This is a genomic window from Pseudomonas sp. Leaf127 (assembly GCF_001423155.1).
GTDB lineage: Bacteria > Pseudomonadota > Gammaproteobacteria > Pseudomonadales > Pseudomonadaceae > Aquipseudomonas > Aquipseudomonas ovata.
Map to the genome: position 1 here is coordinate 112,804 of NZ_LMOA01000022.1, position 114,296 is coordinate 227,099.

General features: G+C 62.4%; 101 protein-coding genes, 1 other RNA gene and 2 pseudogenes (2 of these 104 only partly in view). 56 read left to right on the plus strand and 48 right to left on the minus strand.

Translation table 11 applies throughout. The annotated features are described in order from the left end of the window. Positions 1-62, plus strand: partial view of an N-acetylmuramoyl-L-alanine amidase gene (locus ASF84_RS18390; RefSeq protein ID WP_082481699.1) — the 3' portion only. The gene continues 451 nt to the left of window position 1, outside the view; 62 of the gene's 513 nt are visible here — the last part of the coding sequence; the start codon falls outside the window, past its left edge; its stop codon occupies positions 60-62. Here ASF84_RS18390 and ASF84_RS18395 read toward each other — a convergent pair. Together ASF84_RS18395 and aceE are read right to left on the minus strand one after the other, a co-directional pair. After that, positions 48-770 (minus strand): GNAT family N-acetyltransferase, encoded by a 723-nt coding sequence (locus tag ASF84_RS18395; RefSeq protein WP_056840288.1) that lies wholly within the window; start codon positions 768-770, stop codon positions 48-50. The two genes, ASF84_RS18390 and ASF84_RS18395, sit on opposite strands and share 15 nt — an antisense overlap. 123 nt (positions 771-893) lie before the next feature. Further along, entirely contained in the window at positions 894-3,563 is a 2,670-nt protein-coding gene (aceE, locus tag ASF84_RS18400) for a pyruvate dehydrogenase (acetyl-transferring), homodimeric type (RefSeq protein WP_056840289.1), read from the minus strand. 132 nt (positions 3,564-3,695) lie between these two features. Here aceE and ASF84_RS18405 point away from each other — a divergent pair, with 132 nt between their 5' ends. Then, complete coding sequence (locus ASF84_RS18405) at positions 3,696-4,154, plus strand: MarR family winged helix-turn-helix transcriptional regulator (protein WP_056840290.1); 459 nt, start codon at positions 3,696-3,698, stop codon at positions 4,152-4,154. Here ASF84_RS18405 and ASF84_RS18410 read toward each other — a convergent pair. After that, the gene (locus ASF84_RS18410) at positions 4,139-5,209 is read right to left on the minus strand and encodes a transketolase-like TK C-terminal-containing protein (RefSeq protein ID WP_056840291.1); all 1,071 of its coding nucleotides are present in this window, start codon (positions 5,207-5,209) and stop codon (positions 4,139-4,141) included. The genes ASF84_RS18405 and ASF84_RS18410 overlap by 16 nt on opposite strands. A 96-nt stretch (positions 5,210-5,305) precedes the next feature. Here ASF84_RS18410 and ASF84_RS18415 point away from each other — a divergent pair, with 96 nt between their 5' ends. Continuing rightward, entirely contained in the window at positions 5,306-5,947 is a 642-nt protein-coding gene (locus ASF84_RS18415) for a hypothetical protein (RefSeq protein ID WP_236709453.1), read from the plus strand. A gap of 270 nt (positions 5,948-6,217) precedes the next feature. On the opposite strand, the gene ffs is transcribed toward ASF84_RS18415, so the two are convergent. From ffs to ASF84_RS18455, 9 genes are all read right to left on the minus strand, one after another. After that, an RNA gene (ffs, locus tag ASF84_RS28620) (signal recognition particle sRNA small type) lies at positions 6,218-6,314 on the minus strand. A gap of 387 nt (positions 6,315-6,701) precedes the next feature. Continuing rightward, positions 6,702-7,868 carry a zinc-binding metallopeptidase family protein gene (locus ASF84_RS18420; RefSeq protein ID WP_056840292.1) on the minus strand — a complete coding sequence of 389 codons (1,167 nt, stop codon included), beginning with the start codon at positions 7,866-7,868 and terminating at the stop codon, positions 6,702-6,704. 85 nt (positions 7,869-7,953) lie between these two features. Continuing rightward, complete coding sequence (gene ligA / locus ASF84_RS18425; protein WP_056840293.1) at positions 7,954-10,314, minus strand: NAD-dependent DNA ligase LigA; 2,361 nt, start codon at positions 10,312-10,314, stop codon at positions 7,954-7,956. 106 nt (positions 10,315-10,420) lie between these two features. Then, positions 10,421-11,281: a cell division protein ZipA gene (gene zipA, locus ASF84_RS18430; RefSeq protein ID WP_056840294.1), complete on the minus strand. Its 861-nt coding sequence runs from the start codon at positions 11,279-11,281 to the stop codon at positions 10,421-10,423. A 240-nt stretch (positions 11,282-11,521) separates the two neighbouring features. After that, positions 11,522-15,019, minus strand: a complete 3,498-nt coding sequence (gene smc / locus ASF84_RS18435; protein WP_056840295.1) for a chromosome segregation protein SMC — start codon at positions 15,017-15,019, stop codon at positions 11,522-11,524. Positions 15,020-15,023: 4 nt separating this feature from the next. Beyond that, the gene (locus ASF84_RS18440; RefSeq protein WP_056840296.1) at positions 15,024-15,680 is read right to left on the minus strand and encodes a GntR family transcriptional regulator; all 657 of its coding nucleotides are present in this window, start codon (positions 15,678-15,680) and stop codon (positions 15,024-15,026) included. Between the two features lie 185 nt (positions 15,681-15,865). Further along, complete coding sequence (locus ASF84_RS18445; RefSeq protein ID WP_056840798.1) at positions 15,866-16,783, minus strand: DMT family transporter; 918 nt, start codon at positions 16,781-16,783, stop codon at positions 15,866-15,868. Positions 16,784-16,951: 168 nt separating this feature from the next. After that, positions 16,952-18,295 carry a SidA/IucD/PvdA family monooxygenase gene (locus ASF84_RS18450; protein ID WP_056840297.1) on the minus strand — a complete coding sequence of 448 codons (1,344 nt, stop codon included), beginning with the start codon at positions 18,293-18,295 and terminating at the stop codon, positions 16,952-16,954. 93 nt (positions 18,296-18,388) lie between these two features. Beyond that, positions 18,389-19,012 (minus strand): glutathione S-transferase family protein, encoded by a 624-nt coding sequence (locus ASF84_RS18455; RefSeq protein WP_056840298.1) that lies wholly within the window; start codon positions 19,010-19,012, stop codon positions 18,389-18,391. Between the two features lie 87 nt (positions 19,013-19,099). On the opposite strand from ASF84_RS18455, the gene ASF84_RS18460 reads away from it, so the two are divergent. From ASF84_RS18460 to ASF84_RS18510, 11 genes are all read left to right on the plus strand, one after another. After that, positions 19,100-19,945, plus strand: coding sequence for an AraC family transcriptional regulator (locus ASF84_RS18460; protein ID WP_056840299.1), 846 nt, complete (start codon positions 19,100-19,102; stop codon positions 19,943-19,945). A gap of 81 nt (positions 19,946-20,026) precedes the next feature. Continuing rightward, positions 20,027-21,343: a guanine deaminase gene (guaD, locus tag ASF84_RS18465; RefSeq protein WP_056840300.1), complete on the plus strand. Its 1,317-nt coding sequence runs from the start codon at positions 20,027-20,029 to the stop codon at positions 21,341-21,343. 294 nt (positions 21,344-21,637) lie between these two features. Then, a complete protein-coding gene (locus ASF84_RS18470) occupies positions 21,638-22,702 on the plus strand; it encodes an LLM class flavin-dependent oxidoreductase (protein ID WP_122701617.1) in 1,065 nt (354 codons plus the stop codon). 14 nt (positions 22,703-22,716) lie between these two features. Next, positions 22,717-23,670, plus strand: a complete 954-nt coding sequence (locus tag ASF84_RS18475) for an ABC transporter substrate-binding protein (protein WP_056840302.1) — start codon at positions 22,717-22,719, stop codon at positions 23,668-23,670. Between the two features lie 262 nt (positions 23,671-23,932). Next, positions 23,933-24,934, plus strand: a complete 1,002-nt coding sequence (gene alc, locus ASF84_RS18480) for an allantoicase (protein WP_056840303.1) — start codon at positions 23,933-23,935, stop codon at positions 24,932-24,934. Between the two features lie 60 nt (positions 24,935-24,994). After that, a complete protein-coding gene (locus ASF84_RS18485; RefSeq protein WP_056840304.1) occupies positions 24,995-25,501 on the plus strand; it encodes an ureidoglycolate lyase in 507 nt (168 codons plus the stop codon). Positions 25,502-25,666: 165 nt separating this feature from the next. Continuing rightward, on the plus strand, positions 25,667-26,662 hold the full coding sequence (locus ASF84_RS18490) for a LacI family DNA-binding transcriptional regulator (protein ID WP_056840799.1): 996 nt from the start codon (positions 25,667-25,669) through the stop codon (positions 26,660-26,662). A 91-nt stretch (positions 26,663-26,753) separates the two neighbouring features. After that, a complete protein-coding gene (locus tag ASF84_RS18495; protein ID WP_056840305.1) occupies positions 26,754-27,551 on the plus strand; it encodes a sugar phosphate isomerase/epimerase family protein in 798 nt (265 codons plus the stop codon). Then, the gene (locus tag ASF84_RS18500; RefSeq protein ID WP_056840306.1) at positions 27,544-28,512 is read left to right on the plus strand and encodes a sugar kinase; all 969 of its coding nucleotides are present in this window, start codon (positions 27,544-27,546) and stop codon (positions 28,510-28,512) included. Before ASF84_RS18495 ends, ASF84_RS18500 begins: the two co-directional genes overlap by 8 nt. Before the next feature lie 73 nt (positions 28,513-28,585). Continuing rightward, complete coding sequence (locus ASF84_RS18505) at positions 28,586-29,902, plus strand: MFS transporter (RefSeq protein ID WP_056840307.1); 1,317 nt, start codon at positions 28,586-28,588, stop codon at positions 29,900-29,902. 16 nt (positions 29,903-29,918) lie between these two features. After that, complete coding sequence (locus ASF84_RS18510; protein ID WP_056840308.1) at positions 29,919-30,899, plus strand: NAD(P)-dependent oxidoreductase; 981 nt, start codon at positions 29,919-29,921, stop codon at positions 30,897-30,899. A 66-nt stretch (positions 30,900-30,965) separates the two neighbouring features. On the opposite strand, the gene excA is transcribed toward ASF84_RS18510, so the two are convergent. Beyond that, positions 30,966-31,478, minus strand: coding sequence for a plasmid IncI1-type surface exclusion protein ExcA (gene excA / locus ASF84_RS18515; RefSeq protein WP_056840309.1), 513 nt, complete (start codon positions 31,476-31,478; stop codon positions 30,966-30,968). A 424-nt stretch (positions 31,479-31,902) separates the two neighbouring features. Here excA and ASF84_RS18520 point away from each other — a divergent pair, with 424 nt between their 5' ends. The 6 genes from ASF84_RS18520 (at position 31,903) to ASF84_RS18545 (ending at position 39,392) form a co-directional block, all read left to right on the plus strand. Beyond that, complete coding sequence (locus tag ASF84_RS18520) at positions 31,903-33,534, plus strand: methyl-accepting chemotaxis protein (RefSeq protein WP_056840310.1); 1,632 nt, start codon at positions 31,903-31,905, stop codon at positions 33,532-33,534. 81 nt (positions 33,535-33,615) lie between these two features. Continuing rightward, positions 33,616-34,437, plus strand: a complete 822-nt coding sequence (locus ASF84_RS18525) for an aldo/keto reductase (RefSeq protein ID WP_056840311.1) — start codon at positions 33,616-33,618, stop codon at positions 34,435-34,437. 146 nt (positions 34,438-34,583) lie between these two features. Further along, a complete protein-coding gene (locus tag ASF84_RS18530) occupies positions 34,584-35,084 on the plus strand; it encodes a sigma-70 family RNA polymerase sigma factor (RefSeq protein ID WP_056840312.1) in 501 nt (166 codons plus the stop codon). Positions 35,085-35,087: 3 nt separating this feature from the next. After that, positions 35,088-36,026: a FecR domain-containing protein gene (locus tag ASF84_RS18535; protein ID WP_056840313.1), complete on the plus strand. Its 939-nt coding sequence runs from the start codon at positions 35,088-35,090 to the stop codon at positions 36,024-36,026. A 356-nt stretch (positions 36,027-36,382) separates the two neighbouring features. Further along, positions 36,383-38,797: a TonB-dependent siderophore receptor gene (locus ASF84_RS18540; protein WP_056840314.1), complete on the plus strand. Its 2,415-nt coding sequence runs from the start codon at positions 36,383-36,385 to the stop codon at positions 38,795-38,797. A gap of 64 nt (positions 38,798-38,861) precedes the next feature. Further along, the gene (locus ASF84_RS18545) at positions 38,862-39,392 is read left to right on the plus strand and encodes a toxin (protein ID WP_056840315.1); all 531 of its coding nucleotides are present in this window, start codon (positions 38,862-38,864) and stop codon (positions 39,390-39,392) included. 40 nt (positions 39,393-39,432) lie between these two features. Here ASF84_RS18545 and ASF84_RS18550 read toward each other — a convergent pair whose 3' ends face one another. The 3 genes from ASF84_RS18550 to ASF84_RS18560 form a co-directional block, all read right to left on the minus strand. Continuing rightward, positions 39,433-40,002, minus strand: a complete 570-nt coding sequence (locus tag ASF84_RS18550) for a hypothetical protein (protein WP_056840316.1) — start codon at positions 40,000-40,002, stop codon at positions 39,433-39,435. 29 nt (positions 40,003-40,031) lie between these two features. Next, positions 40,032-40,502, minus strand: coding sequence for a hypothetical protein (locus ASF84_RS18555; RefSeq protein ID WP_056840317.1), 471 nt, complete (start codon positions 40,500-40,502; stop codon positions 40,032-40,034). Positions 40,503-40,633: 131 nt separating this feature from the next. Beyond that, positions 40,634-41,056, minus strand: coding sequence for a hypothetical protein (locus ASF84_RS18560; RefSeq protein ID WP_056840318.1), 423 nt, complete (start codon positions 41,054-41,056; stop codon positions 40,634-40,636). 100 nt (positions 41,057-41,156) lie between these two features. On the opposite strand from ASF84_RS18560, the gene ASF84_RS18565 reads away from it, so the two are divergent. Beyond that, the gene (locus ASF84_RS18565; protein WP_056840319.1) at positions 41,157-42,509 is read left to right on the plus strand and encodes a HEAT repeat domain-containing protein; all 1,353 of its coding nucleotides are present in this window, start codon (positions 41,157-41,159) and stop codon (positions 42,507-42,509) included. Between the two features lie 7 nt (positions 42,510-42,516). Beyond that, the gene (locus ASF84_RS18570; RefSeq protein ID WP_056840320.1) at positions 42,517-43,143 is read left to right on the plus strand and encodes a hypothetical protein; all 627 of its coding nucleotides are present in this window, start codon (positions 42,517-42,519) and stop codon (positions 43,141-43,143) included. A 518-nt stretch (positions 43,144-43,661) separates the two neighbouring features. Here ASF84_RS18570 and ASF84_RS18575 read toward each other — a convergent pair. Next, a complete protein-coding gene (locus ASF84_RS18575; protein WP_056840321.1) occupies positions 43,662-44,723 on the minus strand; it encodes an SDR family oxidoreductase in 1,062 nt (353 codons plus the stop codon). 138 nt (positions 44,724-44,861) lie between these two features. Then, positions 44,862-45,287 (minus strand): hypothetical protein, encoded by a 426-nt coding sequence (locus ASF84_RS18580; RefSeq protein ID WP_056840322.1) that lies wholly within the window; start codon positions 45,285-45,287, stop codon positions 44,862-44,864. A gap of 890 nt (positions 45,288-46,177) precedes the next feature. Here ASF84_RS18580 and ASF84_RS30275 point away from each other — a divergent pair. Further along, positions 46,178-46,327, plus strand: a pseudogene (locus tag ASF84_RS30275) (HAMP domain-containing protein); the annotation flags it as partial. A gap of 315 nt (positions 46,328-46,642) precedes the next feature. Beyond that, positions 46,643-47,182 (plus strand): annotated as a pseudogene (locus ASF84_RS30280) (methyl-accepting chemotaxis protein); the annotation flags it as partial. A 19-nt stretch (positions 47,183-47,201) separates the two neighbouring features. On the opposite strand, the gene ASF84_RS18590 reads toward ASF84_RS30280, so the two are convergent. Then, positions 47,202-47,660, minus strand: a complete 459-nt coding sequence (locus tag ASF84_RS18590; RefSeq protein WP_056840324.1) for an NUDIX hydrolase — start codon at positions 47,658-47,660, stop codon at positions 47,202-47,204. Between the two features lie 181 nt (positions 47,661-47,841). Between ASF84_RS18590 and ASF84_RS18595 the strand changes: the two genes are divergently transcribed. The 6 genes from ASF84_RS18595 to ASF84_RS18620 all read left to right on the plus strand — a co-directional run bounded on the left by ASF84_RS18595 (position 47,842) and on the right by ASF84_RS18620 (position 53,250). Then, positions 47,842-48,036 (plus strand): hypothetical protein, encoded by a 195-nt coding sequence (locus ASF84_RS18595; protein ID WP_056840800.1) that lies wholly within the window; start codon positions 47,842-47,844, stop codon positions 48,034-48,036. Further along, positions 48,033-48,359, plus strand: a complete 327-nt coding sequence (locus ASF84_RS18600) for a low molecular weight protein tyrosine phosphatase family protein (protein WP_056840325.1) — start codon at positions 48,033-48,035, stop codon at positions 48,357-48,359. The genes ASF84_RS18595 and ASF84_RS18600 overlap by 4 nt, the downstream gene beginning before the upstream one ends. Before the next feature lie 147 nt (positions 48,360-48,506). Beyond that, positions 48,507-49,043, plus strand: a complete 537-nt coding sequence (locus ASF84_RS18605; protein WP_056840326.1) for a sigma-70 family RNA polymerase sigma factor — start codon at positions 48,507-48,509, stop codon at positions 49,041-49,043. Continuing rightward, on the plus strand, positions 49,040-49,999 hold the full coding sequence (locus ASF84_RS18610) for a FecR domain-containing protein (protein ID WP_056840327.1): 960 nt from the start codon (positions 49,040-49,042) through the stop codon (positions 49,997-49,999). The genes ASF84_RS18605 and ASF84_RS18610 overlap by 4 nt, the downstream gene beginning before the upstream one ends. Positions 50,000-50,106: 107 nt before the next feature. Next, on the plus strand, positions 50,107-52,536 hold the full coding sequence (locus ASF84_RS18615) for a TonB-dependent siderophore receptor (protein ID WP_056840328.1): 2,430 nt from the start codon (positions 50,107-50,109) through the stop codon (positions 52,534-52,536). Between the two features lie 207 nt (positions 52,537-52,743). Next, on the plus strand, positions 52,744-53,250 hold the full coding sequence (locus ASF84_RS18620; protein WP_056840329.1) for a DMT family transporter: 507 nt from the start codon (positions 52,744-52,746) through the stop codon (positions 53,248-53,250). On the opposite strand, the gene ASF84_RS18625 is transcribed toward ASF84_RS18620, so the two are convergent. Further along, positions 53,243-54,169 (minus strand): LysR family transcriptional regulator, encoded by a 927-nt coding sequence (locus tag ASF84_RS18625; RefSeq protein ID WP_056840330.1) that lies wholly within the window; start codon positions 54,167-54,169, stop codon positions 53,243-53,245. The two genes, ASF84_RS18620 and ASF84_RS18625, sit on opposite strands and share 8 nt — an antisense overlap. Before the next feature lie 73 nt (positions 54,170-54,242). Further along, the gene (locus tag ASF84_RS18630; protein ID WP_056840331.1) at positions 54,243-55,292 is read right to left on the minus strand and encodes a hypothetical protein; all 1,050 of its coding nucleotides are present in this window, start codon (positions 55,290-55,292) and stop codon (positions 54,243-54,245) included. Positions 55,293-55,470: 178 nt separating this feature from the next. Between ASF84_RS18630 and ASF84_RS18635 the strand changes: the two genes are divergently transcribed. Then, positions 55,471-55,974, plus strand: coding sequence for a hypothetical protein (locus ASF84_RS18635; protein ID WP_236709454.1), 504 nt, complete (start codon positions 55,471-55,473; stop codon positions 55,972-55,974). Between the two features lie 174 nt (positions 55,975-56,148). On the opposite strand, the gene ASF84_RS18640 is transcribed toward ASF84_RS18635, so the two are convergent. Continuing rightward, positions 56,149-57,075 (minus strand): LysR family transcriptional regulator, encoded by a 927-nt coding sequence (locus ASF84_RS18640; RefSeq protein ID WP_056840333.1) that lies wholly within the window; start codon positions 57,073-57,075, stop codon positions 56,149-56,151. Between the two features lie 229 nt (positions 57,076-57,304). Between ASF84_RS18640 and ASF84_RS18645 the strand changes: the two genes are divergently transcribed. Further along, entirely contained in the window at positions 57,305-58,741 is a 1,437-nt protein-coding gene (locus tag ASF84_RS18645) for an NAD-dependent succinate-semialdehyde dehydrogenase (protein ID WP_056840334.1), read from the plus strand. A gap of 32 nt (positions 58,742-58,773) precedes the next feature. Then, complete coding sequence (locus ASF84_RS18650; RefSeq protein WP_056840335.1) at positions 58,774-59,775, plus strand: NAD(P)H-quinone oxidoreductase; 1,002 nt, start codon at positions 58,774-58,776, stop codon at positions 59,773-59,775. 131 nt (positions 59,776-59,906) lie between these two features. Here ASF84_RS18650 and ASF84_RS18655 read toward each other — a convergent pair whose 3' ends face one another. Then, a complete protein-coding gene (locus ASF84_RS18655; protein ID WP_056840336.1) occupies positions 59,907-60,671 on the minus strand; it encodes a hypothetical protein in 765 nt (254 codons plus the stop codon). A 239-nt stretch (positions 60,672-60,910) separates the two neighbouring features. Here ASF84_RS18655 and ASF84_RS18660 point away from each other — a divergent pair, with 239 nt between their 5' ends. The 3 genes from ASF84_RS18660 (at position 60,911) to ASF84_RS18670 (ending at position 62,317) form a co-directional block, all read left to right on the plus strand. Further along, the gene (locus tag ASF84_RS18660; protein WP_056840337.1) at positions 60,911-61,516 is read left to right on the plus strand and encodes a hypothetical protein; all 606 of its coding nucleotides are present in this window, start codon (positions 60,911-60,913) and stop codon (positions 61,514-61,516) included. 41 nt (positions 61,517-61,557) lie between these two features. Continuing rightward, positions 61,558-61,863 carry a hypothetical protein gene (locus ASF84_RS18665; RefSeq protein ID WP_056840338.1) on the plus strand — a complete coding sequence of 102 codons (306 nt, stop codon included), beginning with the start codon at positions 61,558-61,560 and terminating at the stop codon, positions 61,861-61,863. Between the two features lie 76 nt (positions 61,864-61,939). After that, a complete protein-coding gene (locus ASF84_RS18670) occupies positions 61,940-62,317 on the plus strand; it encodes a hypothetical protein (RefSeq protein ID WP_082481702.1) in 378 nt (125 codons plus the stop codon). 24 nt (positions 62,318-62,341) lie between these two features. Here ASF84_RS18670 and ASF84_RS18675 read toward each other — a convergent pair whose 3' ends face one another. Beyond that, positions 62,342-63,148 carry a DUF6630 family protein gene (locus tag ASF84_RS18675; RefSeq protein ID WP_056840339.1) on the minus strand — a complete coding sequence of 269 codons (807 nt, stop codon included), beginning with the start codon at positions 63,146-63,148 and terminating at the stop codon, positions 62,342-62,344. 108 nt (positions 63,149-63,256) lie between these two features. After that, a complete protein-coding gene (locus ASF84_RS29195) occupies positions 63,257-63,538 on the minus strand; it encodes a hypothetical protein (RefSeq protein ID WP_156684296.1) in 282 nt (93 codons plus the stop codon). Between the two features lie 1,003 nt (positions 63,539-64,541). Between ASF84_RS29195 and ASF84_RS18685 the strand changes: the two genes are divergently transcribed. Further along, positions 64,542-66,197 (plus strand): methyl-accepting chemotaxis protein, encoded by a 1,656-nt coding sequence (locus ASF84_RS18685; RefSeq protein ID WP_056840341.1) that lies wholly within the window; start codon positions 64,542-64,544, stop codon positions 66,195-66,197. A 397-nt stretch (positions 66,198-66,594) separates the two neighbouring features. After that, on the plus strand, positions 66,595-67,041 hold the full coding sequence (locus tag ASF84_RS18690) for a hypothetical protein (protein ID WP_056840342.1): 447 nt from the start codon (positions 66,595-66,597) through the stop codon (positions 67,039-67,041). 359 nt (positions 67,042-67,400) lie between these two features. On the opposite strand, the gene ASF84_RS18695 is transcribed toward ASF84_RS18690, so the two are convergent. From ASF84_RS18695 to soxR, 4 genes are all read right to left on the minus strand, one after another. Then, complete coding sequence (locus tag ASF84_RS18695; RefSeq protein ID WP_056840343.1) at positions 67,401-67,862, minus strand: GNAT family N-acetyltransferase; 462 nt, start codon at positions 67,860-67,862, stop codon at positions 67,401-67,403. Between the two features lie 111 nt (positions 67,863-67,973). After that, positions 67,974-68,393, minus strand: a complete 420-nt coding sequence (locus ASF84_RS18700; RefSeq protein ID WP_056840344.1) for a DUF6691 family protein — start codon at positions 68,391-68,393, stop codon at positions 67,974-67,976. 2 nt (positions 68,394-68,395) lie between these two features. After that, entirely contained in the window at positions 68,396-68,830 is a 435-nt protein-coding gene (locus ASF84_RS18705; protein WP_056840345.1) for a YeeE/YedE family protein, read from the minus strand. 67 nt (positions 68,831-68,897) lie between these two features. Then, positions 68,898-69,362 carry a redox-sensitive transcriptional activator SoxR gene (gene soxR / locus ASF84_RS18710; protein ID WP_056840802.1) on the minus strand — a complete coding sequence of 155 codons (465 nt, stop codon included), beginning with the start codon at positions 69,360-69,362 and terminating at the stop codon, positions 68,898-68,900. A 110-nt stretch (positions 69,363-69,472) separates the two neighbouring features. Between soxR and ASF84_RS18715 the strand changes: the two genes are divergently transcribed. Further along, positions 69,473-70,897 carry an MFS transporter gene (locus ASF84_RS18715; RefSeq protein WP_056840346.1) on the plus strand — a complete coding sequence of 475 codons (1,425 nt, stop codon included), beginning with the start codon at positions 69,473-69,475 and terminating at the stop codon, positions 70,895-70,897. On the opposite strand, the gene ASF84_RS18720 is transcribed toward ASF84_RS18715, so the two are convergent. Next, the gene (locus ASF84_RS18720) at positions 70,889-71,863 is read right to left on the minus strand and encodes an aromatic alcohol reductase (RefSeq protein ID WP_056840347.1); all 975 of its coding nucleotides are present in this window, start codon (positions 71,861-71,863) and stop codon (positions 70,889-70,891) included. The two genes, ASF84_RS18715 and ASF84_RS18720, sit on opposite strands and share 9 nt — an antisense overlap. 96 nt (positions 71,864-71,959) lie before the next feature. Here ASF84_RS18720 and ASF84_RS18725 point away from each other — a divergent pair, with 96 nt between their 5' ends. Together ASF84_RS18725 and ASF84_RS18730 are read left to right on the plus strand one after the other, a co-directional pair. Beyond that, complete coding sequence (locus tag ASF84_RS18725; protein ID WP_056840348.1) at positions 71,960-72,391, plus strand: winged helix-turn-helix transcriptional regulator; 432 nt, start codon at positions 71,960-71,962, stop codon at positions 72,389-72,391. Between the two features lie 40 nt (positions 72,392-72,431). Beyond that, complete coding sequence (locus ASF84_RS18730; protein WP_056840349.1) at positions 72,432-73,169, plus strand: ribosomal protein L7/L12; 738 nt, start codon at positions 72,432-72,434, stop codon at positions 73,167-73,169. Positions 73,170-73,191: 22 nt separating this feature from the next. Here the strand turns inward: ASF84_RS18730 and ASF84_RS18735 are convergent, their stop codons facing one another. After that, on the minus strand, positions 73,192-74,115 hold the full coding sequence (locus ASF84_RS18735; protein ID WP_056840350.1) for a LysR family transcriptional regulator: 924 nt from the start codon (positions 74,113-74,115) through the stop codon (positions 73,192-73,194). Positions 74,116-74,226: 111 nt separating this feature from the next. Between ASF84_RS18735 and ASF84_RS18740 the strand changes: the two genes are divergently transcribed. Further along, entirely contained in the window at positions 74,227-74,979 is a 753-nt protein-coding gene (locus ASF84_RS18740) for a 3-oxoacyl-ACP reductase family protein (protein ID WP_056840351.1), read from the plus strand. 437 nt (positions 74,980-75,416) lie between these two features. Here ASF84_RS18740 and ASF84_RS18745 read toward each other — a convergent pair whose 3' ends face one another. The 4 genes from ASF84_RS18745 to ASF84_RS18760 all read right to left on the minus strand — a co-directional run bounded on the left by ASF84_RS18745 (position 75,417) and on the right by ASF84_RS18760 (position 77,513). Beyond that, positions 75,417-75,935, minus strand: coding sequence for a thioredoxin family protein (locus tag ASF84_RS18745; RefSeq protein ID WP_056840352.1), 519 nt, complete (start codon positions 75,933-75,935; stop codon positions 75,417-75,419). 71 nt (positions 75,936-76,006) lie between these two features. After that, complete coding sequence (locus ASF84_RS18750; RefSeq protein WP_056840353.1) at positions 76,007-76,375, minus strand: hypothetical protein; 369 nt, start codon at positions 76,373-76,375, stop codon at positions 76,007-76,009. Between the two features lie 203 nt (positions 76,376-76,578). After that, positions 76,579-77,097, minus strand: coding sequence for a hypothetical protein (locus ASF84_RS18755; RefSeq protein ID WP_056840354.1), 519 nt, complete (start codon positions 77,095-77,097; stop codon positions 76,579-76,581). A gap of 32 nt (positions 77,098-77,129) precedes the next feature. After that, the gene (locus ASF84_RS18760) at positions 77,130-77,513 is read right to left on the minus strand and encodes a hypothetical protein (protein ID WP_056840355.1); all 384 of its coding nucleotides are present in this window, start codon (positions 77,511-77,513) and stop codon (positions 77,130-77,132) included. A 121-nt stretch (positions 77,514-77,634) separates the two neighbouring features. On the opposite strand from ASF84_RS18760, the gene ASF84_RS18765 reads away from it, so the two are divergent. Both ASF84_RS18765 and ASF84_RS18770 read left to right on the plus strand, forming a co-directional pair. Then, positions 77,635-77,937, plus strand: coding sequence for a hypothetical protein (locus ASF84_RS18765; RefSeq protein ID WP_056840356.1), 303 nt, complete (start codon positions 77,635-77,637; stop codon positions 77,935-77,937). A gap of 55 nt (positions 77,938-77,992) precedes the next feature. Continuing rightward, positions 77,993-79,942, plus strand: a complete 1,950-nt coding sequence (locus ASF84_RS18770; protein ID WP_056840357.1) for a WD40 repeat domain-containing protein — start codon at positions 77,993-77,995, stop codon at positions 79,940-79,942. A 35-nt stretch (positions 79,943-79,977) separates the two neighbouring features. Here the strand turns inward: ASF84_RS18770 and ASF84_RS18775 are convergent, their stop codons facing one another. After that, positions 79,978-80,928 (minus strand): alpha/beta hydrolase, encoded by a 951-nt coding sequence (locus tag ASF84_RS18775; protein WP_056840358.1) that lies wholly within the window; start codon positions 80,926-80,928, stop codon positions 79,978-79,980. A gap of 487 nt (positions 80,929-81,415) precedes the next feature. Between ASF84_RS18775 and ASF84_RS18780 the strand changes: the two genes are divergently transcribed. Then, complete coding sequence (locus tag ASF84_RS18780; protein WP_056840359.1) at positions 81,416-82,198, plus strand: hypothetical protein; 783 nt, start codon at positions 81,416-81,418, stop codon at positions 82,196-82,198. A gap of 20 nt (positions 82,199-82,218) precedes the next feature. Here the strand turns inward: ASF84_RS18780 and ASF84_RS18785 are convergent, their stop codons facing one another. Beyond that, complete coding sequence (locus ASF84_RS18785; RefSeq protein ID WP_056840360.1) at positions 82,219-83,280, minus strand: asparaginase; 1,062 nt, start codon at positions 83,278-83,280, stop codon at positions 82,219-82,221. A 415-nt stretch (positions 83,281-83,695) separates the two neighbouring features. Between ASF84_RS18785 and ASF84_RS18790 the strand changes: the two genes are divergently transcribed. Both ASF84_RS18790 and ASF84_RS18795 read left to right on the plus strand, forming a co-directional pair. Further along, positions 83,696-84,496: a GNAT family N-acetyltransferase gene (locus ASF84_RS18790; RefSeq protein ID WP_056840361.1), complete on the plus strand. Its 801-nt coding sequence runs from the start codon at positions 83,696-83,698 to the stop codon at positions 84,494-84,496. A gap of 82 nt (positions 84,497-84,578) precedes the next feature. Next, a complete protein-coding gene (locus ASF84_RS18795; RefSeq protein ID WP_082481749.1) occupies positions 84,579-84,896 on the plus strand; it encodes a DUF7677 family protein in 318 nt (105 codons plus the stop codon). A gap of 71 nt (positions 84,897-84,967) precedes the next feature. Here the strand turns inward: ASF84_RS18795 and ASF84_RS18800 are convergent, their stop codons facing one another. Together ASF84_RS18800 and ASF84_RS18805 are read right to left on the minus strand one after the other, a co-directional pair. After that, a complete protein-coding gene (locus tag ASF84_RS18800; RefSeq protein WP_056840362.1) occupies positions 84,968-85,591 on the minus strand; it encodes an SMI1/KNR4 family protein in 624 nt (207 codons plus the stop codon). Positions 85,592-85,859: 268 nt separating this feature from the next. Next, entirely contained in the window at positions 85,860-86,669 is an 810-nt protein-coding gene (locus ASF84_RS18805; RefSeq protein WP_056840363.1) for an alpha/beta fold hydrolase, read from the minus strand. A 50-nt stretch (positions 86,670-86,719) separates the two neighbouring features. On the opposite strand from ASF84_RS18805, the gene ASF84_RS18810 reads away from it, so the two are divergent. Both ASF84_RS18810 and ASF84_RS18815 read left to right on the plus strand, forming a co-directional pair. Next, the gene (locus ASF84_RS18810) at positions 86,720-87,043 is read left to right on the plus strand and encodes an ArsR/SmtB family transcription factor (protein WP_082481751.1); all 324 of its coding nucleotides are present in this window, start codon (positions 86,720-86,722) and stop codon (positions 87,041-87,043) included. Between the two features lie 551 nt (positions 87,044-87,594). Next, positions 87,595-88,611 (plus strand): alpha/beta hydrolase, encoded by a 1,017-nt coding sequence (locus ASF84_RS18815; RefSeq protein WP_056840365.1) that lies wholly within the window; start codon positions 87,595-87,597, stop codon positions 88,609-88,611. Between the two features lie 233 nt (positions 88,612-88,844). Here ASF84_RS18815 and ASF84_RS18820 read toward each other — a convergent pair whose 3' ends face one another. Further along, on the minus strand, positions 88,845-90,014 hold the full coding sequence (locus ASF84_RS18820; RefSeq protein ID WP_082481712.1) for an HlyD family secretion protein: 1,170 nt from the start codon (positions 90,012-90,014) through the stop codon (positions 88,845-88,847). Next, positions 90,011-91,675, minus strand: a complete 1,665-nt coding sequence (locus ASF84_RS18825; RefSeq protein ID WP_056840805.1) for an MFS transporter — start codon at positions 91,673-91,675, stop codon at positions 90,011-90,013. The genes ASF84_RS18820 and ASF84_RS18825 overlap by 4 nt, the downstream gene beginning before the upstream one ends. 263 nt (positions 91,676-91,938) lie before the next feature. Between ASF84_RS18825 and ASF84_RS18830 the strand changes: the two genes are divergently transcribed. Beyond that, a complete protein-coding gene (locus tag ASF84_RS18830; RefSeq protein WP_056840366.1) occupies positions 91,939-93,033 on the plus strand; it encodes an enoyl-CoA hydratase/isomerase family protein in 1,095 nt (364 codons plus the stop codon). 2 nt (positions 93,034-93,035) lie between these two features. Next, positions 93,036-94,187 carry an acyl-CoA dehydrogenase family protein gene (locus ASF84_RS18835; protein WP_056840367.1) on the plus strand — a complete coding sequence of 384 codons (1,152 nt, stop codon included), beginning with the start codon at positions 93,036-93,038 and terminating at the stop codon, positions 94,185-94,187. Between the two features lie 60 nt (positions 94,188-94,247). On the opposite strand, the gene ASF84_RS18840 is transcribed toward ASF84_RS18835, so the two are convergent. The 3 genes from ASF84_RS18840 to ASF84_RS18850 all read right to left on the minus strand — a co-directional run bounded on the left by ASF84_RS18840 (position 94,248) and on the right by ASF84_RS18850 (position 105,169). Next, a complete protein-coding gene (locus ASF84_RS18840; protein ID WP_056840368.1) occupies positions 94,248-99,428 on the minus strand; it encodes a dermonecrotic toxin domain-containing protein in 5,181 nt (1,726 codons plus the stop codon). 127 nt (positions 99,429-99,555) lie between these two features. Next, entirely contained in the window at positions 99,556-104,490 is a 4,935-nt protein-coding gene (locus ASF84_RS18845; RefSeq protein WP_056840369.1) for a dermonecrotic toxin domain-containing protein, read from the minus strand. A 118-nt stretch (positions 104,491-104,608) separates the two neighbouring features. Beyond that, entirely contained in the window at positions 104,609-105,169 is a 561-nt protein-coding gene (locus tag ASF84_RS18850) for an NADPH-dependent FMN reductase (protein ID WP_056840370.1), read from the minus strand. 191 nt (positions 105,170-105,360) lie between these two features. Here ASF84_RS18850 and ASF84_RS18855 point away from each other — a divergent pair, with 191 nt between their 5' ends. Next, positions 105,361-105,573: a hypothetical protein gene (locus tag ASF84_RS18855; protein WP_056840371.1), complete on the plus strand. Its 213-nt coding sequence runs from the start codon at positions 105,361-105,363 to the stop codon at positions 105,571-105,573. 32 nt (positions 105,574-105,605) lie between these two features. Here the strand turns inward: ASF84_RS18855 and ASF84_RS18860 are convergent, their stop codons facing one another. From ASF84_RS18860 to ASF84_RS18875, 4 genes are all read right to left on the minus strand, one after another. Further along, positions 105,606-106,151, minus strand: a complete 546-nt coding sequence (locus ASF84_RS18860; protein WP_236709455.1) for a GNAT family N-acetyltransferase — start codon at positions 106,149-106,151, stop codon at positions 105,606-105,608. A gap of 14 nt (positions 106,152-106,165) precedes the next feature. Beyond that, on the minus strand, positions 106,166-106,936 hold the full coding sequence (gene dnaQ / locus ASF84_RS18865; RefSeq protein ID WP_056840373.1) for a DNA polymerase III subunit epsilon: 771 nt from the start codon (positions 106,934-106,936) through the stop codon (positions 106,166-106,168). A 501-nt stretch (positions 106,937-107,437) separates the two neighbouring features. Then, on the minus strand, positions 107,438-107,884 hold the full coding sequence (gene rnhA / locus ASF84_RS18870; protein ID WP_056840374.1) for a ribonuclease HI: 447 nt from the start codon (positions 107,882-107,884) through the stop codon (positions 107,438-107,440). A gap of 50 nt (positions 107,885-107,934) precedes the next feature. Then, positions 107,935-108,693, minus strand: a complete 759-nt coding sequence (locus ASF84_RS18875) for a class I SAM-dependent methyltransferase (RefSeq protein WP_056840375.1) — start codon at positions 108,691-108,693, stop codon at positions 107,935-107,937. Positions 108,694-108,782: 89 nt separating this feature from the next. On the opposite strand from ASF84_RS18875, the gene gloB reads away from it, so the two are divergent. The 4 genes from gloB to ASF84_RS18895 form a co-directional block, all read left to right on the plus strand. Continuing rightward, positions 108,783-109,562: a hydroxyacylglutathione hydrolase gene (gene gloB, locus ASF84_RS18880; protein WP_056840376.1), complete on the plus strand. Its 780-nt coding sequence runs from the start codon at positions 108,783-108,785 to the stop codon at positions 109,560-109,562. Between the two features lie 97 nt (positions 109,563-109,659). Beyond that, a complete protein-coding gene (locus ASF84_RS18885) occupies positions 109,660-111,276 on the plus strand; it encodes a lytic transglycosylase domain-containing protein (RefSeq protein ID WP_056840377.1) in 1,617 nt (538 codons plus the stop codon). A 107-nt stretch (positions 111,277-111,383) separates the two neighbouring features. Continuing rightward, positions 111,384-113,213: an extracellular solute-binding protein gene (locus ASF84_RS18890; RefSeq protein WP_056840378.1), complete on the plus strand. Its 1,830-nt coding sequence runs from the start codon at positions 111,384-111,386 to the stop codon at positions 113,211-113,213. Beyond that, positions 113,210-114,296: the 5' portion of an extracellular solute-binding protein gene (locus ASF84_RS18895; protein ID WP_056840379.1), read on the plus strand. Its footprint extends 773 nt past the window's final position; the window shows 1,087 of its 1,860 coding nt (coding positions 1-1,087); its start codon is at positions 113,210-113,212; its stop codon lies beyond the right edge, outside the window. The genes ASF84_RS18890 and ASF84_RS18895 overlap by 4 nt, the downstream gene beginning before the upstream one ends.

A 114,296-nucleotide genomic window follows, 5' to 3' on the forward strand; every position in this document is an offset into this window, starting at 1 on the left:
TCAAGGCCTGCCCGTGCTTCGATGTGAATGCGTGGTGGGCCGAGCGTCTACACCAGGCGTAACGGGCGCTGGGCGGGGGCCAGCGCGCCCTCGCCCAAGCGCTCGACCACCAGCGCATCGGCCTGGCGCGCCAGGCGGTCCAGGTGCCGGTCGCGATTTTTCTCGGCGTCGCTCATCGCCCGCCGGCCCTGCTGGTTGAGCAGGTAGGTGTGGATCTGCATGACTTCCTCGCTGCGGTAGATCGGCTCGACATCCAGCACTGCCAGGCGCCCGTTCGAGGCGTGGTCGCGCGTGTTCATCAGCACTTGCGGGCCGCGTGCGCCCAATACCTGGAAGCCCAAGGTCTCGAAGCACGGCACCTTGCTGGCAAAGCAGGCCAGTTCTGCATGCGGATAGCGCGCCAGCATGGCCGTCAACATGCCCCGCGCCACACCCTGGCGCCGCCGGTTGGCCAGCACGGCCATGTAGGCCACCGCGCAGGCTTCGGGATCGTCTTCATAGGGCAGGTACAACAGAAAGCCGATCACCGTGGCCGGGTCTTCGGCGTCCAGCGCCAGGATCAACTCCACCGATAACCCCAGCGAGCCGTCCATGGCTTCCTGGTAGCGATTGACCTCGAAGCCGACGCCGTACTGGTAAAGCGGGTACAGGGGGTTGCTCGGCACAATGCCGACCATGCCAATGTCGGTCACATAATCGATGACCATCTGCATGATCTGGCTCTTGATCGACTCGGGCGGGGGATTTTCCAGGCGGGTGATGGTGAACATGGATAAAGGCAGGCTCGCGGTGGACAGGCCTGCATGATACCCGCTGAGGCGCGGTTGCGCGCGGCGCCGCCGTGAAGGCGGCTTGCCCGCCTCCACGCCTGCCTGCTGATCTGGCGGGCCGGATCAGACGCTGACCGGGTCGATCTTTTCAGCATTGATGCCCAGGTCGACCAAGGCCTGGGCCACCACCTGGCGTTCGATCACGCCGTCATCGGCCAAGGCCTTGAGCGCTGCCAGCACGATGAACTGCCGGTCGACCTCGAAGTGCCGGCGCAGGGCTTCGCGGGTGTCGGACTGGCCGAAGCCGTCGGTGCCCAGCCCGACAAAACGTCGATCACCCAGCCAGGGCCGGATCTGGTCGGCATGAATCTTCATGTAGTCGGTGGCCACCACCACCGGCCCCGGATGACCCTCAAGCACCTGGCGCACATACGGCACCTGCGGCGCCTCCAGCGGGTGCAGCAGGCTCCAGCGCTCTGCCGCCTGCGCCTCGCGGCGGACCTCGGTCAGGCTGGTGGCGCTCCACAGTTCGCTGCTGACGCCGTAGTCCTGCGCCAGGATTTCGCCGGCAGCAATCACCTCGGGCAGAATCGCCCCGCTGCCCATCAGTTGTACATGCCGCGCGCCATTGACCGCACGCTCGACCGGCAGGCGATACAGCCCCTTGATGATGCCCGCCTCTACGCCCTCGGGCATGTCGGGGTGGGCGTAGTTTTCGTTGAGCACCGTGATGTAGTAATAGACGTCCTGTTGCTCGACAAACATGCGCCGCATGCCGTCGTGCACGATCACCGCCAGCTCGTAGCTGTAGGTCGGGTCGTAAGAGAGGCAGCACGGCACGGTGGCCGACATCACGTGGCTGTGGCCGTCATCATGCTGCAGGCCTTCGCCCATCAATGTGGTGCGCCCCGACGTGGCGCCCAGCAGGAAGCCCCGCACACGGGCATCGCCGGCCGCCCAGAGCAGGTCGCCCACGCGCTGGAAGCCGAACATCGAATAGAAGATATAGAACGGCAGGGTCATGACGCCGTGGTTGGCGTATGAAGTGCCAGCCGCGATCCACGAGGAGGTGGCGCCTGACTCGTTCAGGCCCTCCTGCAGGATCTGGCCGTCGGTGCTCTCCTTGTAGTACGACAGCGTACCGGCGTCTTGCGGGGTGTAGAGCTGGCCGACATGGGAATGAATGCCGATCTGGCGGAACAGGCTTTCCATGCCGAAGGTACGCGACTCATCAGGCACGATAGGCACCACCAGGCGACCGATATTCGGGTCCTTGAGCAAGGTGCCGAGGATGCGCACGAAGGCCATGGTGGTGGAAATAGCCCGCTCACCAGTGCCCTTGAGCTGGCCGGCCAGGGCCGACAATGGCGGGATCCGCAACGGCTCGACCTGTGCCTGGCGCGCCGGCACATGCCCGCCCAGGCTGTCGCGCCGCGCTTGCAGGTAACGCGCCTCGGGGCTGTCGGGCGCCGGGCGCAGGTACGGCATTTCACCCAACTGCGCTTCAGACAGCTCCAGGCCGAAACGGTCGCTGAACGCCTTGACCGCCTCAGCGCCCATTTTCTTGAGCTGATGGTTGATATTCTGCCCTTCGCCGGCCTCGCCCATGCCGAAGCCCTTGACCGTCTTGGCCAGGATCACCGTAGGCCGGCCTTTCTGGCGCATGGCGGCGCTGTAGGCGTTATAGACCTTGAGCGGGTCGTGGCCGCCACGCGACAGCTTCCAGATCTGTTCGTCGCTCAGGTCGCTGACCAGTTCCAGCAACTCGGGGTATTTGCCGAAGAAGTGCTCGCGCACATAGGCGCCGTTCTGCGACTTGTAGGTCTGGTAGTCGCCGTCCACGCATTCCATCATGCGCTGGCGCAGCAGGCCGCTCTTGTCCTTTTCAAGCAAGGCATCCCAGCCGCCGCCCCAGATGACCTTGATCACATTCCAGCCGGCGGCGCGGTACAGGCTTTCGAACTCCTGGATCACCTTGGCATTGCCGCGCACCGGGCCGTCCAGGCGCTGCAGGTTGCAGTTGACCACGAAGATCAGGTTGTCGAGTTTCTCGCGCCCGGCCAAAGAGATGGCCGCCAGCGATTCGGGCTGGTCCATCTCGCCATCGCCCAGAAAGGCCCAGACCTTACGGCCCTGATGCGCCTTGAGCTCGCGGTTTTCGAGGTAGCGCATGAAGCGTGCCTGATACGCCGCCGTGATCGGGCCCAACCCCATGGACACAGTGGGGAATTGCCAGAAATCGGGCATCAACCGTGGATGCGGATAGGACGAAATGCCCGCGCCGTCGGTCTCGCGGCGAAAGTTGTCGAGCTGCGTTTCGTCCAGCCGCCCTTCAAGGTAGGCCCGCCCATAGATGCCCGGTGACGAATGGCCCTGGATATAAACCATGTCGCCGCCGAAGGCCTCGGTGCGGCCACGGAAAAAATGCTCGAAGCCGACGTCGTACAGCACCGCCGCCGAGGCATAGGTCGCAATGTGCCCGCCCACGCCGGAGTGCTTGCCGGCGCGCAGCACCATGGCCAGCGCGTTCCAGCGAATGTAGGCATTCAGGCGCTTTTCCATTGCCAGGTCGCCCGGATAAGGCTGCTCACGCTCAGGGCTGATGCTGTTGACGTAGGGCGTGGTGACCCGACCATGAAAGTCACCATGCAACGACACATCGAAGTCCAGCAACTGGTCGATGAGAAAATGCGCACGCGGACGGCCTTCGGCCTCGACCACCGAGGCGATCGAGTCGAGCCACTCGCGGGTTTCCTGGGGGTCGGCATCACGGGGTGGGTAGCTTTGCGCCATCGGACATCCTCCTGGACAGGCAGCGGCCAGCGTCGAAGCGCCCGGCCATTTGATTGCAGTTGCAATTGAATCTATCGCTAACGCCGGTATGATTGCAACTGCAATTACTGACCCACCCTTTCTGGAGCCTGCATGGCCGTCCTCCCCACTGCCGACCTTTGGTTCAATTTCGTGCGTGCCCACCGCAGTCTGATCCGTGAAATCGAGCGGCGCCTGGCCGATGAAAAACTCCCGCCATACGCCTGGTACGACGCCTTGTGGGGTATAGAGAGCGGCCCGGACGGCTGCCGACGCATGCACGAGCTGGCCGACGTCATGGCCATCGAGCGCTACAACCTGACCCGCTTGGTCGACCGGCTCGAAAAGGACGGGCTGGTGCAGCGCATCAAGGCAGTCGAAGACGGCCGTGGCGCCACGGCCTGCATCACCGACCGCGGGCGCAGCCTGCGCAAACGTATGTGGGCGGTGTACGAACAGGCAGTCAACGAGCTGTTTCTGTCGGCTTTCGATGACGAGCAGCAACAAACTTTTGCCGCCGCCCTGGAAACGACCATCGGCAAGGCCCGCCAGCACCTTCAGAACAAACGGTAGCGTTGCCGGGCCTGCTCCGGCCTTTCCGCGTCTGACGGCCCTTCACGCCCCAGCAGTTGCAGGGCACTGAACACCAGCCAGTGCCGATCAAGGCGCTGGCCGGGCGCCAGGCTATCAGCGCCCAGCGCGCTGAACGGTGCTTGCAGGTGGGCACCGATCTGCGCGGCCACAAACCCGGCATAACCGGTCACCGCCAGCACCGGCGCATGGCTGGCCGCCAGGCAATCGTGCAAATGGCTGCGACGTGGCGTCTGGTCGCGATGACGACGGTTCCAGTGCTGCGCCGCCTCGGCCTCGCGCGCCAACCGGGTGTAGCTGGGCGCACTCCAGACCTCGCAGGCCACGCCCCAGTCTTGTTCAAGCAAACGTGCGGCAGCCCGCACTTCACGCAGCATTCGTCCGGCACCCAGCAGGCGGATCCGCGTGCCGCTCGTTGCTGCGGTCGACGACAAGCGATACAGACCCGGCCAGGCCTGACGACGGTCACATGCCCCGCTCTCGCCCGGCTCATCGTGCAGGGTCATGTAGCACACGACCGGCTGCGCCTCGATATACAGGGCCTGCACGGCACCGCCCAGGATGGCCAGCGCTTCGGCGCCACAGGCCGGGTCGTAGGGCAGGCAATCGCGATTGCCTGCCAGCCACAGCGGCAGCCAGGGATGCGCGCCCTTGGCCCAGCGCGAAGGCGAAGACTCGATGTCGTTGAGCAGGATGCCGCGCTCACCCAACTGGCTGGCCAGCATCGATACCTGCGCCGAGGTGGCCGAGCGGGTCTGGTAGAACACCGGCTGCTGTTGGCTGGCCTGATCGCTGAACCAGCGCGGCCAGAGGCTGACGGGCGTATCGATGCCGGGGTTTTCGCTTCGGTCGTCGACTACGTGCAAGCGACCACGGGTGGGCGGCTCGTGCCTGAGGCGGTGCAGGGCGCTGGCAATGCTCGACAAAGGCGAGTGGGTGCTGCCGACACTGTCCAGATGCCATTGATCGATTCGCTGAATGCACACTTGGGTAGCCAGGGCCGGTGGTGCCGTGGTTTGTGAAGACGGGATATCCATTGCGGCAGATTCCTTGCGCACGGGTCAGAGGCGTACAGGAATAAGCCAGTATAATTGCAAATGCAACCATAAGCTTTCCAGCATGACAGGGCCGTCATGCACAGAATCCAGGTTGAAAAACAGCCCGGTGCTACTATTGCGCAGCCGCAGAACCTCACATTCAAAAGGACTTCTTTGATGCTTTATCTTCGCCTGCTTCTGGTTTCAGCCTTTATCGCTCTTTGTACGGGATGCGCCTCGCCAGCCCAGATTTCGGGCATGTCAGTACCGGCCGATCAGGCCAGGACAAATGCCTACGACCCGACATTGCAAAACAATGTCAACCTGACCGAGGTCAATGGTGGGGATAAGACCAACCCGATGTGGACTTCGGAGATCGACGCACCGGATTTTGGCGCGGCATTGAAGCAATCGCTCGCCAATGCCAATTTGCTTGGTACAAGCTCAGCCCCTTACGCCCTGCGTGCCAACCTGTTGCGCGTCGAGCAGCCTATATTCGGACTGGATTTTCAAGTGACCAGCGAAGTTGAATACACCTTGATAGAGTCGAGCACCGACAAAGTGATCATGCGCGAAATCATTCGCACCCCTTTCACGGCCGGCGTGGGTGACTCGTTCATAGGCGTCAAGCGTCTGCGCCTGGCTAACGAAGGATCCGCGCGTGCGAACATCATGGACTTGCTCAAGCGCCTTAGCCTTCTGAAAATCGACGCAAGGCAGGTTTCATTGAAGAACTGAGCCTTGATACAACCAGATCCTTGCTGCTCGCTCCCTTGGGCTTCACCCTGATGTGAACATCCAGGGGACGAGCCATGCACTGAATAGCTCCGCTTCTTGAACGCGTGATCGACGGCGATAGCCAAGGGGTCATAGCGTGAGGTATTGGATACGCAATAAACGAGATGGCACGGCGCTTGCGCTGCACGGCCTGGCGTCTCTGGACGCTGTCACACTTATGGGTATTTGACGCGAGTCCTGGCAGAACCAAGACTTAGAGAAAGGTGGCAACCCCACCAGCCACACCCCGGCACACAATGTTCCCGCTATGGCTGCTTCCTTCCGGATCTGACCAGGTTCACGGGTAATCGTTGCGAGGGGACCGATGGGGCCACCATAACGACACTTGCCAGTGGCAAGCCGCGCCATTGTACCGGTCTGGCGCGAAGTTACAACCTCTGGCGTGATTAAAATTTCGAAGAGGGTCAAGTACTTGTGTAGCGCACCGGCGGCGGACGCTCTGATCGAAGCTCATCCGCTTTTTACGACCTGCCAGGACACCACAGCCCTATGGGAGGTTCTACTGGCGACTACCGGCTTGCAGAATAACCGGCGATGGTACCGGCCTCATCGCCTGCAGAGCAGCCTCCCACAAGTCTGATGACACCTCGAATCTCGTGCCTGGCATCAGATTATGGGAGGCCGCAACTGCTGCGATCCGACGATGACGCCCTGATTAATCCTGCAGATGCATCGGTCGTGCGACGGTGCAGCGTCAGGCCGCTTGCAGTACCTCATCGGCCTTGCCGCCGGCTTCCTGGATCACCAAGTGGATAAAATGCAGCTTGGCGATGACGGCCGGTGGCAAGACAAACGGGTAGAAGTCCGGCTGGCCCATGCTGCGTGACAGTTCGTTGAGCATGCCGGCCAGTTCGATCCAGGCGTTGACGAACGACAGGAATGCAGGACCGCTGGGGTGCTGCGGGTCGTACAGGGTGTCGAGCGGGAACGGCTGGTAATCGAGTTCCATTTCCCGGGCGCTCATGCCAAAGCCCAGGGCGGTGTCGACGGCGTCCATCATGTGCAGGTAGTGCGCCCAGGTTTCGGCCCAGTCTTCCCACGGGTGCATGGTGGCGTAGGCACTGACCGAGTGTGTCTGCCAGTCGGCCGGCGCACCTTGCTCGTAATGGCGATCCAGCGCTTCGGCGTAGCTGGCGCGCTCGTCGCCGAACAGGCCGCGAAAGCCCTCTTCCCAATGCGTATTGGCGATCAATTGATCCCAGTAGTAGTGACCTACCTCATGACGGAAGTGGCCCAGCAAGGTGCGATAGGGCTCGCGCATCTGCACGCGCACCGCTTCGCGGTGGGCGTCGTCGGCTTCCTTGATGTCCAGGGTAATCAGGCCGTTGGCGTGGCCGGTGGTGGGCTTGCGGCCCTCGATGTCGACGCCAATGAAGTCGAACGCCAGACCGCGCTCTTCGTCCACCGACTTGGGGATAACCTTCAGGCCCAGCGAGATCAGTTGCGCCACCATACGTCGCTTGGCGGTCTCGACCTTGCGCCAGCGCTCGTGGTTTTCAACGTCCGCAAGGTCGGGAATGGTACGGTTGAGGCTGCACGCCACACAGAACTCGCCCAGATCATGCGCCGGGAACAACCAGTTGCATGCTGCGGGTGTCTGCAGGTTGGCACAGCGCCGGTACAGGCCGATGCCTGGCTCGTCACTCAACCGCCAGGTGCCCGGCTCGCCGGCCGGCTCCAGCGCCACCACCCGGCTCTGCTGGGGCAGATACCCCAGTGCGGCCTCGCAGGCCAGGCACCGGGTATTGGGAAAAAACACCGACTGGCCGCAACGGCATGACCAGACCTTGCTGTTGCGCCGTGTTTCACCGATGAATGGCGCAGCGATACGCGAACTCAATTGCTCGAAAAATTGAAACATGGCGGATTTCCCCTAGTGGCCTGCATGACTAGATCATGGCCACTTACAGGGGTTCCGTCGATACGAGACTGGCAAGCCAGGCGGTTTATAAATCGATGCCCTGCCCGGCCAGGAACTCGATGAACGCGTCCTCGTCGAGCACCTTGACCCCCAATTCATTGGCTTTGGTCAGCTTAGAGCCGGCACCGGGGCCGGCCACCACGGTGTGGGTCTTGCCGGACACCGAGCCGGACACCTTGGCGCCCAGGCTTTCGAGCTTGTCCTTGGCTATGTCACGGCTCATGCGCTCCAGGCTGCCGGTCAACACCCAGCTCTGACCGGCCAGCGGCAGGCCTTCGACGGTCTTCTTTTCGCTCTGCCAGTGCATGCCAAAGGCCTTGAGCTGGGCTTCAAGCGTCCTGGCCAGCTCGGCATTGGCCGGCACATCGAAGAACTCGCGCACCGACTTTGCCTGCTTTTCTGCCAGGGTCTGGCGCATGTCCAGCCAGTCGGCCTCGATCACGCTGTCCAGTGTGCCGAAGCGCTCGGCCAGTTTCAGTGCCCCGCCCGGCCCGACCGAAGGGATGTGCAGTTTGTCGAGCAGGCTGTCGAGGGTCGCGCTGGCGGCAAACTCGGCGCCCAGCTCACCCTCTTCCTGCAATTGCAGGCCACGCTCACCCAGCAACGCATCGATCACGTTGCGGTTGTGCTCGTCCTCAAAGAAGTTATGGATTTCATGCGCCACTTCCAGGCCGACATCCGGCAGGTAGGTGAGCACCTGCGGCAAGGCCTGCTTGACCCTTTCGAGCGAACCCAGCGCACGGGCCAGGCCCTTGGCGGTGCCCTCGCCCACATCGGGAATGCCCAGCGCATAGATAAAGCGCTCCAGCGAAGGTTGCCGGCTGTCGTCGATGGCCTTGAGCAGCTTTTTGCTGGACACCTCGGCAAACCCTTCCAGGTCGATGATCTGCTCGTACTGAAGGGCATACAGGTCGGCAGGCGAGCCGATGAGCTTTTCATCGACCAGTTGTTCGATGGTCTTGTCGCCCAGGCCTTCGATGTCCATGGCCCGGCGCGACACGTAGTGGATGATTGCCTGCTTGAGCTGCGCGCCGCAGGCCAGCCGGCCGATGCAACGATACACCGCGCCCTCGCTGAGGGTCTGCTTGCCCTTGCTGCGCTTGATCAACTGCGTACGCTCGACATGCGAGCCGCACACCGGGCAGGTTTGCGGCACCTGCACCGGGCGGGCATCGGCCGGACGGCGCTCGGTCACCACCTGCACGACCTGCGGAATCACATCACCGGCCCGGCGAATGATCACCGTGTCGCCGATCATGACATCCAGGCGCGCCACTTCATCCATGTTGTGCAAGGTTGCGTTGGAGACGATCACGCCGGCCACCTTGACCGGCTTGAGCCGCGCCACCGGCGTCACCGCGCCGGTGCGGCCTACCTGAAACTCAACGTCCAGCAGTTCGGTGAGTTCTTCGAGTGCCGGAAACTTGTGGGCAATCGCCCAGCGTGGCTCGCGCGACCGGAAGCCCAGTTCGCGCTGGGAGGCCAGGGTATTGACCTTGAACACCACGCCATCGATCTCGTAGGCCAGGCTCAGGCGCCGCTCGCCGATGTCGCGGTAATAGGCCAGGCACTCTTCGACGCCGTTGGCCAGGCGCAATTCGCGACTGATCGGCAGGCCCCACTCCTTGAGCTGGTTGAGCAGGCCGACGTGGGTGTCGGCAATGTCCGCCGACACCTGGCCCAGGCCGTAGCAGCAGAACTCCAGGGGGCGGCTGGCGGTGATTTTCGAGTCCAGCTGGCGCAGGCTGCCGGCCGCCGCATTGCGCGGGTTGGCAAAGACCTTGCCACCCGCTTCAAGCTGGCTGGCATTGAGTTTTTCAAAGCCGGCCTTGGACATGAACACTTCGCCGCGCACTTCCAGCAGCGGCGGCCAGCCGCTGCCATGCAGCTTGAGCGGCACATTGCGGATGGTGCGCACATTGACGCTGATGTCTTCACCGGTGGTGCCGTCGCCACGGGTCGCGCCCCGTACCAGCGCACCGTCACGGTACAGCAGGCTCACGGCCAGGCCGTCGAGCTTGGGCTCGCAGCTGTACTGCACCCTGGCACCGGCGCCGAACAGGTCACCCGCCGGCAGGTCCAGCCCCTCGCCCACGCGGCGATCGAAGTCGCGCAAGTCATCGTCCTCGAAGGCGTTGCCCAGGCTGAGCATCGGCACTTCGTGGCGCACCTGGGTAAACGCTGTCAGGGCCGCGCTGCCGACCCGCTGGGTCGGCGAGTCAGGGGTTACCAGGTGCGGGTTCTCGGCTTCCAGCGCCTTGAGCTCATGAAACAGGCGGTCGTACTCGACATCCGGAATGCTGGGCTCGTCGAGCACGTGATAACGGTAATTGTGCTGATCCAGTTCCGTGCGCAGTTCCAGGATTCGGGTTTCGGCGGCCTTCATGGTCGGGGTCTCTCAAAAAGCAAAAGAGCAGCCGGGGCTGCTCGATCAGTAGAAGAAGATGAGTGGACGCGGGCGCAGTTCATCCTGTCGCGCCCGGCCCAGGCACTCAGCGACGCTGAGTCAGTGCGCGACGCTCGAATTCGACAATACGCTGGCGGTAGTGTTCGATGGTCTGCGCCGTCAATACACTGCGCTGGTCATCCTTGAGCTCGCCATCGAGTTCATGCGCCAGCTTGCGCGCGGCCGCGACCATGACATCGAATGCCTGCTTGGGATGGCGCGGACCTGGCAAGCCAAGGAAAAAGCTCACCGCACGGGTGCTGAAATGGTCGATATCGTCCAGATCGAACACACCGGGCTTGACCGCATTGGCCATCGAAAACCAGATCTCGCCGTTGCCGGCCATGCTTTCGTGACGGTGGAAGATGTCCATTTCACCGAAACGCAGGCCGCTTTCAAGGATGTTCTGCAGCAATGCCGGCCCCCTGAAGCCGCCTTCGTCACGGGAGATGACACTGATGACCAGGACTTCTTCCAGAGGCACCTGGTCCTTGTCTTCAGTGGCTGCGGCACGCACCGCAGGCTTGTCCTCGACAACCTCGTCGTCACGGGCCGAGAACAGGCTCGGGCCGTCATCCGCCAGGTCAAGATTGCCCGACGCCGGTTCGTCCTTGCGCTTTCGGGTGTCGTTGTAGCGACGTCGCGGCTCACGCGCCTCGCCACTGACCGAAGGCAGGTCGTGTTCGTCAAGCTGCGGCTCTTTATGGGTGTCCAGCACGCGGGGAGGCCCCAGCAGATCGGCGGACGATGGCGTATCGTCCTCATCCGCGGTATTGGAGACGCTGCGGTCGAGCCTGAATTTCAATTTTCCCTTGCCGCCGCGCATGCGGCGCCAGCCGTCAAAGAGAATACCGGCGATGACAATGATGCCGATGACGATCAGCCACTCGCGCAGACCGATTTCCATGTAATCCCGTGCCTCTAATGAGAGATTCTGTAAACAAGGGCCTAAACCCCTTTAATACGCGGAGCCAAGTCTATGTTCTAACTGGCGTTTTGCCCACGATGACGATAAAAAAAGTGGTGATTAAACTAGCACGACCTCAAGCAACTTAACACCGTCTATTCCACCTGTGAGTCAAGAATCGGTAAGTAACGCACACCTGACGTCAAAAAACCCTCGGCGTTCCTGCATTGCAAACCCCCGTCAGGCCTCGACCATTGCCAGGGCTTCTTCCACATCGACCGCCACCAGCCGCGAACACCCCGGTTCGTGCATGGTCACACCCATCAGTTGATCGGCCATTTCCATGGCGATCTTGTTGTGCGTGATATAGATGAACTGCACCGTGGCAGACATCTCCTTTACCAGACGCGCATAGCGCCCCACGTTGGCGTCATCCAGCGGTGCATCGACTTCATCGAGCATGCAGAACGGCGCCGGGTTGAGCTTGAAGATCGCAAAGACCAGGGCCAATGCCGTCAGGGCTTTCTCGCCGCCGGACAACAAATGGATGGTGCTGTTCTTCTTGCCCGGGGGACGCGCCATGATTGTCACCCCTGTATCGAGTAAATCTTCGCCCGTCAGTTCCAAATAAGCAGAGCCACCCCCGAAAACTTTTGGAAAAAGGGCCTGGATTCCACTGTTTATCTGATCGAAGGTGTCCTTGAAGCGGTTGCGGGTTTCCTTGTCGATCTTGCGGATGACGTTTTCCAGCGTGTCCAGGGCTTCGACCAGATCGGCATCCTGGGCATCCAGATAACGCTTGCGCTCCGATTGCTGCTGGTACTCGTCGATGGCCGCCAGGTTGATCGCGCCGAGGCGCTGGATACGCGCGCCGATATTTTCCAGTTCCTGCTCGGCCTCGCGTTCGCTGGCCTCGGGCGCCAGGGTGGCAATGACCCCGCCCAGGTCATAGCCGTCCTCGTGCAACTGCTCTTCAAGGGCCTTGCGTCGTACGCTCAGCGTTTGCCAGTCCAGGCGTTGCTGCTCCAGTTGCCCGCGCAGCATCTGTGACTGCTGCTCGGCCTGGGTGCGGCGCTTTTCGACCTCGCGCAATTCACGGTCGGCGTCTTCGAGCGCATTCTTGGCCACGCGCATTTCTTCATCGACTGCCATGCGCCGTTCCAGCAATTCTTCAAGCTTCAGGCGCAGCTCTTCAAGCGGCGCGGCGCCCTCCTCCAGGTTCAGGCTCAGTTGCTCGCGGCGCTCATCGAGGCGTTCGGACTGCATGCGCAAGCGCGCAAGCGCCTGATGTGTCGAGTCGTACTGGGCCTTGAGCGAGCCCAGGCGCACGGCCAACTGATGGCTGCGATCCTTGTGCTGGCGTGCTTCCTGACGTACCCGATCAAGCCGCTCGCGCAGGCTGTCGCGCAGGCCTTGCAGCACCTCGCGCTGTTCGGTGTCCAGGGCCATGGCGTCCAGCGCTTCCTGCAACTGCAAGCGCGACTCGCCCAGGTTTTCATGCTCCAGCGTGCGCTGCCCGGCCAGTTCGGCCAGCTCCTGCTCCAGCCGTACACGGCGCAGGGTCAACTGCTCGGCACGGGCCTTGGCCGCCGACAGGCGCGCCTTGAGCTCACCTTGCTGACGGTGTTCATCCTGCAACTGCCGACGCAGTGTTTCGCGGTGTTCTTCCTGCTGCGCCTGCTGTTCACGCAGGGTCTGCAAACGCTCTTGCAGATCAGCCAGGGTCGCTTCACGGGCGTCACGCTCCACCACCAGCCGCTGGATTTCCTGGCCACGTGCCAACACGCCGCTCTGGGTCTCGTCGGCACGGCGCACCCGCAGGAAATCACGCCCCACCCAATAACCGTCACGGCTGATCAGGCTTTGCCCGGCCTGCAATGTACGGCGCAGGCGCAGGGCCTCATCGAGGTCGGGCACGACCAGTATCGGCCCCAGCCAGCCTGACAGGTCCAGCGCGCTGTCGACCTTGTCCAGCAGGCTGCCGGCCGGGTGCGAACCCTTCGCCGCAGCGCGTGCCGGGCTTACCAGGCGCAGATCGCCCTGACTGAAGCCGGCCAGGTCCAGCCCGGCCAGGTCATCGACCAGCACCGCCTGCAGATCGGCCCCCAGCACGGTCTCGACCGCCAGCTCCCAGCCGGCCTCGACGCTCAGGCCCTCGGCCAGCCGCGGGCACTCGCTCAACTGCTGCTCACGCAGCCATTCGGCGGTGCCGGTGCCCGGGTCCAGCGCCGCCTGCTGCAAGGCTTCCAGCGAGGCCAGACGTCCTTGCAAGCGTTGCAGTTCACCCTGGGCCTGCTGTTGATCCTCGGTGGCGTGCTGCAAGGTGGCGCGCAATTGCTCAAGCCGCTCGACAGCCTGCTCTTCGCCCAGTTGCAGGTCTTCGAGGGTCAACTCGCGGATCGCCAGTTCTTCTTCCTGCCCCTGGATCGCGGCATCTTCGGGGTCTGCGGCCAACACCTGCAACTCTTCACCGAGCCTTCGCTGACGCTCGGCCAACCGTTCCAAAGTCTGCTCAAGCTGCTGGATGCGCGACTGCTGCACCTGGGCCTGGCGCTGTGGTTCGGCCGATTGCTGATTGAAACGGTCCCACTGCTCCTGCCAGCCGTGCATGGCGCTCTCGGCGTCTTCCAGGGCGATGGCCGACTCTTCGGCGGCAGCGGCGGTCATTTCCTGCTCGGGCTCGAGCATTTCCAGCTCTTCGTTCAGGGTCGCCAGCAAGGTGCTGTCATGGCCCAGGTGCGACTCGGTCTCCTGGCGTGCCTGTTCGGCTTCGCGCAGGTCGTCCTGCAACTGGCGCAGGCGTTGCTGGCCATGCTGGATGCTCTGCTCGATGCGGGCAATGTCGCCGCCCACCGAGTAGAACCGTGCCTGAACCAGGTTGAAGCGTTCCGACAGGTCGTGATGACCATCGCGCAGGCGCTCGATGCCGGCATCGGCATTGCGCTGCTCGGCCACAAGGGCCTCGAAGCCAACTTCCTGATCGCCGATCACCGCCTCGCGCTGGCGCACCTGCTCGTTCAGGGCCTGCCATCGCAGAGCCGACAGCTGCGCCTTGAGCTGACGCTCTTCGGTCTTGTACTGCTGGTATTTCTCGGCGGCCTGGGCCTGGCGATGCAGGCGCTCAAGCTGGCGTTCGAGTTCTTCGCGCAGGTCGCTCAGACGCGCCAGGTTGTCCTGGGTGCGGCGAATGCGGTTCTCGGTTTCGCGGCGGCGCTCCTTGTATTTGGAGATGCCGGCGGCTTCCTCGATAAAATTGCGCAGCTCTTCGGGCTTGGCCTCGATCAGCTTGGAGATCATGCCCTGCTCGATGATCGAGTAGCTGCGCGGGCCAAGGCCGGTGCCGAGGAAAATATCGGTAATGTCCTTGCGCCGGCACTTGGTGCCGTTGAGGAAATAGGTGTTCTGGCTGTCGCGCGTCACCTTGCGGCGAATGGAGATTTCGGCGTAGGCAGCATACTCGCCCACCAGCGTGCCATCGCTGTTGTCGAACACCAGCTCGATGCTCGCCTGGCTGACCGGCTTGCGACTGGTGGAGCCGTTGAAGATGACGTCGGTCATCGACTCGCCGCGCAGGTTCTTGGCCGAGCTTTCGCCCATGACCCAGCGCACCGCATCGATGATGTTGGATTTGCCGCAACCATTGGGACCGACCACGGCCGCCATGTTGCTGGGAAAATTCACCGTGGTCGGGTCGACGAAGGACTTGAACCCGGCGAGCTTGATGCATTTGAGGCGCATGCCGTCAGTCCGCCGCCAGGGCGGCCAGCACCAGTTGGCAGTTGCGCTGGCCATAAGCCTTGAGCACGCTGCGGATGCGCACCTGGTCGCGGTCGATCACGGCATGCAGCAGTTGCGCGAACAGCTCGAGAAAGTCGCCCATCTCGGCCTTGCGCTGCTCCAGCGCCAGGTAATAGTTGCGGCTCATGGACGGTTGCAGGTTCTCGATGGTTTCTTGCAGGTACGGGTTATCGGCGAACGGAAACGCCGCACGCATCACGCTGAAGCTGTCTTCGACGAAGGCCTGCACGTCCTGGCGGTCATGGCTGGCCTGCAGGCGCTGCTGGATGCTCACGAAGGCTTGCAGGTCGCTCTGCTGCTGCCAGCGCTCGGCCACCTCCAGCGCCAGCAGGATGTAAAGCTCGCTCATCAGCGTGCACAGGCTGGTGACGTGATGGGCATTGAGCGCGGTCACCTGGGCTCCGCGACGCGGCAGGATCACCACCAGGTGGCGGCGCTGCAGGATCAGCAGGGCTTCGCGCACCGAGCCGCGGCTGACGTTCAATGACTGCGTGACCTTCTGCTCCTGGATGCGCTCACCAGGCTTGAGTTCGCCACGGATGATCCGTTCGGCCAAATGTTGGGCGATTTGCTCGGCCAGGCTGTCGGGAGCCTTGAACATCGTTTGATTCCTTCGCAACTACAGACTCGATACAAGCGGCGCAGTGTATCTCAAGCGTAGAAGCATTGGCGCAAACTCTTGCGAGGTTAGTGACCAACTGTTGCAGCGCCGCAAACGCCTGTGCGCAGGCCTTCGGGGGCCTGCGCACAGCGTCCGTCGGTACAGGGTTGCAAGGTGTTGCCGGTCTAGACGGTCTCGGGGGTGGCGGCATCAGGGGCCGGGGCCTTTTCCGGCGGCTTGATCGAGCCTATGTACACCGCCACGATGGTCAACAGCGCCCCACCGATCTGCACGGCCGAACTGGCCTTGCCCAACAACGTGATATCAATGAAATAGGTGATCACCGGCTCCAGCAGCAGGATCAGGCCGGCCAGACCCAGGCTCAGTGCGCCGATCGAGCGGTTGACCAGCAACCAGCCGACAAACTGCACCAGGACCCCGTAGATGATCAGCATCCACAAGGTCTGTGTGTCGACGATTGCCAGGCTTTCGTTATTCAGCAACGCATACACCAGCAACACCAGGGCTGCCCACAGGCTCAGGTTGAGCATCTGCGCAATCTTGTCGCCGCCACCGTCCGGCAACTGGGTGTTGACCTTGAGGAAGTACACACAGATCGCGTAGGCCAGCCCCGACAACACGCCATACACCACGCCCTTGATGCCCAGCGCACTGCGCATTTCCGGCATCAGCAGCAGATACAGCCCCACGAACGCCAGGCAGATGGAAATCACAAAGTAGATCGACGGCTTTTCCTTCAACAGGAAAAGCCCCAGCAAGGTCATGAAAAACACCTGGCAGTTGGTCAGGATCGAACCGATGCCGGGCCCCACGATATAGATGCTCTGGTGCCAGAGCACCAGGTCGACGGCCAGGAATACACCGGCCAGCGCCGTGTACATCTGGGCCCGCAGGCTGCTGAGCAGCACCGGAGTCTTGCGCACCTTGAGCAACAGGTAGAACAGGATCGATGCAAACAGCATGCGATAGAACCCTGCCCCGCCGGCGCCGATATTGGCAAAGGCCACGGCCAGCGCCGACAGGCTGAGCATCAGCCCGCCAAGGGTCAGTTCGATGATTGCCCGATTGTTGTTAGTTGACATCAGCGACCTCCCGGGTCGTACGCAGCGTGTCGAGATCATTGCCTGGCGCCTGCCGTTGTCTTGCAGGTAATCGATAAGCGCCGCCTTCACCGGTTCCGGGTCATGGCCGTCGTTCACCGAACCTGAGCAACTTAAAAAGTCGATGTACGCTTGGCCTTGCATGTCATATCAGGCGCTTTTCTGCGCCGCCGGCTCAAGCCCAAGGCGAGCATTGAGCGAGGTGAAAATATCCCGGGCGCGCAACGACAGCAGGCTGAAAGAGCCGGCATCGCCATAACCGTGGGAGGATTCGCACAAGCCGTTGAGGTAAAGCGCCGGCAGGCTGCAGCCTTCGCGGGCCGACAGGCTGTAGTCGCGCCCGATACGGATGACCCCATCCGCATCGCAAGCCAGGCACTCGGCCAGGTCCTTGAGCACGGCCGGAAAACGCTCGTCCTGCTCGCCGGTGCCCAGGTTGCGAAAGCCGGTGGCCAGGACAATCGCGTCCAGATTGTCGAGCGCTTCGCAGGTCTGGTCGCGTGTGTCGAGCACATTCAGCGTGTAGCCGTGTGTGTCGGGCGTGCAGCTCTGGATTTCATGCAGGCCCTTGATGGTGACCCGCTCCTTGCCCTTGAGACGGTCTTCGTACATGCCCACGTACAACTCGCCGATCACATCGGCATCGGCGGCCGAATAGTTGGTGTAGTGCAAGTGCCGATTGATGTGACGCTTGGCCTCGGCCGAGCTGTAGTAGTACTGGTCGACAAAGGCCGGGAAATACACATGCTCGCTGAACGGGCTGGTGTCCTTGAGACGAAAGCCATAGCCGCGCTGCACGTTGATGATCTCCAGCTGCGGCCAGGTATGACGCAGGTGCAGGATGATCTCGATGGCGCTCTGGCTGCCGCCCACCACCGCCACGCGCTTGAGCTCGCCCTGCCGGGACAGTTGCTCCAGGCGCCCCAGATACTGGGTCAGGTGAAACACCCGATCCTCGGCACAGCCGGCAAAGGCCTTGGGGATCACCGGGGTACGGCCGGGCGCCAGCACCAGCGAACGGGCATAGAATCGGTCGCCGGCCTGGGTGGTCACGCAATACAACTGGCTGGCGGAATCGGTCTGGATCGAGGTCACCGCCTGGTTGTAGGCCACCTCGTGGGCAAAGAACCCGGCCACCCAGCGCACGTACTCGGCAAATTCGCTGCGCAGCGGAAACTCCAGGCCAAGGTTCAGGTGTTCGAACAACCGATCGTTTTCGAACAGGAAATTGGTGAAGGTGTAGCGGCTGCGCGGGTTGCGTGGCGTGACCAGGTCGCGGCTGGGATGGTTCTGGATATCGCTGCCCGCCAGCAACATTTCCGGTTGCCAGCGGGGGCCGGCATGGCGCTCGAGAAACAGCCGGGTGCCGCTGAATTGCAGCTCTTGCAATGCAATGGCCAGGGCAATGTTGGCCGGGCCGAAACCGATGCCGATCACATCGAACACCTGACCATGACGCCCGGCATCCCTGGCATTGACGGTATGAACACTCATCCTTGCTTTCCTTTATTACAGTCAGTCTGCTGGCTCGACACAGCGGAGCACCGCGCAGGGTGTCCGCCATCGAGCCCATCGGGGGGAGACGCTTCAGCCTTCCTGCGCGGCCAGCTTTAACCACTGCTGCACCGGTGCACAGGCCAGCACCTGATCGACGTACCCTTGCAGCGATGCCGGCACCTCGATGCCGTAGCGACGAAAACGGAACACCACCGGCGCAAACATCGCATCGACAATGCCGAAGGCGCCGCACAGGAACGCGTGCGAACCGCTGCGCTCACGCAGTTGGGTCCAGATCGCGAAGATCCGCCGGATGTCTTCTTGCGTGTCCGGCGTCAAGGGTTCCGGGGTCTCGCCGGTTTGCAGGCCAAACGACAGTTGCGTGCGCAGGTGGGTGAAACCCGAATGCATTTCCGCTGCCGCGGCACGCGCCAGTGCCTTGAGCTGCGCGTCTTCGGGCCACAGGTTGGCGTCCGGGTAGGCGCTGGCGATGTATTCGCAGATCGCCAGGCTGTCATTGATGACGATGCCATCAAGCACCAGGGCCGGCACTTTGCCGGAGGGTGAATAGGCCAGGATGTTCTGGCGGGTGTCGCGCTGTTCCAGCCGGACCTGAACGGTATCGAAGGCCACATCGGCGGTCACCAGCGCCAGCCAGGCGCGAAACGACCATGAAGACTTGTTGAAATCCCCGATAACCAGTTTTGTAGACATTGAACGCTCCGCACCGCGTGTGATATGAAATGGCCAGTCACTCTATAAGCCTTGCGCACCTCGGTATTGCACAAAACTGGACATTTCATGGAAGAGCCGCCACACATCGAACCCCCTGGAAAGGGCAAGGACTTCGTCAATTTCTGGCGCATTCCGGAGGGCGACTGCGAGCTGTTATCGGCGCATTACAGCACCCAGTCCTTCGGGCGGCACTCGCATGATCGCTATGCCGTCGGGGTGATCAGCGGCGGGGCCGAAAAGCTGTTCTATCGTGGTCGCTACGCACTCGGCGGGGCCGGCAGCGTGGTCACCATCAGCCCTGGCGAAATTCATGACGGCCTGCCGGGCAGCGAAGAAGGCTGGGCCTATCGCATGCTCTATCTCGACCCGCAATGGGTCAGCCGTACGGTGTTTCAAGGACGTTTGGGCGAAGATCACATTCATCTGTTCCAGACCGCGATCAACCAGACGCCTGACGTTTCCAGGCTGTTTCTGCATCGGCACCGGCTCATCGAACGCAGCCCCTCCGGCCTGGAGCGGGAAACCCTGCTGCTGGACCTGATTGCCCAACTGTTCGAACGCAGCGGCGCGCCGGTCGTGACCCTCGATACCCGCGAGCCGCATGCGGTCAGACAGATCAGGCAGAAGCTGGAAGATGACTTTGACAAAGCGGTGTCGCTGGAAGAACTGGCGCAGATGGTCAACCTCGATGCCTTGTACCTGATCCGCGTGTTCAAGAAATGCGTGGGGGTGACGCCGCACAGCTACCAGATCCAGAAACGCATTGCGCATACCCAGAAGCTGCTGCGCCGCGGTGCCGGCCTGGCCGAAGCGTCATTCGCCTGCGGTTTCTTCGACCAGAGCCACATGAGCCGGGCATTCAAGAAAGTGGTCGGCATGACCCCCGGCAGCTTTCGCAGGCTCTGCAACTGACCCTGCTGCACAGCGGAACTTCATCCGCCGGCCCGCATCACAGCTGCGACCCTTGCCTTGAGCCTGCTCACCGAGACCGATATGACCTGCGCTTCGCCCCGCCGCACCGCCCACCGCGCCGCCCTGCTCTACAGCGTTGCCGACCCTGCCGAGTGCGGCGTGCAGGCCAGCCACGTCTATATCGAAGACGGCCTGCTGCTGGTTGAAGAGGGTCATATCACCGCCGTGGGTCAGGCTGTCGAGCTGTTGCCGGGCCTTGATCCGCAGGTGCCCGTGATCGAGCACGCCAATGCGCTGATCACCCCAGGCTTCATCGACACCCATATCCATCTGCCCCAGGCCGGGATGATCGGCGCCTGGGGCGAGCAACTGCTCGACTGGCTCAACACCTACACCTTTCCGTGCGAGCGGCAGTTTGCCGACCCGGCGCATGCCGCTGACGCGGCCGAGCGGTTCATCCAGGAACTGCTGCGCAACGGCACCACCACCGCCATGGTCTTTGGCAGCGTGCACAAGGCGTCGGTAGATGCTTTTTTCGAGGCCGCCGAACGGCGTAACCTGCGCATGATCGCCGGCAAGGTGATGATGGACCGCAATGCCCCGGACGACCTGACCGACACGCCTGAATCGGGCTATGCCGACAGCAAGGCGTTGATCGAACGCTGGCATGGCAAGGGCCGCCTGAACTATGCCGTCACCCCGCGCTTTGCGCCCACCAGCACGCCTGAGCAACTGGCCATGGCCGGCCGCTTGCTGGGCGAATACCCGGGCCTGTACTTGCAGACGCACATCAGTGAAAGCCCGCAGGAAGTGGCCTGGGTCAAGGCGCTGTTTCCCGAGCGCAGCGGTTACCTGGACGTCTACGACCATTACCGTCTGCTGGGCGAGCGCTCGCTGCTGGCTCATGGCGTACACCTGTGCGAGGCCGAATGCGCACGCCTGGCCCAGACCGGCTCGGCGATTGCCTTTTGCCCCACCTCCAACCTGTTTCTGGGCAGCGGGCTGTTCAACCTGCCGATGGCCGAACGGCACAAGGTCAATGTGGGTCTTGGCACCGATGTCGGCGCCGGCACCAGCTTTTCGATCCTGCAGACACTCAATGAAGCCTACAAGGTGATGCAGTTGCAGGGCGCACAACTGCACCCGTTCAAGGCACTGTACCTGGCGACCCTGGGCGGCGCCCGCGCCCTGCGCCTGGACGACCGGATCGGCAGCCTGCGCGTGGGGCTTGAGGCCGACTTTGTAGTACTCGATTACCACGCCACGCCGTTGCTCAAATACCGGCTGGCGCAGGCCCGTTCGATCGAAGAAACGCTGTTCGTGCTCATGACCCTGGGCGACGACCGCGTGGTGCGCCAGACCTGGTCGGCCGGCCAGTGCGTGCACGCACGTACCTGATGTGCCTTGCGACAGCTGCCTTTAGCACCGTTTTTGTGGGCGGCGGCTTGCCGGCGATGAAGTTTCGACACTGCATCGCCCACCACAAAATGCATTTAAGACAAAAAAACATAACCACTTAATGCATTTTTAAAATATTAGCTTATACCCAAAACGAATTTCCCTTCGCCTCGTATTGCCAATAATCTTATAAGCATTGGTGAGGCCACTGCGCCTTGCTTATAAGCAAAACCCTACCGTACACACGACTGGCCGCGATCGAAGGAGCGTCACATGAGCGTCGAAATCATCGGCATGATCACCGCCACCCCCAGTGCCGAGGTGGACCAGCCACTGGGCGACGCCGTGGATGCCGACTTTGTCCGGCGCTTTGCCCAGGCCCACGAGCAGGCCGGCTTCGACAAGGCGCTGGTGGGTTATTTTTCCAATGGTGCCGAAGGCGCCGTGGTCAGTTCATTCATCGCCGCTGCCACCGAGCGCTTGGGTATTCTGCTGGCCTACCGGCCCGGCGTGATCGCCCCGCCGCTGGCCGCCCGGCAACTGGCCACACTGGACCAGTTCAGCAACGGCCGCCTGTCGCTCAATGTCATCAGCGGCGGCAGCGACACCGACCAGCAGCGCGACGGCGACTGGCTGGATCATGACCAGCGCTATGCGCGCACCGAGGAATACTTGCAGGCCCTCAAGGCGATCTGGACCGCTGCCGGGCCGGTCGACCATGAAGGTCGCTTTTACCGTTTCAAGGGCGCGCTGCCTAATGTACGTCCCCGGCAGAAACCGCACATCCCTATCTATTTCAGCGGCTCGTCGCCAGCGGCGCTGGAGGTTGCAGCGCGCCATGCCGACACCTACATGCTCTGGGGCGAGCCACTGGCCGACTTTGCCGAACATGTGCAGCACCTGCGGCGCATCGCCCAGCCGCAAGGCCGCAGCCCACGGATCTCGGTGTCGTTCCGGCCCATCGTGGCCGATACCGAGGAAGCGGCCTGGAAGCGCGCCGCCGAAATCCTCGAACGCATCCGCGACAACCGCGAGCGCTTAGGCCTGCCACTGCATGGCCATGCGCCAGGCAATGCCGGCTCACAACGGCTACTGGCCGCCGCCCAGCGCGGCGAGGTGCTGGACGAACGGCTATGGACCGGCGTGGCACGGCTGACCGGCGCGCAATGGAATTCCACGGCCCTGGTCGGCACGCCCGAACAGGTCGCCGCTGCCTTGGGACGCTATTGGGCGCATGGCGCCAGCACCTTTCTGATTCGCGGCTTCGACCCGCTGGCCGACGCCGAACTCTATGGCCGGGGCCTGATCCCGGCGATCCGTGAACACATCGCCCACCTGCAACCGCGCAAGGCCGGCTGACCTGGAGAAGTCCCATGAACCTGATTCAACTGTTGCGCCGCAGCCTGGTGGCGCTGGCCATCGCCGCGCCGGTGCTCAGCGCACAGGCCGCAGAGCCGACCGTACTGCGCGTCGGCGACCAGAACTACTACAACGTGCGCGCCTCGATGGAAGCCTCCGGCGTGCTCAAGGATGCACCTTATACCGTGGACTGGAAGCACTTCCAGTCGGCCGCGCCGGTGGCCGAAGGGCTGGAAGTCGGCGCGCTGGACCTGGGCTTTCTCGGCGACTCGGGCTTTATCTTCCTGGCCGCCAAGGGCGCGCAGGTCAAATTGATCGGTGTCTCGCGGCAAAACCCGGACACCATCGCCCTGCTGGTGCCCAAGGATTCGCCGGTCAAGACCATTCAGGACCTCAAGGGCAAGAAGGTCGCGTACTGGCCCGGCGCCTGGAGCCAGCAACTGACCCTGCGCGCCCTGGACAAGGCCGGCCTGCCGCATGACTACGTCGAGTTCGTCAAACTGATGCCGATCGACGCCGCCGCCGCCTTCCCGCGTGGCAGCATCGACGCCTTCCCGGTGTGGGAACCCTATATCTCCCAACAGGTGGTGTTCTCCGGCGCCAAGCCGATCATCACCGCCCGCGACCTGATGCCAGGACTGTCGAGCATCGCCGCCAACGCCAATGCCATCGACCCCAAGCGTGAAGCCATTGCCGACTTTCTGGGCCGCCTGCAAAAGGCCCGCGCCTGGGTGGAGGCCAACAAGGACACCTACGCCGACCAGTGGGCGAAAAAAGCCAACCTTGATCCGGCCGTTTCACGCCACTGGATCGGTCAGGCCAACATGACCGTAGGCCCGGTGGACGAACAGGCAGCCAAGGACTACCAGGGCACCGCAGATTTTCTGCAACAGACCGGCGCATTGCCCAAGCCGTTTGACACCCGCACCATCATCGACACCTCGTTCAGCCAGGCATTTACCCGGTAGGACCGGCTTCAGCCGGGAACCTCGCACCGCCATTCGCTGCTAAAGCAGCGCCTACCAAACAGCATGCACCGTGCTGGTGCCTGCTTTTCAGGACAGACCTGCTACAGCGCACCAAGGTATGACTGGTCAGACCACACAAACAAACCAAGCATCCCTTCAAGCCCCGTAAACCGGGGCTTTCTTATTGAAACCTCAAGGCAGGCAAACAAATTGCATAAGGTATTGCGTTCCGTCCACGCCCCTTTGCACAAGGTCCTGCCGAATGAAAGTCCACGCTGCCCCGTTCGAGAAATACGTCAACCTGGCCGATGCCCGTCTGGGCACGCGTATCCTGTCGGTGACCGATGACTGGTTTGCCGACGCCAACCGCCTGTTCCAGCCCCACGCAGCCGTGTGGAAAGAAGGCGTGTTCGACGACAACGGCAAGTGGATGGACGGCTGGGAATCGCGGCGCAAACGCTTCGAGGGCTACGACAGTGCAGTCATCCGCCTGGGCGTGGCGGGGGTGATCAAAGGCGTCGACATCGACACCTCCTGGTTCACCGGCAACTACCCGCCCTCGGCCTCGCTGCAAGCCTGCTTTCTGGCCGACGGTGATCCGGACGACAGTACCGACTGGCTCGAAGTGCTGCCCTCGGTCGACCTGCAGGGCAACAGTCACCATTACCACGCCATAGACGCCAGCCAGCCGTTCAGCCACCTGCGCCTGAACATCTACCCCGATGGCGGTGTTGCCCGCCTGCGGGTGCACGGCATTCCCTACCGTGACTGGTCGGCCGTCGACGTCGAACAGACCCTGGACCTGGCCTCGGCCCTCAACGGCGCGCGGGCAATTGCCTGTTCCGACGAGCACTACGGCAGCATGGGTAACCTGCTCAACCCCGGCCGCGGCGTGAACATGGGCGACGGCTGGGAAACCGCCCGCCGCCGCACCCCCGGCAACGACTGGGTGATCGTCGCGCTGGCCCATCCGGGCGTCATCGAGCAAGTGATCGTCGACACCCTGCACTTCAAGGGCAACTACCCCGACAGCTGCTCGATCCAGGGCGCATTCGTCAAGGGCGGTACCGACAGCCAGATCGAAACCCAGAGCCTGTTCTGGCGCGAACTGCTGCCCAGCCAGAAGCTGAGCATGCACGCCGAGCATGTGTTCAACGAACAGATCAAGGACCTGGGTCCGATCACCCATGTACGCCTGAACATTTTTCCCGATGGCGGCGTGAGCCGGTTGCGGCTGCTGGGCGTCGCGAAAAGCCTCGGATGATTCAAGGCTTTTCGCGACCGCTGGTCGCTCCTACCTATCTCTATCCACAGAAGAATCCCCATGCGCCGCCTGATCATCGAACCCTTGACCAAACACGCCTTCGCCCCTTTCGGCGAGGTGATCGAAACCGAAGGCAGCGCGCACTTTGCAATCAACAACGGTTCAACCCAGCGCTATCACCGCCTGGCCGAGGTGCAGACCGCCGCCCCTGACGACAAGGCGATCATCAGCATCTTCCGTGCCCAGGCGCTGCCGTGGCCGCTGACCATTACCATGCTCGAACGCCACCCACTGGGCAGCCAGGCCTTCATCCCGTTGCTGGGCAACCGCTTTGTCATCGTGGTGGCGCCGGCAGGTGACGAGCCGGATCCTGCGTTGATGCGCGCCTTTATCACCGATGGCAGACAAGGCATCAACTACGGTCGTGGCGTGTGGCATCACCCGGTGCTGAGCCTGCAGGCGCAGGATGATTTTCTGGTGGTGGACCGCAGCGGCGAGGGCAATAACTGCGATGAGTATTTCTTTGCCCAGGCGCAGCAAGCCCTGCTGGACCCACACTCGCACTGATCACCTACGCTGCGATACCACCTTGCGTTGGCACGCCACGGCACACCGTTCATCTGACATTGTGTTGACGTAAGCGCCGCATTGGTGTCTTCTGAAACCGTTTTCAGAACCCGCCAATAAAGACAAAAGGTGTTCACTGTGGGCAGTTTTCCGGCGTCGCCGCGCATGCGCGTGACCATGAACGATGTGGCCGAACTGGCCGGTGTGTCCAAGGCCAGCGTCTCGCGTTTCATTGGCGAGGACCGCCAGTTGCTGTCCGATGCCATCGCCTTGCGCATCGAACAGGCCATCGACACCCTCGGCTACCGCCCCAACCAGATGGCGCGTGGCCTCAAGCGCGGCCGCACCCGCCTGATCGGCATGCTGGTCGCCGACATCCGCAACCCCTATTCCATTGCTGTCATGCACGGCGTCGAGACCGCCTGCCGCCGCCACGGCTACAGCCTGGTGGTGTGCAACACCGACCGCGACGACGAGCAGGAGCGCCTGCACCTGGCGGCGCTGCGCTCGTACAACATCGAAGGCCTGATCGTGAACACCCTGGGCCATCACCTCGACGAGCTGCGCGACCTGCACCGCGAACTGCCCATGGTGCTGGTGGACCGTGACGTCGACCAACTGGACAGCGACCTGATCGGCCTGGACAACGTCGCCGCCGTGCAGCAAGCCATCGATCACCTTGAAGGCAATGGCTATCGCGACATCCTCCTGATCAGCGAACAGCAGGACGGCACCAGTTCGCGCGCCCAGCGCATGGCGGCCTTCAAGGCGCAGATCAGCCAGCGCCCGGCCTTGCGCGGCCAGGTATTGCAGACCGACGAGCACCTGGGCGACCACTTGCGTACGTTTCTCGCCGCACCAGGGCCGGGCCCCAAGGCGCTGTTTACCGCCAATGGCGTCGCCACCCTGACCTGCACGCGCCTCTTGCGTGAACTGGGTTGCGACCTGTTCAACGACATCGGCCTGATCGCCCTGGACGAACTGGACTGGTATCCCCTGGTGGGCAGCGGCATCACCGCCCTGGCGCAACCGACCCACGAGATCGGCGTCACCGCGTTCCAGTGCCTGCTGGGCCGGCTGCGTGGCAACGAAGACCCGGCCCGGCACCTGGATTTCACCGCCCGGCTGATCGAACGCGGCTCGACCCGACCGCGACCCTGACACCTGCTACGGTCAAACCAAGGCGCTATCAGCCGTTTTTACCAGCCCCTTTCACGAAACAAAATGAAACCGGTTTCAGAGGACAATAACAATGCACATGAACCCCGTCTCCATCAGCCTTTCCAGCTTCGGTGCCAGCGTGGTGCGCGAACGCGGGCAGGCGGCTTTTATCCCGCTGCTGGTCGACTGTGGCGTGTCGCGCATCGAACTGCGCGAAGAGCTGTTCACCCGTGAGGACTTTCCGGCCCTGGCCCATGCCATTGCCGTACAAGGGCTGGAATGCCTGTATTCATCCCCTCTGGAGCTGTGGCTGCCCGACCAGGCGCAGCCCAACCCGGCACTGGCCGCCACCCTTGAACGTGCGCAAGCCTGTGGCGCGCAATGGCTGAAAGTGTCGCTGGGGCACTTCACCCCGGCGTGCGACGTGCAGGCGCTGAGTGCGCAACTGGCGCGCCAGCCGGTGCAGTTGCTGGTCGAAAACGACCAGACCGCCCACGGCGGCCTGATCGCGCCGTTCTGCGCATTCTTTGCCAGGGTGCAATCGCTCACGCCCGCCATTGCCATGACCTTCGATGTCGGCAACTGGCAGTGGCAGGACCAAAACGTACTCCAGGCCGCCGAGCAACTGGGGCGCCATGTGCGCTACGTGCACTTCAAGGCCGTGACCCGCAAGGCCGACGGCCGGCTGGTCGCCACACCACCGACCGAGGCCGACCTGCCGCACTGGCGCGCCGTGCTGGCGCACCTGCCTGCCGCCGTGCCGCGTGCCATCGAGTACCCCTTGCAAGGCGACGACCTGCGGGCGGTGACGCTCAGCCAGGTCCACCTGCTGGCGCGCCTGGCGCCGCCGGCACCGGTTCAACCCGCACAGGTGGCTCATCATGGCTGAGATCGACATCCTCTCCTTCGGCGAAACCATGGCCATGTTCGTCGCCGAGCAGCCGGGCGATCTGGCCGGCGTCAGCCATTTTGAAAAACGCATCGCCGGCGCCGACAGCAACGTCGCCATCGGCCTGGCACGCCTGGGCTTCAAGGTGGCCTGGCTGAGCCGGGTCGGTGACGATTCGCTGGGGCGTTTTGTGGTCGACACGCTGGAGCGCGAAGGCGTGAGCTGCACGCACGTCAAGACCGACGCACACCTGCCCACCGGCTTTCAGCTCAAGTCCCGCGAGTTGGGCGGTGCGGACCCTGTGGTGGAGTACTTTCGCAAGGGCTCGGCGGCCAGCCGCCTGGCGCCCAAGGACATCGACCCACGCCTGTTCCAGGCCCGGCACCTGCACGCCACCGGTATTCCGGCGGCGCTGTCGGACAGCTGCCGCGAGCTGTCCCATGTCTTGATGCAGGGCATGCGCGACGCCGGGCGCAGCGTGTCGTTCGACCCCAACCTGCGCCCGTCACTGTGGCCGGACAAAGCCTGCATGGTGCGCGAGATCAACGCCCTGGCCGGCCTGGCGGATTGGGTATTGCCGGGGCTGGCCGAAGGCAAGGTGCTGACCGGTCATGACGATCCGCGCGACATCGCGGCGTTCTACCTGGAGCGCGGGGTCAAGGCCGTGGTGATCAAGCTGGGGGCCGAAGGCGCCTATTACCGCACCCCCACCGATGAAGGCCGTGTGGCCGGCGTGCCGGTCAGCCAGGTGGTCGATACCGTGGGCGCCGGCGATGGCTTTGCTGTCGGGGTGATCAGCGCCCTGCTGGAACACCAGGACCTGACCCAGGCCGTGGCCCGCGGCAACTGGATCGGCAGCCTGGCGGTACAGAGTCGCGGCGACATGGAAGGCCTGCCGGGACGCGCGGCGCTCGACGCCGCCTGGCCGCCTGTTTCACACCCGTTAAAACAACCGGCCTGACCGCCATGCCCCTCCAGGGCACAACCGGCCCTGCTGGCCTGCTGACAACAACAAGAAACACAGGAATATCAAAATGGAAAAGCTACTTGACCGTGCCAAGGCCACCGGCCTGAAACGCCGCTGGCTGTTGATCATGCCCATTGTTTTCATCACCTACAGCCTGGCCTACCTGGACCGCGCCAACTACGGCTTCGCCGCCGCCGCCGGCATGGCCGAAGACCTGCACATCACCCCGGGCATGTCGTCGTTGCTCGGCGCGCTGTTCTTCCTGGGGTACTTCTTCTTCCAGGTGCCGGGCGCCATCTATGCCCAGAAGCGTAGCGTGAAGAAGCTGATCTTCGTCAGCCTGATCCTCTGGGGCAGCCTGGCGACCCTGACCGGTGTGGTGTCCAACGCCTACATGCTGATTGCCATCCGCTTTCTGCTCGGGGTGGTCGAGGCGGCGGTGATGCCGGCCATGCTGGTGTACCTGTGCTACTGGTTCACCCGCGCCGAGCGTTCACGGGCCAACACCGTGCTGATCCTCGGCAACCCGGTGACCATGCTCTGGATGTCAGTGGTGTCCGGCTACCTGGTGGCGCATTTCAGCTGGCGCTGGATGTTCATCATCGAGGGCTTGCCGGCGGTGATCTGGGCCTTTATCTGGTGGCGCCTGGTGGATGAACGCCCCGCCCAGGCCAAATGGCTGAGCGAAGCCGAGAAAACTCAGCTGCAAGCGCAACTGGATGCCGAGCAAGTGGGCATCAAGCCCGTAAAGAACTACGCCGAAGCCTTTCGCTCGCCCAAGGTGCTGCTGCTGGCGGCGCAGTATTTTTGCTGGAGCATCGGGGTCTACGGCTTTGTGCTGTGGCTGCCGACCATCCTGAAAAAAGGCATGCAAATGGACATGGTCGAGGCCGGCTGGCTGTCGGCGCTGCCGTACCTGGCAGCCGTGATCGGCATGGTCGTGGTGTCCTGGGCCTCGGACAAGACGCAAAAACGCAAGGCGTTCGTCTGGCCACCACTGCTGATCGCCGCCATCGCCTTCTACGGCTCCTATGCGCTGGGCACCGAGCACTTCTGGTGGTCGTACACGCTGCTGGTGATTGCCGGCGCCTGCATGTACGCACCCTATGGTCCGTTTTTTGCCATCGTCCCGGAAATCCTGCCGTCCAACGTCGCCGGCGGTGCCATGGCGTTGATCAACAGCCTCGGCGCCCTGGGCTCGTTCGCCGGCTCCTATCTGGTGGGTTACCTCAACGGCGTGACCGGCACCTTGAGCGCGTCGTACCTGTTCATGAGCGGTGCGCTGCTGGTCTCGGTGCTGCTGACGCTGATGCTGCGGCCCGACAACAAGGCCACGCCGGCCCGTCACGAATCCAACACCCAGCGCGCCTCGGCGCACTCTTGAGGCGGAGAGCCTGACGATGAAAAAACATGTTGTGCTGTACAAGACCCTGTCAGCACCCTTGATGGCCCGCTTGCAGGCGCACGCCGAGGTCACGCTGATCGAAGACCCCAAGCGCGACGGCCTGGCCCGGCTGCGCACCGCCCTGCCCCACGCCCATGGCCTGCTGGGCGCCAGTATCAGGCTGGATGCTCCTCTGCTGGACCTGGCCCCGCACCTGCAAGCCATCGCCACCGTGTCGGTGGGCGTGGACAACTACGACATCGATGAACTGAACCGGCGCGGCATCGCCCTGTGCAACACACCGGACGTGCTGACCGAGACCACCGCCGACACCGGCTTTGCCCTGATCATGGCCACCGCCCGGCGCGTGGTGGAACTGGCCAGCCTGGTGCGCAGCGGCGAATGGACGCACAACATCGGCCCGGCGCACTTTGGCAGCGACGTGCACGGCAAGACCCTGGGCATCGTCGGCATGGGCCGTATCGGCGAGGCCCTGGCCCAGCGCGGGCACTTCGGCTTCGGCATGCCGGTGCTCTACCACTGCCGTTCGCCGAAACCGGCAGTCGAGGCGCGCTTCAATGCCGGCTATCGCAGCCTGGAAGCGTTGTTGCAGGAAGCGGATTTCGTCTGCCTGACCGTGCCGTTGACCGCCGAGACCGAGGGGCTGATCGGTCCACCGCAACTGGCGTTGATGCGCCCGCACAGCATCCTGATCAACATCGCACGCGGCAAGGTGGTAGTCGAACAGGCGCTGATCGAGGCCCTGCAACGCGGGCAGATCGGCGGCGCCGGGCTGGACGTGTTCGAGCGCGAACCACTCGACCCCGCCTCGCCGCTGCTGCAGATGGACAACGTGGTGGCCACCCCGCACATGGGCTCGGCCACTCACGAAACCCGCGAAGCCATGGCCGCCTGCGCGGTGGGCAACCTGATCGATGCGCTGCAAGGCAAGCGGCCCGCCAACCTGGTCAATCCGCAAGCGTGGCCAGTGGCGTAGGAGCGCGCTTGCCGGAATGCCGGCAGAGACAGATGGCCGCCCCCGCGCTACAAGATCATGCCCCAGCTAGGCGGCAGTACTTTGCATACCTGTCCTGGAAATGTGGATCTTGTTGTCGCGTTCGAGCGGTTCGATGCGGCTGTCAATGTAGGTCGAGAAAAGTGGCGTCGTCATAGACGGTGTCTTTTTCATTGCATCCAAGGTGTCGAACCAGCGTTGCGCCCAGGCAGTGGTAAATTCGATACACCCAAACGGTGGGAATTTCGTGTAGAGGCGAAGCCTGTAGCCTTCCACCTCGTGGTGAGTCCAGTCCCCGCTATTCATACCGATCACATCCACCTGCCCCTTGCGAACCTGATGAATGTAAAGAACCGTGCCGTTCTTTATGTCAATACCGAAGTATTTACCATCGCCTTCGCGATACACCTCGTGGGCTGAATCAGGATTGAAAATAGCAGGAGCGCTGAGAGCGTCTTTCAAATTCCGCAACATACGTTTGCGCGCTCGCAGGCGTACAATCAACATCAACACGGGCACCAGCACCGCAAGCCATAAAAGCGCCCACACATCCAAAGTCATGTACGCCTCTCTTCGACGCTTCTTTAATGGCATTCAGCCTACCACCCGAGAATGTCAGTCGGTAGCCTGCTTTTCTTGACGCCCACAAACGCAAAAACCCGCCGAGGCGGGTTGTTTGCACATGACCATCCGACATCCTGTCAGCAGCCGTCCTGGCAATGGTCGATCGTCCTTGATCACCGTAGCGCTTCCTTGGCTGCGGCTGTTGGATCCTATCTTACGAGTGTACGTTGCCTGCGCAAATGGCCGAATGCCTTCAGCGCGTGTAAGCCTTTGGCTATCGACCAAAGTCGTAGCCACAACACACAAGAAATTTCGTGACCCATCGCTCAACTCTGGTCACGATAGGTCGACAGCCTTCAATAAGCGCCTCGGGCTGTTCGGGCTCTTACCTGCATAACAATAACAAACGAGGGTCGATGCCATGAGCATGCGCCATCTTTCCATCAGCCGGCGGTTATGGCTGATTCTGGTTGTCTGTGTCTTGATGCTGTTCATCCTGGCCGCCGCGCTGCTCAAGCAGATCCACGACGATCTGTACCTGGCCAAGGCGCAGAAAACCATGCATGTGGTGCAGACCGCCAGCGGCCTGCTCAATCACTACCACGGCCTGGAAACGGCCGGCACCCTGACCCGTGAGGCCGCCCAGCAACAGGCGTTGGCCGCGATACGCGGGCTTCGCTATGACCAGAACGACTATTTCTGGATCAACGACCTGCGCCCGGTCATGGTCATGCACCCCATCAATGCCAAGCTTGAAGGCCAGGACCTGTCCGGCATCAAGGACCCGGACGGCTTTGCGCTGTTCAACGAGATGGTCAGCGTGGCCAAGCGCCAGGGCTCGGGCATCGTCGATTACCGCTGGCCCAAGCCCGGCGCCAGCGAGCCGGTGCGCAAGACCTCTTATGTGCAACTGTTCAGCCCCTGGGGCTGGATCATCGGTTCAGGCGTATACGTCGACGACGTCGCCGTCGAGTTCAAGGGCCAGATGATCAAGGCCGCCCTGGTCTGCCTGGCAATCAGCGTGCTGATGGCCCTGCTGGTGATTCTGATCGTGCGCAGCATTGTCGTACCGCTGAGGGCGGCCGTGCAGGCGATGGCCAATGTGGCCAGCGGCGAAAGTGACCTGACCCGCACCCTGGAAACCCGGGGCAGTGACGAGATCACCCTGCTGAGCCAGCATTTCAACACCTTCATTGCCCAGTTGCGCGATGTGATCCGCCAGTTGCAGCAGTCGGCGGTGGCGCTGGGCGAGGCCTCGCAAGGCATGGGCAGCAGCGCCGAGCAGGCCCAGGCGCGCAGCCAGCAACAGTCACAGCAGATGGAACTGGTGGCCACGGCGGTCAACCAGGTGACCTACGGCGTCCAGGACGTGGCGCGCAATGCCGAGCATGCCGCCAGTGAAATGCGCAATGCCGAGTCCGAAGCTCAGCAGGGGCTGGTCAATATCGACGGCAGCCTGCGCCAGATCCAGCTGTTGTCGACCACCATCGACCAGGCCGTCGAGGTCATGCGCACGCTGTCGGACGAAAGTACCCAGATCGGTGGTGTGCTGGAGGTCATCAGCTCGATCGCCGACCAGACCAACCTGCTGGCCCTCAACGCGGCCATCGAGGCGGCACGCGCCGGCGAACAGGGTCGCGGCTTTGCGGTGGTGGCCGATGAAGTGCGCCTGCTGGCCCAGCGCACGCAAAAATCCACGGCGCAGATCCAGGCCATGATCGAACGCCTGCAACACCACTCCAATGCCGCGGTGAAAGTCATCGGTGACAGCAGCCGCGCCTCGACCCTGACCCTGGAGCAGGCCAACCTGGCCGGCCAGAGCCTGACCTCGATCAGCCAGGCACTGCGTAACCTCAATGGCCTGAACGCCTCGATTGCCAGCGCTACCCTGCAACAGTCGCATGTGGTCGACGACATTAACCAGAATGTCACCCAGACCGCGCAACTGTCGCAAGGCACTGCGCTGGCCGCCGAGCAGTCCAGTGCCGCCAGCGTGAACCTGGCACGCCTGAGCGAGCAGCTCAATGGCTGGCTCAAGCCGTTCCGGGTGTAAATGTCGGCCCTTGGCGGGTTGAACCTGATCGCGGTTTGATCCTCCAATGGCCATCGTTCGACTGGCTTGGGGTTTTTATCAATGCGCACTTTGACACTGACAGGCAAGACGGTCCCGGCGCTGGGCCAGGGCACCTGGCACATGGGTGAAAAGAACCACCAGCGCTCGGCAGAAATTGCCGCGCTGTGCCTGGGCATCGAGCAGGGCATGACGCTGATCGACACCGCCGAGATGTACGCCGACGGCGGCGCCGAAGAAATCGTCGGCCAGGCCATCGCCGGCCAGCGCGACAAGCTGTATATCGTCAGCAAGGTCTACCCCTTCAATGCCAGCACCGAGGGCATCCCCAAGGCGTGCGAAGCCAGCCTGCGGCGCATGAACACCGACTACATCGACCTGTACCTGCTGCACTGGCCGGGCCAGTATCCCTTGTTCGAAACCGTGCTGGCCTTCGAGCGCCTGCGCGAGCAAGGCAAGATCGGCGCCTGGGGCGTGTCGAACTTCGATGTGTCGGACCTGCTGGCCCTGGACGACCCGCGCTGCGCGACCAACCAGGTGCTGTACAACCCGTCGCAGCGCGGCATCGAATTCGACCTGATCCCGTGGGCCGCCAACCGCCACCTGCCATTGATGGCCTACTGCCCGATCGGCCAGGGCGGCGACCTGCTCTGGCACCCGGCCCTGCAAGAAGTCGCCCGGCGCCATAACGCCACCCCGGCACAGATCAGCCTGGCCTGGGTGCTGCGCCAGGACAACATGATCGCCATTCCCAAGGCCGTGGACCCCGAGCACATTCGCCTGAACGTCGCAGCCGCCGATATCGTGCTCAGCCCCCAGGACCTGGCCGACATCGACCTGGCCTGGCCGGCACCAATGCGCAAGCAGCGATTGGAGATGGTGTGACGTGCCTGTGGATGCCATTGGGCGAGTGGCCGGTGGCGTGAAAGGCAAAGGCTTGGGCACATTGAGCACGTTCTGAACGCCGCCCTTGTCAAGCACCCGTGTTTACGCCAACAATGTAGAGAATCATTCTCACATACACGGCTGCCATGTCTGCACTCGACTCCTCCTCGCTGCACCACCTCTACCAGCAACATCACGGCTGGCTGAATGCCTGGCTGCGCGCGCGGCTGGGGCATTCGAGCGATGCGGCGGACCTGGCCCAGGACACCTTCATGCGGGTGCTGACGGCGCGCAATGTCGAGGTGATCCGTGAGCCGCGCACCTACCTGAGCGCCATTGCCCGAGCCTTGATGATCGACAGGTTTCGCCGTCGGGCCGTCGAGCAGGCGTACCTGGATACCTTGATGCTGCGCCCGGAAGCACTGGATATTTCGCCGCAGACCCGGCTGTCGATCATCGAGACGCTGACGGCCGTGGACGCCATGCTCGATGGCCTTGGCGAGCGCACCCGCTCGATTTTCCTGGCCGTGCAACTGGAGGGCTTGAGCTACGTGGCCGTTGGCGAACGGCTGGGGGTCTCGGTGACAACGGTAAAGAAACACATGGTCCGCGCCATGACCGAGTGCCTGTTACTGGTGGAGGACTGAGCCGTGCTGGATCGCAGCGTGCTTGAAGCGGCGGCCACCTGGTACGTGCAGCTCAGTGCTGCCGCGCCAGGCCAGGCCGACCGCAGCGGCTGGCAGGCCTGGCTGGAGCAGGATGCCCGGCATGCCCAGGCCTGGGCGCGCGTGGAGAAACTGCAGCACCAACTGGGCGGGCTGCCTCAGGAGGTAGCCCTGCCGACCCTGGCCGGCGCCCGCGCACGGCGACGTTCGGTGGCCAAGGTGCTGGGCCTGCTGCTGGCCCTCGGGGCCACCGGCTGGGGACTTGATGCCATCGAGCCTTTGCCTGCACGGCTGGCAGCCTTGCGCACCGGCAAGGGCGAGCGGCGTCAGGTGCAATTGGCCGATGGCAGCCAATTGCACCTCAACACCCACAGTGCCGTGGACATTCACTACAGCGCCAGCCTGCGCGAAGTGCGCCTGCATCACGGCGAAGTGCTGATCGACACCGCCAGAGACCGATCCGGACGGCCCTTTGTCGTGCACACGCCCGAAGGCAGCGTTCACGCCCTGGGCACGCGTTTCAGTGTTCGCAGTGAAGCGGCGCAAACCGAAGTACGGGTGCTGCAACAGGCGGTGGAACTGCGCCCGTCAGCTAACCCTGTCGGTGTGCTGCGCCTGGAGGCAGGCCAGCAGGCGCGCTTCGATCAAGCCCACTGGGGTAAACCCACGCCCCTGCCCGCCCATAGCGATGCCTGGCTGCAGGGTCGGTTGATGGTGCTGGAGTGGCGCCTGGCCGATCTGCTGGTGGAGCTTGAGCGCTACCGGCCCGGTGTCTTGCGGTGCAGCGAAGCGGTGGCCGACTTGCGGGTATCGGGCGGGTTCGATCTGGACCATACCGATGTCATTCTGGAAAACCTGGCCCTGTCACTGCCGGTGCACGTGCGCTACCTGACGCGGTATTGGGTGTCGATCGAGGCGGTATGAACAATCGTTGGGGCCGAACGTGCCCATTGCTTCGCCGTTCAAGGCGCGCTGATTAAACAAAATAACTTACTGATTTTATTGGCTATCAGATTTCCTTGGGTAGGAGCGCGCTTGCCCGCGACCGAGTGCGCAGCGCTCGCAAAATTTCGGAAACGCCACAAATTTACGACTGCTAACGCAGCCGGTCGCGGGCAAGCGCGCTCCTACACCGGTCGCATGTTTGTTGCGCTTTAGCCGGGGGACAGGCAGGCGAACAAAAACCCCGCTCAAGGGTTGCTGATTTTCATTCTCATGCGGCCATGCACTGAAGCGGCGAAAACGACCGCATGTGTGCCACGCCAACCCAGGAAAATCCGATGTCCCGTCTTCCGTTGTCCCGCGCCGTCCACCTGGCCCTGTTCGGCCTGATCGCCCTGCCCCTGATGGGCCCGGCAAGCTTTGCCGCCGAGCAGAATCAGGCCGGCCGTTTCGATATCGCCCCAGGCCCGCTGGGCACGGCATTGAGCCAGTTCGCCGTCGCTGCCGGAGTGACGTTGTCGTTCGCCAGCAGCCAGACCCATGCCCTGACCTCGCCCGGCCTGCAAGGCAGCTACACCGTGGAGCAGGGCATTGAGCAATTGCTGGCCGGCAGCGGCCTGCAAGCACAACCGCAGGGCAACGGCAGCTTCGTGCTGGTGGCGCGGGCGCTCCCCGGCGACACGGCGATGGAGCTGGGGGCGGTGAGCATTTCCGGCAAGGCGCCAGGCTCGACCACCGAAGGTTCCGGGTCCTATACCACCGACTCCTCCAGCAGCTCGACGCGCCTGAACCTGTCGCTCAAGGAGACTCCGCAATCGGTCACCGTGCTGACCCGTCAGCGCCTGCAGGACCAGAAGCTCGACACCCTCACTGATGCCCTGGATGCCACCACCGGCATCACCGTGATTCGTGAAAGCCTCGGTGCCGACAGCACCTCGTACCTGTCGCGCGGCTTTGCCATCAGCAACTTCGAGATTGATGGCGTACCGACCTCCTCGCGCATGGATAACTACACGCAGAACACTGCCATGTACGACCGGATAGAGGTGGTGCGGGGCGCCACGGGCCTGATCAGCGGCCTGGGCAACCCGTCGGCGACCATCAACCTGATCCGCAAGCGCCCCACCGCTGATCCGCAAGTCGTGCTCTCGGCCGAGGCCGGCAGTTGGGACCGCTATGGACTGAGCGTCGACGCGGGTGGTGCACTGAACGACAGTGGCACCCTGCGCGCACGCCTGGTCGTGGACCAGAAAGACCAGCACGCCTGGGTCGACCGCTTCAGCCAGGACATTTCGACGCTCTATGGCATTACCGAACTTGACTTGAGCGACTCGACTTTGCTGACCTTGGGGCTGAGCCATCAGGTCACCCATGCCAATGCGCCGATGCGCACCGGTTTTCCGCTGTTTACCGTCGATGGCGGGCGCACCGACATCAAGCGCTCGTTCAACAGCGCGCCTGACTGGTCGTACTACGATCGCGAGCAAAGCACCGTGTTCACTTCGGTCGAACACCAGTTTGCCAATGGCTGGAGCGGCAAGCTCGAATACAGCCATGCGCGCAACGACTATGACACCGTGGTCACCTACATGGACGGCGCCATCAACCCGGCCACCGGTGCCGGCGGCTACATCATGCCGACCCGCTGGCAGGCCACCCCGACCCAGGACAACCTCGATGCCTACGCCACGGGTGGCTTCAACCTGCTGGGCCGCGAACACGAACTGATCACCGGTATTACCCTGTCGCGCCTGGAAGAGCGCGGCACGCCCAATTACGGCGGCTGGCAGCGTCCGGGCAGCCGTTACCCCGGCACGATCGACAACATTTACACCTGGGACGGCCAGTCGCCCAAGCCGTCGTTCACCAAGACCGGCGCCAGCGACCTGACCGAAACCCAGTACGCCGCTTTCCTGACCTCACGCTGGCACCTGACCGACAAGGCCAGCCTGATCCTCGGCAGCCGTGTGGTGGACTGGAACCGTGAAAGCAAGGACTGGCTGTACAGCGGCAGCAACAGCAAGGCCGAGCGCACCGAGAACGGTATCGTCATTCCTTACGCCGGCTTCGTCTATGACCTGAACGACACCTGGACCGCCTACGCCAGCTACACGCAAATCTTCAATCCACAAAGCGCCAGCATCCGCGACGTCAAGGGCACGCCGCTGGACCCGCAGGAAGGCACCGGCTACGAGGTGGGGGTAAAAGCCAGTTTCAACGACAACCGCCTGAACACCAGCCTGGCCCTGTTCCGGGTCGAGCAGGACAACCTCGCCGTGGCCGACGGCAACCTGCTGCAACCCAACGGTTTCCAGGCCTACAAGGCTGAAAACGGCACCACCAGCGAAGGCGTCGAACTGGAGTTCAACGGCGAGCTTCTCGATGGCTGGCAGTTGAGCGGCGGTTATTCCTACAGCGTCAGCTTCAACGATGACGACCAGCGTATCGTCACCGAAATCCCGCGCAACAGTGTCAAGCTGTTTACCACCTACCGGCTGCCCGGCGCACTGGACAAACTGACTGTCGGCGGCGGGCTGAACTGGCAGAGTGAAACCGGCTATAACCTCAGCTACGCCACCACCCAGAGCAGCTATGCCCTGGCCAGCCTGATGGCACGCTATCAGGTCAATTCGTCGATGTCGGTGGCGGTCAATGTCAACAACCTGTTCGACAAGCAATACCTGACCACCACCGCTGCCGGTCTGTATGGCGCACCGCGTAATGTCATGACCACCCTGCGCTACGCCTATTGAGATCACGATCGCCACGACACGCGCTACACTGGCCGGCTTTTGCCACTACAGGGTCGAGGTGAACATGCGTTGCGTGGTGATCGGCACCAGTGGAGCCGGCAAATCGACCTTTGCCCAGGCCTTGTCGAGGGCCGCCGGGTGCCCCTGGATCGAACTCGATGCGCTGTACTGGGGGCCGCACTGGCAGGCCGTGGCGCCCGAGCAGTTCCGGCAGGCAGTCATCGACGCGACCCGGGGCGACTGCTGGGTCGCCGATGGCAACTACAGCGCCGTGCGCGATGAACTCTGGTCACAGGCTACCCATGTGGTGTGGCTCAACTACGGGCGCTGGACGGTGTTCCCCAGGGTGCTGTGGCGCACCGTGCACCGAGGGCTACGGCGTACACGACTGTCCCACGGCAACCGCGAATCGCTGCGCATGGCGTTTTTGTCCAGAGACTCGATCCTGTTCTGGTCATGGTCGACCTTCAGCAAGAACCGACTGAAGTTTGCCCGCCTGCGCGAACAGGCAGATTTTGCGCACCTGCAATGGACCGAGATTCGTCGGCCTGCGCAGGCCAGGGCGTTTATCGAGCGGCATCGCCTGCAACACTGAACGAGCTTCGAGGGCACCTTCGGCGGCCACGCCACCGGCTCTATTCCCACTGCACCGCAAAGCGATAGTTGATGTCGACACCCTGTACCTGCAGCGGCCCCTCGCGCAGGCTCAGGACAAACTCGAACGCCGGTTGCAGGCTGCCTTCACGTTCAATCTCGCCGGCCAGCACCCGCACTTCATACCAGCCATTGGCGACCTCGATGGTCGGCCGGCCCTGCGCCGGATCGGCGTAGCGCTGCAACAAGTCCTCCACTTCCACAGGCGTAAAATCCTGCAGGATGCGCCAGGTGAATAGATGCACACGGCCGCTTTCGACCTGCAACACATAACCGTCGCGCCGGTGCTGCAAACGGCTGCTCGGCTTGAGCAGCTCAGGCTCGGTGTCGTCCAGGGTGAACAGCACGGTGTAAGGGTGGTTCTCGACCCCTGCCAACGGAATCAGCACGCCCTCCAGCACGGCACGGTCGCCGCTGTCATTGCTGATGAACTCGGCAGCCAGGTCGTCGCCCAGTCGCTGTTCATCCTTGAAGCGCTGCAGCCGCCTGAGGTCGCCAAGCAGGAAATAGTCGATCAGGTCGTTGAGCACTTCGGGGAATTCATACTGCATGGGGCATCCTTGAACACACGTGGCGGTGTTTACTTTTTGTTGGCGCAATCGATAACGCTGGCCTGGGTGATGATGTCCTGCGCATCGGTAAACAGAGTGATGTTGCAGAAATAGTCGATGACCGTCTCGTTCTCGTAGTAACCGACCGGGCGGTACACCGGGGTACTGTTGACCGGCATGATCCCGGTCGCGCCGCCACCGCCGATCACCGCGTAGGTCGTTTGCTCACCGACGTATTCGGTGCCGGTCTGGACAAAGACCTTGTCCGGGCCCACATGCGTCTGCAGCCGGTTCCAGGCGTAGAAACCGCAACTGCCATACGAAGACGGCCCCATGCCGTGGTCCGGCTTGCCAAACAGGTCAAAGGCCGTTTTCGCGGGCTGCCCTACCAAGCGCTCGGCAGCCTGCTGAATGTCATTGCCCTGATTTTTTGCAGGACCTGCACATCCGCTGATCACAAGCGTGAGTAGTGCAATACTGGCGAATTTCATTGAGGACATGACACAGACTCCTTGTGCGTGGGGCAGACTGAGAGGTTCGCAACTGAGCTACGGACGCCGGCAAGCAACGGTAAGTTCAATGCGCAGGTCCAGGCGCCGGAATCGGGCTCGGCCTCGCTCATGACACGCGGTTACTCCATTGCCGGGTTATAGAGCCCCAGGTACTCGACGGTGGCCGTGCTCTGGGGCAAACGCCAATCCGCCTGGGTCGATGGAGAACGCCGGTCACCCCAGATTGCATTGACGCCCACCAGGATGAAATGACTGAACCGCGCCGCCTGGGCACTGAAGGCCTGCTGCTGCGACGCGTCGTGAATCTGCGATTTGACGTAGTCGGCATCATCGACCAGCTCGACAAAATCGGAATCCATATGGAACGCCAGTTCGTCCCTCAGCTGCCAGGTCGGATTGCTGTTTTCCCAGGCACTGTACTGGGCATCGGTGGCCGATGCCGGCGGCTCGGGCGCCCACTGCTCGAAGGCATACTCACGTGCCGCCAGGTCGCTGCTGAACGTGGCGGCGAACAGATGAAAGGTCCAGGCGTCGTCAGGCATGAGGGGCGTTTCCCGCTGGGTTATGGGCCGGTTTTGAACTTGAAGGGTCATTGCGGTCTTAGCACCACAGACGCCCACAAGCGCAAAAAAGGATTGAAGCGTGAACACGATACAAGACTGGCTGCAAAGGTTGAATGCCCGCAAGACACCGGCCCCGGACTGGCAGGGCCAGCATCACCTGGAGGCGCTGCGCTTGATCGAGCAGGTCGGGACCGGGGTCACCTGGGTCGAGCTGAGCCGCCATCGCAACGGGTTCATCCGCGAGATCGCGGTGCGCACGCTGTGCGAGCAGCCCTCCCCCGAGTCCTTGAACGCCTTGATCGAGCGCCAGAACGACTGGGTGCCGCAGATACGCGAACTGGCGGTCCAGGGCGTGGTGCATTACCTGGTGCCATCGTGCGCCGAGTCCTTGTTGTGGGCGCTGGAGCCATTGATGGCGCTGGCTGCCCGGCACCGCGCCGACCACGGCCCGGTCCTGACGAAGGTGCGGGCGGTCTTGCAACTGCCGGAAAATCGCGATCAGGTGCATGCACACTTTCTGACCCGGCAAAGCAAGGCGGCGTGCTACCTGTTCAGCCTGTTGCTGGACAGTGACCCGGCACCGCAGGCGCTGCTGCGCGATGCCTTGGCCCATCGCGAGGTCACGGTACGGTTGCTGGCCATTGCTGCCTGCCAGACGTTGTCGGTCGAAGACGCCCGGCCACTGCTGCTGGGCGCGCTGGCGCAACCGGGGGCCAAGGTGCGGGTCTGCGCGATGCGCGCTTTGCTGCCGTTGCTCGACGATCCAAAGCCCGTGCTGCGCACGGCCTTGCTTGATGCCGCGCCCTCGATCCGCAACCTGGCGCACTGGATGGCGGCACGCAATGAGGTCGATGCCCGTGCAGTATTGAGCGAACGTCTGGCGCAGCCACTGCCCACCGGCAAGCGTGAGTGGCTGGGTGTGCTGGGCCTGGCGGCGGAATTGAACGTCGAGCTTCCCGGGCACTGGCAGGTGCAGGCGTTGCAGGGCGCCTGCGCCAGCGTCAGGAAAATCATCGTGCGCCGGCTGGGTAAAGACCAGTTACCCGAGTTGCTCAACGCGCTGGATGATCCGGCCGAGGGCGTATTCAACGCCGCCATTGCCGGCCTGGACGCTCTGGCCTGGGCCACGATCAAGCATGAACTGGATACGCGCCTGGCCAGGGACTGGCATCACCTGCCGGCGGCCCGACGCATTGCCCTGTTCGGTGTACGCCCGCAATGGCAACAGGTGGCCTTTTTACTGGCACGCCTGGATCAGGAGTCTGAACGCATGGCCTTCTGGTTGCGGCAGCTGAACCTCTGGTGCCACCGCCAGTACCACGTGGTCGACCACACCACCTCCAGGGCCGAGCGCAGCCTGCTGATCGAACGACTGCAAGCCCTGGCAGAGCGCGGCCTGCTGGACCGCGATAATGTCAGCCGTATTGTTTGAGGCGCGTATGAACACACCCTCTTCACCTGTCAGCGCGCAACAGGCCCAGGCCATTGTCCTGGCGCTGTACACCGGCAGTGAGCGTCTGCATGAAGGCGAGCCGGAGCGTTACGCAATCCAGTCATGCGAGCGCTCGCCCCGGGGTGATTACTGGATCGTGCGCTGCAATACCGAGGACTGGGTGCTGAATCAAGAGTCGATGCGCTGCCTGGTCGGGGTCAATGCTCATCTGGTCAATGTCCACAGCGCCGAGGTGGACGTGGTGGCCAGCGTCATGAGCGTCGATGAGTACCTGCAGGACAAATACGACCTGATGACCGCGGCTGGCCAGGTGTATGTGCTGGGGCCGGCATTCGATCGTTCCGACAAGGCGGCGCTGATTAACCTGCGCCAGGCGCTGGCTTGCACCTACCCCGAGGCCTTTGCGCTGTTGTCGCCCGAGCATGCCCGGTGGCTGACAGGCACCGCGCGCCAGCTTGCCGAGGTTCAGCAATTGCTGGCGGGCGTGCACATCCACACTGTCGTGACGCTGAATGCCAGCGCCGGCCAGGCAGTGCCGGTCGGGGTGGAAACCTGGTATGCGGAGGCGGCCCTGAAAGCGTTGCGACAGCGGCTACGGCTTGCCAACGGTTAACGGCTGGATTGCCGACTGCTCTGTAGGAGCCCGCTTGCCGGCGACCGAGTGCGAAGCGCTCGCAGAAATCTGTGAAACGCTGAAAATCTACGACTGCTAACGCAGCCGGTCGCGGGCAAGCGCGCTCCTACAAAACTCGCAGTACATCAGGGGATCAGGCGTGCCTGGCGCAGGCGGTCAGATTGCCGACTGCTGTAGGAGCCCGCTTGCCGGCGACCGAGTGCGAAGCGCTCGCAAAATCTCGGAAACGCCACAAATTTACGACTGCTGCGCAGCCGGTCGCGGTGGTCCGGCATTCCGGCAAGCGCGCTCCTACCAAGCGCGCAGTACATCAGGGAATCAGGCGTGCCTGGCGCAGGCGGTCAGATTGCCGACTGCTGTAGGAGCCCGCTTGCCGGCGACCGAGTGCGAAGCGCTCGCAGAAATCTGTGAAACGCTGAAAATCTACGACTGCTGACGCAGCCGGTCGCGGTGGTCCGGCATTCCGGCAAGCGCGCTCCTACAAAACGCGCAGTACATCAGGGGATCAGGCGTGCCTGGCGCAGGCGGTCAAAGACGTCGAAGAACGCCTGGTCGCTGGCCTGGAAGGCGGTGAAGCCCAGCAGGCGGCTCTTGGACATGTCGGTGACCACTTCGATAGGACGCCCCAGGTCGGCATCAGTGTGCCAAGGCGAAACCAGCCGGCTGATGTCGGCTTCCTGCAAGCCGTGCTCACGCACGATCTCGCTCCAGGCACGCTGGTCGTCGGCCATCTGGGTTTCCAGCGGCGAAGGCTGGGCCGGGAAGTCGGCCGGCTGGATCTCGAAATATTCGGCGATGCGACCCCACATCCACTGCCAGCGGAACACATCGCCGTTGGTGATGTTGAACGCCTGGTTGGCCGCCGCCGGCGTGGTCGCCGCCCAGAGCTGCTGCGCAGCCAACTGACGCGCGTCGGTCATGTCGGTCAGGCTGTCCCACTGGACCCTGGAACCTGGGAACACAAACGCACGGCCGGTGGCCTTGCAGATCGACGCATAGACGGCCAGGGTGGTCGCCATGTTCATGGCATTGCCCACCGCTACACCGGTGACGGTGTGCGGACGATGCACGCTCCAGGTAAAGCCGTCCTTCTCGGCGGCGGCAAAGACTTCGTCTTCCTGGGCGTAATAGAAATTCTCGACGTCCAGCCGCCCTTGCGACTCGCGGAAGGGCGTTTGCGGCAAGGTGCCTTTGCCATAGGCTTCGAACGGGCCCAGGTAATGCTTGAGCCCGGTCACCAGCGCCACGTGCTGCACGCTGCCGGCCGGCCGCACGGCATCGAGCACGTTACGGACCATCGCCGCGTTGACGCGAATATTCTCGGCTTCGGTGGCCTGGCGCGACCAGGTGGTGATGAACACATGGGTGGGCTTCACGTCTTTCAGCGCCTGGTTCAGCGAGGCCGGGTCCTGCAGGTCGGCGGCCACCGGAATCACCCCGGCCACGGTGGAGGGCTTGCGCGACAGCGCCGCGACCTGCCAGTGGTTTTCCAGCAACAGCTGGACGATAGCGCTGCCAACGATGCCGCTGGCACCGACGACCAAAGCGGTCTGGGACATTGGATTCTCCAAAGGTAGTGAAATGAACGCTGTGGCAGCGTCGGCCTCATAAGGCCGGCGCTGCGCCATGCAGGGTCAGAGCAGGCACAGGCACGAGAGGTTCAATGCCCGGCGACAACCTTCATCATGCCTGACGCCTCAAGGCTGGCCTGAGCGATTACGCAAAGCCATGATGCGGGCCGCAGGCAGTGCGCGCAGGTCTTCGTCATGAAACACCAACAGGGCACGGAAGGCCTTGGTTTCCGAATCCCAATATTCCAGGTCCTCCAGGCGAAAACGAAACCGGCCCAGATAGGCTGCTGCCAGGTCCGCCGCCAGTTGGCGCGCCGCTTCACCCGGGGTGGCCAGGGTCCAGTCGATCAGCTCGGCCACTTGCTGTTGCGGCGTGGGGACCGATTGACCGTTGGCCTGTGCCTGAATGAAATCATTGTAGAGCGCTGCACCCTCCTCGGGGTCATCGGCAGGGTTGCCAGGGCACAGCCGGTGCTCCCAGGGGAGGGTGTAGGTTGGCCTGCCGAGGATGTCGGTCAATACGTAATCGGTGGGTTTGGCCAGACGGTGCATGGGCGTCTCCTGCATGAAACAGACGATGGTAGTCATTGGGGGGCGTGCGAGTACAGCCTGCAAGTGCCTTTCGCGGCTGAAGCGGATCGCCGCCCCCGGGATCCTGCCTGCCCCATGCCTGCTGCGCGACAGCGTTGCACCCTGGCGCGGTGCCGCGCCCTCACCTGAGTCTTTTACGACATCCTTTTGGCGCAGTTCGCTTGCGTTACCTAGACTCACTTTCGTGCTGATTCCGACAATACGCAGACAAGGGGCCTTCTATGCGCCTGCACTCGATACGCGTCCAGATGATATTGCCGATAGCACTGCTGGCCCTGATCCTCGCGGGCCTGTTGTTGTTCATGCTGTCGATGACACGCCTGCAGCAAGAGGCGATGCAACGCCAGACAGACCACTATTTCGAAGCCGCCTCCGTGGTGCTCAATGCCGATCGGGATATCTACCAGGCCCTGGTTGCCCAGGAACGGCTGATGAACGCTGAAGGCAACGCCGATAAAAACCAGGCCGACTTTGATGAAAACGCCCAGCAGGTGAACGATCGCTTTCAGAAATTCCGGGGGTTCCTTGCCGGCGAACCCGGGATATTGAAGCCGTTTGCGCATTTCGATCAGCTCTACAGTGAATGGCTGCAAGCCAGTCAGTCGGTCAATGCTGCCTCCCAGGCAGCCCAGCCCTCCTCCGCAGACCAGGCCGCACGCCTGCAGGCCAGGACCACGGCCAAAGAGCGATTTTCCGCCATTCGCAAAGTGCTCGACCAGGCCGGCGAAGCCACCAACGTGCATGCACGCAGCCAGAAAGAGGCCGTACAGGCACGCATCGCTGCCTATGAACAGATCGCTGTGGCGGTCATTGTCACCGCCTTCGTGATCGCCCTGCTGGCGGGTTATTACATGCCCTTGCGGCTGACCCGCAACGTGCAGCGCATCAGCCGGCGGATCAAGGAAATCGCCGAAGGCAACGGCGACCTGACCCAACGCATCAACTTCCACGCCCGCGACGAGCTGGGGGACCTTGCCCGTGAGTTCGACGGCTTTGTCGAACACCTGCGGGCGATCATCAGCGCCATCCAGACCCAGTCGGTGACGCTGGGCGGCATGACCGGTCAGCTCGACACCGTTTCCCGACAGGCCGGGCGCATCAGCGCAGGGCTGGTCAGTTCATCCGACGCCATGGTCAGTGCCGGCCAGCAGATGAATGCCTCGAACCAGCAGATGGCCAACCTGGCCAAAGGCACGGCCGACGAAGCCAACCTCTCCAGCCAGTTGACCCATGAAGGCGTCAGCGCGGTCAACCTGTCGAACCAGTCCATCGAACGGCTGGTGGCCGATATCGAGCAGGCCCTTGAGCGCTCGACCGACCTGGAGCAGAGTTCGGCCGCGATCGTGTCGGTTCTGGAGGTGATCCGCACCATCGCCGATCAGACCAACCTGCTGGCCCTCAACGCGGCCATCGAAGCGGCACGGGCCGGTGAACAGGGGCGCGGCTTTGCGGTGGTGGCCGACGAGGTGCGCACGCTGGCCACGCGCACCCAGGAAAGCACCCGCGAGATCGAGGCCATGATCGAGCGCCTCAAGAACAGCGTGGTCGAGTCGAGTACCGCCATCCGCAGCAGCCGCGACAATGCCCGCACGACCATGGAGCAGATCAATCAGGTCATCACGGTCTTCGGCACCCTGAGCACCTCCTTCGACCGGGTCCAGACGATGGCCACGCACACGGCACAGACCACCGATGAACAGGCCAGGGCCTCGCACCACATCCGCGAAAACCTGCTGGCCCTCAAGGAACAAACCGACGGTGTCAGCAGCATGTCGGATGAAGTACAGAGTCAGTCGCGGCAGATCTCAGGGCTCTATCAGGCATTGAGCAGCCAGGTCGAACGCTTCAGGGTCTGAACCGATCACGGGCATGGACTCACACAGGTGCAAACACACCGGCCTCTACCAGAATGGCTGCCAGCCGCTCAGGCCATACCGTTTCCTTTGTCGCCTGCAAGTCTTGAGCGGACCACCAGCGGTGCTCCGCCATCACCTTACGCTCGTGCAAGGTCCATTCGGCACTGCAAAGCGTCTGGTCTTGCACATGAATCACGAAATACTGCTCGACGGCGAGCACCGTCTCGCCATCGGGCAGCATCAATGAAACCCGGCGATCGGCCACCGGCGCATCGACACGCTCAACCCGGATACCCGTTTCTTCCCGCAGTTCACGGATCGCGGCCGCCTGAAAGCTTTCGCCCTGCTCGAGGCCGCCACCGGGGGTGGCCCAGTGGCTGGTGCCGGCCAGGGCGTCCTGGGTGTGGACAAACCTGAACAATAAAACCTCGCAAGCGGGGTTGATCACCAGTAACCGTGCTGCGTTGCGTTCTCGCATCTGACGCGCCTTTTCCCTGACATTCCGAGCGAACCGGGACGGCCGCTGCAAGCCGGCAGAGCGTACCACTGCGTGAGGCCGGGCAGACCGAATCACTCTGGCTCCGGTCACGATTTACGCTTACCCTATGCCAACTCGTATTACCGCGGCTGCTGAACCCGGTATTCACGAGGACAAGACCATGCAAAGAACCCGCGCCTGGAGACGCTCCGAGGCCTGCAAGCACAACAACGACCAGAAAGTCCGTACACAAACATTCAAACCGCCCAAGAAGTGGAAGCTGATGTACACCCGCTCCGACAAGCTGGCCAGGGCTCGCCAACTCGGCATGAGCTACCCCGTTCGCAACAACCGTCAATGGCTGGAGTACGCGTGACCCACCTTTTGTTTGTCTGCAGCCGCAACCAGTGGCGCAGCCCTACTGCAGAGGCGATCTGGCGCCGCCGTCCGGGCTTTGATGCCCGTTCGGCGGGCACCAGCCCCAACGCACGCAAACCCATTGGTCCTGCGGACATCCGCTGGGCCGACATCATTTTTGTGATGGAGCGCAAGCACCTGCATCACCTCCAGGCCGACTATGCGCGCCTGCTTGAATACAAGCCGCTGCACTGCCTGGACATTGCCGACGACTACCGCTTCATGGACCCTGAGCTGGTCGAGATACTCGAAGACAGCGTGACGCCTTATCTGGGCGGCTGATGCGCCAGCGTGCCCTTGTCTGTCGGGTCCGGACACAACTGCACACAGCGGGTAGCGCACAGAAATACTTCCCGCCCCCACCTTGCAGAAAATTCCCGACGCCTCACATAATGATAATGAATCCTAATTACATTATCCCTGGGCGCCATGCCAAGCCATTCTCCTTTCAAACAGCAGGTCGACACCTTCTATCGCGATCATCATCGCTGGCTCTTTGGCTGGTTGCGCCCGCGTGTCGAGTGCCGGGACCTGGCCGCAGACCTGGTGCAGGATGTCTTCATCCGTGTGCTGACCGCCCGGGACGGTGAGACGCAGCTTGAGGCGATACGTGAACCCAAGGGCTATCTGGCGACCATCGCGCGGCGCCTGATGATCGATCATTTTCGCCGTGCGCGGCTGGAGCGGGCCTGGTTGCAGGCGCTGGCCGAGCAGCCGGAGGCGGCGACCATCAGCGAGGAAACCCGTGCCATCCTGCTGGAAAGCCTGTGCGCACTGGACGCCATGCTTGCCGGCCTGGGTGCCAACGTGCGCCGGGCGTTCCTGTTGTCGCAACTGGACGGCATGACCTACAGCGCCATCGCCGCCGAACTGGGCGTTTCGGTGGTGACCATCAACCGTTACATCGCCAAGGCCACACAGCATTGCGTGCTGTTCAGCCTGGGCGTGGTCGACGGCGGCGCATGACCACTCTGGATTCGCGGCAGATGACCGCCATCCGGCAGGCGGCCCAGTGGTTTACCACCCTGCAAGGCGAGGCGGTGACCGATGCCGACCAGAGCGCCTGGCGGCAATGGCTGGAGGCGTGCGCTGAAAATCGCTGGGCGTGGGAACAGGTACAGGGCGTGCAGCAACGCCTGCACGGGATGCCGGCCGGGCTGACCGGGCGCGCCTTGAGCCTGGCCGGGCAGCCGCAGAAGATCGGCCGGCGCTCTGTACTCAAGGGCCTTGCGCTGGCCGCCGGCACCGGTTTGCTCGGCTATGGCGGCTACCGCGAGGCACAGACCTCAGGCTGGATGGCCGACTACCGCACCGCCACGGGCGAACAGCGCCAGGTGACCCTGCCCGATGGCTCGCACCTGCAGCTCAACACCGCCAGCGCCGTGGACATGGCCTACAGCGCCAGCGAGCGGCGCCTGGTGGTGCGCGAGGGCGAAGTCTTGATCACCACGGCGGCGGACAACGCCGGCCGGCCGTTTTTCGTGCAGACTCCGCACGGCACCGTACAGGCCCTGGGCACCCGCTTTTCAGTGCGCCGCGCAGGTGAGCAGGATCATGTCGCGGTCTTCGAGCATCAGGTGCGCATCACGCCTCTGGCCGGTCAGCCCCTGGTGCTGGCCACCGGCACCCAGTGCGCCTTCAACCGGCATCAGGCCGACGCCGTAGCGCCGCTCAACCCCGGACAAGATGCCTGGGCCAAGGGCGTGCTGGTGGCCAACGACCAGCGCCTGGATGCGTTTCTCGCCGAGCTGGCCCGCTATCGCCGGGGCTGGCTGCGCTGTGATCCGGCGGTGGCCGGGCTGCGCATCAGCGGTGCATTTGCCGTGAGCGATACCGATCAGGCTTTGCATGCACTGAGCACCAGCCTGCCGGTACGGATTGAGCAGCACACGCGCTATTGGGTCACGGTCACGGCCCGCTGAAATTATTTTCAGCGCAGATGATAGGTTTTCTCGTTCTCATTCGACTCATTGGGCAAAGGGCGCTGCGCGTCCCACCTTGCCTACTTTCATCACGAGAACCACCCGACATGAAACGCCCTTCACAGCCCGGTCGCCTGGCGACCAGCCTTCGCCATGCCCTGCTCTGCTCGACCTTGCTGACGGCCGGTGCCGGCGTGCAGGTGCACGCTGGCGAAACCGTCGTGCGCGAGTACCACATCAGTGCCGGCGACCTGGGCGCGGCCCTGACCCGCTTTGCGGCCGAGACGGGCGTTGTGTTGTCGTTCGACCCGGCACTGACGCGCGGCCAGCGCACCACCGGGCTGGAGGGCCGCTTTGCCACTGGCGAGGGCCTGGCGCGCCTGCTGTCTGGCTCAAGCCTGCAGGCCATTCGCGAAAACGACGGGCGCTATTCGCTACGCGCTACCCGTCAGGACGCCTCGGTGGTGGAGCTGGGGCAGACGCAGATCGTGTCCAACGAACTGGGGACCATCACCGAGGGCTCGGGGTCCTACACACCGGGCACGATTGCCACGGCCACGCGCATGGTGCTGTCGCCGCGTGAAACCCCGCAGTCGATCACCGTCGTCACGCGCCAGCACATGGACGACTTCGGTCTCAACAGCGTCGACGACGTGATGCGCCACACCCCGGGCATCACCGTCTCGGCATTCGACACCGAGCGCAGCAACTACTACGCGCGCGGCTTTTCGATCAACAATTTCCAGTACGACGGCATTCCGTCCACGGCGCGCAACGTCGCCTACTCGGCCGGCAATACCCTCAGCGACATGGCCATCTATGACCGCGTCGAGGTGCTCAAGGGCGCGACCGGCTTGCTGACCGGTGCTGGCTCCCTTGGCGCCACCATCAACCTGGTGCGCAAGAAGCCCACCGCCGATTTCCAGGGTCATGCCAGCCTGGGCGCCGGCTCCTGGGACAACTACCGCAGTGAGCTGGACGTCAGCGGCCCGTTGACCGAGACCGGCAACGTGCGCGGCCGTGCGGTGGCGGCCTACCAGGACAAGCACTCGTTCATGGACCGCTACTCGCGCAAGACGCCGGTGTACTACGGCATCATGGAGTTCGACCTGTCGCCGGACACAATGCTGACCGTGGGGGGTGATTACCAGGACAGCCTGCCCAAGGCCTCGACCTGGTCGGGCAGCTTTCCGCTGATCGACGCCAACGGCGAGCGCAACCATGTCTCGCGCTCGTTCAACAACGGCGCCGACTGGAGCAGCTGGGAGCAGTACACGCGCACCGTGTTTGCCATGCTGGAGCACAATTTCGACAACGGCTGGGTCGCCAAGCTGCAGGTGGACCACAAGATCAACGGCTACCACGCGGTGATGGGCTCGATCCAGGGCAGCACCCCCAATGCCGATGGCACCTCCTCGATCACCCCCGGCAAATACACCGGCGAAACCGTCAGCGACTCGGCCGACCTCTACCTCAGTGGACCGTTCAGCCTGCTGGGGCGCGAGCATGAGCTGGTGGTGGGCGGCTCCATCGCCACCTCGAACTGGAAAGGCAAGGGCTTCTGGAACTACACCCCTTACGGCCCCAACGTGGTCGACTTCAACAACTGGCACGGCAACTTCCGCGAGCCGGACTGGGGCGAGCAGGCGCAGACCATCGACGACACCGTGCGCCAGACCGGTGCCTACATCACCACCCGCCTGAACCTGGCCGACGACCTCAAGGTGCTGCTCGGCGGGCGCGTGGTCAATTACCAGTTGACCGGCCTGACGCCGTCGTACAAGGAAACCGGGCGTTTCGTGCCGTATGTCGGCGCCATCTATGACCTGAACGACACCTACTCGGTCTACGCCAGCTACACCGACATCTTCATGCCCCAGGAAAACTGGAACCGCGACCGTGATAACAAGATCCTCGAACCCGACGAAGGCCAGAACTACGAGCTGGGCCTGAAGGCCGAGTTTTTCGACAAGCGCCTGAACGCCAGTGCGGCGTACTTCGAGATCCATGAAGACAATCGCTCGGTTTCCGACGACGAGTACAACAACCGCCAGCCCACCCCGTCCAACTACGCCTTCAAGGGCACTCAGGCGGTGACCAAGGGCTACGAGGTCGAAGTCTCCGGCGAAGTGACGCCCGGCTGGCAGGTGCAGGCCGGCTACACGCACAAGATCGTGCGCGACGACAACGACGTGAAGATCTCGACCTTCGAGCCTGAAGATCAGGTCACCCTGTACACCTCGTACAAACTGACCGGCCGCCTGGACAAACTCACCCTCGGCGGCGGCGCGCGCTGGCAGAGCGTGGCCTGGCAAGACATCTACAACTCGCCCAAGGGCGGCTACGAGTCATTCTCACAGGAATCCTATTGGCTGGTGGATGCCATGGCCCGCTACCAGTTCAGCGAAAACCTGTCGGCCACGCTCAATGCCAACAACCTGTTCGACAAGTCGTACTACACCAATATCGGTTTCTACAACTCGGCGGCGTATGGCGAGCCACGCAACTTCATGCTGACCACGCGCTGGGATTTCTGAGCGTGCGGTGATTCACCTGATAGACAGGCTTGGCGACCGTTGGTCGCTCCTGCGTGATTGGCGGGAGCAACCTACGGTCGCGCATGAGCCCTGCTGCGCCTCTGATCATTCATGCGATGAATACCCCTGGTGCACCCTTTCGATTTCCATTCGCCGTGTAAATCCCCCACGCTGCCCTCCTTCAAGGCAACCCACAGGGATGGAACCATGTTCAGCAAAACCGTACTTCTCACACTGATGCCCACGGCCATGGCCTTCATGGCCGGGGCGGTGATTCCGTTCCAGGCCGCCAGCAACGCGGCGGTCGGGCGGGCCCTGGGGCATCCGCTATGGGCGGCGCTGACCTCGCTGACCCTCAGCACGATCGTGATCATCGCCCTGCTGCTGGTGCTGCGCATTTCTGCACCGGACATCAACCGGGCGTTGCAGGGTTCGTGGTGGTTCTGGATCGGCGGCGTGCTGGGGGCGTTTTATGTCGGCTCGGCCGCGGCGTTAATCCCCAAGCTGGGCGCGGCGGGCTTTCTGGTGCTGGTGGTGGCCGGGCAGATTCTGGTGTCGGTGATCATCGACCACTTCGGCTGGATGGGACTGACCGAAAAACCCCTCGGCCTGTCCCGACTGGCCGGCATCGTACTGATTCTGGGCGGGGTGCTGCTGGTGCAATACACGCCCGGCGCGGCCATCCGCGATAACCCGGCGCAGACCGTCAAGTAGAGGATTCGGCCCGACCTGTCGGCTGGCTGCACGCCAGAATTGCCTCGCGCAACCAGCGGTGGCCAGGGTCGCTGTCCTTGCGCCGGTGCCAGGCCTGTTGATAGGCAAACGGCGCCAGCGCCAGCGGCGGCTTGAATTCACGCAAGCCCTTGTAGGCCTTGAGCGAGCCGATGGCGCGGCGCGCCACCGTGAGGATCAGGTCGGTGCCGGGCAGCACCTCGACCGCCGCGCTCCAGTGCGGCATCACCAGCACGATCTCGCGTTGCAGCCCCTTGGCTGCCAGCGCCCGCTCGACCTCGTCCTGCGCATCGGGCCGCATGGCCAGCATCACATGCGGTCGCGCCAGCCAGTCGTCCAGTGCCAGGCCACCCCTGGGCGGCAACACTTGCTTGTCGGCCAGGCTGACGAAACGCTCCTCGAACAGATCCTGCACACGCACATCGTCAGCCACCGCCGGGAACAGCCCCAGCGCCAGGTCCAGTTCACCGTCGAGCAACTGCGCCAGCACGGTCTCGCGGCTGGCCTGGCTGATCGCCAGATGAATGCCCGGCGCCACCTGCCGCAAATGCCCGACCAGCCGCGGCAGGACCAGCCGCGACGCATAGTCGGACAACGACAGCCGAAAACGCCGCTGCGCCAGCGCCGGATCGAAATCGGCCGCCGCCAGCAAACCGTTGAGGCTGCCAAGGGCCTCCTGCAGCGGCCGGGCCAGCGCCTGCGCCCGTGAAGTCAGCGCCATCTGGCCATGCTGGCGAATCAGCAACGGGTCGTTGAAGTGCGCACGCAACTGCGCCAGCGCATGGCTGACCGCCGGCTGGCTGCGGTGCAGGCGTTGCGCGGCACGGGTGACGTGGCGCTCGGTCAGCAGCGCATGCAGGGCCAGCAGCAGGTTGAGGTCAATCTTGCGCAGTTCATCCATGCAGCGAATAACCTCGGGGCTGGTGCGGGAAATTCATTCGATTAGAGGATGAAAACGCCACGCCGGCAAGCGGTCAGTTCTTCCAGCAATCGACCAGGCGCTCGCACACCCCGTAGCGTCGATCCAGGTCGGCCATGCGCGACAGGTGATCGCTGTAGCCCTGCTTGAACACATCCTGGGTGAGCGCACGGTAGTACTGGGTCCTGGCGCTGTTGACTTCAAGGATCCGGCCTTCATCGGCACTGTCGCTGTCAGGCAGCAGGCGCTTGAGCTCGGCGTCATCAAGCTGGCGCAGGCGCGTGCGGTAGTCGTCCTTGTACAGTTGCAGGGCACGCGCCTTGCTGGCCATCACGTCCTGGGTATAGGTCTGCAGGTTCTGCCGGTACTCGGTCCAGTAGGCCGGCGGCAAGGTGAAGGTGATCTTCTGCTGACGTTCCTTGAGGCTTTTCTCGATCAGCCGCGTACGGTCCGCTTCGCTGCCGACGGCCAGCTCGGCCTTCATCTGTTCGGTCACGCTGTCGTCGATGATCTGCGCGATCATGGCTGTGCGTTCCGGGGTGTCGGGCAGCAGCGTGGGCGCCGCCGGGAAGACCGGGTTGCTCCCGGCACAGCTGGGCAGGCCGTTGTTCAACAGCGGCACCGGCGAGCGCACCACCTCACCGTTCAGTGCATGCAGACGCATCAGCGACGACACGCACTGACGGTCGCGCCAGGAAAAGGTCAGCTCGTATTCGGCATTGGCCTGCGGCACGAAGTTGAACGCGTTGGTGCACACGCTGCCGGTGCTGAGCGTGTTGGGCCGCAGCAGCACTTCGTGGCCCGGCTTGAGGCGAATTTCCAGGTAGGGCTCGTCGTCGCTGGACGGCGCAATGCTCATGTCGGCGCGGCGCCGGGTGTCGGCCGAGAACAGGTTATTCATCAACCCGGTGGTCTGCCCGCCGCAATGGGCCGCATCGAAGACATCCATCGTGACGTTGTCCATGCCGCTGATGAAGCGCAGCCTGGCCGCGTCAGCCTCGGTGGCATCGGGATAGGTGCCGTTGAAACTGCAACCACTGAGCAAGACGGCACCGCCCGCCAGCAGGGCGAATGAATGCAGAAAACGGGAGTCGAAGGTGACCATGAGTCGTCCTTGAAAGAATTGATACGCGCGACGATGCCATTCGGAGTGTTTCAACGACCTCGCCATTGTCCAGGTGCACTGGACCTGCGCAAGGCGACGAGGTTCCAGACAAGGGAGTCAATTGATGCGGCAACTTCTGGCCATAGGGCTTTTAGGGATGATAGGGGGCTGCGCGACGATGCCCGATGAAATCAGGCTGGACTCCGCCGTCTACTCGGCCGACAACGCAGGCCTGGTGACCGGCGCCCTGGCCGAAGGCGGCCCCTACGGCACCTGGATCGAGTTTCTCAACCTCGACACCGGCAAAAGCGTGGGCTGGGGCGCGCAGAACTACTACTCCGCCTGGCTGCCGCCAGGCCACTACGAAGTCCATAGCCTGGGCTCGCGGCGCGGTGTAATGGGCCCCTACTCCAGCCCCCTGCGCTTTACCGTGCAACAGGGCGCGATCAACTACCTCGGTGAAATGACCTACGGCTGCTCGTCGCTGGTACGCCCCGATGCGGTGTACGGCGTGAAGGACTGCGGTTTCCTGGCGCTGTTCAGCTGCGATGTGCCGGCACCGAGCATTGGCGTGTGCGTGGAAGACCGACAGGAACAGAGCGTGCGCCGGCTGCTGAAAAAGAACCCGGAATATGCCCACCTGCCGGTGCGCTCTGCGGTGATGTCGCAGCAGGACCGATAGCCACCTGTGCGCTGTCGCGCAGCACACAGGTGGCCCGGTAGGAGCCCGCTTGCCGGCGACAAGGTCCGCAAGGACCTTCTTGCGATGGTGAGGCCACTATTTTCACGACTGCTGCCGCAGCCGATCGCGGTGGTCCGGCATTCCGGCAAGCGGAGGCGCCGATACAACAGAACACTAAGGAATGAGTTGCTGGACAATCTCGGCCAACCGCGTGCCCACCTGCAACTTCAGCGTCTCGATAAAGCGCGTGATCTTGGCATCGACAAACTGCCGTGACGTGTAGACGGCGTACACGTTGCGCTCATGCGTGTGGTATTCAGGCAACACCCGCACCAGCGCCCCCGAGCGCAAGTCTTCGATGGCACTGAAGCCGGCCAGCAAGCCGATACCCGCCCCTTCTCGAACCGCCACGGCCATAGCGTCCATGTCATTGACACTGAAACCGGGCCCTGCGTGGACAAACGTCGCCTCACCGGCCCGGCTCTTGAGTTGCCACTCATCACGCCCATAGTCCACGGTGCTCAGTAACAGGCATTGATGATCGCCCAGTTCATCAGGCGTCGCCGGGGCCGCATGGCGCGCCAGATACGCCGGGGATGCCACCAGCACGCAATGGCTGACGCCGATTTTCTGGCTGACACAGGCCGAATCCGGCAGCGTCCGGGCAATCAGGATCGACACATCCAGTTGGTCTTCCAACAGGTTGGGCATGCGCTGGGACAGCAACAGGTCCACGGTGACGTCCGGAAACTGACTGCGATAATCAAGCACCGCCCGGGTCACCAGTTGCCGCGCCAGCCCTGGCACACAATGCACCCGCAATGTGCCCCTGGGCTGCAGGGCGGCATTGCTGGCCTCGGCTTCGGCCTGCTCCAGATCGGCCAGGATTTTCGTGCACCGCTCATAAAAGCGCCGGCCGGCATCGGTGACCGACAGGCGCCGGGTCGAGCGCTGCAACAGACGCGTGTCCAGTGCACTTTCAAGGGCGGTGACGGCACGCGAGACATTGCCGACCGTCGAGTCCAGATGGTTGGCCACCGCCGTGAAACTGCCCATCTCGACCACTTTCACATACACCGACATGTTCGAAAGCTTATCCATTGCGACTTTCCTGCCGACCTGATTGCATCTGTATTCCCTTGAAGACGTGCACGCCATCCAACCATGGCCACGAATGCTACACCCTCCCCGCAGCACTCGATATTACCGCCCGCCACAACACTGATTCCCTCGCGGGCGGCTAAATCAAACGATCGGTCCTCCATAAACTGGATTGCACAGGCCGCCAGCCAGGCGCCGAACGCTTGCCAACCCACAGAGGGCCCGTGTCATGAATACCGCTTACGACCCGCTTTATCTTTTTATCGAGGGTAAATGGATCGCCGCCCAAGGGCGCGACACCGCCGCCGTCGTCAACCCGGCCACTGGCCGTGAACTGGGGCGCGTGCCACTGGCCGGCGCAGACGACCTTGATCATGCACTCCAGGTGGCGCAGCGCAGCTTTGCAACCTGGTGCCAGACCGTACCGGCCCAGCGCGCCAAGGTGCTCAAGCGCGCGGCCGAGCTCATCCTGGAACGCGCCCCTCACATTGCCAGGCAGATGACGCTGGAAGAAGGCAAGCCGCTGGGCGAAAGCCTGGATGAAGTCACCCGCGCTGCCGAGTACTTCGAGTGGTTTGCCGAAAGCGCCCGACGCATCGATGGCCGTATCGTGCCGGCCAATCGTCCCGGCGTGCTGCAGATGGTCAAACGCCAGGCCATCGGCCCGGTCGCGGCCTTCACGCCCTGGAACTTTCCGGCCATCACCCCGGCCCGCAAGCTTTCGGCCGCCCTGGCGGCCGGCTGCAGTGTCATCCTCAAGCCAGGTGAAGAAAGCCCCGCCACCGCACTGGCCCTGGCACGCGCACTGGATGATGCCGGCTTGCCCAAAGGCGTACTGCAGGTGGTGTTCGGCGTGCCGGACCAGGTGTCCAGCCACCTGATTGCCTCGCCTGTCATTCGCAAGGTGACCTTTACCGGCTCCGTGCCCATCGGCCGGCTGTTGTCGGCCCGGGCGGCCGAGGGTGTCAAGCCCATCACCCTGGAGCTGGGCGGGCATGGCCCGGTGCTGGTGTTCGAAGACGCCGACATCGAAAAAGCCGCCGTCGAAGGCGTGGCCAACCGCTTTCGTGGCACCGGCCAGGTGTGCATCTCGTCCACACGGTTTCTGATCCAGCGCGGCGCCTATCGCGCCTTTGTCGATCACTTCGTGACCGCCACGCAGGCTTTGAAGATCGGCGCCGGCCTGGCGCCCGGCACGCAGGTCGGACCACTGGCCAACCCCCGGCAACTGGCCAAGATGCAGGCACTGGTCGCCGACGCCGTCGCCAAGGGCGCACGTGTGCTGGCCGGAGGCAAGTGCCTGGACGGTGACGGTTTTTTCTTCGAGCCGACCGTGCTGGCCGATGTGCCCATGACCGCCCGCATCATGCACGAAGAACCCTTCGGGCCCATTGCCGTGCTGATGCCGTTCGACACGCTGGACGATGGCCTCCAGGAAGCCAACCGCCTGCCCTATGGCCTTTCGGCCTACGCCTTCACCGCCAGTGCCCGCACCGCCATCGACGTGGCCGACGGGCTGGAGGCCGGCATGATCGGTATCAATCAGTACCGCATCGTCGCCACCGAACTGCCCTTCGGCGGCCTCAAGGAAAGCGGCCATGGCTCGGAAGGCGGTATCGAAGGCATCGAGCACTATCTGACGAACAAATTCATCAGCCAGGTTTGAACACCCATTTACCGAATCGGAGAGACACGACCATGAAAGCCATCGACCTCAAGACCTTCGGCGCTGCTGATGTATTGCAACTGGCGGATGTGCCCGAGCCTGAAGTGCGCCCGACCGACTTGCTGGTGCGCGTCCATGCCGCCGGCGTGAACCGTGCCGACCTGACCCATCGAACCGGCGGCTACGGCCATCCGAACTTTGGTGATTCGACGATCATGGGCCTGGAAATGGCCGGCGAGGTGATCGCCAAAGGCGCTGAAGTGACGGGGTTCGAGGTTGGTGACCGGGTCATGGGCGTGGTGGGCGGCGGCGCCTACGCCGAGCAGGCGCGCATCGACTACCGCATGGCCATGCCCGTTCCGGCGTCGCTGGATTACGTGCAGGCTGCCGCCATTCCCGAGGTCTTCGTCACGGCCCATGAGGCCATGATGCACCTGGCGCAGCTCAAGCCTGGCCACTCGGTGCTGATCCATGCCGCCGCCGGCGGCGTGGGATCGGCGGCCGTGCAACTGGCCCATGCTACAGGCGCCACGGTGTACGCCACGGCGCAAGGCCGGAAACGGGCGCGGGTCGAGCATCTGGGCGCCAACGTCGTCATTGACTATACGACTCAGGACTTTGCCGAAGTGATCGCCGAGAACACCCAAGGGCGCGGTGTCGATGTGGTGATCGACTTTGTCGGCGAACCCTACTTCGCCCGTAACCTGGCCTCACTGGCCTACGGCGGTCGACTGATCCAGGTCGGTATCCTGGGCGGTGGCGGCCAGGTCAGTGTGGCGCTGCAAGATATCCTCTATCGCCACCTGCGCATCATCGGCACGGTGATGAAATCGCGTACTCCCTCAGAAAAGCACGCCATGATCCAACGCTTTCGCGCGCACTGGCTGGAACGCTTCGACGAAGCGGCAGGCCTTGCGCCGGTCGTGGACAGCACCTTTGCACTGTCACGCGCCGCCGATGCTCATCGGCGGATGGAGTCAGCAGAAAACGTCGGCAAGATCATTTTGACAATGGCGCCTGCAGACCTGGTCTGAGCCCCCTCAACGTCTGAAAAAGAGGCTGCACGCAATACGCACAATGCGCCGAAGATCACCTTCTACATATCGGGTGTTTGCCGCGCGACAGCGTGCCGCCTTGGTGCCGGTCAGCCACACCGGTTGGGCGTCTAGCGCCTTGCCAACGCCCTGGCCAGCATTGCCGTGACCACCACCGCCAGCACCACGGCCGCTGCAATCGACAGCACCGCGCCCCATTGCACGATGCAATGCTGCAGCGTCAGGTAAAACCCCACCACCCCCACCGCGCCAATGGCATTGCCCCGGATGATCGCTGTCAGCTCACCCCGCCCGCCCTGCACATGGGCGAACACCGCCAGCGGCCAGGCAATCACCGGGATCGGCGCCAGCAGGCCGCTGACCACCGGGCCCAGCCAGGTGGCGCTGGCGGTGATCGCCAACAGCAGCAGCGTGGCCGTGACCATGCGCATCGGAATCACCCAGCGCGGCACCGGCACGCAGGCCGCAGCCTGGGTGCGCGCCTGTCTGGAGGTGAAGACGATGATCAAGCCCACCAACAGCAGCGCGACAGTGATCGACAGGGTCAGTACGCCCAGGCGGCTCATCAGCCAGGCCACGGCACCATACACCACCAGGGCGGCCAGGCATCCGGGCAGCGCCGACACATGGCGCGTCACCCACCAGTAGAACAGGTACGTCGCCTGGATCGCCGCCAGCCCGGCCAATGCCCCCGGCACGGCCATCAGGGCAAAGGCGCTGCCCTGCTCCAGGCTGAGAAACAGCATGACCAGCGCCGAGGTGATGGGCAGCCCCGAGAGCAGCCCGCCGACCGCAGTGCCCCAGCGCCTGGCCGCCAGCGAGATGGCCAGCATGAGCGCGGGGGTGATGAGCAACTTGAGGTAGAAGGCCGTCATGCAGGGATACTTCACATCCGGAGAAAGCCGTGAGCCTAATACTTTTGGCGCAGGTTTGCCTTGTGGAGAACGTCTTGCCTCAACCTGACGCGATGATGATCGCCTGCTTCAGCAGTCGTGGAGACCTGATGCTGTTCGTCCCTTCTACCAAGAACTGGCGAGGGTTTGCGCGGTCAGTTGCACTGAATTGACCCACAGGATAGATAAGTGGCACGACAACAACCCAACGCAGAGGTCTCATGAAGCCTTACCTCTTGTCCTTGTCATTGGCCCTGCTGGCGGGATGCAGCACCGGGCCCTATCTGCATCCGGACTCACCGGTGGGCACCAACGCCCTGCTGTCACGCACCTGCCCGGGCCCCAAGGCCGCGATGAGCTACGCCCCGCAGTCAGAAGAACTCAATTGGGTGCATGTGCTGGTCTATGCAGCACCGCCGGGCGCGGTGAGCTGGCCGGACAAGCAGCGCTCCACGGACACTGAACTGCGTCTTTTCGGTCGCCTCTACACGCCTCCACGCCTGCGTAATCTCAATACACCCGAGCAACGCCAAGCGGCTTACAAACAGACCGATCCGCCACTGTGGGTCAGTGCGGCCTCTCCCATCGTTACGGTGACGCTCGCCAATGGAGAAACCTATCCTGTCAGCATCGAACAACTGAAGACCGGCTTTGATCCCAGGAAGCAATTCCACGAAGGGTTCAAGGGCACCGCACTGGGCCAGGGCGATATGGATGACTTCACCCTCACTTTTCCAGACATCTTCGTCAACGGTGAAAAAATCCCCATGGCGCCCGTTCATTTCAAGAAACGCGAGGAACGCTACGCACCGGTCTTCAATTGCTGAGCGCTTGGTAAAAACCTGATAACACCTGACAAGAGAACGCAATGAACGTCCAGCAAGCCCTTGATCTGGTCTACGCCAGGCTGCTGGGAGAACACTCACTCCCGGTAAAAATCCGCACCCGGCAACCGCTGTGCAAGCAAGAGGTCGAGGCGTTGTTTCTGGCCATTGATTTTCTGACAGCGCACTATAAAGATCATGAGCTGATCCCCAAGACGCTGGCCTCGGCCTTTGTCGATATTTATGGCAGCTTCAGTGTGAGCGATGAGGTCGTTGGCGAGGTCGAAGCCCGGTGGTACGAGGCGATCGGCATCGCGCTTCAGGATAAGGTTTATACGTTGCTGGAGTGAGGTCCAAGCGTGTCATCGCAGCAATATTCCATCTCGTGAATCGAGGTCTGACAATGCCTGGCTATCAGGGTCAATCATGAACAATCATCCACTGCGCCATGCGCTCCTGGTCTTGCCCTTCTTCCTGTTGTGCGGACCCGTGCAGGCTTCGACCTGGCAGATTTGCCGCATGGAGCTGCGCATCACTGAGGTGGTAAAGCAGCCGTATCCGCAACTCAAGGCCCAGGTCTTGAAGGTGAACCCGGCATCGGCCACGGTGGAGTGCCCGGCACAAGGCGCGACCCTCACGTTTACCCCGGAAACCCCTGATTACCAACGCACCCTTCCACGCCGACAGTGGCCAGGCAAGGGGCAGTCTGTGCGCATCGACTATCGCTATCTGGATGGCGTTTGCAAAGGCGATGGCCACAGCCATGAGTGCCGTATCAAACATTACCCAATGGCCGGCCCTTGACACCTGATTGTGACTCGGCTCATCTCAGTACTTATGGACAATGCCCAGCCTGCCCATGATCTCCAGCGCATTGACCAGCCCCAGTCCGTTCATGGGCAGGCAGGCAAAAGCCTGGTATTCATCAAAGTGAGTGCCCAGTGCCAGCAGCTTCAAATCATGGGGCTCCAGGTGCGTATTGAAGTACTGGAGCAAGGTACGCTCCCAGTCTTCGGCCTGGTTGACCGCCTTGACTGTCCTGGCATCCGGCACAGGGATTTCGAGACCTGCCAGCCGCAGCGGTGCCAGCTCATTGACGGCGTTGACCCCACCCGACGCCCATTCCTTCCATTCGAAATGAGCCAGTTGACCCGCCTCGGTGAGCGCTGAGGCGAGTTGATTCCAGGCCCGGTTCCACGCCGTCTGCGATGCAGTGGCCGGCAGGTTTTCAACCAGCGCCTGCGCCCGGTCCTCATCGAACAGGCAATCGAACAGGTCGGCCAACGCATCGGCTATATCCAGGGGTGGTATTTTCAGCTGAGGATCCAGGTCCTGGCTCAAGCGCTGCCACAAAGTGGCCAGTTCCTCCCAGTCGTCTTCATCCATGTCGTCATCGATCACCTGGGCATTATGGCCACGGCGGTAGTTATCCAGCCGCGTCATGCGCACACAGACCTCGCCCCCGGCGACGCTGACCTCATAGCTGCGGTTGTCCATGAAGCGGGTCTGGAAGGCGATGCGGTCGGTGAACACATCATGGACGATGCTTTCTTCGGCATCGAAATACGCCGCGCCCTCGGGCGTGCCGTGAGCGGTGGTGATGCGCTGGAGCGACAACGGGTCGATAGACGTCATAAGGGTGTGAGCCGCATGGGTGATGAGTGAGTAAGGCTGCCAAGGGCGAGATCGCTCGTATCCAGCTTGATGGCTGGCCGTTTCAACCTGCCGTTTGAACCACCGTTTTCAGGGCGATGAGGGTGCGGCACCTTGTACTATTTCGCTTGCCACAAAACCCACCCCGCATTGATCGCAATAAAAGCCATCGACAAACTGCTCCAGTGGCGGCGCGTTCATAAGGTCAGGCTTGCATTCATCGACAGCCAGTTGATCGAGGCGTTGATAACCTGCTCTTTCTTCGCCGTTGAAGCGCTTTTTCGGGCTTGCTGCGCCTATGAGCATGTGCTTTGGTCTGACGTATTGGACAGAACTGCAGCGGGGGCAGGATTGCATGACGTAAAGGCTCATGGTGTGACCTGCTTTGAGGGTAGCGAGCGTGATGAGTTCAAGGCGCTTATCCCATTCGAGGCAATGGTCCCATACAGCCTGAACCAAAGCGCCTGTTTGACGCAGAGCCCGATGTAGACGCTCAACAGGATCCTGGTGTGCCCGTGTCACGTTTGCCTATGCCCATTCCATGCCTGCTATTTCACGATGTTGATCAAACGGCTTTCATAAACATAAAATAGCCTGAATAAATGCATGCATGGACACCCCGATGAGGCTGTTACCGCGCCAAAACCCGTTGATACTTTGATATGACTCATTAATCTATAAAAGAATCATCACAACGCCTGCTGGCGCCATTGCCCGCCATTGGAAACCCGCAGAAAATTTTTCATGTTGGCCGTGTAGTTGGCAGGGGTACGCCTCCATCAGAATTTATACGGCCCGCCGCCAGTGCCTCCATCAGTCGCTCAAACTCGTCGGTACTCGTCAATATGCGCTTGGGGGCAGGATCTATCAACCTTTGATAGAGATTGTGCGTAATGCTAGACAGATATGTCGAGCTGGCTCTATGATGGCCCATACTATAAAGCTGGTACGAAACCAGATTGACCCCTCGGACGCCCTGGTTGCAGGAGCAGCCTTTTCGCAGAGTAGGTACGTAGCGAAAAGCGGGAGGGGCGTTCATGATGATCCAGTCTGCGCGGCTGAATCGTCACGATACGCCTGTAAATTTGAAAAGTACGCTTGAGCCTGCCAAAGCAACAAGCCAGTCAAATCGAGCAACTGCTGCAGAAAAAGAATAGGCGACCCGGCCTTATACAAGGCTGTTGTACGTCGCCAGGCCATCACGGCCTGACTGAAATCGCACACTACAGCACACCGGCGAATAACAGCCTTGTGCAGTGTACAGGTTTCTTAAATTTTTCCGCTGGCCGAGCATTTGATGCTGACGTCTCAGTGATATGGACTGCGCCCTTAGAGGCTGCTCACCCGTCAATTACTTTTCAGAAAGGGGCACTTCATGAACAGTATCCACAATGAGAACACGCCACGCTTTAGTGTAAAAAAGCGGTTGACGCTATCAACATTCTCTATAATTTTTGTATTTTTTTCTTTGTCTGTGTTTATGATCCAAGCGCTCCAAAAATCCACAGACAATATCGACGCATTATTCAACAAGGATTTTCTTGCAACGGAGGCAGTCAACAGCATCGATGGTGCTTTGACACGTGTCGACATAAATATTCTACGCATGATTGCCATTGGCGACCCCGTACAGATTTCTAACTGGAAGGCCCAGAACGAAAGCGCCTTTGCACGGGTTGATGTCCTGATTGATCAATTGATGGCCACCGAAAGCAACACGCTACAGGGTAACGCATTAGCCACCTTGCAAAGCGATTATAAAAAAATGCGCGACGGTATGCGGCACCAGACAGCCGTGATCGAGTCAGGTGACACCCCAGCCGCAGCCAACGTCAATCGTGAGGAAGTAAAGCCGTTCGCTGAGCTCGTCTTTGCAACCCTTCAGCAAGTTCGCGAAGAAGGCAAGAGTCAAGCGGAACTCCGATTTCATGATCAAGTCACTGACTCCAGCAAAATACGCAACATTGCTATTTTCGTGACACTGCTCATTTCCGTGGTCGGCGTTTTCGTTACCCTGATAACCACGCGCAGCATCCTCCGATCGATTGGCGGTGAGCCGAGTACGGTGGCCGAAATAACCCGAACAATCGCCAAAGGCGATCTTAGTAAAAGCATTGCTGTTGTGACCGGCGACAACCGCAGCGTGGCGGCGGCTGTCAGTGATATGCAGCAGCAATTACGCCAGATTTTGCAACAGATTGCCTCCTCAGCCAACCAGCTTTCGACGGCCACCGTACAGTTGACCGACACCACTCAAGAAGGTGCTGATGGTTTACAAAAACAAGTCAATGAGATTGAAATGGCAGCGACTGCTGTTAATCAGATGACGAGCGCTGTAGAAGAGGTTGCTCGCAACGCCGAGCACACGTCCCGTACCTCTGGCCATGCTACCGGTGCTGCCGAAGAGGGATCAGTGCTGGTTAAAAAGACGGTCGCCGCCATTGATGAAATGGGTGTTGATATAGGCAAAACGTCTGAGTTGATTGGCGAGCTGGCCGACCAGTCTCGGGATATCGGAAAAGTGTTGGACGTCATTCGTAGCCTCGCCGAGCAGACCAACTTGTTAGCGCTCAACGCGGCTATCGAAGCCGCACGAGCAGGCGAAGCCGGTCGAGGCTTTGCTGTTGTAGCCGACGAAGTTCGTGCACTGGCTCACCGAACCCAACAATCGACCAGCGAGATCGAACGCTTGGTTACAGGAATTCAGAATGGAACTGACCGAGCAGTAGGCTCCATGCGAGGGAATACGGATCTTGCCACCAGAACGCTTCTCATTGCAGAAGGTGCAAGCGAAGCCCTTGGCAAAATTAACACCGCGATTGGCGAAATAAATGGCTTGAATCTGGTGATAGCCAGTGCATCACAGGAACAAGCGCACGTCGCGCGGGAAGTCGATCGGAACTTGGTAAACATTCGCAACCTGTCGATTCAATCGTCACAGGGGGCCTCGCAGACAAGCACAGCCAGTCATGAGCTGTCGCGACTGGCGGAAGATTTGAACGGCGTGGTGGGAAGGTTCAGGTTGATTTGAGGTAGCCTTCGCTCTATGCAGACTGTTATCCAGCCGGTCAGGGACTGAATAATCCCTGTGGTCGTCAATGCTGACACCGGCTGATGCCAGGCATCCAGCAGACCTGGCTATTTAATGTGAACACCCTGACTTCCCTTGAAGCACCATAAACTCTCTTGCTGGAAATTTTTAACCCGAGGTGTTTCCACCCACACCGTCGAGGCAGTCAGTGCAATACCAATGGCGGCTTAAAAGAATAGGCAAAGAACGTTCAACGTCGCGCTCGACCTCACGAGTCGCAAATAAGTCTTTTGACCGGAATGGCGCCCAAGCCTGTTTTCAACGCAACGATGACAGCGCAGGTAATTTCTTATAAATGCTCCTTATAGACCAAGGGTTGTACAGGGCAGGGTGAGACATGAAAGACCAGGAAAAACCAGAAGTTTTAATCAAGGGCTTTGAGCTTCTTGCGCACGACATCGCTGAACGAATCAAAAATATAGTGGGCTGCCAAAAGAGCATAGAAAATTCTTACCATGAAATTAATTTTGCCCTACTGACCACCACCTCTTCAATTGACAACACCGGCACGCTGCAGTTTGGCTTGATTGAACATATTCTGCAGCGTGAAGCCCGGGCGCTATTTGAGTCACTGGAATCATTAAAACAATCACTCCTTGCATCGACAAGCGACATGATCACACATACAACTGCCGCACTGATTGAAATTGAACTCGACTTTCCAGCCGACTGCAAATGTCGCCTGAACGACTCAAAGTCAGCCCTTACCAAGAGTTTATATGAATTGAAAAAATTGAATTTTTTGATTTCTTCAACTCGCTTCCTGCCGTCGCAGAAACCCTAAGAAGCGCGCAACTCACAGGTCTGTCCCAGGCGACCAAACCTCACCAGAAAATAACACCAGGCTGCTTCTCCGAAGCGTATCTACCTGTCACACGCAAGGTCATCCTTGTGAGGCAGCCACTCTCGAAGAACCCGTACAAAAAGACTTGCTGCGAGTGTCCTGTCTCAAAAATAGTTATCCCGTTAAACTGCGGTTCCATCATCAGCCGGCACGCGGGGTGTACACGGCCCCCTTGAGCGCGCCGGGGCAACGGTAATTGAAAACACGTCGGTTGAGGGTCATGAATATGGACAGGAACGCTGGTGCAAGTGGCCCAAGGCGAATGGCACGCCTCAATGGCTGCCGCCTGAACAGACACGTCAGCACTGACGCCCCAGCTGTTTTTCCATAATGATCGTCCGCTCAGTCCCATAAAACGCGTCGTGGATTTTCCGATAGCCCAGTGCCGCATAGAATGCCTGCGCCGTCATCGAGGATGGAACCCGCAAAGCGTCAACTCCGGCACTGGCAGCAGCCGCATGAATGACACTCATCAACTGCCGACCGACCCCTGCCCCCTGATAGGCAGGGTCAACGAAAACGCTTCTGACCACATCACCGTCCAGGCTTGCCGTGCCAGTAATCAATGACCCTGAAACGGCGACGAAAACCTGACGCTTATCGAGCAACGCGCTGATGGCTTCAGGGCTGAAGCTGCGCTCGACCCGAGCGATAACGTCAGGTGCATAATCCTGCGAATTTGACTCATGAAGGGCCGCGATCACTACACGGCTGATCGCTGCCGTGTCTTCGCCTGTGGCGGGCCGAACCTGACATGCCATGCGCAAAACCTCAGTGTTCGATGCAAAGGATCATCAAGCCATAAAGGAACAATGGCCACAGATCATTGAATGGAAACCACCCGGCGTGTTTCGAGGCATGCCTTTACCTGATCACGTAACGCGCCGGCCTTCCAGAGCAGAAAATACATACATACCCGCCAGCAAGGCCAACAGGAATACACCTGCCTGCCAGTGCCCGGTAAGCACAATGGCAATCGCGGGGCCGGGGCAGATGCCTGCCATGCCCCACCCGACACCGAATACCAGGCTGCCACCGATCAGGCGGGCGTCCAGTTCGCGCTTCACGGGCAACTGCATCGGGGCGCCCAGCAAAGACTGCCTGTGCGTGCGCGCCCGGTTCAGCGGAATGACCGCCACGGCAATGGCGCCGGCCATCACGAGCGCAAGCGACGGATCCCAGGCTCCGCCAATGTCCAGAAAAGCCAGCACCTTGGCCGGATTCGCCATGCCGGCCAACAGCAGGCCCAGGCCAAATAGCACGCCCGCAACAAATGAAGTCAACCTGATCATCTTCAAGCGCCCAGCACGTGGCGGCTGACGTACACCGTGGCAAATCCGCTGGCCATGAAGCACAGCGTCGCCACGATGGAGCGAGGCGACAATCGGGACATCCCGCACACGCCGTGACCACTGGTGCAGCCCGAAGCGTAACGGGTGCCCACGCCGACCAGCAGGCCCGCCACGATAAGGGCTGGCCACTGTGCATCAATCTCTATCACCGGCAAGACGGTGAACGCGCCCCACAACACTGGCGCAACCAGCAGGCCAAGCAGAAACAGGGCCTTCTCGCTCCAGCCCTCACTGCCAGGCTGCAGCACGCCGGCCAGCAAGCCGCTGATGCCTGCGATTCGGCCATTGGCCAGAACGAACACGCTGACGGCCAGCCCTATCAGAGCCCCTCCGAACAACGAAGTCCACGGCGTGAAGCTGATCCAGTCAATGCTCATTTTTCTATCTCCGCCACACAGAGGCGGCTAAAGGAGGCTGATGTTATTGGATGCAATGGGCGTCGACTCATTCCAGCGCCTGCAATGAGGACTGTTCGAGTAGCACAGCGCCCTCTCCCTGCTCGCGCAAATGATCACCCGGATTACGAAGCGGACAGTCGTCCATGGAGAGGCAGCCACAGCCGATGCAGCCATCGATTTGATCGCGTAATCGGGTAAGGCTGTCGATACGCTCGGTGAGCATGTCGCGCCATTGGCTGGAGAGGTGAGCCCAGTCCCTGGCCGTCAGCGCTCGCCCGGGGGGAAGCCCGTCCAGCGCGTCCTTTATCGCCGACAGGGGAACGCCTGCGCGCTTGGCAATCTTGATGATCGCAATCCGGCGCAGCGTATCGCGAGGGTAACGCCGCTGGTTGCCGGCGTTGCGCTGCCCCTGAATCAGGCCTTTGGCTTCATAGAAGTGCACGGTCGCAACCGTCACCCCGCATCGGCGCGCCAGTTGCCCGACCGAAAGCGCGACGCTCACATCGATCATGAAGGATTCCCCTGTTGACCTCATCTATACATGAGGTTTTATAAGGAGTGTCACCTTGCCTTGGCAAGGCTTCATTTGCCGCATGCGGTGACACCTGGAAAGGAATACACATGGATAAGCATCACGTTGCACCGGGCTGGGCCGCCTTGCTGTCGGGCCGCAATGGCGTACGCTCACTCGCGCTGGCAGGGGGCGTTGTGCTGCATGCGATTAATGTCTATATCGCCACCACGATCCTGCCATCGGTGGTCAGGGACATTGGTGGCCTCGATTACTATGCCTGGAACACCACCCTGTTCGTCGCCGCCTCCATCCTCGGCTCGGCGCTGGCGGCAAAATTGCTGGCCACGGCGGGGCCTCGCAGCGCGTACGTCATCGCCACGCTGGTGTTTACCATCGGCACGCTCCTGTGTGCAGTGGCCCCGTCCATGCCGGTCATGCTCGGCGGCCGTCTTGTCCAGGGTCTGGGCGGCGGTTTTTTGTTCGCGCTTTCCTACGCCATGATCCGGCAGGTGTTCGATCAAGCGTTATGGCCGCGGGCAATGGCGCTGGTGTCCGGTATGTGGGGCGTGGCCACCCTGGTCGGTCCGGCCGTCGGCGGCCTCTTTGCCGAACTTGGCGCCTGGCGCGCGGCGTTCTGGTCGCTGGTACCCGCCGCCTTGCTGTTCGCCGGACTGGCGGTGATGGTGCTGCCAAGGCGCGGCACGACCAAGGCCGAACGCTCACCGCTACCGCTTGCCCAACTCGTGCTCCTGACAGCGGCCGTGCTTGCCGTTTCGTTCGGCAGCGTCTCTGCTGCCCTGCACTGGAATCTCATCGGGCTGGCTGTCGCCGGGTTGCTGACAGCCCTGTTGATCGGTACAGAAAACCGCGCCCGGCAGCGGTTGCTGCCGACCGGAGCCCTGCACAGCACAACGGCGCTGGGCGCACTCTATGCCACGATGTCGCTGCTGGCGGTGGCCGTCACCAGCGGTGAAATATTCGTTCCGCTTTTTCTTCAGGTGCTGCATCAGCAGTCGCCTCTGATGGCCGGGTATCTCGCCGCGCTGATGGCGGCCGGGTGGACGTTGGGGTCCATTGCCAGCGCAGGTGTCAGCGCCAGGCACGTTCGCTACGCGATGCTGGTGGGCCCCTTGCTGGGTGTGGCTGGCATGCTGACGCTTGCCGTGCTGATGCCCCGTGAAAGCACCGGTAGCGGGCTTGCCCTCGCCCCGCTCTGCATGGCGCTGGTGGCCATCGGCTCAGGCGTGGGCATGGCGTGGCCGCACTTGCTGACTCAGGTGTTTCAGGTCGCGCCGGCCGGCGAACAGAACCTGGCAGCGGCGTCCATCACCACCGTACAGCTGTTCGCCACTGCGCTCGGCGCCGCACTGGCCGGCATGGTGGCCAACGTGGCCGGCCTTACCGACCCGGGCGGCACCGAGGGAGTCGCCAATGCCGCGGCCTGGCTGTTTGGCCTCTTTGCCCTGGCGCCGATGCTGGCCGTCTTTATTGCATGGCGCGTCATCAACCAGCGCGTGGTGACGTCAGCGTGACTGGGGCGCGACCTGCTGGTGTGCTAGATAACCGGCCAGATGCGTGCGGGCCCACTGCTCGGCGGTGGTGACCGCAATCGACTGCTGCGCGTTGAATGTCGCCGCTTTGGGCCACGCCACGCCTCTGCCTTGAGCGAATACGGCGCGGTATTTTTTGATGTGATTGGCAGGGTCTTTATCCAGTGCCTGGATCAGCTGTTCAACGGTCCATACGTTGCGCTTGAATGGACGTTCCAGCACCCGCTCAAGGAGGCTCGCCACCTGCCCGTACGTCACTGTGTCGCCGGCCAGGTAGACGATCTGATTGCGCAGATGCGGCTCGAAGAACACGATGTCGGCGGTCAGCGTACCGATGTCGTCAGGGGTCGTGAGCGTCACACTGTTGTCAAGACTGCCCAAGGCGTTCACCGCGTCGTGTTCAAGATCGACGACCTCGAACACAGGCTCGAACAGGAAGCTGGTGAACATGCCCGTCGAGATGATGACCCATTCGGTCTGGTCCTGGGCACGCAGCAACTCGCGCACATCAAGCTGGGCATCGAACAGGTCCTGGGGACTGCCTCGGCCGATCTCGTCGTAGTCAACGCCAAACTGCCATGGGAAATAGCGCTTCACACCGGACTTGAGCGCTGCGGTAGCCAGCTTCATCGGCGTTTCCCGACCGGCGACCATGCCGGCGCAGCCGATGACGGTATCGAAGCGTGCGAAGATTTCAGCCAGTTGCTCGATTGAATCATTTACCAGATCGGCAGCGACCATCTGGATGCCCAGACCGCGCAGCTCATCGATTTCTGCCTTTTTCTCAGGCACCTGCGTGTGGATTGTCGATTCCCTGAGCAGGACGCCGATGCTGGAGCCGGGCGAGCGCTTCGCCACCCGCGCAAGATTGCGCAGCACCGGCAGGCCAAGCTCGCCGGCACCCAGAACGAGAATGGATTGGGGGGAAAGCGGAGTGACTTCGGTCATGACTGCTCCTGAAACCTGTTGTCTGTAAGATGCGCAAATGCTTGCACACTTGCGCAGCGCTCAGAAGAAGGCACACCGGTGATACCAGGGGGAGCAATGATCGATCATGGGGTGCTTGACCAGGCACAGGCCATCTGCCAGACGCTCAGGGAAGAGGATGACGGGGTCAGGCGCGAAGTCCTTACGCATGCCGGCAGCCGCTGGTCATTTGGCATCCTGCATGCCTTGGGGGTGTACGGCAAAATGCGCCATGCCGAGATAAAACGGCAGATGACAGGGGTGACCCAGCGCATGTTGACCAAGACGCTACGTGCTCTGGAGCGTGATGGCCTGGTGCTTAGGCAAGAGTTTGGTGAGGTTCCACCGCGTGTGGAGTACGAACTGACACCGCTGGGCATGGAATTGCTGATCCGCATGTCGCCCATCTGGATCTGGGTGGTTGAAAACGTCGAGGACTTCCGTAAGGCGCGTCGCACGTTCGACAGTCAGGAGGACAAAAAACCGGCATGGCAAACGCCAGTGTCATGAACGCCCTCTGTACCTCACCCCACGCAAGGACCTGCCGCCCATGAAGCCATTTCCCGAAGCCCTTCGCACGTTCCTGGCCCAGGGCACTGTAGTGGGCGACCTGCTCTTGCCCATGCACTATGCAACGCCTGATCACTTCGAGGCGTTTCAGTCAGGCTTTCGCACTCAAGGCCTGACCGGCGAGAGCCTGGTGTCCGAGGCCGATGGCGGGTGGCATCCGCAATGGTATGTCATCGCCTTGAGCGGGCTGGACGATCCGCTGTTCATTGCCACAGACGAGGCCGACAGCGGCTATCCGGTGTACACCGCGCCACATGGGGCTGGACGCTGGGACGCGCTGCAGATTGCGCCGGACCTGGCAACGTTCGGGCGCCTGCTGCAGGCCCTGGCCGAGGTGACAGACGATGACCTTGAATCCGAGCGCCTGGTGCGCACCGCGACCGGTTCTGTGAATGAATACTGGCGCGAGATATTCGACGCACGCGTCGAGCAGGCTGAGCTTGAGGAAGAACTGCCGACTGATGACGTGCCGTGCGACCCGGACGACTTTACGAGCGGCGACTTGATGGTGACCGCCCTGGGCCCTCAGAAGCTCAAGGTCGTGCAGCTCGTCAGCCAGTGCCGCGGGCTGGCGTTGAAAGACGCGCTGGCCCTGGTCGAAGCGCCTGAATTTCAGGTGGCCTGTGGCGTGAGGCGCTCACTGCACCACTTGATTGCCAAACTTGAAGCACTGGGCGCGACAGTGGCGTTTCGGCCTGCGCGATCGCCAGGGCGTTGAGGCATGGATGCGCTGCCTCGCCTTATCGCGCATTCAAACGGGTGGCCCACGCCTGTTCCCGCGCCTGCCCGACCAGAAAATCGACGAACGCTCGTGTCTTGGCCGGCAGCAGTTTCTGGCTGGAGAAGTACAGCGAGATCTGCCCGGCATCCACAGACCAGTCCGGCAGCACCCTTTGCAGACGGCCGCTTTCAAGGTCCGCCAGCACATCCGGCACCGCCAGCAAGGCCACGCCCAGGCCCAGCCGGGCACACTGGCGCAGGGCTTGCGGGTCGTTGACCAGCAGCCGCGGTGTCAGGTCCAGCGGTCTTTTCTGAGCGTCGGGTCCTTGCAGCATCCAGCTTCTGATTCTGCCGGTCTGCACCGAACGCATGGCCACATGCTCCAGCGTGGCCAGGTCCTCGAAACGACGGACAGGATCTTGTGCCGACAGGTAAGCGGGCGCTGCGACCAGAATCAGATGCGCAGGCGCAATGTCCCGGGCGACAAGGGTGGGCGCCAGCTCGAGGCCGCCGCCGATGGCGGCATCGAAACCCTCGGCAATCAGGTCGACCTGGCGGTTTTCAAACGTCCACTCAAGCGTCACGTCAGGGTAGCGCTGCAAGAACCCGGGCATCAGCGGCAGCAGGAAATCACAGCCAAACCCAGGGGCTGCAGTGAGGCGCAGCACGCCGGCGGGCTGGCCGGCGTGCGTGGCAACGTCCGCAATGGCGGCCTGAACGCTTTCGAGCCCCGAGCCGACATTCGCCAGGAACCGCTCGCCGGCTTCGGTCAGGGTCAGGCGGCGCGTGCTGCGCTGGAACAGACGAACCCCAAGGTTAGCTTCCAGCTGCGCCACGTTACGGCTCACGGCCGCCGGCGTGAGCCCAAGACGACGGGCCGCAGCAGAAAAACTGCCTGATTCGGCGCTGCGCACAAAAGACACCAAGTTGCCCATCGTCTCCATTGCACTCACTTTCAAGCATTGATTGAAAGTAATTCTAGCCATTACCCACTACTGGCGAAAGGATGAAAAGCGTCTCATAGCCTCATCAACTTCACCTACCGAGGCTTCATCATGAACACAGTCAATCTTCCTCTTGCCGGCAAAGTGGCCGTTGTCACCGGTGGTTCGCGCAGCATCGGCGCGGCCATCGCCAAACGCCTGGCCGCCGACGGTGCCACCGTGGCCATTACCTATAACGCCTCGCCTGAGCGCGCCGACGCCGTGGTCAACCAGATCGTGGCCGCCGGCCGCCAGGCGCTGGCCCTGGTGGCCGATGCGGGCAACCCGCAGGCGGTGCGTGCGGCCATCGATGAGGTCGCCAACCGGTTTGGCCGCGTCGACATTCTGGTGAACAACGCGGGTATCAGCGTAATGGGCGCCCCCGAAGACATCGCTTTCGAGGACTTCGAACGGATCCTGGCGGTGAACGTGACCGGGGTGTTCGTCGCCACCCAGCAAGCCCTCAGGCACATGGGCCATGGCGGACGCATCATCAATATCGGCAGTTCCATGGTGCAGTACGCGGCCTTCGGCACCGCCTCGGCCTACACCCTCACCAAGGGCGCGCTGACCGGTTTCAGCCGTGGCCTGGTGCGCGACCTGGGGCCACGGGGCATCACCGTCAACACCGTGCACCCCGGCCCGACCGACAGCGACATGAACCCGGCCGAGGGCCCGGTGGCCGACTTCGTGCGCCCCAATATCGCCGTGGGCCGCTATGGCGAAGGCCAGGACATCGCCAGCGCCGTGGCCTACCTGGCCAGCCCCGAGGCCGGCTTTGTGACCGGTGCCGAGTTGATGGTCGATGGCGGCTTTACGGCCTGAGCCAGTAGGAGCGCGCTTGCCGGTATGCCGGACCACCGCGACCGAGTGCGTCAGCAGTCGTAAATTTGTGGCGTTTAGCAGATTTTGCGAGCGCTAGCGCACTCGGTCGCGGGCAGAGCGCGCTCCTACGGCGGTCAATTCAGATCCAATACCCGGTCCACCCCGGTTCGCTAACCTTGCCGCCGCTCGCTGCCAAATCAGCAGGTGCCCAGGACGACAGGATTCTGGAGCAGGGTTTGGCTAGCGTGGCGAATCACCACACAAACGTGATGGGTCATAACTATAAACTTCATACTGACCCTGCATTCCCCACGCGGGTCAGATGCCGTCCGCCATACTGCATCAGCAAAATCGCCGTTTTACAGGACTCAAAATGATCGCAAAGACCGATCGCCTGACGCTTGCAAACCATTGATAGCTTTATCTAAGGCCTAAAATCAAACCGCTTGCTTTTCGAACATCTCAATCATTGCCAGCACCTCCATAATGCTGTCTTGCATATGATTCCCCATCTTGTACTCACGCAACGCCTGCTCGCCGCCATCCGTTACAACCCCCTGTGGACGTTCGACAAACTGGCCGATCAGACGAAAGTGTTCGTCCAGCACCAGTACAAGCGGAATGGCAATTTTCTCCAGGCCCAGTTCAGCCTGCAACGTGTTCTGCGCACGGCCTCTGGACACGATCGCCAGGTCAATCGCGGGCTGCACCTCGCAGAGATAGTCGAAGGCGGCCACGTTGATCTGGCAATCCGGGCACCATATTTCGCCGGCGATCAGCAGATGATAGGTGCCTTGAATGGCCGTCAGCCGTTGTTGCGTGGCCGTGGACAGTTCGCCGGGCCGGCGGATCCTGTCGGCGAAGTGCTGCATGGCGGTCCGTTCGGCCGGCAAGCCTGTCTTGACGAAGCCATCGAACCGCTGGCCTGTGGCGAAGAGTTCTTTGTACGGGACCATGGTTGTTTCCTTGAGAGTGTCTGGCGCCAGGCCGGGAAGAGTGGGTCATCGGGCGCCGCGTTCTGCGCACCTTATGAAAAATCATCGATCAACAGCGCTTTTTCGGTGGCGAAGGTTGACTCATACACCGCTTCGTCCCACGCGCCGCGCACCAGAAAGGCAGCGGCACTGTACGCGCGGGCCTTGGCAAAAAATGCCGAGTGACGGTCATCGGAGCGTCTAGCCAACTCGAAGTAGCACTCCTCGTGTTCAGCGCACAGGGCCTCGAAGGGTTCAGGCTGATTGCGGGCTAACAACATACGCATCTCGTCAGGATCGATGCCGGCCTCCTGTGCGGCCCAGAGCACAATGCGGGTGGCCAGTGACCGGCGCTCCTGTGTATCCAGCGACTGGAGCAGGCGCTGGATGTCCGGGTAGTTCGAGGCTAAGCGTGAGGTCATTCTGTGCGCTCATTAAACAAGATAACTTAATGATTTTACTGGCTATTGAATTCACCGCTTGTAGGATCGCGCTCTGCCCGCGATTGAGCGCAAAGCGCTCACAGAAATCTCGGAAACGCTGCAAATCTACGACTGCTGCGCAGCCGGTCGCGGCGGTCCGGCATTCCGGCAAACGCGCTCCGAGCTCAGTGCTGGAGGGGAAATCAACGCCAAAGCTCCACCACCCCGCCTTGGTCGCCCAGCACTGGATCTGTGTGGGGAAATCCCAGCCGGGCGATCTGTTCGATCTGCGCAGGCGTGGCCGGGTCGCGGTTGATATCGCCCTCCTGTCCAGGTGGATAGGCGCCGACCACTTCGAAATCCTCGCTGGCGCCCAGGTTGCAATGCCCGGTGCCTGCCGGCAGCAAGAGCACATCCCCGCCCTTGACCTCGACCACGTGGCCGTTCGGGCCGCCGAGCATCAGCCGCGCATGGCCGGCATGAACGCCGAGCACTTCGTGCCCACGGGTGTGGTAGTGATGGTAATCGAACACCCCGTAGCGCCACTGCGGCGGCCAGCCGTTGGCGGCGAAGATGCGCTCGAATACCGACGCCGGATCGCTGCCGGTCACGCGCATGGCCTCGGGGTAAATCAGTACGGGCAGCGTCGGATGGTTGGGGATACCGCCATTGGCCTTGAACATCAGCGCCTGCACGGCGCGGACAGTCAGTGTCTGTTTCATGATCATTGCTCCTGTCAGGTCAATGCACACCGTCAGCCTTGCCAGGCAAGCGCACGGTCTTCGTAGTCGAAGACGTCATAGGCCGGCACTCGCCCATTGAGCAGGACCGGCACCGTCAGGCTGCTGCGGTCGCCGTATTCCGGGGGGTACACCCTCCACTCGACTTCGTAGTACCACCATCCCCTGTCAGAGTCGTGGGTCTTTTTCAGGGCGCAGGCATGAAATTCAGGTTCGGCATAAGGATAATCCTTGAGCATGTCGAGCACGACGAGCCTGGACGTCTCGATGGCCGCGCGCGGCGACAGCGGCGGAAAATCCTCAGTCTCGAGCCAGGCCGGCGTCTCGGGAATGTCATCAGAGCCGACCGAGAACCTGAACACGAGTGTCTCGACGTAATAGGCATAGACCTTCAGCATTGCAGCCTCCGTTCAAATCAGATGCGACAGTCAAACTTAATGCGTGCAGGATAAAACCGGCGGCACCGGTGTCCTAGTGCCACGATTCAATACATCCCCCTGCCCCTGGAGAGATTGCGGCATGATGCCTTCCGGAAAATCGCGACTGACCCGCTGGGTCGGCATCTCTTCGATCCTCGTCCTGATCGCTGGCAGTTTCATGGCGCTGTATGTGCTGATGATAAGCGCCTCCTTGCCCATCAATATCTCGGGTCCCCTGGTGCTTGGCGTGCTGTGGCTGACCAACCTGGTGTCGGCGCTGGTCACCGCGATCTACGGTTTTTTCCGCCGCTGGCCGCGCTGGCTGGTGTTTGTCCTTGTGGTACAGGTCGCGGCGGTGGTGGTTCCGCTGGTGATCTTGATCATCATGAGTTTTAGCGATTGACTGCCCCCGACCCACGGCGAATGAATAACGCTGCACGACCAAGGAAGCAAGACACATGAAGTGCGCAGGCGTATGGAAGTATGCGTTATGGGTGGCCGCATTCGGCTCGAGCGGCTTGAGTCACGCCGTCTCGTTGCCACAAGACTGGGCGATCCTGCCAGGTCCTGACGAAACCGTTGAGCAAGGGCTGCCCGCCGCCCTGCAATCGCCGGAACTGGCCAAAAGCGGACAGCGGCTGGCCGAGGTGGAAATGCTCGTGGCCCTGCCCTACGCCCAGGTGCTGCCGGTGGTGGTCTCGGCCCTGGCAGCGGTCGGCCCCCTGGAGGAGCAGACCGGCGTGAGCCCGCTGTCGGAGCTGGATGAAGGCTGGGGCGATGTACTGTTTGCGCGGCGACCGGACCTGGTGCACCAACTGGTGAGCAAAACCGACCTGCCCAGGCTGCAGCAGGACGTGCGCGACGGCGCCCTGGCCGAAGCGGAAATTCCCGGTCGCCTGGCCAGCATCGAACGCACACTGCGCTTTCAACCCGGCAGTGCGCGTACGGCGGCACTGACCGAGCCGTACCGGTATTGGTACGGCAATGCCGAACGCACCTACGGTGCGACGGGCGGCAGCAGCAGCCGGGTCATTGTGCGGGTCATGCAGCTCGATGCAGTGATGGGTCATCCGGCCACGGCGGTGTACCTGACACGCAAGGACGAGTTTGCCAACCCCAAGGCAAGCTTCACTCATCAAGTGCGCGAGCTGGCCAACCTCAATATTTTCAGCCCTGGCCAACCCAAGCGCCTGCACCGCAGCAGCGTGCCCGAGGCGGTGTTCAGTCCCGTTTATACGGCACTGAATACGCTGCCCGGCGCCAACTTGCAGCTCGGGCTCGATGCCGGGCAATGGCAGCCACCGGCAGCGCCACGCCGTCTGGTCACCGAGCCAAAACTGACCCTGCCCGACCCGCAGGCCAGGACGCTGCAGGCGCAAGCACTGCTGATTACCAAAAACCCCGACGCCATGCTCGTACTGGCCGATGGCAGCGCCCTGCTGGTGCGCAGCTATCCGCGTGCGCTGCTGCACTGGGCGCCGGACGATGGTCAGGAGCCGCGCGTGATCTGGACGCCGACCGACACGGTGATCCAATGGCACATGGCGCGTGATGAGCGCGGCCAATCTGCCTACATGGTAGCCGACGGGCAGGTGCTGCACTTCGACGCCGCCGCCCGGCGGCTGGCCAGGCACCCGATCGTGTTCGACAAACCGGAGCTGCTCAAGAACGTTGATTATTTCCCCGACGGCAAGGGCGTGCCCCTGGCCTACCGCCACGATGTCAGGAACCGTCGCGACACCCTGTCGATCTGGCAACCCGGTGCACAACCGGCCGCCGATGGCGCACCTTGGCAATACGTGCTGCGCCTGGCTTCACTGCGCCAGGACGTGATGCGTCATTCCATGCGCACCAATACGCAGATCAAGCCGGTGCGCTGGGACGGCGTGCAGGCCAATCAGTGGATCGAAGACAGCGACGGGCTGGCCGAACTCGATAGCCGCACTGGCCGGGTCTTGCGTGCCGTGCGCTTGCCGCGCCGCTTCGGCGAGGTCGACCCCAGCGATGACACCGGCATGGCGCAATGGACGCCGCCGCCGTTCGGCTCGGTCAAGGGCGGCTGGATTGCGGTCGGCTTTGTGTTGATGGATGGCAAACGCCGCAACCCCGGCCTGCATGTGGTCGACGTCGCCAGCGGCAAGGTGCGCTATTCGCTGACCCTGCCTGACCAGGACTCGCTCAAGACGGCGGCAGGCTCGCCCAACGGTCGCCTGCTGGCCCTGGGCACCGGCGCAAACAATAAAGCCATCGTGGTCTGGAACCTGGAAAACGGTCGGTCACTGACGCTGCAAGCCGACGCCTCCGGCTGCAAGGACCTGGCGCAGCTGCAATGGAGCCCGTCCGGCGAGCGCCTCTGGGGGCGTTGCTCGAACGGACTGCTGGCCTGGGATATACCGGCCACCTGGTGAATACAAGCGGCGCGAGTTCGCGCCGCCTTTTGTGCCTAAGGCTTGAACTCCCAGTACTGACCACCCGGTGCCGTGACCACCTGAAGATTGAACCGGTCAACCGCCTTGGCGCCCTTGAACAGGTAATACATGTCGGCCACTACGGACAGCTTGTCGCCATAATAAGAATGACCGATAAAGTCGGTGCTCAAGGCGCTGGCATCAATCAGCTCGACCCCGGAATAAATCACCACAGGCTTGCGAAACATGCCCGCTCGCGCCGCCCCGTGAAACACTTGCGAAAGCGCCAGCGCCTTGTCGTTGGCAGAGACATAAAGGGTCACGGGAGCGCCTTGCCTGCGCAGCTCGGGGACGATCTTGTCTGCAAACTCACCGGCATCGATATCAGGCGCTGCCAGCACGATTTCCTGCAGTTTTGCCGCCAGGTCAGGCGACTCCGAGTACAGCCGTAGCAAGGCCTGGGTCAACGCCCGGTTGCCCATGCTGTGCGCCACGATATAGACCTTCTTGACGCCAGGATTTTCGAGGTGATCTTTCAGAAAGTCATACACGGCCGGATAGGACTGGGCGATAGCGCTCTCATCCGCCCGGTACTGGCTTTCACTGCCCGACGAGGGCCAACTGAACAACAGCGGCGCACCCTTGAACTGCAGGTCATACGCCAGTTGCGCTGTACGTTTTACCGAGTCCTCGAAGCTCACGTTGTAGCCGTGTATAAATATCAGCGAAGCTCCGCGCTCTCCCAGCCGCAGTGCCAGCGACTGGTTGAATTGTTCGCGGTCAAGGCGCCGCCCGTTCTTGATCATCACGTGATCGTCGGGGTTGGATTTCATCCAGTCAAAGAAAGGCGACTCGATGATCCCGACCCTGTGATCAGGCGGAAACGAAACCCGACACTTGCCGTACGACAAGGCTTCGACGCTGCTTCGTGCGCCTGAAAACCGACAATCCCCGGCCAGCGCCTGGCGGTTGGTGCCGTAAAACACATCGACTTCATTGGTGGCGGGCGCTGTATCCCCTGAAGCCTCGACGGGGTCAGTGATGACAGGCGGCAGCGGGCTTGGCACAGCCGGAGACTGCGAACTCGGCGCACAGCCTGCAAGCATTAAAAAGACGGACAATAACAACAGCGTGCACTTCATAGACCCACTTCCCTTTCAGGTATATCGAACAGCGCGAGATGACGGTGAACACCGAAAACCGGTGCGCCAGGCATGATGACAAGGTAAACCGCATGCCATGAAAACAGACATCGATACGGCTCAGGTAAACAAGATTGGGTGGTTCCTCTCGTTACCCTGGAGCTTGAGCACGGCATCGTATCGTTATGTCAGCCGATGACAAAGGGTGAATGCATGGCCTGTTCCAGATGTAAAACCAATATCTGCCCGCCCTCTGCAACTTCACCTCCAGCGGCCCCTCTAACCCACACCCATTACACCTTCACCCCGTTCCCCCTGCGCAGGATGCCCCATGTCGTCTCAACCGGACTCCACCCTCCCCGCGACCACCCTTACCGAAACACCCGCCTTGCTCGCCGAAGCCTTCGAGCAAGCGCAACAGGCCGAACACGCCTTGAAGCAGCGCAGCCAGAAGCTGACCAAGCGCTTCATGATCGCCCAGGCGATCTTTTGCGCTTACTGGATGCTCAAGTGGATCTGGCAGGGGCACTACATTGGCGGGCCGATCTATGCGGTGTTGATCTGGTGTTTTTCATGGGTGCTCTACGCGCCGATGCCGCTGCTATGGCGCTCGCAGCAGAAGGCAGTGAATCGGGCCTGGCAGCAGGTCGACGAGGCGCGGATGGAATCGGGCCGGGTGTTCCTGGAAGAACAGGCGCTGGGGCCGTATCGCTGGATCTGTCGCAACGGCCGCATGCTCGGCGTGTTTCCCGACAGCCAGGTGCTCTATGCGCTGGTCCCGGAACTGGGCAATCGCCACGCCCTGATGGCGGCGCCGCAGGTGGTCAAGCAGGTGGTGGTCAATGAACAGGTGATCTCCAGCAGCACCACGCACACCACCACCGAGCATGACCGGCGCAATGTCTATGGCGTCAACGGCCATTTCGGTGTGCTGGGCCGGGGCAAGTCACGCTCCACCTCGACCACGACCAACACCACGGCGCACACCTTCACCCTGGGGGTGCAGTTGCAGGGCGCCAACTATGAGCCCTACTGGATTCAACTGCCCTTTGGCGCGGACTGGCAGGAAGCGCGCAACTGGCAGTTGCTGATCGAGCAGACGGCCGGGCGCTGAAAGCCCGTCTTTGCAGCCACTCAGTGACGGTGCAGGTCGAACATGAAACGGGCGCTTCCGGTCTCCTGCCCCACGGTGTTGAGCATTAACGGCCGATGGTACTTGTCCAGCAATTGCCGTTGCTGTGCGGTGCCGATAGCCAGGCGTTCAAGGATCTCGCAGACGAGCCGGTAAAGCATCTGGGTGTTGCCGTCCTCGACCTTGACCGACAGGCCGACCGCGCCTGACGCGCCCAGGCGCCGGGTCTGCGCCGAGGCCCGTACGCCCAGTCCGTAGCAGGCATCAGCCCCTGTCTTGCCGACGACATTGCCCTCGAAGGCGCGCATCAGGTCCGTGCAATAACGCCCTTCGCCGGCCACCATTTCAGGGTACGTGGTCATGGCCCGGTAAATCCGCGCCAGCGCCTGGCCGCGTGCCGACAAAGGCTCGCCCTTGTGCGCCGCGTCAGCGCTTTGTGCAAGCCTGGCGTAGATCAGCCCCAGCTTGTCGAGCGCGAAGGCGGGCGTGGGCAGGTTGCAGCCATCGACGGCCCATTCCACGGCGTCCACCGGCAGCTCGCAGACATCGGCCATCACACGCCTGACATGCGCCTGCAGCGGATGGACCGATTCGTTGTAACCCGAGAAAGACTCGCCCAACGCCAGTGCAGCCGCCAGCATGCCGGCGTGCTTGCCAGAGCAATTGCTGCAACAGGCCGTGGGGATGAAGTCGCGTTTGATCCAGGCCCGATTGACGGCGTCCGAAACAGCCGGGTGGCCCCCACAACGCAGATCCGACTCATCGGCACCGACCTTGCGCAGCATGGCCCAGGCCCGTTCGATATGGCGTGGCTCACTGCTGTGTGAAGCGCACATCAAGGCCAGATCCGCCTCGTCGAAGCCGAACCGCTCAAGGGCCCCGGTTTCAATCACTGCCAGGGCCTGTGCCGGCTTGGCGGCTGAACGCGCCAGCGTCATCCGCTGCGGATCACCAAAGCTGTAAAGCAGGCGCCCCGCTTCATCTACCACGGCCACATGGGCACGATGCACATTTTCCACGCAATGCCCGCGATAGGTCACCAGTGCCACGTTATTGGCTTGCATCGCTTTGCTCTCATCAAATACAAAATAGCTTGTTGATTTTATTGAGCAGGAGCCCGCTTGCCGGCGACCGGCTGCGTTGGCAGCCGTAAATTTGTGGCGTTTTCGAGATTTCTGCGAGTGCTTCGCGCTCGGTCGCCGGCAAGCGGGCTCCTACCATCATCGACTATGCAGGACACCTCCGTTGCACTCTGTCTGAGTTTAGAAGCATTGATCCCTGGCGCAGAGATCAGGCCATAAAAATCTGTATGGCGCGGGATGCACGGTCAAGACGGCAAGTACCAGGGCTACCCTGCTTTACACGCTGGGTATAAAAGCGTTCAGACACTCGGCAACGTTACCGCACCTGCGTGTACAAACGTCGTAACGCAAGCGTATCGTTTACCTCTCTCCAGCCCTGAGGGACATGAGTATGCCAATGGACACCGCCTTGGCGTTTGCAATCGAGACCGCCGAAAAGGAGTACCTGCGTACGCGTGTAGAGAACCTGACGCACATCGCCGGCAATCCTTATGGCGCCCGGGTATTTGCCAGCGGCGGGCTGGAAGGCTTTCATGTCCAGGCCAGCCCCAGCCCGATGCTCAACCGGGTCTACGCCAGCAGCGAGGCAGACGTCGAAGCCCTTGTGGATCGGCTTGTCCGGTCAAGCGCACGGTCAACCGTGACGCCCCTCACAGGTGTACCCAAGTCACTGGCGCCCTGCTGCCTGATGGCAGGCCGTCAGCTGGAGCGCTTGAAAGGCTGGACACACTTGCAGTTTGTCTCACCCATCGAACAGGCAGTGGTCAATGCGCACAACGTCGACATTGAACACGCCACGGGGCCGGCCTTGGCGGCCTTTACGGCGCTGCATGCCAGCGGCTTTCATACCCGGCCTGCCCTGCTTGCCGTCAATCAGGCATCGTTTACCGGCAAAGGGCCCGGCGGCGCCCTGAAAATACTCGTGATCAAGGAGGCCGGAGAGGTCGTGGCGGGCGCGGCACTGTACCTGGCCAGCAACGGCGTGGCCTACCTGGGCACGGCAGTCACTCATAAGCAGGCGCAGGGTCGTGGCTATCATTCGGCCCTGATCGCTCATCGCATAGCGCTGGCCCGGGAGCGGGGAAGCGACTGGGTCGCCGCCACCGCCCTGGCCAGTTCCCGCAGTCGACGCAACCTGCAACGCGCCGGGCTGAAGGTTTCCCATGAGCAGGGTCTTTATCGATTGAAGGACCTTTGACATAAGTGTGTTTTACCCGGCATGCCTGCGACGGACAGATGCCGGGAAACACTTGAATCCAGCCACCCTCAAGACAATGAACATGATCAAGCCAAGCAATGACTTCAGCGGCGCCCTCAGCACCTTCGCGTATTTCATGGCCAGTGGCAGCCACTACATGCTCAAGGGCGTGGAGTACCTCGACCTGTACGGCAATGAGCCGAGCGCCATCGAGATGGTCTTTGCGATTTTCGCCAACGTCATCGAGATGGATGACCAGGGCAATGTGCTCAACTTCATCCACGCGCAGGAACGCGCGACTGACTACCTCAGGTCATACTGCGACCCCTCATTCGAGGTGACGCCGCCGCTCGAGGACTGGGAAACCGAGCTTTACGGGCCGCCTTCGAGCGGCCGCTGAGCGACGTGCCTGGCCGGCTGGGTAGATGACAGCCTGTCAAGACAGGCTGTCATCCACCCAAAAGAGGCGCCTCAGATCGGCCTGTCGACCACCCGTGCATTCCACAGCGTCTTGTACTGCTTGCGCCAGCCCGGGCTGTCCCGGTCCAGCCACGTCAAGGTGGCCTCGATGCTGTCAGGGGTCATCATGAAGGTATTGATGTGGTCCTCCACCCGCTCTTCGGACAGGTGCAGCGCCTCCAGGTACTCATTGAAGGACTCGGCCAGCACCACGAACTCATCGCCTTGCTGGCGCCGACCGGTCCAGGCCGGCAGGCCGGCAACCATGGCCGCAACGTCGGTACGACCGTCACGCAGGTCCAGCAGCAGGAAGCTTGCGCCGCCATCGCGGCCGATCGGCAGCAGACCGGCTTCGGGGAAGTCGGGATCCAGGCGCAGTTGCTCCAGCTCGTAAGGGTTGAATTCGTAGCCTTCGCCCGGCACCAGTCCGAACAGCGAGAAGCTCAGCACCTCTTCATCTTCGTTGGCCATGACCGCGACCACGTCGTATTCCAGCGTGGCGCCGTTGCAGGTCTTGAGAAACTGCCGGTAGTCGTCCGGCAGGCGTGCGCCGAGCGTGGCTTCCAGTTGCGCGATGTCCGCGTCGCTGGCCGCGGGGCGAGCGTCCTCAAACGTCAATCCACGGTATTCGATCATTGTGGCCTCGCAACAGTGCCGGACGGGATTGGGGTGGGTGAAGTCTGGAGCATTCGTTAGTCCTTCAACGTCATGGGCGCGGGCTTGCGTTTTGGGTCAGACCGTCGTGCGGCACGTTTGTTTACGGTGGGAGGGTGTTTTAAACCCCGATACCGTTTACTCAAGACATAAAGAGCCCTGCGGTAAAGACGAAGATACAGGCCCTGCGTTGCCGCTTTTGCGCTTCAAGCCGACGTCACAGGCTGAGCGAGACGCGCGTCTGTCGTAGCTAAAGACTTTTCAGCACTGCCGCCACAATCGCCTTCGGGCAATCTTCCTGGACCAGGTGACCGGCGTTGTCGATGGGGATGCACTCGCGGTCGCTGATCAGCCGGGCCAGCGCCTGGCCCTTGGCGTAGGGAATCCACTGGTCATTGCGACCCCACAACACGGTGACCGGGCAATCGAGCCGGCCATACAGCCCCTCGATTTCATCGGTATGGCTCTGCTCCATCTGCGCAATCTGCCGGTAGAAGGCCGGTTTCCCTACCGCTCCGAGCCAGGGCGCGCTGTAGATGTCCAGCGCCTGGGCCGACAACGGCTGGTGCGCAGCCGTCTGCAAGTAGGCGTGCAGGAGCGCACGGTGCATGTAGTCGGGCATACCGGCAAAGGCTTGCTCGTGCAGGCGCACATGCTGGACAAACGGCGAGCCCCAGGGCGCCAGCGCCACGGCATCGAAGATCGTCAGCGAGGCATAGCGCAGCCCGTTCAGGTAATAACCGCGCAGTGCGGTGGCGCCGCCGAAGTCATGGGCCAGGACATCGGGACGCTCAAGGCCCCAGGCCTTGAACAGCGCGGTCAGCACGCGGTTCTGCACCGCCAGCGAGACGTCCTGGCCAGCGCGTTGTTCGGACTGGCCGTAACCGACCAGGTCGAAATAGTAGACCGTGCGCCGGTCGGCCAGCAGCGGCACGATCCGGCGCCAGACCTGGGATGAAAACGGTGTGCCGTGGATCGCCACCAGCGCCGGTCCCTGGCCCATCTTGCCCCAGCGTACGGCGCTGCCTTCGACCATCAGGGTGTTCGGTAAATCAAGCATGAGGCCTTCTCCATATTGTCATTTAGCTAAATGACGATATGATGCCGAGCATGAACCGATCAAGACAAATTACCGCCATGGCCAGCGAGCAGCGCTTGAAGATCCTTCAGTTGCTGGCGCAACCGCAGGTCCACTTCAATCAGCAATGGTCAGCGGACCCTGTCGCGTTCGGCGTGTGCATGACGCTGATTGCCGAAGCGCTCGACATCGCCCAGCCCACGGCCAGCCGGCACCTGGCGATCCTCAAGGACGCCGGGTTTCTGACCGTGAAAAAACACCTGAAGTGGTCGTATTGCACACGCGACGAGGCGGCTATCAGCGAGTACCTGCAGTGGCTGGGCGAGCATCTGGCGGTGCAGGTGCGAGGCCGTTAGCTGACCCATCCAGGTCATTGTGTGAGGGGGCTCTGGTGCCATGCCGGACCACCACGACCGCGTGCGAAGCGCTCGCAGACATTTGCGAAACGCCGCCCATTTACGACTGCTACGCAGCCGATCGCCGGCAAGCCGCCTCCCACAGGTCCAGTGTTTGCTGCGCAACAGCGATCCGCCTTGGCTCATACCGTAGGAGCGACCAACGGTCGCGAGTGCAATCTGCAAGCCACTGATACGTTGAATGTGCTACCCCATTCGCGACCGAGTACGAAGCGCTCGCAGACATTTGCGAAACGCCGCCCATTTACGACTGCTACGCAGCCGATCGCCGGCAAGCCGCCTCCCACAGGTCCAGTGTGTGCTGCGCAACAGCGATCCGCCTTGACAGGGTGCCAAGGCGACAGATTATCCCTGCTAATCCGATAGATAACCTCGATACGGACATTTCCTGAAAATAAACATTGCGCGCTAAATATATGCGAGCTAAATTGATCACCATATAGTTAGCGCGCAAATATTTAACACGACATAATTAAATCAAGGAAATGACCATGAACACCTTTGGCAAAACACTCGCAGGCTCCCTGCTCGCCCTGTCGATGGGTCACGCGTTCGCCGCCGACAGCGGTGTCGAGCACACGACCCAGGCATTCCTCGACGCCTTGAACACCGGGGGCGGCAAGCCTATCGAGCAGCTTTCGCCAAAAGAGGCACGCGCCGTGCTGACCGGTGCCCAGGCGGGGGTCAAGCTGACCTTACCCAAGGCCAACATCAGCGAAAAGACCATTTCGGTCGATGGCCAGGACATCAGCCTGACCATCGTGCGGCCCGCTGGCGCCAGGGGCACCCTGCCAGTGTTCATGTATTTCCACGGTGGCGGCTGGGTGCTGGGGGATTTCCCGACCCACGAGCGGCTGGTGCGCGACCTGGTCGAGGGCTCCGGCGCGGTGGCCGTTTTCGTCAATTACACGCCCTCGCCCGAGGCGCACTACCCGACCGCGATCAACCAGGCGTATGCCGCGACCCGCTGGGTGGCCGAGCATGGCCAGGACATCGGCGTGGACGGCAAGCGCCTGGCGGTGGCGGGCAACAGTGTCGGTGGCAACATGGCCGCGGTGGTCAGCCTGATGGCCAAGGACAAGGGGACCCCGGCCATCAAGTACCAGGTGTTGCTATGGCCGGTCACCGATGCCAGTTTCGAGACCGGCTCGTATGAGCAATTTGCCGAAGGCCATTTCCTGACCCGCAACATGATGAAGTGGTTCTGGGACAACTACACCACCGACCCCAAGCAGCGCGCCGAGGTCTATGCCTCACCACTGCGGGCCTCGGTAGAGCAGTTGAAAGGCCTGCCACCGGCACTGGTGCAGACCGCCAGCACCGACGTGCTGCGTGACGAAGGCGAGGCCTATGCGCGCAAGCTGGACCAGGCCGGCGTACCGGTCACTTCGGTGCGCTACAACGGCATGATTCACGACTACGGCCTGCTGAACGTGGTCAGCCAGGTGCCGGCCGTGCGTTCGGCCATGCTGCAGGCCTCGCAGGAACTCAAGGTTCACTTGCAGTAATCGACACGCCCGTGTACCAAAGCCCCAAGCCTGAACAGGGCTTTGGTACATCAATCACATAAAGGCGAACGTGCCTGCGCAGCCTGAGTAAAGCCGCTCACCCTGCTCTATCTGCCCGCCTATACTCCGCCGTCGCCCTGCGCCGGGGCCTTGGTGCCTGAGAGCATTGGCTATGCATGGTACTGGCCCATAACAGCCGGGTCATGCTGTTCGAGTAATCCCCGCAGCGATGTTCAGCGGCGATCCTCATGGCCCTCACCGGCCGTGTCGATGCTGATCACCACCGACATTCCCGGCCGCAAGCGCCTGGCCAGTTCCTGTCCGGCGTCCACGCTGATGCGCACCGGGATGCGCTGGGCGATCTTGACGAAGTTGCCGGTGGCGTTATCGGCCGGCAGCAGGCTGAACTCGGAGCCGGTGGCCGGCGAGATGCGCTCGACCCGGCCGGTCAGTTTCTGGTGGTTCAGAGCGTCCACGGTAAAACTCACCGGCTGGCCCAGCCGCACGTGGGCCATCTGGGTTTCCTTCATGTTGGCGATCACCCACAGTGTGTCGGGCACCAGGGCCATCAGTTGCGCCCCGGAATTGACATAGGCGCCCAAACGCACGCCAATCTGCCCCAGTTGCCCGTCGCGCGGTGCAGTGATGCGGGTATTGTCCAGGTCGATGCGCGCCAGTTCCACGGCCGCCTGGGCGTTGGCGACCTGCGCAGTCAGCGAGTCGCGGTTGACGATCACGGTCTGCAAGTCTTCTTTGGCGATCTGCACGGCGGCGCGCGCTTCGGCAATGGCGGCCCGAGCCTGCGCATCGGCGGCGCGGGCGACATCCAGTTCGCTGCGTGACACCGAGCCGTCGGTGACCAGCGCCTGGCTGCGCTTGAGGTCGGCGGCGGCTTTCTGGCCTTGGGCAAGGCTGCTTTGCAGGCTGGCTTCGCGCTGGACGATGGAGGCCTGGGCGCTGCGCCGTTGCTGCAGGTTATTGGCCAGCGCCGCCTCCTGCACCCCGACCTGGGCCTGGGCCTGTTCCAGGCGCTGGCGGTAGATGCGGTCATCCAGGCGCACCAGCAGGTCGCCGGCCTTGACGTGCTGGAAGTCCTGCACGGTCACCTCATGCACATAGCCGCTCAGCTGCGGGCCGATCAGGGTGGTCTGGCCGTGCACCTGGGCATTTTCGGTGCTCTGGATCGGACTGGTGAACGGCGGCAATTGCCAGGCATACAGCACGATCAGGATGCCGCCCAACGCGATCAGGGCGAACACGATGGTGGACAGCACCCGGGCGCGGGTCGAGCGCGGCCGGCTGGCGGGGGGCGAGGTCAGCGGCGCCGGCGGTGGACTGCCGGACGGGGTCGTCGCCGGGGCCGGAGTGGATGCAGGTGAGTCGTTGCGGGTGATGTCGTTCATGAAGTTTGCGCACTACTTGAAGGAACGGGGGCCGCCGACAGCGGCGCGACAGGTCGGGTGGTCATTTTCAGCCAGAGCACGCGCACGGTGATCCACAGCATGGTCAGGACCGCGATCAGGGCGATGAGCATGAACACATCGTTGTAGGCCAGCACATTGGCCTCGCGGGTGGCGGTGCTCGACAGCGCACGAATGGCCTGGGCACTGCGCGCCGCCGGGTCGGCGATCACCCCGGCGTAACTGGCCGCGCTGCCTTGCAGGCGGGACTGCACCAGCGGATCGAACAGGGTCAGGTGCTCGACCAACTGGCTGGAATGAAATTTCTCGCGCACCACCTGGAACGTGCCCAGCGCTGCCGAGCCGATCAGGCCGCCCAGGTTCTGGGTGATCCCGAACAGCACCGAAAAGCTGACCATGTTACGCGGATTGGCCAATACGCCGCTGATGCCCATCACCAGCGTCGGCCCCAGGAAGAAGGTGCCGCCAAAGGCCAGCAGGAACTGGCTGAGGTACATGTTTTCCGGGCGCGTCTGGTAGGTCGAACCGCTGTCCATCCACGCCCCGACCGCCATCATCGCCAGTGAAATCAGCAACGGCTTGACCAGGTGCGCAGGGTTGATGGTCAGGGCGCTGACCGCAAGGCCGGCAATGCTGCCGGCCAGCATCACCAGGTACAGGCCGTGCAGTTGTTCACTGCCCAGGTTCAGGGTCTGGAAAAAGCCCACCGCCCCGACCGATTGTTCCGACAGCACCACGCGAAACAGCACCACCGCCAGGCCCAGGCGCAGGATCGCGCCACTGCCCAGCCAGCGGGTGATCAACAGCGGGTTGCGGCGATTATGCTCGATGGCCAGGCCCGCGCAGATCAGCGCGATGGACGCTGCCGACGCCAGGCCGATCCAGGGCGCTTCCAGCCACCACTCGATGCGCCCCAGCGACAGCACCGCACACAGCAGCGCCACGCCGCTGGCCAGCAGGCCGAAGGTCAGGAAATCCAGTTTCTCGAAAGCCTTGAAGCGATCGCCCGGCGGCAGCTTGAGCATCAGCACGCAACCCAGCGACAGCATGGCCATGCCCAGCTCGAACAGATACAGGCCGCGCCATTCGGCAATCTGCAACAGGTCTTCGGAAATCAGCCGGGCCATGGGTGTGGCCAGTTGGGCGGTGCCCAGGCCCAGCACCAGGGCCTTGAGCCGCCACTTCTGCGGGAAGGCCTGGATCATGTAGTACAGCCCCAGCGTACTCAGCGCCGCACCGACCATGCCGTGGGCGGCGCGCACGGCAATCGCCGAATCGATGTCATTGACGAACAGGTGCGCCAGGGTCACCAGCGCGTACAGCACCAGGAACAGTTCGGTGAAGGCCCGCAGGCCGTACTGCTGACGGAACTTCACCAGCAGCAGGTTCATCGAAACGTTGGTCATGATGTAGGCGGCCGGCAACCAGGCAATGTCCTGCGAGGTCGCGCCCAGCGCGCCTTGCAGGTACGGCAGGTTGGCGACCACCAGGGCATTGCCCAGCCCGCCGGTCAGCGCCACGATCACCCCCACCAGCGCATAAGCCCAACGTTTGTGCGTGGGGTGCAAGGGTGTTGAAGGCGAGCCCGGCATGGTCGGGCGCTCGTGGGGCTGCCACTGGCGGGGCGCGTATTTGTCTTTCATGGGCAGGCTTTGTACCAGCAGACCGTGTGGGTTCAGGGGTGTGACATTGGCAAGGGCCGGAATACTCAGCCACGCGGGCAAAAACCCGGCACTGAGCGCAGTTAAGCCTGACCGGGTGTAAAGCACCAGAGGGTGTCCGGACTTACAGCTATGCTGTGGCTACCCGCTTCAGAAGGCGGTGCGCCCTTCCCGGCTCAAGCGGGTAGCCGCCCGGCCGGTCCTGCAGTCCGGCATCGTAAAACAAACAGAACAAGGAGTTCGTCATGAGTTCACCGGCTTCACCCTCGCGCACTGCGGCGCAGGCCAGCGAGAAATCCGTGTTGATCGATGTGCGCAACCATATCGGCCACCTGGTGCTCAATCGCCCCGCCGGGCTCAACGCCCTGGACCTGCAGATGGTCCGCACGCTGAAGCTGCAGCTCCAGGCCTGGGCCGAGGATGACGACGTGTATGCCGTGGTGCTGCGCGGCGCCGGTGACAAGGCGTTCTGTGCCGGTGGTGACATTCGCGCCCTGTACGACAGCTACACCGGTGGTCATGACCTGCACTTGCGGTTTTTCGAAGAAGAGTACGCGCTGGACCTGGCCATCCATGACTACCGCAAGCCGATAATGGCGCTGATGGACCGGCTGGTGCTTGGCGGTGGCCTGGGGCTGGTGCACAGCGCCGACCTGCGGGTGGTGACCGAGCGCAGTTCACTGGGCATGCCCGAGGTGGCCATCGGTTATTTTCCCGATGTCGGCGCCAGCTATTTCCTGCCGCGCCTGCCCGGTGAGCTGGGCCTGTACCTGGGGATTACCGGCGCCCGCATCGGCGCGGCCGACGCCTTGTATTGCGGGCTGGCCGACTGGCACATGCCCAGCCAGTCGCTGGGGCGCCTGGACCACATGCTCGATCACCTGAAATGGAAATCCACCCCGCTCAAGGACTTGCAGGCGGTCATGGCCCGCCTGGGCAGCCAGCGCTTGCCCGACCCACCGTTGCAGAGGCTGCGGCCGGCCATCGATCATTTTTTCGCCTTGCCCGACATCGCCAGCATCATCGAGCAATTGCAGCAGGTCAGCGTGGCCGACAGCCGGCAATGGGCGCTGGACACGGCCAGAGTCATGCAGGGCCGCTCGCCACTGGCCATGGCCGTGACCCTGGAACTGCTGCGCCGGGGTCGGCAATTATCCTTGCAGGAGTGTTTTGCGCTGGAGCTGAGCCTGGACCGCCAGTGGTTCGAACATGGCGACCTGATCGAGGGTGTGCGCGCCCTGATCATCGACAAGGACAAGCAACCGCGCTGGCAGCCGGCCACGGTGCAGGCGCTCAAGGATGAAGATGTGCGGCGTTTTTTCACCGAGTCGGAGAGCTGATCATGCATGACCTCGAACTGAGCGAAGAACAGGTGATGATCCGTGACATGGCCCGGGACTTTGCCCGCCACGAAATCGCCCCGCACGCTCGGGCCTGGGAGCAGGCCGGGTGGATCGACGACGAGCTGGTGGCGCGCATGGGCGACCTGGGGCTGCTGGGCATGATCGTGCCGGAACAGTGGGGCGGCAGTTATATCGATTACGTGGCCTACGCCCTGGCGGTGGAGGAAATCTCCGCCGCCGATGCGGCCACCGGCACCTTGATGAGCGTGCACAGCTCGGTGGGCTGCGGGCCGATCCTCAATTACGGCAATGACGAGCAGAAAAATACCTGGCTGGCACGGCTGGCCAGCGGCAAGGCCATCGGCTGCTTTTGCCTGACCGAACCGCAGGCCGGGTCCGAGGCGCATAACCTGCGCACCCGGGCCGAGGCGGACGGTGATCACTGGGTGCTCAACGGTGCCAAGCAATTCGTCAGCAATGGCCAGCGGGCGCAACTGGCGATTGTCTTTGCGGTGACCGATCCGGCACTGGGCAAGAAGGGCCTGTCGGCGTTTCTGGTGCCCACCGACACCCCGGGGTTCAACGTCGAGCGGCGCGAGCACAAGATGGGCATTCGCGCCTCGGACACCTGCGCCATCAGCCTGACCGATTGCCGCATTCCGGCGTCCAGCCTGCTGGGCGAGCGCGGCAAGGGCCTGGCCATTGCCTTGTCCAACCTGGAAGGCGGGCGCATCGGCATTGCCGCCCAGGCCCTTGGCATTGCCCGTGCGGCGTTCGAGGCGGCACTGGTGTATGCCCGCGAGCGGGTGCAGTTCGGCAAGCCGATCATCGAGCACCCCAGCGTGGCCAACCTGCTGGCCGACATGCACACGCGCATCAATGCCAGCCGGCTGCTGGTGCTGCACGCTGCCCGCCTGCGCAGTGCTGCCCTGCCCTGCCTGTCCGAGGCCTCGCAGGCCAAGCTGTTTGCTTCAGAAATGGCCGAGCAGGTGTGCTCCAGTGCGATGCAGATTCACGGGGGCTATGGCTACCTGGAGGACTACCCGGTGGAGCGTTACTACCGCGATGCACGCATCACCCAGATCTACGAAGGCACCAGCGAAATCCAGCGCCTGCTGATTGCCCGGGAGCTGCGCCATTACCTGGCGTAGCCACCGAACGCATGCAGCCGATACCGGGCTCGCAGACATGCGGCCCGGTACTGCCAATCGCTACGGCACCTTCTTGTGCCGCCCCAGCACCGTGACCAGCAAGGCCACCGTATCGGCGTTGGCCAGCATGACGTCGGTACGCTTCTCGACATCGGCATAGAACACATCGCGTGCCTGTGACAGGCTCTTTGTACCGGTGATGTCCAGAATCCTGCGCAAGGACTTGCCGTCGCGCTTGCCCAGGTCTTTCCAGGTGCCGTCATGCTGGTGAATGCGAAACAGCCGGTCTGCGGGCGTACGATGGGACAGGCCGTTCTGGTGCGTCACGATGTCCTCCTTCATGGCATGACGATAGGCCGAATTATCTTCCAGCAGGTCGACAAACGGCATGTGTGACTCCACATAGGCAATGTCTTCGGTGGCGCAATACAAATGCGACAGTTCATGCAACAGGATCGCCGAGCGAAAATGCGCGCCCAGGTGAAAGTCACCGCGCCTGGTCACGCGGGGCTTGAGCCGACACACCGGGTCAATGAAAAATTTTTCCGTCAGGTAGATATGCTTTTGCGGTTCGGTCAGGAAGGTGAAGGCCAGCGTATCTTCCCCATTGGTCCTGCGGGTACCGACGATAAAGCGTTGAGAGTTGAAGGGTGACAAAGAACTGTCTGTCAATTCTGCATACAGCCGCCTGACTACCCTGTCGACTGCATCGTAGAGGCGGGTGTCCGGTTGGGGTGCACCGAAGAAATCGGCCAGAAGGGCCGTGACCTGCTCATGATGCCCGCCGGCAGCAGTACGATGGCCAAGATTGTCCAGGCAGTTTTCCAGGTACTGGCGCGCCTGCGCATGGCTGTCGACGATATCCTGGGCCCGAGTACGGTATTTCTGGCGGATCTCCGCCATGCCGCGCGCCTCGACGAGCAGGGAGTGTTCCACTTCGGCCTCGACCAGGCTGCTCTGTATGCGGGTGACGATCCCGCCACCGCCTCTGAGCCCGCCTTGCAGATCCAGTTGCCACTGTTGTTGCAAATCGAGGGTGATGCGCGGTCCCGTATTGTCGCCACCGATGATGTACCAGCCATTCTCGTCCCGGGCCACCTCGTAGACCGCGCCGGTCAGGGGCACATACGTTCTGTCATTGGCCGGGTCCAGGTAGACATTGAGCAATGGGTCCTTGGACAGCATATTGAGGTTCACTTCATGGACCCGAAACGGGCGCAGCCGCGACCATAACTGCGACGTCATGCGGTTATTGCCCCAGCCGAACGACTCGAAGTTCGGCGAAGGCTGCCTGTCGGTGACCACGGGGACGCCTTCAGGATCCCTCACTTCAGGCTCAGGCATCTCTTCTTCCCTGGCGCGCCGGGCAGAAATCAGCACGCCAAGGCCGGCCAGCAGCTCGGACGCCGCCTTGCCCCAGTTGTCCTGCACCACGTCGAGGGCCGAAGCGTGGAGCAGGCCCTGGCTCTGCCACACACCGACCAGCGCGCCCAGGCGCCCCGGCAACAAGGCCAGGAGCTGCTCGGCGCCCAGTGCCCAGAGAAACCTTGTGCGGCTGCGGTCAGCCTCGTGGTTGGTCACACTCAACTGGTCGAACCACCATTGCAGGACCTGCCCCGCACTGTCGAGCAAGGCTTGCAGCGCATTGCCCTGCAGCGGTGCCACGGCCAGTGCAACCGGCTGCGGAGTCGACCAGGGCACATCCAGCGTCGACTCGGTACTGAATGGCACATGCGGCTCCATGAACCCACCGTTGTCGTATAACCGACGCCCGGTCGAATCGAGGCGATCAAGGATGAAGGCCTGCATGGGCGCATGCGTGTGAATATCGTTCAGCAAGGCGTCGGCATCAGCGTACTCCTTGAGCAGGAAATCGGCATTGAACAATGCATACAACAACCACGGGCCCGGCTGCGGCGCACGGGGCGCAATGATGAACGCGCCCAGCACCGGGTTTTCAGGCAGACCGGGAGCCGCCTGCAACTGCAGGGGGCTGATGATGATGTCGCGGCCCATCACCGGCAATCGCCCTGTACCATCAGGCATGCTCAGGACACTTTCGATGAAGCGATAACCTTGCTCGCTCAAATCGTCGACGATGCGCATGGCATACGTGCGCAGCAGCTCCAGAGGCGGTATCTGCTCGGCGTAGAACTTCAGGCGAACGGGATAATCGGGATCGCCGGGCGAGAACTTGTCATTCAAGAGCTGTCGATAATGGGTTGAAATATCCAGGTCGCGAATCATTTGCTCCAGATAGGCAGATGTCAGTGCCTCGTGCAGATCTCCGCCCTCGTTTGTCGATACCGTAACCAGGCCATCCTGGCTAGCCGAGAACCGCTCGATGGCGTAGTCGGTCAGGCTGGCGCTCACTTGCGTCGTCGCCGCCGGCAAGCCTTGAGGAACCTCACCAATGGCCACTGGTGCTGCGGTGTAATGCGTCAGGGTCACCCTGATCCGGTCGGGGCTAAAGGCATGCCCGGGGAAATCAGCCTGCAGTCGAGCCAGCAGTTTCGTGCGTGCATACTCACGCGGCTCCGGAATATCAAAGAGAAAATCCTTGCCTGAATGACACGCCACATACCAGTGCTGGACGATACTCCTGAGCTCGAACAACTGCTCCAGCGTGGCCTGCTTGACCCAGGCCGGCAGCAAGGCATCGGAGAGTACAACCTGCAGCGTGATCCCGATCCGGTCGAGTAACTGGCGATTGCCTGTATCGCCCTCTCTGGCCTGCAGGGCATTGCGCAGTTCATCGGCTGGCAGCTTCCAGCGCATGGCCTGGCGCAGGGCATGTGCCACGTCCTGGCATTGCCGATCGGTATCGGCCTGCTGCAAGGCCTGGATAAAATGCCCGTCCACCGGTTGCAACAGCACCTTGAGCGATAAGGGGCCTTGCTGGTTGTCCAGCCAAGATTGCAAGCGGGCCCGGTCGGCCTGGCCGAGCTGGCTCATCCAGGCCGCACGCGCCATCGGCCGGTCAAAGTCGGCGACCAGATTATCCTCTAGCGCCTCTAGCGAAACATGCGTGCCGAGCCCCGCGCACAATGACCACAATACGTGATGCCCGGCGCCTGCCGCCCGGTGCAAGACCAGCACGTCATGCAGCAGCACCTCAGGCTGGCCGGTGTCAAAAGAGAGGCGAACCTGGTTGACCACGACCCGCTGCTCACCCTGGGCCGTGCGCAGGTAAGCGATCGGTAGATCCAGGGCCTGACGAAAGATCTCCAGGCTCGGCAAGTCGGGATCTTCGACGCGCAGCCCCATGGCCAACTCCAGGTGCAGTGCACAATCACGAATCTGAACGCCCTGCATCGGCAAAGGCAACCGGGTGTCGAGCCAGCGCAGGGGGCGGGAGAAAAAGCGCTGCAGGTGCAGCTTATAACGCTCGGCAAACACTTTGCATGCCTGTGTGAGGATCTGTTCGAGCAGCGCGACGGGCAGCTCCGGCACACGCTGTATCGTATGTTCGGTTGTGCCGCTCAATACCCTGGCATCGCCAGGCAGTGGTTCGGATGCGTACCCACTGAGCCGCTCGAGTGCCAGGGAAACAAGCCGGACGTTGCCCAGGCCACTGGATTGAACCCACAGGTCGCGGGCATCCAGATGCTCATCGCCCAGCACCGCCAGATAGCGATTCAGCACTTCGCGCATGCAACCGTTCACCCCGCTGTAGAACTGGCCCTGACGCTCGACGAACAGGTCCAGGACTCTTAATTGCTGGCCCCAGGAGTCCGGCGAAGTCAGAATGGGCGAGTCGATCAGCCACGGATGGTCGTCGCTGCCGTCCTCCAGATCCGAGGCCCAGCGTTTCTCGAAGCTGCCCTGGCCACCGGCCCAGCGTGTGTTGTCATGCACGTCCGCCAGACGACGGTCCAGCAGCGCGCGAATGTCCAGCGCATCATCCACCCGAACGGCAGCACGCTTGTGCTCGATGGCCGGTAGATCAAGCACATGCGCCAGGCTGCGCTTTTGCAAGGCAATGATCGACTCGAGCTGCCGGGTGAACAACGACTCTTCGATCAGGTCCAGGCGCACATGCTCGATTCCCGTTGCCTGCAAGGCAGCATGCTCGTTCAACGAAGTGAAATGCACGACCTCGACAAATCCCTGGTCACTGCGAAAGTGTGCTTCGAGTTGCTGGCGATTGGCGAAGCGTCGTATCCCGTAGCGTGAAGAGAACAGGTACATACCCGGCAGTTCGGTGTTGATCAGTTCCAGAAGAAAAAGACCCGACAGCTTTATTGCGCCCTGCCCGCTCACCATGATCGACACCTGCCAGGCCTGGCCGGCCTCGCCACCGCTGCGCAATGCGGTGTCACGCAGACGCCGCAATTCCAGCTCGCTCAATTGCTGGCGAGCACGGGCGTGCAACAGACAGTGCCGAAACGCGTCGGCCAAGGCGCTTGTGGCGAATTCACGCACCGTCAGGCCATCGGCACGCGGCGCGTTCCAGTACTCGTCCAGCACGGCCTGGAAATGCCAATCCAGGTCGATGCCGGCCGCGGTCAGTGCCGATTGCCAGGGCAAGGCCTGAGCCTCACTCAACAGCTCGCCCCGGGGCCCCAGAAACTGCCGTGGCGTCACGCTGCCAGCCCCATGGTCGACAAACGCCGCCTCGGCCAGGGCTTGCGTACCCACGACCCGAATCCCCTCAAGGCCGGTTTCGCTGAGCAGTTGCAGCGGGTGCTGGAAAACATCGATGTCGATCTGCAGCCGGGACTGGATTTCATCCTGCAACTTGCGGGCGATGACCGTCTGCAGCGATGGCAGGCCGTCGAGCTGGCAGCTCAGGGCGTCAAGGTGAGCGGCCTGCTGCTCAATGATCGCCTGTGCCCGACGCGCAAAGGGATCATCTGGCACATGCTCGACCTCCAGAACAGCCGAACGCCCCCCCAGAAAGCGCTGGATGAGCGCTTCGTTCAATCGGGTACGATCAGCGAAGCGTTCGATCCCGAACAGCAGGGTGTGCAGGAAGATGGGCGCCGTCGGCAGCAAGGGATCACTGATCACCCAGGCGGCGGTCAGTTCGGCGCCCAGTTCAAGGCCCGTTTCGCTGACCAGGCGCTCGATACGCAGACCCGGTAACGTGGCATCGCGGCCCGGCGTATCGAGCAGCCCCTGCAGCCAGTCGTGTTGTTCTGCGCTGATCTGTGAGGTGCTCAACGCTTGCTTGAGGTGCAGGGAAAAGCGCTTTTTCAACGCCGGGCCATGAAAATAGGGTGTCTCGACAGCGGACATGCAAGGTTCCTTTTGCAGGGTCTGGCCGGCTCCGGCACCTGCCACAGGCGTGATGACGGAGCCGGCAATAAAGAACCGGGATGCTATCGACAGGTACAGGGCGTGCTGCGCTACATAAGGCAATAATTCAGCGCCAGCGCTGATGCCCCAGCAGGCTGACCAGCATGGTCAGCGAATCGGCATTGGCCAGGATGATCCGGCGCCTCGCATGCGGGTTGGCGAAAAACTCCCGACGTGCAGCCGGCAGGTCGGGCTGCCCCGTGAGCAACAGGACAGCCGCAAAGGCCGGTCCATCCTCGACGCGCAGATCGCGCATGCCGCCGGCTTCCCTGACCTGGAACAACTGCGCTGGCGGCGTCCGGTGCGACAGCGAATACTCACGCAGCTGCTGCAGGCGCTGTTTGTAGTGAGCCAACGCCGGCAGGCTTTCATCGAGCCGCTCCAGCGGCGGTGCGCTGGCATCCAGATAGGCAATGTCATGGGTGTCGAGGACCAGATGGGAGATCTCGTGCAGCAGGGCCATGGCCCGAAAGTGATCGCCTGGATTGAACGCCCGACTGCCCGGCTGGCCCTCCACGAGGCGATAGGGCGGCGTGGCAAAGAACATCGGACCGAGAAAAAACCGCGCCTGTGGATCGCCGACGATCACAAAGGCGGCCAAGGTCTCGCGGCCCGGCTGGAGGGCGCCGGTGACGAAACGCATGGAATCCAGGGGCGACAGCGAAGGCTCCGACAACGCCATGAACAGTGCGCTGACCCGCGCCCTCAGGCTGTCGATCAGCACCATGCCCGGCACCGGCACGCCGAAGAAGTCACGCAATACGGCCTGCACCGGCGCGGACAAGCCTTCGGCAAACGGCACGTTGAGGTTGAACAGCACATTGCGCAGGTACGCCAGGGCCTGGTAGCGCGCCAGGTTGATCTGCCGGGCGTGATCACGGGACAGACTGCGGATTTCAGCGATGCCCCTGGCCTGCACAATCATGAGTTCATCAATGCGGTCCTGCAGCTCCTGATGCTCATCCGTGCGATCCGGCAAACCGCCGCCGCGCAAGCCCTGTCCGAGATCGAGCTCCCATTGCTGGTGGCTGTCCAGGCGAATGGCTGGGCCGTCGCCGCTGCGCCCCGTGATCCGCCAGCCATTGTGCTGTAGGGCGACCTCGTAAACCTGCCCGGCCACGGCGGCATACTGGCGTGCGGTGACCGGGTCCTGATAGAGGTTCAACAAGGCATCACGGCGCAGGCGGCTCAACTCGATGTCATGCACCTCGAACGGGCGCAGTCGCTGTTTGAGTTCGGGCGTCAACGCCGAATGACGCCAGGAAAACTCTGGAAAGTCCAGGGCCGGCTCCCGGCGTGGGTCGTGCAACGCCGGGTCGGCCTCTTCACGACGCGTCGTCACCAGCATGCCCAGTGCCGCCGAGAACTCGGATAACGCCTCTCCCCAATGGCGTTCATAGACGGCACTGGCCGATGCACGGAACAAGGCCTGGCTTTGCCAGGCGGCCAACAGAATGCCCAGCTTGCCGGGCACAAAGGCCAGGATCTGTTCGATGCCCAGCGCCAGCACATGCACAAACGACGCCCAGTCGGCCTCGGCACTGCTGACGCTTTGCTTGCGGCTCAAGTCCTGCAGCAATTGCAGGGTGGCCTCGAACAGGTGCCGCAGGGCATTGCCCTCCAGCACCTCGGTGCCCAGGGCTACCTGCGCGGGCCTGACCAGTGGCACGTCGCTGAACGACTCGGTGCTCCAGGGAATGTGCGCCTCATACAGGCCATCATTTTCATAGCGTTTGCGCACGACAGGCGCCACCCGGTCCAGTATCAACCGCTGCAAGGGACCCACCGTGCGCAACTGGGCCAACAGATCGTCCAGGTCGCGAAACTCCTTGAAGCAGAACGACTCGTTGAACAGTGCATGCAGCACCACCGGCCCCTGGCGGGTGTCCAGCGGCGCGATCAGGTAGAGGCCAGCCGCCGGGTCAGGCGCCATGTCGGGGCGTGGCACCAGGGTCAAGGGGCGCAAGACGATGTCACACCCGTGCACCGGCTGACGCGCCTGGCTGTCGGGCATTTCCAGGATGCACTGGATGAAATCGAAGGCGGTCGGGCTGAGCTGGCCCTGCATTTTCATTTCCAGCGCCACCAACGACAGCAAGGCCGGCACCTGACGAATGAAACGCTCCCGGCGCTGCGGGTAGTGCGGATCGGTCAGGGCAAGCCGTTCGGCCAACAGCGTCCGGTACTGCATGCCCAGGTCCAGTTCATGCACCAGCGCGGCGACATAGCCGGCCGTCAGCCCGGCCGGGTGCGTCATGTCCGACGGCACACCGATGCTCAGGCTGGCGTCCTGCAGGTGGGCGAAGTGGTTCAGGGCGAAGTCCACCAGGCTTTCACTGTCGACCTGCGTGGCGGCCGGGATGGCCGAGGGAATGCTGCCCACCGGCACCGGGGCCGCAATGTAATGGGTCACGGTCACGATAATGCGCTGCGGGTCCAGCGCCACACCGGGGAAATCACGGGCCAGGGCGACCAGCAGGCGCTGACGGGCAAAGCCATGGAGCGATGCGATACCACTCAGAAAGTCTTCGTTGCAATCAACATCATGGCCGTAACGGCTCAACAGGTCGGCATAGACGTCCATGTCGGCCATCGAGGCCGAGCGCAACCACGGCGGCAGCATGGCCAGCAGCACCTTGTTCTGGATGCGGATGGCCAGGTTATCCAGGCAGACCAGCAAGCGTCGATCTTCACCGGCCAGGTCGATGTAGCGCCGGCACAGGGGAGCCGCCAGTCGATGGCTGCGGGCCTGTTGCAGGGCATTATCGACGCGCTGTTGCTGGCGCTGCTGTTCATCGTGCTGCATGCGGCGGATGAAATGCCCGTTCTCCGGCGCCAGCTGCAAACGGAACGAATGCCCTGCTGCCAACTGCTCATCGAGGTGGCGGCGATCCGGCTCATCAAGCAGCGCCAGCCAGCGTCCCCGACCGACCGGGGGCGTCATGCGCCGGTTGAGCCATTGTTCAAGCGCGTGCATCGAGGCCAGTGGTTGCAGGCCAGTGATTGATGACCAGAACAACAAAGCCTGTTGTGGCTGACCGGCCAGGCTGATGACCCAGGCATCGGCCATGGCCAGCGGCAGCGCCCGGTCATCGGCCAGCAGGATCAGCGCCCTGGCCTCGACCTGCGCATGCCCCAGGGCCGGACGCGTCGTGGCCTGCGGGTGGTCCAGCACATGCTGCAGCCAGTCGGTGTGCAGCAGCGGAAACGACTCGGTACGGCGCGCCACGGCCAGCTCCAGGCGCAACAGGGTTTCGCGCAGCGTGCAATAGGTCTGGCCCGGCTGTGCCTGGGCAAGCCCCTGGCGCAGCGCACGTGCCTGGAAGGCCTCGACACTGTTGGCACACAGTTCGTGCAGACGCCCGGCAGCGCGGGCCAGCAGGTGATCAAGCAGCGGACGATTGAGGGCCGCCAGGGGTTGCCAGCTGTCATGTGCTGGCGACCGGCCGAACGCTGCACTGCCGGCCGGCAAGGGCCCCGGGCAGGCACCGCTCATGTGCTCCAGCAGCAGGTCGATCAGGCCCAGCCGTTGCGCAGTGACCACCGGCGCAGCAGGCTGTACGCCGACGTGGTTGTCTTCATGATTGTCGCCACCGGTTTCGACCCAGTCGATTTCTATCTGCGCTGCACTTAACGGCTCAGGCGCACCCAGCACCGCCAGCCACGGGCTCAGCGCCTGTCTGGCCAGGCTTTCCAACCGCGGTCGCCGGTCATCAAGCGCAGCCAGCTGCGTGACCAGTCGGTTGACCTGTTCCAGCCAGATGGCCGCAGGCTCATGCGGGGCAGCGGGGACCTGGGTCTGCGCCGACGGCGGCAGCGACCAGGTGCTGGCAAAGGAGGAAGGCGCCGCCGCCCAGCGCCGACTGCCTTCGATGAAAGGCAGGCGGCCATCGAGCAGACTGCGTACATCCAGGGCGTCGTCGAGCATGGCCTGTTGTTCCTGCGGCTCACGGCGAGCGCGCCTGAAAGCTTGATCCAGATTGCGCTTTTGCAACGCGACCAGCGCGTCGATGCTGTCCAGGAACAGCGGCGCGCTCAACGGATAAGCCTGCACCTCAAGCCCACCGGTTGCCGGCCACAACGCCTGATCATCCAGGGAAAGATACCCCTGCAACTCTGCGCGCCCGGCCCCGCTGTTGGCCAGCGCAACCAGGGCTGGCCAGTCGCTCAGATAGCGCAATCCCCTGGCGGGGCAGTACAGCACATCGCCCTGTGTGCCGAGATGAATCAGGTACAGGCCGATCAATTTGAACGGTCCCTGCCCGCCCACACTGACCGCCAGCCGACTGATCGGGACCGGGGCGGCAGTATCGAGCAGCCGCGTGCCCACCTGCACCAATGCCTCGGCCCACGAGTGCCCGGCGTGCTGCGCCTCGAAGGCATGGTGGGTCAAGGCGTCGGCCAGGGCTTGGGCGAAGCGCGTGCGGCGGTTCACCCCATGAGCATCGTGGGCAAGCCAGAAGTCATCGAGTCGGCTGTCGACGTCGTGCTTGAGGTCGGTGGATGCCGGCGCGTCATGCCACTGCGGCAAGTGTTCCAGTTCACGACTGAGTTCGCTCAGCATCTGCGCCTGGTGATCGACGATGCGCAGCATGCGCGGTGCCAAGACCTGCGAGCCGAGTACCTGGTACTCGAACACCGGTTCGCGGCCGGCAAGCACGGCAAAGCGCTGCTTCAAGCGCTCTGCAAGCGCTGCCCGGTCAGTGAAGCGCTCAAGGCCCCAGGCCAGGGTGTCCAGATAAAGTGTCTCGGCAGCTTGCTGCCGACGCACGATCAGCAGGGCCGAGGCCAGGCCCAGGGGCACCGGCGAGCCATCCTCGAGCAACAAGGTGTAGACAGCAGGCGCGTCGGCGGCGTCAGGCGCAGCAGCCTTGAGGCCGTCCAGGGACAGCAGCCAGTTCAGCTCAAAGGCATCGAGGGTTCCCTGGTCCCTGGCGTGGCGCAGGTTGTGTGCAAACCTGTCGCGCAGCGACTCGACATGAAAGTAAGGGGTGGGTGACATGGCAGCGTTCCTTTTGCACAAAAGGCCACCGCACACGCACGCAGCGTGTGGATGGCCGAAAAATGAAAAAGGAGCCTAACCAGAGTGTGACGCAAGGCTGCCGTACATATGGCTGTCTTTAGAACTTGCGGTTTTTTTCTACCCAGGCGGCGAAGGTGTCGATAAAGGTCTTGAGAAAACCCTGGGTGCGTTCGTTCAGTGTGCCGTCTTCATTGAAGCTGGCGCCGATATTGCCCAGGTAGGCTTCAGGCTGTTGCAGGCAGGCGACATCGAGAAACACCAGCGACTGGCGCAAGTGGTGGTTGGCGCCAAAGCCGCCGATGGCACCCGGCGAGGCACTGACGACCGCGCCTGGCTTGCCGCTGAAAGCGCTCTTGCCATAGGGGCGCGAGCCAACGTCGATGGCGTTTTTCAAGGCACCGGGCACCGAACGGTTGTATTCGGGGGTGACGAACAGCACGCCATCAGCGCTCGCCAGTTGCTCGCGAAAGGTGCTGTAGGCGGCCGGCGGGTTTTCACCGTCGATGTCTTCGTTGTACAGCGGCAAGTCGCCGATTTCGACAATGTTCAGCTTCAGGCTTGCGGGGGCAAGCTCGGCCAGGGCCAAGGCGATTTTGCGGTTGATCGAATCTTTTCTGAGGCTGCCGACCAGAACGGCAATAGAATGCACCTGACTCATGGAAACTCCTGCTGCGAAGGGGGGTGAAGACTATGAGTTATAGATGAAACGCTGGTTGAGTTGTATGAAGCCTGTGCTTTTCTTTTCAGTCACGAAAAGGACAGCGCGGCTGTCGAACTCAAAGACCTTTTAGTGGTCTACAGGCGCGATTCACACGCAATGTTCGCGGTTCTTACAGAGGTTCAAGGCAAATGGCTGCAGTTATGGTCGGACAGTTTCAGGCAAGAGATGCCGAAGGGCGCGTCTACCCGATGCATGAATTCCAGGAGGCACGCAGCGATGCCGAAGGTGGCGCGCATGTAGTGACCACCTACCGCCTGGCGATCGGTGACCGCATCAATCACCTGGGGGGTGACGAGTTCGAGCTGGTGCAGAATGGTGTCAAGCTGACCCGTATCCGCTGATAGCCAACGGCGCGCTGAGTCGCTGCCGTGACTCAGTCGGACGTGAAGATCAGGTACCAGAAAATGCCTGTCTCACGCGTCTGCGGGTCGATGCCGCGATAACACAGGTGATCGACGCTGCCGACCACAAAGCCGAAGGCCTCGTACAACCGACACGCGGCCAGGTTGTTGTTCTGGGTTTCCAGCACCACCCCTGCCAACTCGCGCGCCTGGCTCCACTGCCGCGCCCTTTCCAGCAACGAGCGCGCCACCCCCAGGCGCCGCGCCGGCCGGTCCACGGCCAACTCGTCGATATAGCCAAAACCGTTCCAGTGCGCGCGCAGCACAATGTGTCCCACGGCGTGTTCGCCCAGCCAGGCGACCAGCACCGTGGCCTGGGTGGACTGGCGCCGGTCACACAATTGCGGGCAGTCGAGGCCGTAGTCCTTCTCGAAGGGCTCGACTGTTTCCAGGGCCCAGGCGGCTACCGGTTCACCGACCCTGGCATCGGCATAGCCGTGCACCATGAAGGCGAACTGGCCGTTGAGCAGGTAATCCTCGAACGTCTCGTCCGCCAGACGGATGTCCAGATTGGGCATGGCGCAGATGTCGTTCAGGAGACTGCCGACTGCCCGGCCTCCTGCATCTGCACCCATAATGCCGGCGCCCCGGCCGCCTTGGCGATGATGGCCAGACGCGCCTCGTGTTCGGCCAGCTCGCTCTCACTGGCGCGAATGACCCGCGAGGCTGGGCGGCTGGCCGGCAAACGCCGGATTTCACTGGGTCGGCTGGAGTCGCCATCACCACTCTCGGTGCCCTGCCCGGCCAGTAACAAGGTGGTCTGGCCACCGGTCATGGCCAGGTAGACGTCGGCGAGAATCTCCGAGTCGAGCAAGGCGCCGTGCAGCTCACGGCCGGAGTTGTCGACGCCATAGCGCTTGCACAGGGCGTCGAGGCTGTTGCGCTGGCCAGGATGACGCTCACGGGCCATCTGCAAGGTATCGAGGACCGTGCAGTACTGGGTGATGTCGGTCTTGTCGGCCTGGCCGATCAGGGCGAACTCGTTGTTGATGAAGCCGACGTCGAACGCCGCGTTATGAATGATCAGTTGCGCGCCACGAATGAATTCGTAGAACTCGTCGGCGACCTCGGCAAAACGCGGCTTGCCGACCAGGAATTCGTTGGTGATACCGTGCACGCCGATAGCGCCTTCGTCACTCTCGCGATCCGGCTGCAGGTAGACGTGGAAGTGCCGGCCGGTCAGGCGACGACCGATCAGCTCGACGCAACCGATCTCGATGATGCGGTGGCCATCGGTCACCGGCATACCGGTGGTTTCGGTGTCGAGCACGATCGAACGGTTATCGGTATTTTGCAATGTCATGGTTCGTTGCCTCTTGTGCAGGCGGCGATCTTAACATGGGGTTACGAAGCAGTGCGTGGGGTGGGCCAAGTGGCAAGCGGCTTCAGCCGTTCATGTATGGCCTCCAGAGGCCCGTCAATGCAGCGCAACTTGTGGGAGGCAGCCCTGCTGGCGATGGCTATGGAACAGACGCAGCAGATATATCGTCCTTGCTGGCCTCATCGTCGGATCGCCGCCTCCCACAGGATGATGTCGCCCAAGGGCTCGTGCCTGGCACATGACCGTGGGAGGCAGCTCTGCTGGCGATGGCTATGGAACAGACGCAGCAGATATATCGGCCTTGCCGGCCTCATCGCCGGATCGCCGCCCGCAGCAAGCCGCCTCCCACAGGATTGATGTCGCCCAGGGTCTCGTGCCTGGCACCTGACCGTGGGAGGTGGCTTGCCGGCGATGGCGATGGGACAGACTCAGCGGATGTGACGGTTGCCGCCCAGAGCCAGGCGATGCCCCACCCATGTGCATTCAGGCCTTGGCGCGCACTTCGTCGACGCCACGGTTGGCCAGCTGGTCGGCGCGTTCGTTGCCCGGATGGCCGATGTGCCCGCGTACCCATTGCCATTTGACCTGGTGCCGATTGACCTGCTCGTCAAGCTGCTGCCAGAGGTCGGCATTCTTGACCGGCTCTTTGGCGGCGGTTTTCCAGCCGCGTTTTTTCCAGTTGGTCATCCACTCGGTGATGCCCTTCATGACGTACTGCGAGTCGGTGACCAGCGTCACTTCGCAGGAACGCTTCAGCGCTTCCAGACCACGGATGGCCCCGGTCAGCTCCATGCGGTTATTGGTGGTGTTGGCTTCGCCACCCCAGAGTTCCTTTTCCTGGCCCTTGCAGACCAGCAACGCGCCCCAGCCACCCGGGCCGGGATTGCCCTTGCAGGCACCGTCGGTAAACAGTTCAACCGATTCGTTCATCAATGTTTTCCCAGCTAATACTTCAAATACAGGGCCTGGGCGGGCCAGCCTCAGGGCTCGCAACCGTCGCGGCTGACCTTGGCCAGCGGCATCGGGATCAGCTTGCTCACAGGCTCGCGTCGCGCCTGACGCAGCGGGCGCAGGCCCACGACCAGCTTGCGCGCCACCAGCAGATAGAATCCGCCGCCCGGTGCCTGGTTGTTGTGGCCCCAGGCTTCCAGCCCGTGCAGGCGCGCCTGCCAGTTGGCCGATGCAAACGGCGGACGATAGCACCCGAAGCGGCGCTTCTCCAGCGCAAAACCCAACAGGTTGAGCCAGTCGGCCACCCGCGAAGGTGAAATGCAGCGCGCCTTGCGCAGGGCGCCGCGGCTGAACAGGCGGCGCAGTCCCCAGGTGCTCCAGGGGTTGATGCCGATGATCACCAGGTGCCCGCCGGGGCGCACGCTGCTGGCCGCCTCACGCAACAGGCCATGGGGTGAAAGGCAGAAATCCAGGCCATGCTGCAGCACGACGATGTCAGCGGCATGCTCGCTCAGGGGCCAGGCCTGTTCTTCACAGACAATCTCCATGCCGGGCAACGGCGCCCCCAGGCGCACGGTGCGCTGCACCTGCGGCGCCAGCGGCGGGTTCTGGGCATTGGGCCCGTAGTGCACCAGGTAACCACCGAAGAAACGCGCCAGTTCCTCTTCGACGACACGGCGCTCTTCTTCGACCAGCATGTGCCCCAGGGGACCGGACAACCATTCACGGGCCGCCTGGGTCAATGCCAGCCATTGCGGGTCGGCCTGGGCAAACGCTTGATCGGTCATCGTTGTGTTTCCTCCGGGAGCTGGCGGCTCGACGTGTATGCGTACAGTGCCTAAGATGCACTATTGTTTCTCGCCAAGCGAACTGCGCCATGATACAGATCCACGCCTTGCACGCTTTCAGTGACAATTACATCTGGTTGTTACAAGACCCGACAACCCGCCACTGCGCGGTGGTTGACCCGGGTGACGCCACACCGGTGCTCGACTGGCTGGCGCACAATCCGGGCTGGCAACTGACCGACATCCTGATCACCCACCACCACAACGACCATGTGGGTGGCGTGGTTGCCATCAAGCAGGCCACTGGCGCACGCGTGTCGGGGCCGGCCGGTGAAACCATTCCGGCCCGTGATGTGGCGCTGGCCGACAATGACCAGATCAGCACACTGGGCCTGAGCTTCGATGTACTGCTGGTGCCCGGGCATACAGCAGGTCATATCGCCTTCTACCACAGCGACCCGCACCAGCCCTTGCTGTTCAGCGGCGACACCCTGTTTGCCGCCGGCTGCGGGCGCCTGTTCGAGGGCACGCCCGAGCAGATGTACCAGGCCCTCACGCGCCTGGGCGCCCTGCCCGACAACACGGCCGTGTACTGCGCCCATGAATACACCTTGAGCAACCTGCGCTTTGCCAGGGCCGTGGAGCCGGACAACCCTGACGTGGCCGAGCGCTTCGAGCAGGTCACCCAACTGCGCCGCGAAAACCGCATCAGCCTGCCCACAAGTCTGGCACTGGAACACCTGACCAATCCGTTTCTCAGGGTCCATGTAACATCCGTTAAAGAAAAAGCTGACGAGTGGAGCGGCAAGGACAATACGTCGCCCTGTGCGGTTTTCGCCAGCCTGCGGGCCTGGAAAAACGAGTTCTGAGGTGACCGCCTGGCCGCTCAAAGTTCCCTAAAGGTTGACCAGTGGCAGCGCGCTTTCTAGAATCGCCCGACATTTTTGCCTGGATACACCCCGGACAATGTCGTCATCTACTGGAAAACCCGCGAGTTCCGACACATTGACGCGCCTGGCTCAAGCCATCGCAGTGACGGCAAGCGCGCTGTTGGCAGGCTGTCAGACCACCGGTCACGTCGAGCCCGACACCCAAACGACCTCGACCTGGCGCAGCCAGCCCAACCTGGCGGCAGGCATCAAGCAGAAGCCGATCTTCACCCCCACGCCTTCGCCGCAGGCCGCGCCGCAGGACGTGTGGGAGCGTATCCGCCTGGGCTACCAGTTGCAGCAAAGCAACGAGATGAACCCGCGCATCGACCAGCAACGCCTATGGTTCGCCAACAACCCTTCGTTCCTGGAAAACGCAGGCGAGCGCGGCAGCCTGTACATGCACTACATCGTCGAGCGCCTCGAAGAGCGCAACATGCCGCTGGAGCTGGCCCTGCTGCCGGTGATCGAAAGCGCCTACAACCCGATGGCCATTTCCCGCAGCCAGGCAGTCGGCCTGTGGCAGTTCATTCCGTCCACGGGGCGTTATTTCAACCTGCGCCAGACCAGTTTCTATGACGGGCGTCGCGACATCCAGGCCTCGACCAACGCCGCGCTCGACTACCTGAGCCGCCTGCACGACATGTTCAACGGCGACTGGATGCTCGCCCTGGCGGCCTACAACGCCGGCGAAGGCACGGTCAGCCGGGCCATCGAGCGCAACGAAAAACTTGGCCTGCCCACCGACTACTGGAACCTGCCGCTGCCTCAGGAAACCCGCGACTACGTGCCCAAGCTGCTGGCCCTGTCGCAGGTGGTGCTGACCCCGGCCGCGTACGGCGTGAACCTCAACCCGATCGCCAACGAGCCGTATTTCGAAGTGGTCGAAGTGAACAAGCGCGTCGACCTGTCGCGCGTCGCCAGCCTGGCCAATATCGATGAAGACGAGCTGATCCAGCTCAACCCGGCCTTCAAGAAGCGCATGACCGTCGACGGTCCGCAGCACTTGCTGGTGCCGACCGCCAAGGCGCAACTGGTCACCGCCAACCTGCCGAACCTGAAACCGGCCGAGCTGATGGAGTGGCAGCACTACCGGGTTCGTCGTGGCGACACCCTCGACAGCCTGGCCAAGCGTTACCAGGTGTCGGTCAGCTCGCTCAAGAGCAGTAACCGCCTGGCAGGCAATGCCCTCAAGATCGGCCAGTCGCTGAACATTCCCGGGCAACCGGGCGGCATCGCCCAACCCGCCTTCGACGTGGTGGCCAGCGAAGACAAGCCGGGGCGCTCGCGCACCTACCGGGTCAGGAACGGCGACAACCTGACCACCATCGCCCGCACCAACAAGGTCGATGTCGAAGACCTGCAGCGCTGGAACAAGCTCTCAGGCCATCGCCTGAAGATCGGCCAGTCCCTGGTAATCCAGGACACCGCCAAGGCCGCCCCGGCCCGCAGCAGCACCAAGGCCACCGCCGTGGCCAGCACGGCGGTGGACAAGGAAGGCAAGCCGGTGCAGTACAAGATCAAGAAAGGCGACTCGATGTACCTGGTGGCCAAGCGCTTCAATGTCGAGATGAAGCACCTCAAGCGCTGGAACCCACGCTCGGGCCAGGCCCTCAAACCCGGCCAGACCCTGACCGTCTACCTGCCGCATTGAGCGACCCGCGCGCCCTCCCCGCCAAAGCCTGCGGGGCGCGCGCGGTCTTTTGCAGGCCCCGACAAGCTGTTACTGTTAGCGCCCTGAAAGCCCAAGCCGTATGGATCGTGATACGTCCCATCCTGTTAGCCATCAGCCTGGGCTTGAGCTCGAACGCCAGCGCCGCCATCAGCGAAAGCCATGGCTACGCCCAGTTTGGCGTCCTCAAGTACCCGGCCAGTTTCACCCATTTCGATTGGGTCAACCCCGAGGCGCCGAAAGCCGGCACCTTGCGGATGATGGCATTCGGCACTTTCGACACCCTCAATCCCTATACCCTCAAGGGCAGCAGCCCGGTCGCGACCGGCAATTTCCTGCAGTACGGTGTCAACGAGCTCAACGAACCGTTGATGGTCGGTACCGGCCCGTACGATCCGTCAGGCGACGAGGCCACCTCCAGCTATGGCTTGATTGCGCGCAGTGTCGAATACAGCGAGGACCGCAGCTGGGTGGTCTACAACCTGCGCCCCGAAGCACGCTTTCACGATGGTCACCCGATCACCGCCTATGACGTGGCGTTCTCCTGGCGCACATTGCTCAAGGATGGCCACCCGCAATACCGCACGGCATTGCAGGAAGTGCAGCGGGTCGACATTCTCAATCGCCATCGCATTCGCTTCGTGCTCAAGCGTGTCGGCAATCCGCTGCTGATCATGCGCCTTGGCGAGATGCCGGTCCTGCCGCAACACTACTGGAAAGACCGTGACTTTCGCCTCACCACCTTCGAGCCGCCCCTGGGCAGCGGGCCGTATCGCATCACGCAGGTGCAGCCGGGCCGTCAACTGGTGTTCGAGCGGGTCAAGGACTATTGGGGCAAGGACCTGCCGGTCAATCGCGGCAAATACAATTTCGACCGGGTCGAGGTCGAGTTCTATCGCGACAGCGAGGTGGCCTTCGAAGCCTTCAAGGCCGGTGAATTCGATATTTATATCGAGCACCAGGCCAAGAACTGGGCCAATGGCTACAATTTTTCCGCTGTAAAAGACGGCCAGGTAATCAAGGCGGCGATCCCGCACCGGATTCCGACCCAGACCCAGGGGCTGTTCTTCAATACCCGTCGCGCGACTTTCAGCGACGACCGGGTGCGTGAAGCGCTGGGCCTGCTGTTCAATTTCGAATGGACCAACCGGGCGCTGTTCAGCGACGCCTACCAGCGCTCGGCCAGCTATTACCCCAACAGCGAATTTGCCGCCACGGGTGTGCCGAGCGGGCGGGAATGGCTGATGCTGGCGCCGTATCGTGAGCGCTTGCCGGCCAGCCTGTTTACCCAGCCTTTCGAGCTGCCGCGCACCGACGGCGGCGGCCTGCCCCGGGAAACCCTGCGCAAGGCCCTGAGCCTGCTGAACGAAGCCGGCTGGCAGTTTTCCGGGCAACGCCTGGTCAATGCCGAACAGCAACCGTTGCGTTTCGAGATTCTGCTGGTCAACCCCAACCTTGAACGCATCCTGCAACCTTATGTGCAAGACTTGCGCCGCGTCGGCATCGAGGCCGGGCTGCGCACCGTGGACCGCGCCCAGTACAAGCAGCGCCTGGACCGGTTCGAGTTCGACATGATCCTCATGACCCTGCCGCAGACCCTGAGCCCGGGGCTGGAACAGTGGCAGTACTTTCATTCCAGCCAGGCCGCCGTCAATGGCAGCAAGAATTACGCCGGCATCAACAGCCCGGTGGTCGACGGCCTGCTCAACCAGCTGCTGGCCGCGCAAAGCCGTGAAGACCAGGTGGCGGCCGCCCGCGCCCTGGACCGGGTGCTGCTGGCCGGGCACTACATGATTCCCAACTGGTACCTCAATAGCCATCGTCTGGCCTGGCGTGATCGCTTCGCCAGGGTCACAACCCCGCCCTACACCCTGGGCCTGCGGGCATGGTGGCTCAAGCCTCTGGAGAACTCTCGATGAACCCGATGCGTTTGCTGCTCGCGCAGGCAGGCGGCCTGTTGCTGGCCACCCTGGCCTGCACGGCCCTGGCTGCGCCCCAGCATGCCGTGACGTTGTACGACGAAGCGCCCAAGTACCCGGCCGACTTCAAGCACTTCGATTACGTGAACCCCGACGCCCCCAAGGGCGGCACTTTTCGCCAGGCCGGCCGGGGTGGCTTCGACAGCCTCAACAGCTTCATCAGCAAGGGCGTGCCGGCCGAAGACCTCGACCTGATCTACGACACCCTGGCGCGTTCAAGCCTGGATGAGCCACTGACCGAATACGGCCTGATCGCCAGCAAGATTGAAAAGGCCCCGGACAACACCTGGGTACGTTTCTACCTGCGTCCCGAAGCGCGCTTTCATGACGGCCACCCGGTGCGCGCCGAAGACGTCGAATTCACTTTCAATACCCTGATCAAGGACGGCGCGCCGATGTTCCGCGCCTACTATGCCGGGGTCGATCAGGTGATCGTCGAAGACCCGCTGCGGGTGTTGTTCAAGTTCAAGGACAACCACAGCCGCGAGCTGCCGTTGATCCTCGGCCAGTTGCCGGTGCTGCCCAAGCATTTCTGGGCCACCCGCGACTTCACCAAGAGCAGCCTGGAGGTGCCGCTGGGCAGCGGACCGTACAAGGTGGCCGAGGTCAAGCCGGGGCGCTCGATGCGCTACGAGCGGGTCAAGGACTACTGGGGCAAGGATCTGCCGATCAACCGCGGCCTGTATAACTTCGATGTCATGACCTATGACTATTACCGCGACAACACCGTGGCCCTGGAGGGTCTGAAAGCCGGGCAATTCGACTACTGGCAGGAAAACACCGCCAAAAGCTGGGCCACCGCCTACGACATTCCGGCCGTGCGCGAAGGGCGCCTGATCAAGGAAGAACTGCCCAACGGTAACCCGCAGGGCATGCAGGGCTTTGTCTTCAACCTGCGCAAGCCGGTGTTCCAGGACCCGAAAGTGCGCGAAGCACTGACCTTGCTGTTCGATTTCGAGTGGACCAACAAGCAATTGTTCAACGGCTCCTACACCCGCACCAAAAGCTATTTCGACAACTCGG

What these genes read in the sequence shown, in the direction of transcription:
- ASF84_RS18840 (WP_056840368.1), bottom strand. Translation starts at nt 99,428, where the DNA reads ATGTCCGCTGTCGAGACACCCTATTTTCATGGCCCGGCGTTGAAAAAG.
- soxR (WP_056840802.1), bottom strand. Translation starts at nt 69,362, where the DNA reads ATGATCGATGTGAGCGTCGCGCTTTCGGTCGGGCAACTGGCGCGCCGA.
- ASF84_RS18510 (WP_056840308.1), top strand. Translation starts at nt 29,919, where the DNA reads ATGAAAAAACATGTTGTGCTGTACAAGACCCTGTCAGCACCCTTGATG.
- ASF84_RS29195 (WP_156684296.1), bottom strand. Translation starts at nt 63,538, where the DNA reads ATGAGCCTTTACGTCATGCAATCCTGCCCCCGCTGCAGTTCTGTCCAA.
- ASF84_RS18495 (WP_056840305.1), top strand. Translation starts at nt 26,754, where the DNA reads ATGCACATGAACCCCGTCTCCATCAGCCTTTCCAGCTTCGGTGCCAGC.
- ASF84_RS18675 (WP_056840339.1), bottom strand. Translation starts at nt 63,148, where the DNA reads ATGACGTCTATCGACCCGTTGTCGCTCCAGCGCATCACCACCGCTCAC.
- ASF84_RS18750 (WP_056840353.1), bottom strand. Translation starts at nt 76,375, where the DNA reads ATGACCTCACGCTTAGCCTCGAACTACCCGGACATCCAGCGCCTGCTC.
- ASF84_RS18485 (WP_056840304.1), top strand. Translation starts at nt 24,995, where the DNA reads ATGCGCCGCCTGATCATCGAACCCTTGACCAAACACGCCTTCGCCCCT.
- ASF84_RS18695 (WP_056840343.1), bottom strand. Translation starts at nt 67,862, where the DNA reads ATGGCATGTCAGGTTCGGCCCGCCACAGGCGAAGACACGGCAGCGATC.
- ASF84_RS18505 (WP_056840307.1), top strand. Translation starts at nt 28,586, where the DNA reads ATGGAAAAGCTACTTGACCGTGCCAAGGCCACCGGCCTGAAACGCCGC.
- ASF84_RS18730 (WP_056840349.1), top strand. Translation starts at nt 72,432, where the DNA reads ATGAAGCCATTTCCCGAAGCCCTTCGCACGTTCCTGGCCCAGGGCACT.
- ASF84_RS18590 (WP_056840324.1), bottom strand. Translation starts at nt 47,660, where the DNA reads ATGCGAGAACGCAACGCAGCACGGTTACTGGTGATCAACCCCGCTTGC.
- ASF84_RS18810 (WP_082481751.1), top strand. Translation starts at nt 86,720, where the DNA reads ATGAACCGATCAAGACAAATTACCGCCATGGCCAGCGAGCAGCGCTTG.
- ASF84_RS18660 (WP_056840337.1), top strand. Translation starts at nt 60,911, where the DNA reads ATGAAGCCTTACCTCTTGTCCTTGTCATTGGCCCTGCTGGCGGGATGC.
- ligA (WP_056840293.1), bottom strand. Translation starts at nt 10,314, where the DNA reads ATGAAGGCCGCCGAAACCCGAATCCTGGAACTGCGCACGGAACTGGAT.
- ASF84_RS18445 (WP_056840798.1), bottom strand. Translation starts at nt 16,783, where the DNA reads ATGTCAACTAACAACAATCGGGCAATCATCGAACTGACCCTTGGCGGG.
- zipA (WP_056840294.1), bottom strand. Translation starts at nt 11,281, where the DNA reads ATGGAAATCGGTCTGCGCGAGTGGCTGATCGTCATCGGCATCATTGTC.
- ASF84_RS18620 (WP_056840329.1), top strand. Translation starts at nt 52,744, where the DNA reads ATGTTCAGCAAAACCGTACTTCTCACACTGATGCCCACGGCCATGGCC.
- ASF84_RS18420 (WP_056840292.1), bottom strand. Translation starts at nt 7,868, where the DNA reads ATGTTTCAATTTTTCGAGCAATTGAGTTCGCGTATCGCTGCGCCATTC.
- ASF84_RS18725 (WP_056840348.1), top strand. Translation starts at nt 71,960, where the DNA reads ATGATCGATCATGGGGTGCTTGACCAGGCACAGGCCATCTGCCAGACG.
- ASF84_RS18685 (WP_056840341.1), top strand. Translation starts at nt 64,542, where the DNA reads ATGAACAGTATCCACAATGAGAACACGCCACGCTTTAGTGTAAAAAAG.
- rnhA (WP_056840374.1), bottom strand. Translation starts at nt 107,884, where the DNA reads ATGAACGAATCGGTTGAACTGTTTACCGACGGTGCCTGCAAGGGCAAT.
- ASF84_RS18820 (WP_082481712.1), bottom strand. Translation starts at nt 90,014, where the DNA reads ATGAACGACATCACCCGCAACGACTCACCTGCATCCACTCCGGCCCCG.
- ASF84_RS18640 (WP_056840333.1), bottom strand. Translation starts at nt 57,075, where the DNA reads ATGGATAAGCTTTCGAACATGTCGGTGTATGTGAAAGTGGTCGAGATG.
- ASF84_RS18555 (WP_056840317.1), bottom strand. Translation starts at nt 40,502, where the DNA reads ATGTCCTCAATGAAATTCGCCAGTATTGCACTACTCACGCTTGTGATC.
- aceE (WP_056840289.1), bottom strand. Translation starts at nt 3,563, where the DNA reads ATGGCGCAAAGCTACCCACCCCGTGATGCCGACCCCCAGGAAACCCGC.
- ASF84_RS18755 (WP_056840354.1), bottom strand. Translation starts at nt 77,097, where the DNA reads ATGAAACAGACACTGACTGTCCGCGCCGTGCAGGCGCTGATGTTCAAG.
- ASF84_RS18580 (WP_056840322.1), bottom strand. Translation starts at nt 45,287, where the DNA reads ATGCACCGTCTGGCCAAACCCACCGATTACGTATTGACCGACATCCTC.
- ASF84_RS18615 (WP_056840328.1), top strand. Translation starts at nt 50,107, where the DNA reads ATGAAACGCCCTTCACAGCCCGGTCGCCTGGCGACCAGCCTTCGCCAT.
- ASF84_RS18650 (WP_056840335.1), top strand. Translation starts at nt 58,774, where the DNA reads ATGAAAGCCATCGACCTCAAGACCTTCGGCGCTGCTGATGTATTGCAA.
- ASF84_RS18575 (WP_056840321.1), bottom strand. Translation starts at nt 44,723, where the DNA reads ATGTCCCAGACCGCTTTGGTCGTCGGTGCCAGCGGCATCGTTGGCAGC.
- ASF84_RS18740 (WP_056840351.1), top strand. Translation starts at nt 74,227, where the DNA reads ATGAACACAGTCAATCTTCCTCTTGCCGGCAAAGTGGCCGTTGTCACC.
- ASF84_RS18715 (WP_056840346.1), top strand. Translation starts at nt 69,473, where the DNA reads ATGGATAAGCATCACGTTGCACCGGGCTGGGCCGCCTTGCTGTCGGGC.
- ASF84_RS18455 (WP_056840298.1), bottom strand. Translation starts at nt 19,012, where the DNA reads ATGTCTACAAAACTGGTTATCGGGGATTTCAACAAGTCTTCATGGTCG.
- ASF84_RS18665 (WP_056840338.1), top strand. Translation starts at nt 61,558, where the DNA reads ATGAACGTCCAGCAAGCCCTTGATCTGGTCTACGCCAGGCTGCTGGGA.
- ASF84_RS18610 (WP_056840327.1), top strand. Translation starts at nt 49,040, where the DNA reads ATGACCACTCTGGATTCGCGGCAGATGACCGCCATCCGGCAGGCGGCC.
- excA (WP_056840309.1), bottom strand. Translation starts at nt 31,478, where the DNA reads ATGACTTTGGATGTGTGGGCGCTTTTATGGCTTGCGGTGCTGGTGCCC.
- ASF84_RS18850 (WP_056840370.1), bottom strand. Translation starts at nt 105,169, where the DNA reads ATGAGTCAGGTGCATTCTATTGCCGTTCTGGTCGGCAGCCTCAGAAAA.
- ASF84_RS18605 (WP_056840326.1), top strand. Translation starts at nt 48,507, where the DNA reads ATGCCAAGCCATTCTCCTTTCAAACAGCAGGTCGACACCTTCTATCGC.
- ASF84_RS18410 (WP_056840291.1), bottom strand. Translation starts at nt 5,209, where the DNA reads ATGGATATCCCGTCTTCACAAACCACGGCACCACCGGCCCTGGCTACC.
- ASF84_RS18760 (WP_056840355.1), bottom strand. Translation starts at nt 77,513, where the DNA reads ATGCTGAAGGTCTATGCCTATTACGTCGAGACACTCGTGTTCAGGTTC.
- ASF84_RS18885 (WP_056840377.1), top strand. Translation starts at nt 109,660, where the DNA reads ATGTCGTCATCTACTGGAAAACCCGCGAGTTCCGACACATTGACGCGC.
- ASF84_RS18490 (WP_056840799.1), top strand. Translation starts at nt 25,667, where the DNA reads ATGCGCGTGACCATGAACGATGTGGCCGAACTGGCCGGTGTGTCCAAG.
- ASF84_RS18795 (WP_082481749.1), top strand. Translation starts at nt 84,579, where the DNA reads ATGATCAAGCCAAGCAATGACTTCAGCGGCGCCCTCAGCACCTTCGCG.
- ASF84_RS18500 (WP_056840306.1), top strand. Translation starts at nt 27,544, where the DNA reads ATGGCTGAGATCGACATCCTCTCCTTCGGCGAAACCATGGCCATGTTC.
- ASF84_RS18835 (WP_056840367.1), top strand. Translation starts at nt 93,036, where the DNA reads ATGCATGACCTCGAACTGAGCGAAGAACAGGTGATGATCCGTGACATG.
- ASF84_RS18770 (WP_056840357.1), top strand. Translation starts at nt 77,993, where the DNA reads ATGAAGTGCGCAGGCGTATGGAAGTATGCGTTATGGGTGGCCGCATTC.
- ASF84_RS18460 (WP_056840299.1), top strand. Translation starts at nt 19,100, where the DNA reads ATGGAAGAGCCGCCACACATCGAACCCCCTGGAAAGGGCAAGGACTTC.
- ASF84_RS18395 (WP_056840288.1), bottom strand. Translation starts at nt 770, where the DNA reads ATGTTCACCATCACCCGCCTGGAAAATCCCCCGCCCGAGTCGATCAAG.
- ASF84_RS18630 (WP_056840331.1), bottom strand. Translation starts at nt 55,292, where the DNA reads ATGGTCACCTTCGACTCCCGTTTTCTGCATTCATTCGCCCTGCTGGCG.
- ASF84_RS18560 (WP_056840318.1), bottom strand. Translation starts at nt 41,056, where the DNA reads ATGCCTGACGACGCCTGGACCTTTCATCTGTTCGCCGCCACGTTCAGC.
- ASF84_RS18860 (WP_236709455.1), bottom strand. Translation starts at nt 106,151, where the DNA reads ATGCCCAATCTGGACATCCGTCTGGCGGACGAGACGTTCGAGGATTAC.
- ASF84_RS18800 (WP_056840362.1), bottom strand. Translation starts at nt 85,591, where the DNA reads ATGATCGAATACCGTGGATTGACGTTTGAGGACGCTCGCCCCGCGGCC.
- ASF84_RS18830 (WP_056840366.1), top strand. Translation starts at nt 91,939, where the DNA reads ATGAGTTCACCGGCTTCACCCTCGCGCACTGCGGCGCAGGCCAGCGAG.
- ASF84_RS18440 (WP_056840296.1), bottom strand. Translation starts at nt 15,680, where the DNA reads ATGTTCAAGGCTCCCGACAGCCTGGCCGAGCAAATCGCCCAACATTTG.
- ASF84_RS18520 (WP_056840310.1), top strand. Translation starts at nt 31,903, where the DNA reads ATGAGCATGCGCCATCTTTCCATCAGCCGGCGGTTATGGCTGATTCTG.
- alc (WP_056840303.1), top strand. Translation starts at nt 23,933, where the DNA reads ATGAAAGTCCACGCTGCCCCGTTCGAGAAATACGTCAACCTGGCCGAT.
- ASF84_RS18720 (WP_056840347.1), bottom strand. Translation starts at nt 71,863, where the DNA reads ATGACCGAAGTCACTCCGCTTTCCCCCCAATCCATTCTCGTTCTGGGT.
- ASF84_RS18815 (WP_056840365.1), top strand. Translation starts at nt 87,595, where the DNA reads ATGAACACCTTTGGCAAAACACTCGCAGGCTCCCTGCTCGCCCTGTCG.
- ASF84_RS18625 (WP_056840330.1), bottom strand. Translation starts at nt 54,169, where the DNA reads ATGGATGAACTGCGCAAGATTGACCTCAACCTGCTGCTGGCCCTGCAT.
- ASF84_RS18415 (WP_236709453.1), top strand. Translation starts at nt 5,306, where the DNA reads ATGCACAGAATCCAGGTTGAAAAACAGCCCGGTGCTACTATTGCGCAG.
- ASF84_RS18595 (WP_056840800.1), top strand. Translation starts at nt 47,842, where the DNA reads ATGCAAAGAACCCGCGCCTGGAGACGCTCCGAGGCCTGCAAGCACAAC.
- ASF84_RS18405 (WP_056840290.1), top strand. Translation starts at nt 3,696, where the DNA reads ATGGCCGTCCTCCCCACTGCCGACCTTTGGTTCAATTTCGTGCGTGCC.
- ASF84_RS18655 (WP_056840336.1), bottom strand. Translation starts at nt 60,671, where the DNA reads ATGACGGCCTTCTACCTCAAGTTGCTCATCACCCCCGCGCTCATGCTG.
- smc (WP_056840295.1), bottom strand. Translation starts at nt 15,019, where the DNA reads ATGCGCCTCAAATGCATCAAGCTCGCCGGGTTCAAGTCCTTCGTCGAC.
- ASF84_RS18825 (WP_056840805.1), bottom strand. Translation starts at nt 91,675, where the DNA reads ATGAAAGACAAATACGCGCCCCGCCAGTGGCAGCCCCACGAGCGCCCG.
- ASF84_RS18765 (WP_056840356.1), top strand. Translation starts at nt 77,635, where the DNA reads ATGATGCCTTCCGGAAAATCGCGACTGACCCGCTGGGTCGGCATCTCT.
- ASF84_RS18790 (WP_056840361.1), top strand. Translation starts at nt 83,696, where the DNA reads ATGGACACCGCCTTGGCGTTTGCAATCGAGACCGCCGAAAAGGAGTAC.
- ASF84_RS18450 (WP_056840297.1), bottom strand. Translation starts at nt 18,295, where the DNA reads ATGAGTGTTCATACCGTCAATGCCAGGGATGCCGGGCGTCATGGTCAG.
- ASF84_RS18550 (WP_056840316.1), bottom strand. Translation starts at nt 40,002, where the DNA reads ATGCAGTATGAATTCCCCGAAGTGCTCAACGACCTGATCGACTATTTC.
- ASF84_RS18690 (WP_056840342.1), top strand. Translation starts at nt 66,595, where the DNA reads ATGAAAGACCAGGAAAAACCAGAAGTTTTAATCAAGGGCTTTGAGCTT.
- ASF84_RS18700 (WP_056840344.1), bottom strand. Translation starts at nt 68,393, where the DNA reads ATGATCAGGTTGACTTCATTTGTTGCGGGCGTGCTATTTGGCCTGGGC.
- dnaQ (WP_056840373.1), bottom strand. Translation starts at nt 106,936, where the DNA reads ATGACATTGCAAAATACCGATAACCGTTCGATCGTGCTCGACACCGAA.
- ASF84_RS18845 (WP_056840369.1), bottom strand. Translation starts at nt 104,490, where the DNA reads ATGTCACCCACCCCTTACTTTCATGTCGAGTCGCTGCGCGACAGGTTT.
- ASF84_RS18780 (WP_056840359.1), top strand. Translation starts at nt 81,416, where the DNA reads ATGTCGTCTCAACCGGACTCCACCCTCCCCGCGACCACCCTTACCGAA.
- ASF84_RS18545 (WP_056840315.1), top strand. Translation starts at nt 38,862, where the DNA reads ATGCGTTGCGTGGTGATCGGCACCAGTGGAGCCGGCAAATCGACCTTT.
- ASF84_RS18670 (WP_082481702.1), top strand. Translation starts at nt 61,940, where the DNA reads ATGAACAATCATCCACTGCGCCATGCGCTCCTGGTCTTGCCCTTCTTC.
- ASF84_RS18530 (WP_056840312.1), top strand. Translation starts at nt 34,584, where the DNA reads ATGTCTGCACTCGACTCCTCCTCGCTGCACCACCTCTACCAGCAACAT.
- ASF84_RS18705 (WP_056840345.1), bottom strand. Translation starts at nt 68,830, where the DNA reads ATGAGCATTGACTGGATCAGCTTCACGCCGTGGACTTCGTTGTTCGGA.
- ASF84_RS18470 (WP_122701617.1), top strand. Translation starts at nt 21,638, where the DNA reads ATGATCACCGCCACCCCCAGTGCCGAGGTGGACCAGCCACTGGGCGAC.
- ASF84_RS18645 (WP_056840334.1), top strand. Translation starts at nt 57,305, where the DNA reads ATGAATACCGCTTACGACCCGCTTTATCTTTTTATCGAGGGTAAATGG.
- ASF84_RS18785 (WP_056840360.1), bottom strand. Translation starts at nt 83,280, where the DNA reads ATGCAAGCCAATAACGTGGCACTGGTGACCTATCGCGGGCATTGCGTG.
- ASF84_RS18855 (WP_056840371.1), top strand. Translation starts at nt 105,361, where the DNA reads ATGGCTGCAGTTATGGTCGGACAGTTTCAGGCAAGAGATGCCGAAGGG.
- ASF84_RS18805 (WP_056840363.1), bottom strand. Translation starts at nt 86,669, where the DNA reads ATGCTTGATTTACCGAACACCCTGATGGTCGAAGGCAGCGCCGTACGC.
- ASF84_RS18570 (WP_056840320.1), top strand. Translation starts at nt 42,517, where the DNA reads ATGAACACACCCTCTTCACCTGTCAGCGCGCAACAGGCCCAGGCCATT.
- ASF84_RS18735 (WP_056840350.1), bottom strand. Translation starts at nt 74,115, where the DNA reads ATGGAGACGATGGGCAACTTGGTGTCTTTTGTGCGCAGCGCCGAATCA.
- ASF84_RS18540 (WP_056840314.1), top strand. Translation starts at nt 36,383, where the DNA reads ATGTCCCGTCTTCCGTTGTCCCGCGCCGTCCACCTGGCCCTGTTCGGC.
- ASF84_RS18525 (WP_056840311.1), top strand. Translation starts at nt 33,616, where the DNA reads ATGCGCACTTTGACACTGACAGGCAAGACGGTCCCGGCGCTGGGCCAG.
- guaD (WP_056840300.1), top strand. Translation starts at nt 20,027, where the DNA reads ATGACCTGCGCTTCGCCCCGCCGCACCGCCCACCGCGCCGCCCTGCTC.
- ASF84_RS18475 (WP_056840302.1), top strand. Translation starts at nt 22,717, where the DNA reads ATGAACCTGATTCAACTGTTGCGCCGCAGCCTGGTGGCGCTGGCCATC.
- ASF84_RS18875 (WP_056840375.1), bottom strand. Translation starts at nt 108,693, where the DNA reads ATGACCGATCAAGCGTTTGCCCAGGCCGACCCGCAATGGCTGGCATTG.
- ASF84_RS18635 (WP_236709454.1), top strand. Translation starts at nt 55,471, where the DNA reads ATGCCCGATGAAATCAGGCTGGACTCCGCCGTCTACTCGGCCGACAAC.
- ASF84_RS18745 (WP_056840352.1), bottom strand. Translation starts at nt 75,935, where the DNA reads ATGGTCCCGTACAAAGAACTCTTCGCCACAGGCCAGCGGTTCGATGGC.
- gloB (WP_056840376.1), top strand. Translation starts at nt 108,783, where the DNA reads ATGATACAGATCCACGCCTTGCACGCTTTCAGTGACAATTACATCTGG.